Annotated in this window: 96 protein-coding genes, 3 tRNA genes and 2 pseudogenes (1 of these 101 running past the window's edge); 54 read left to right on the top strand and 47 right to left on the bottom strand. The window is 61.8% G+C overall.

Annotated elements, in window-relative coordinates; all coding sequences use genetic code 11:
• From pstB to PG898_RS08580, 6 genes are all read left to right on the top strand, one after another.
• Positions 1 to 629 carry the 3' portion of a phosphate ABC transporter ATP-binding protein PstB gene (gene pstB / locus PG898_RS08605; protein ID WP_005328825.1) on the top strand. 190 nt of this gene lie to the left of the window's left edge, so 629 of the gene's 819 nt are visible here — the last part of the coding sequence; its start codon lies beyond the left edge, outside the window; it ends in the stop codon at positions 627 to 629.
• Positions 630 to 719: 90 nt separating this feature from the next.
• Complete coding sequence (phoU, locus tag PG898_RS08600) at positions 720 to 1,430, top strand: phosphate signaling complex protein PhoU (RefSeq protein ID WP_139751100.1); 711 nt, start codon at positions 720 to 722, stop codon at positions 1,428 to 1,430.
• 192 nt (positions 1,431 to 1,622) lie between these two features.
• Positions 1,623 to 2,942, top strand: coding sequence for a hemolysin family protein (locus tag PG898_RS08595; RefSeq protein ID WP_041206040.1), 1,320 nt, complete (start codon positions 1,623 to 1,625; stop codon positions 2,940 to 2,942).
• A 19-nt stretch (positions 2,943 to 2,961) separates the two neighbouring features.
• The gene (locus PG898_RS08590) at positions 2,962 to 3,504 is read left to right on the top strand and encodes a hypothetical protein (protein WP_270823771.1); all 543 of its coding nucleotides are present in this window, start codon (positions 2,962 to 2,964) and stop codon (positions 3,502 to 3,504) included.
• A gap of 275 nt (positions 3,505 to 3,779) precedes the next feature.
• Complete coding sequence (locus PG898_RS08585) at positions 3,780 to 4,682, top strand: homocysteine S-methyltransferase family protein (protein ID WP_270823772.1); 903 nt, start codon at positions 3,780 to 3,782, stop codon at positions 4,680 to 4,682.
• 9 nt (positions 4,683 to 4,691) lie between these two features.
• Positions 4,692 to 6,092 carry a basic amino acid/polyamine antiporter gene (locus PG898_RS08580; RefSeq protein WP_270823773.1) on the top strand — a complete coding sequence of 467 codons (1,401 nt, stop codon included), beginning with the start codon at positions 4,692 to 4,694 and terminating at the stop codon, positions 6,090 to 6,092.
• 62 nt (positions 6,093 to 6,154) lie between these two features.
• On the opposite strand, the gene PG898_RS08575 is transcribed toward PG898_RS08580, so the two are convergent.
• The 5 genes from PG898_RS08575 to PG898_RS08555 all read right to left on the bottom strand — a co-directional run bounded on the left by PG898_RS08575 (position 6,155) and on the right by PG898_RS08555 (position 9,886).
• Positions 6,155 to 6,994 carry a sterol desaturase family protein gene (locus tag PG898_RS08575; protein WP_270823774.1) on the bottom strand — a complete coding sequence of 280 codons (840 nt, stop codon included), beginning with the start codon at positions 6,992 to 6,994 and terminating at the stop codon, positions 6,155 to 6,157.
• A 213-nt stretch (positions 6,995 to 7,207) separates the two neighbouring features.
• The gene (locus PG898_RS08570) at positions 7,208 to 7,951 is read right to left on the bottom strand and encodes an amino acid ABC transporter ATP-binding protein (RefSeq protein WP_041206038.1); all 744 of its coding nucleotides are present in this window, start codon (positions 7,949 to 7,951) and stop codon (positions 7,208 to 7,210) included.
• On the bottom strand, positions 7,935 to 8,057 hold the full coding sequence (locus PG898_RS08565) for a hypothetical protein (RefSeq protein WP_263684702.1): 123 nt from the start codon (positions 8,055 to 8,057) through the stop codon (positions 7,935 to 7,937). The genes PG898_RS08570 and PG898_RS08565 overlap by 17 nt, the downstream gene beginning before the upstream one ends.
• Positions 8,041 to 9,000, bottom strand: a complete 960-nt coding sequence (locus tag PG898_RS08560; RefSeq protein WP_005330345.1) for an amino acid ABC transporter permease — start codon at positions 8,998 to 9,000, stop codon at positions 8,041 to 8,043. Before PG898_RS08560 ends, PG898_RS08565 begins: the two co-directional genes overlap by 17 nt.
• Positions 9,001 to 9,097: 97 nt before the next feature.
• Positions 9,098 to 9,886, bottom strand: a complete 789-nt coding sequence (locus PG898_RS08555; RefSeq protein WP_042649645.1) for a transporter substrate-binding domain-containing protein — start codon at positions 9,884 to 9,886, stop codon at positions 9,098 to 9,100.
• A 480-nt stretch (positions 9,887 to 10,366) separates the two neighbouring features.
• On the opposite strand from PG898_RS08555, the gene PG898_RS08550 reads away from it, so the two are divergent.
• Positions 10,367 to 11,494, top strand: coding sequence for a GGDEF domain-containing protein (locus tag PG898_RS08550; RefSeq protein WP_270823775.1), 1,128 nt, complete (start codon positions 10,367 to 10,369; stop codon positions 11,492 to 11,494).
• Positions 11,495 to 11,504: 10 nt separating this feature from the next.
• Here the strand turns inward: PG898_RS08550 and PG898_RS08545 are convergent, their stop codons facing one another.
• From PG898_RS08545 to PG898_RS08510, 8 genes are all read right to left on the bottom strand, one after another.
• Positions 11,505 to 12,839, bottom strand: a complete 1,335-nt coding sequence (locus PG898_RS08545) for an MFS transporter (protein ID WP_182788467.1) — start codon at positions 12,837 to 12,839, stop codon at positions 11,505 to 11,507.
• Between the two features lie 21 nt (positions 12,840 to 12,860).
• Positions 12,861 to 14,381: a signal transduction histidine-protein kinase/phosphatase UhpB gene (gene uhpB, locus PG898_RS08540; RefSeq protein WP_270823776.1), complete on the bottom strand. Its 1,521-nt coding sequence runs from the start codon at positions 14,379 to 14,381 to the stop codon at positions 12,861 to 12,863.
• Positions 14,378 to 14,968: a transcriptional regulator UhpA gene (gene uhpA / locus PG898_RS08535; protein WP_171273576.1), complete on the bottom strand. Its 591-nt coding sequence runs from the start codon at positions 14,966 to 14,968 to the stop codon at positions 14,378 to 14,380. The genes uhpB and uhpA overlap by 4 nt, the downstream gene beginning before the upstream one ends.
• Before the next feature lie 216 nt (positions 14,969 to 15,184).
• On the bottom strand, positions 15,185 to 15,580 hold the full coding sequence (rnk, locus tag PG898_RS08530) for a nucleoside diphosphate kinase regulator (protein ID WP_041206035.1): 396 nt from the start codon (positions 15,578 to 15,580) through the stop codon (positions 15,185 to 15,187).
• Positions 15,581 to 15,806: 226 nt separating this feature from the next.
• Positions 15,807 to 16,541: a substrate-binding periplasmic protein gene (locus PG898_RS08525; protein WP_270823781.1), complete on the bottom strand. Its 735-nt coding sequence runs from the start codon at positions 16,539 to 16,541 to the stop codon at positions 15,807 to 15,809.
• 83 nt (positions 16,542 to 16,624) lie between these two features.
• Positions 16,625 to 17,308, bottom strand: a complete 684-nt coding sequence (locus PG898_RS08520) for a hypothetical protein (RefSeq protein ID WP_270823783.1) — start codon at positions 17,306 to 17,308, stop codon at positions 16,625 to 16,627.
• A 50-nt stretch (positions 17,309 to 17,358) separates the two neighbouring features.
• Entirely contained in the window at positions 17,359 to 18,726 is a 1,368-nt protein-coding gene (locus tag PG898_RS08515) for an alkaline phosphatase (RefSeq protein ID WP_270823784.1), read from the bottom strand.
• Between the two features lie 24 nt (positions 18,727 to 18,750).
• The gene (locus PG898_RS08510) at positions 18,751 to 20,142 is read right to left on the bottom strand and encodes an alkaline phosphatase (RefSeq protein ID WP_270823785.1); all 1,392 of its coding nucleotides are present in this window, start codon (positions 20,140 to 20,142) and stop codon (positions 18,751 to 18,753) included.
• 341 nt (positions 20,143 to 20,483) lie between these two features.
• On the opposite strand from PG898_RS08510, the gene ylqF reads away from it, so the two are divergent.
• The gene (gene ylqF / locus PG898_RS08505) at positions 20,484 to 21,434 is read left to right on the top strand and encodes a ribosome biogenesis GTPase YlqF (RefSeq protein ID WP_049636849.1); all 951 of its coding nucleotides are present in this window, start codon (positions 20,484 to 20,486) and stop codon (positions 21,432 to 21,434) included.
• A 301-nt stretch (positions 21,435 to 21,735) separates the two neighbouring features.
• Positions 21,736 to 22,884: an MFS transporter gene (locus PG898_RS08500; RefSeq protein WP_069785252.1), complete on the top strand. Its 1,149-nt coding sequence runs from the start codon at positions 21,736 to 21,738 to the stop codon at positions 22,882 to 22,884.
• A gap of 88 nt (positions 22,885 to 22,972) precedes the next feature.
• Here the strand turns inward: PG898_RS08500 and PG898_RS08495 are convergent, their stop codons facing one another.
• The 3 genes from PG898_RS08495 to dinG form a co-directional block, all read right to left on the bottom strand.
• Entirely contained in the window at positions 22,973 to 23,869 is an 897-nt protein-coding gene (locus tag PG898_RS08495) for a histone deacetylase family protein (RefSeq protein ID WP_052814635.1), read from the bottom strand.
• A 70-nt stretch (positions 23,870 to 23,939) separates the two neighbouring features.
• Positions 23,940 to 24,599, bottom strand: a complete 660-nt coding sequence (locus PG898_RS08490) for a YccT family protein (RefSeq protein ID WP_039040268.1) — start codon at positions 24,597 to 24,599, stop codon at positions 23,940 to 23,942.
• Between the two features lie 213 nt (positions 24,600 to 24,812).
• Positions 24,813 to 26,885 carry an ATP-dependent DNA helicase DinG gene (gene dinG, locus PG898_RS08485; protein WP_270823788.1) on the bottom strand — a complete coding sequence of 691 codons (2,073 nt, stop codon included), beginning with the start codon at positions 26,883 to 26,885 and terminating at the stop codon, positions 24,813 to 24,815.
• A gap of 378 nt (positions 26,886 to 27,263) precedes the next feature.
• Here dinG and PG898_RS08480 point away from each other — a divergent pair, with 378 nt between their 5' ends.
• From PG898_RS08480 to PG898_RS08470, 3 genes are all read left to right on the top strand, one after another.
• Positions 27,264 to 28,337 (top strand): porin, encoded by a 1,074-nt coding sequence (locus tag PG898_RS08480; protein WP_270823789.1) that lies wholly within the window; start codon positions 27,264 to 27,266, stop codon positions 28,335 to 28,337.
• 218 nt (positions 28,338 to 28,555) lie between these two features.
• Entirely contained in the window at positions 28,556 to 29,497 is a 942-nt protein-coding gene (locus tag PG898_RS08475) for a hypothetical protein (protein WP_270823790.1), read from the top strand.
• Between the two features lie 135 nt (positions 29,498 to 29,632).
• On the top strand, positions 29,633 to 30,823 hold the full coding sequence (locus PG898_RS08470) for an amino acid aminotransferase (RefSeq protein ID WP_041213134.1): 1,191 nt from the start codon (positions 29,633 to 29,635) through the stop codon (positions 30,821 to 30,823).
• Positions 30,824 to 30,902: 79 nt separating this feature from the next.
• Here the strand turns inward: PG898_RS08470 and PG898_RS08465 are convergent, their stop codons facing one another.
• The 3 genes from PG898_RS08465 to PG898_RS08455 form a co-directional block, all read right to left on the bottom strand.
• Positions 30,903 to 32,408, bottom strand: a complete 1,506-nt coding sequence (locus tag PG898_RS08465; protein ID WP_270823791.1) for a helicase HerA-like domain-containing protein — start codon at positions 32,406 to 32,408, stop codon at positions 30,903 to 30,905.
• Positions 32,409 to 32,523: 115 nt separating this feature from the next.
• Complete coding sequence (locus tag PG898_RS08460) at positions 32,524 to 33,018, bottom strand: DUF2062 domain-containing protein (RefSeq protein WP_270823793.1); 495 nt, start codon at positions 33,016 to 33,018, stop codon at positions 32,524 to 32,526.
• Positions 33,012 to 33,530, bottom strand: coding sequence for a DUF2062 domain-containing protein (locus tag PG898_RS08455; RefSeq protein WP_226172316.1), 519 nt, complete (start codon positions 33,528 to 33,530; stop codon positions 33,012 to 33,014). The genes PG898_RS08460 and PG898_RS08455 overlap by 7 nt, the downstream gene beginning before the upstream one ends.
• A 28-nt stretch (positions 33,531 to 33,558) precedes the next feature.
• On the opposite strand from PG898_RS08455, the gene PG898_RS08450 reads away from it, so the two are divergent.
• From PG898_RS08450 to PG898_RS08390, 13 genes are all read left to right on the top strand, one after another.
• Positions 33,559 to 35,814 carry a DNA internalization-related competence protein ComEC/Rec2 gene (locus tag PG898_RS08450; protein ID WP_270823838.1) on the top strand — a complete coding sequence of 752 codons (2,256 nt, stop codon included), beginning with the start codon at positions 33,559 to 33,561 and terminating at the stop codon, positions 35,812 to 35,814.
• Positions 35,815 to 36,016: 202 nt separating this feature from the next.
• Positions 36,017 to 37,786 carry a lipid A ABC transporter ATP-binding protein/permease MsbA gene (gene msbA, locus PG898_RS08445; RefSeq protein WP_270823794.1) on the top strand — a complete coding sequence of 590 codons (1,770 nt, stop codon included), beginning with the start codon at positions 36,017 to 36,019 and terminating at the stop codon, positions 37,784 to 37,786.
• Positions 37,786 to 38,781 (top strand): tetraacyldisaccharide 4'-kinase, encoded by a 996-nt coding sequence (lpxK, locus tag PG898_RS08440; RefSeq protein ID WP_270823796.1) that lies wholly within the window; start codon positions 37,786 to 37,788, stop codon positions 38,779 to 38,781. The genes msbA and lpxK overlap by 1 nt, the downstream gene beginning before the upstream one ends.
• A gap of 153 nt (positions 38,782 to 38,934) precedes the next feature.
• Positions 38,935 to 39,135, top strand: a complete 201-nt coding sequence (locus PG898_RS08435) for a Trm112 family protein (protein WP_005331987.1) — start codon at positions 38,935 to 38,937, stop codon at positions 39,133 to 39,135.
• Positions 39,132 to 39,881, top strand: coding sequence for a 3-deoxy-manno-octulosonate cytidylyltransferase (gene kdsB, locus PG898_RS08430; RefSeq protein WP_270823797.1), 750 nt, complete (start codon positions 39,132 to 39,134; stop codon positions 39,879 to 39,881). Before PG898_RS08435 ends, kdsB begins: the two co-directional genes overlap by 4 nt.
• Before the next feature lie 210 nt (positions 39,882 to 40,091).
• A complete protein-coding gene (gene uvrY / locus PG898_RS08425; protein WP_041206003.1) occupies positions 40,092 to 40,736 on the top strand; it encodes a UvrY/SirA/GacA family response regulator transcription factor in 645 nt (214 codons plus the stop codon).
• 181 nt (positions 40,737 to 40,917) lie between these two features.
• Entirely contained in the window at positions 40,918 to 42,768 is a 1,851-nt protein-coding gene (gene uvrC, locus PG898_RS08420; protein ID WP_270823798.1) for an excinuclease ABC subunit UvrC, read from the top strand.
• Positions 42,769 to 43,061: 293 nt separating this feature from the next.
• Positions 43,062 to 43,616, top strand: coding sequence for a CDP-diacylglycerol--glycerol-3-phosphate 3-phosphatidyltransferase (gene pgsA / locus PG898_RS08415; RefSeq protein ID WP_041206001.1), 555 nt, complete (start codon positions 43,062 to 43,064; stop codon positions 43,614 to 43,616).
• Between the two features lie 181 nt (positions 43,617 to 43,797).
• Positions 43,798 to 43,873: transfer RNA gene (locus PG898_RS08410), tRNA-Gly, on the top strand.
• 35 nt (positions 43,874 to 43,908) lie between these two features.
• Positions 43,909 to 43,982 (top strand) — tRNA-Cys (locus PG898_RS08405).
• Between the two features lie 40 nt (positions 43,983 to 44,022).
• Positions 44,023 to 44,109, top strand: a tRNA-Leu gene (locus tag PG898_RS08400).
• A 733-nt stretch (positions 44,110 to 44,842) separates the two neighbouring features.
• Positions 44,843 to 45,550 carry an Ig-like domain-containing protein gene (locus PG898_RS08395; RefSeq protein ID WP_270823800.1) on the top strand — a complete coding sequence of 236 codons (708 nt, stop codon included), beginning with the start codon at positions 44,843 to 44,845 and terminating at the stop codon, positions 45,548 to 45,550.
• A gap of 340 nt (positions 45,551 to 45,890) precedes the next feature.
• Positions 45,891 to 46,406: a glutathione S-transferase family protein gene (locus PG898_RS08390; protein ID WP_270823802.1), complete on the top strand. Its 516-nt coding sequence runs from the start codon at positions 45,891 to 45,893 to the stop codon at positions 46,404 to 46,406.
• 315 nt (positions 46,407 to 46,721) lie between these two features.
• On the opposite strand, the gene PG898_RS08385 is transcribed toward PG898_RS08390, so the two are convergent.
• The 4 genes from PG898_RS08385 to PG898_RS08370 all read right to left on the bottom strand — a co-directional run bounded on the left by PG898_RS08385 (position 46,722) and on the right by PG898_RS08370 (position 49,016).
• Positions 46,722 to 46,970, bottom strand: coding sequence for a GlsB/YeaQ/YmgE family stress response membrane protein (locus tag PG898_RS08385; protein WP_042649749.1), 249 nt, complete (start codon positions 46,968 to 46,970; stop codon positions 46,722 to 46,724).
• A gap of 120 nt (positions 46,971 to 47,090) precedes the next feature.
• A complete protein-coding gene (gene lpxH, locus PG898_RS08380) occupies positions 47,091 to 47,819 on the bottom strand; it encodes a UDP-2,3-diacylglucosamine diphosphatase (protein ID WP_270823803.1) in 729 nt (242 codons plus the stop codon).
• A complete protein-coding gene (locus PG898_RS08375; RefSeq protein ID WP_270823804.1) occupies positions 47,816 to 48,529 on the bottom strand; it encodes a DUF4269 domain-containing protein in 714 nt (237 codons plus the stop codon). The genes lpxH and PG898_RS08375 overlap by 4 nt, the downstream gene beginning before the upstream one ends.
• Positions 48,519 to 49,016: a peptidylprolyl isomerase gene (locus PG898_RS08370; RefSeq protein ID WP_270823805.1), complete on the bottom strand. Its 498-nt coding sequence runs from the start codon at positions 49,014 to 49,016 to the stop codon at positions 48,519 to 48,521. Before PG898_RS08370 ends, PG898_RS08375 begins: the two co-directional genes overlap by 11 nt.
• A 190-nt stretch (positions 49,017 to 49,206) precedes the next feature.
• Here PG898_RS08370 and cysS point away from each other — a divergent pair, with 190 nt between their 5' ends.
• Entirely contained in the window at positions 49,207 to 50,583 is a 1,377-nt protein-coding gene (gene cysS, locus PG898_RS08365) for a cysteine--tRNA ligase (protein ID WP_270823806.1), read from the top strand.
• 775 nt (positions 50,584 to 51,358) lie between these two features.
• On the opposite strand, the gene PG898_RS08360 is transcribed toward cysS, so the two are convergent.
• The gene (locus PG898_RS08360; RefSeq protein WP_270823807.1) at positions 51,359 to 53,173 is read right to left on the bottom strand and encodes an AAA family ATPase; all 1,815 of its coding nucleotides are present in this window, start codon (positions 53,171 to 53,173) and stop codon (positions 51,359 to 51,361) included.
• Between the two features lie 1,435 nt (positions 53,174 to 54,608).
• On the opposite strand from PG898_RS08360, the gene PG898_RS08355 reads away from it, so the two are divergent.
• Complete coding sequence (locus PG898_RS08355) at positions 54,609 to 55,622, top strand: GGDEF domain-containing protein (protein ID WP_043130173.1); 1,014 nt, start codon at positions 54,609 to 54,611, stop codon at positions 55,620 to 55,622.
• 131 nt (positions 55,623 to 55,753) lie between these two features.
• On the top strand, positions 55,754 to 56,041 hold the full coding sequence (locus PG898_RS08350) for a hypothetical protein (RefSeq protein WP_270823808.1): 288 nt from the start codon (positions 55,754 to 55,756) through the stop codon (positions 56,039 to 56,041).
• Positions 56,042 to 56,153: 112 nt separating this feature from the next.
• On the opposite strand, the gene PG898_RS08345 is transcribed toward PG898_RS08350, so the two are convergent.
• From PG898_RS08345 to PG898_RS08315, 7 genes are all read right to left on the bottom strand, one after another.
• The gene (locus tag PG898_RS08345) at positions 56,154 to 56,432 is read right to left on the bottom strand and encodes a hypothetical protein (RefSeq protein WP_042648950.1); all 279 of its coding nucleotides are present in this window, start codon (positions 56,430 to 56,432) and stop codon (positions 56,154 to 56,156) included.
• 252 nt (positions 56,433 to 56,684) lie between these two features.
• On the bottom strand, positions 56,685 to 57,437 hold the full coding sequence (locus PG898_RS08340; protein WP_270823839.1) for a substrate-binding periplasmic protein: 753 nt from the start codon (positions 57,435 to 57,437) through the stop codon (positions 56,685 to 56,687).
• Positions 57,438 to 57,634: 197 nt separating this feature from the next.
• Positions 57,635 to 58,132 (bottom strand): GDYXXLXY domain-containing protein, encoded by a 498-nt coding sequence (locus tag PG898_RS08335; RefSeq protein ID WP_270823809.1) that lies wholly within the window; start codon positions 58,130 to 58,132, stop codon positions 57,635 to 57,637.
• 106 nt (positions 58,133 to 58,238) lie between these two features.
• Positions 58,239 to 59,246 carry a DUF4401 domain-containing protein gene (locus PG898_RS08330; protein ID WP_270823810.1) on the bottom strand — a complete coding sequence of 336 codons (1,008 nt, stop codon included), beginning with the start codon at positions 59,244 to 59,246 and terminating at the stop codon, positions 58,239 to 58,241.
• Positions 59,247 to 59,341: 95 nt separating this feature from the next.
• Positions 59,342 to 60,280 (bottom strand): DUF2157 domain-containing protein, encoded by a 939-nt coding sequence (locus PG898_RS08325; RefSeq protein WP_270823811.1) that lies wholly within the window; start codon positions 60,278 to 60,280, stop codon positions 59,342 to 59,344.
• A 205-nt stretch (positions 60,281 to 60,485) separates the two neighbouring features.
• Positions 60,486 to 61,043 (bottom strand): TMEM165/GDT1 family protein, encoded by a 558-nt coding sequence (locus tag PG898_RS08320; RefSeq protein WP_041205993.1) that lies wholly within the window; start codon positions 61,041 to 61,043, stop codon positions 60,486 to 60,488.
• A gap of 244 nt (positions 61,044 to 61,287) precedes the next feature.
• Positions 61,288 to 61,617, bottom strand: a complete 330-nt coding sequence (locus PG898_RS08315) for a translation initiation factor (RefSeq protein ID WP_270823812.1) — start codon at positions 61,615 to 61,617, stop codon at positions 61,288 to 61,290.
• Positions 61,618 to 61,737: 120 nt separating this feature from the next.
• Here PG898_RS08315 and PG898_RS08310 point away from each other — a divergent pair, with 120 nt between their 5' ends.
• The 3 genes from PG898_RS08310 to PG898_RS08300 are packed head-to-tail and all read left to right on the top strand — an operon-like array spanning position 61,738 to position 64,518.
• Entirely contained in the window at positions 61,738 to 61,965 is a 228-nt protein-coding gene (locus PG898_RS08310; RefSeq protein WP_171276390.1) for a FeoA family protein, read from the top strand.
• Positions 61,962 to 64,232, top strand: coding sequence for a Fe(2+) transporter permease subunit FeoB (feoB, locus tag PG898_RS08305; RefSeq protein ID WP_270823813.1), 2,271 nt, complete (start codon positions 61,962 to 61,964; stop codon positions 64,230 to 64,232). The genes PG898_RS08310 and feoB overlap by 4 nt, the downstream gene beginning before the upstream one ends.
• Positions 64,233 to 64,275: 43 nt before the next feature.
• Positions 64,276 to 64,518 (top strand): FeoC-like transcriptional regulator, encoded by a 243-nt coding sequence (locus tag PG898_RS08300; RefSeq protein ID WP_171276388.1) that lies wholly within the window; start codon positions 64,276 to 64,278, stop codon positions 64,516 to 64,518.
• A 102-nt stretch (positions 64,519 to 64,620) separates the two neighbouring features.
• Here the strand turns inward: PG898_RS08300 and glgC are convergent, their stop codons facing one another.
• The 3 genes from glgC to PG898_RS08285 form a co-directional block, all read right to left on the bottom strand.
• Entirely contained in the window at positions 64,621 to 65,892 is a 1,272-nt protein-coding gene (glgC, locus tag PG898_RS08295) for a glucose-1-phosphate adenylyltransferase (RefSeq protein ID WP_270823814.1), read from the bottom strand.
• Positions 65,893 to 66,162: 270 nt separating this feature from the next.
• Positions 66,163 to 67,302 carry a type IVa pilus ATPase TapW gene (tapW, locus tag PG898_RS08290; protein ID WP_171276387.1) on the bottom strand — a complete coding sequence of 380 codons (1,140 nt, stop codon included), beginning with the start codon at positions 67,300 to 67,302 and terminating at the stop codon, positions 66,163 to 66,165.
• Positions 67,303 to 67,356: 54 nt separating this feature from the next.
• Positions 67,357 to 67,713, bottom strand: a complete 357-nt coding sequence (locus PG898_RS08285) for a DMT family protein (protein ID WP_005328056.1) — start codon at positions 67,711 to 67,713, stop codon at positions 67,357 to 67,359.
• A gap of 112 nt (positions 67,714 to 67,825) precedes the next feature.
• Between PG898_RS08285 and PG898_RS08280 the strand changes: the two genes are divergently transcribed.
• The 3 genes from PG898_RS08280 to PG898_RS08270 all read left to right on the top strand — a co-directional run bounded on the left by PG898_RS08280 (position 67,826) and on the right by PG898_RS08270 (position 70,422).
• Positions 67,826 to 68,557 (top strand): substrate-binding periplasmic protein, encoded by a 732-nt coding sequence (locus tag PG898_RS08280; RefSeq protein ID WP_270823815.1) that lies wholly within the window; start codon positions 67,826 to 67,828, stop codon positions 68,555 to 68,557.
• Positions 68,558 to 68,642: 85 nt separating this feature from the next.
• Positions 68,643 to 69,650 (top strand): vitamin B12 ABC transporter permease BtuC, encoded by a 1,008-nt coding sequence (btuC, locus tag PG898_RS08275; protein WP_270823816.1) that lies wholly within the window; start codon positions 68,643 to 68,645, stop codon positions 69,648 to 69,650.
• Complete coding sequence (locus PG898_RS08270; RefSeq protein WP_270823817.1) at positions 69,637 to 70,422, top strand: ATP-binding cassette domain-containing protein; 786 nt, start codon at positions 69,637 to 69,639, stop codon at positions 70,420 to 70,422. Before btuC ends, PG898_RS08270 begins: the two co-directional genes overlap by 14 nt.
• Positions 70,423 to 70,603: 181 nt before the next feature.
• Here the strand turns inward: PG898_RS08270 and PG898_RS08265 are convergent, their stop codons facing one another.
• Positions 70,604 to 71,668 (bottom strand): 3-deoxy-7-phosphoheptulonate synthase, encoded by a 1,065-nt coding sequence (locus PG898_RS08265; protein ID WP_270823818.1) that lies wholly within the window; start codon positions 71,666 to 71,668, stop codon positions 70,604 to 70,606.
• 141 nt (positions 71,669 to 71,809) lie between these two features.
• Between PG898_RS08265 and PG898_RS08260 the strand changes: the two genes are divergently transcribed.
• A complete protein-coding gene (locus PG898_RS08260; protein ID WP_005328065.1) occupies positions 71,810 to 72,190 on the top strand; it encodes a diacylglycerol kinase in 381 nt (126 codons plus the stop codon).
• Positions 72,191 to 72,274: 84 nt separating this feature from the next.
• Here PG898_RS08260 and serA read toward each other — a convergent pair whose 3' ends face one another.
• The 5 genes and pseudogenes from serA to PG898_RS08240 form a co-directional block, all read right to left on the bottom strand.
• On the bottom strand, positions 72,275 to 73,507 hold the full coding sequence (gene serA / locus PG898_RS08255; protein WP_043130189.1) for a phosphoglycerate dehydrogenase: 1,233 nt from the start codon (positions 73,505 to 73,507) through the stop codon (positions 72,275 to 72,277).
• A 357-nt stretch (positions 73,508 to 73,864) separates the two neighbouring features.
• A pseudogene (locus PG898_RS21230) lies at positions 73,865 to 73,963 on the bottom strand (ribose-5-phosphate isomerase RpiA); the annotation flags it as partial.
• 4 nt (positions 73,964 to 73,967) lie between these two features.
• Positions 73,968 to 74,621, bottom strand: a complete 654-nt coding sequence (rpiA, locus tag PG898_RS08250) for a ribose-5-phosphate isomerase RpiA (RefSeq protein ID WP_025327396.1) — start codon at positions 74,619 to 74,621, stop codon at positions 73,968 to 73,970.
• A gap of 170 nt (positions 74,622 to 74,791) precedes the next feature.
• Complete coding sequence (locus tag PG898_RS08245) at positions 74,792 to 75,388, bottom strand: 5-formyltetrahydrofolate cyclo-ligase (protein ID WP_163153789.1); 597 nt, start codon at positions 75,386 to 75,388, stop codon at positions 74,792 to 74,794.
• A gap of 232 nt (positions 75,389 to 75,620) precedes the next feature.
• Positions 75,621 to 76,967, bottom strand: coding sequence for a Na+/H+ antiporter NhaC family protein (locus tag PG898_RS08240; protein WP_270823819.1), 1,347 nt, complete (start codon positions 76,965 to 76,967; stop codon positions 75,621 to 75,623).
• A gap of 321 nt (positions 76,968 to 77,288) precedes the next feature.
• Here PG898_RS08240 and dapB point away from each other — a divergent pair, with 321 nt between their 5' ends.
• The 4 genes from dapB to leuA all read left to right on the top strand — a co-directional run bounded on the left by dapB (position 77,289) and on the right by leuA (position 85,326).
• The gene (dapB, locus tag PG898_RS08235; protein ID WP_270823820.1) at positions 77,289 to 78,101 is read left to right on the top strand and encodes a 4-hydroxy-tetrahydrodipicolinate reductase; all 813 of its coding nucleotides are present in this window, start codon (positions 77,289 to 77,291) and stop codon (positions 78,099 to 78,101) included.
• Between the two features lie 668 nt (positions 78,102 to 78,769).
• Positions 78,770 to 79,906 (top strand): glutamine-hydrolyzing carbamoyl-phosphate synthase small subunit, encoded by a 1,137-nt coding sequence (gene carA / locus PG898_RS08230; RefSeq protein WP_270823821.1) that lies wholly within the window; start codon positions 78,770 to 78,772, stop codon positions 79,904 to 79,906.
• A 16-nt stretch (positions 79,907 to 79,922) separates the two neighbouring features.
• On the top strand, positions 79,923 to 83,147 hold the full coding sequence (gene carB, locus PG898_RS08225; RefSeq protein WP_270823822.1) for a carbamoyl-phosphate synthase large subunit: 3,225 nt from the start codon (positions 79,923 to 79,925) through the stop codon (positions 83,145 to 83,147).
• Between the two features lie 520 nt (positions 83,148 to 83,667).
• Entirely contained in the window at positions 83,668 to 85,326 is a 1,659-nt protein-coding gene (gene leuA, locus PG898_RS08220) for a 2-isopropylmalate synthase (RefSeq protein ID WP_270823823.1), read from the top strand.
• A 58-nt stretch (positions 85,327 to 85,384) separates the two neighbouring features.
• On the opposite strand, the gene PG898_RS08215 is transcribed toward leuA, so the two are convergent.
• Positions 85,385 to 86,407 (bottom strand): sterol desaturase family protein, encoded by a 1,023-nt coding sequence (locus tag PG898_RS08215; RefSeq protein ID WP_270823824.1) that lies wholly within the window; start codon positions 86,405 to 86,407, stop codon positions 85,385 to 85,387.
• 353 nt (positions 86,408 to 86,760) lie between these two features.
• On the opposite strand from PG898_RS08215, the gene PG898_RS08210 reads away from it, so the two are divergent.
• Positions 86,761 to 87,867 carry a DUF1615 domain-containing protein gene (locus tag PG898_RS08210; RefSeq protein WP_270823840.1) on the top strand — a complete coding sequence of 369 codons (1,107 nt, stop codon included), beginning with the start codon at positions 86,761 to 86,763 and terminating at the stop codon, positions 87,865 to 87,867.
• A 59-nt stretch (positions 87,868 to 87,926) separates the two neighbouring features.
• Here PG898_RS08210 and PG898_RS08205 read toward each other — a convergent pair whose 3' ends face one another.
• The 3 genes from PG898_RS08205 to PG898_RS08195 all read right to left on the bottom strand — a co-directional run bounded on the left by PG898_RS08205 (position 87,927) and on the right by PG898_RS08195 (position 90,650).
• Positions 87,927 to 88,820 carry a nuclease-related domain-containing protein gene (locus PG898_RS08205; RefSeq protein WP_270823825.1) on the bottom strand — a complete coding sequence of 298 codons (894 nt, stop codon included), beginning with the start codon at positions 88,818 to 88,820 and terminating at the stop codon, positions 87,927 to 87,929.
• 22 nt (positions 88,821 to 88,842) lie between these two features.
• Positions 88,843 to 89,469: a topoisomerase DNA-binding C4 zinc finger domain-containing protein gene (locus PG898_RS08200; RefSeq protein WP_270823826.1), complete on the bottom strand. Its 627-nt coding sequence runs from the start codon at positions 89,467 to 89,469 to the stop codon at positions 88,843 to 88,845.
• Positions 89,470 to 89,684: 215 nt separating this feature from the next.
• Positions 89,685 to 90,650 (bottom strand): hypothetical protein, encoded by a 966-nt coding sequence (locus tag PG898_RS08195; RefSeq protein ID WP_270823827.1) that lies wholly within the window; start codon positions 90,648 to 90,650, stop codon positions 89,685 to 89,687.
• Positions 90,651 to 91,001: 351 nt separating this feature from the next.
• Here PG898_RS08195 and PG898_RS08190 point away from each other — a divergent pair, with 351 nt between their 5' ends.
• From PG898_RS08190 to PG898_RS08170, 5 genes are all read left to right on the top strand, one after another.
• Entirely contained in the window at positions 91,002 to 91,652 is a 651-nt protein-coding gene (locus PG898_RS08190; protein WP_042648944.1) for a DedA family protein, read from the top strand.
• 268 nt (positions 91,653 to 91,920) lie between these two features.
• A complete protein-coding gene (locus tag PG898_RS08185; RefSeq protein WP_005328097.1) occupies positions 91,921 to 93,216 on the top strand; it encodes a DEAD/DEAH box helicase in 1,296 nt (431 codons plus the stop codon).
• A gap of 81 nt (positions 93,217 to 93,297) precedes the next feature.
• Positions 93,298 to 93,936, top strand: coding sequence for a DUF2913 family protein (locus tag PG898_RS08180; protein WP_270823828.1), 639 nt, complete (start codon positions 93,298 to 93,300; stop codon positions 93,934 to 93,936).
• A gap of 321 nt (positions 93,937 to 94,257) precedes the next feature.
• Positions 94,258 to 95,298: a M35 family metallo-endopeptidase gene (locus PG898_RS08175; RefSeq protein WP_270823829.1), complete on the top strand. Its 1,041-nt coding sequence runs from the start codon at positions 94,258 to 94,260 to the stop codon at positions 95,296 to 95,298.
• A gap of 42 nt (positions 95,299 to 95,340) precedes the next feature.
• Positions 95,341 to 95,775, top strand: a complete 435-nt coding sequence (locus tag PG898_RS08170; RefSeq protein WP_218409105.1) for a protease — start codon at positions 95,341 to 95,343, stop codon at positions 95,773 to 95,775.
• Here PG898_RS08170 and PG898_RS08165 read toward each other — a convergent pair.
• Entirely contained in the window at positions 95,772 to 96,752 is a 981-nt protein-coding gene (locus tag PG898_RS08165) for a questin oxidase family protein (RefSeq protein WP_270823830.1), read from the bottom strand. The two genes, PG898_RS08170 and PG898_RS08165, sit on opposite strands and share 4 nt — an antisense overlap.
• 72 nt (positions 96,753 to 96,824) lie before the next feature.
• Here PG898_RS08165 and soxR point away from each other — a divergent pair.
• Positions 96,825 to 97,263 (top strand): annotated as a pseudogene (soxR, locus tag PG898_RS21225) (redox-sensitive transcriptional activator SoxR).
• Between the two features lie 56 nt (positions 97,264 to 97,319).
• Entirely contained in the window at positions 97,320 to 97,898 is a 579-nt protein-coding gene (locus PG898_RS08150; protein ID WP_270823841.1) for an O-methyltransferase, read from the top strand.
• 78 nt (positions 97,899 to 97,976) lie between these two features.
• On the opposite strand, the gene PG898_RS08145 is transcribed toward PG898_RS08150, so the two are convergent.
• On the bottom strand, positions 97,977 to 99,392 hold the full coding sequence (locus PG898_RS08145; protein ID WP_270823831.1) for an FAD-dependent oxidoreductase: 1,416 nt from the start codon (positions 99,390 to 99,392) through the stop codon (positions 97,977 to 97,979).
• 12 nt (positions 99,393 to 99,404) lie between these two features.
• Positions 99,405 to 103,862, bottom strand: coding sequence for a glutamate synthase large subunit (gene gltB, locus PG898_RS08140; protein ID WP_270823832.1), 4,458 nt, complete (start codon positions 103,860 to 103,862; stop codon positions 99,405 to 99,407).
• Positions 103,863 to 104,474: 612 nt separating this feature from the next.
• Between gltB and PG898_RS08135 the strand changes: the two genes are divergently transcribed.
• The 7 genes from PG898_RS08135 to PG898_RS08105 all read left to right on the top strand — a co-directional run.
• Positions 104,475 to 105,410 (top strand): TIGR01212 family radical SAM protein, encoded by a 936-nt coding sequence (locus tag PG898_RS08135; protein WP_270823833.1) that lies wholly within the window; start codon positions 104,475 to 104,477, stop codon positions 105,408 to 105,410.
• Positions 105,411 to 105,781: 371 nt separating this feature from the next.
• Positions 105,782 to 107,926 carry a type I secretion system permease/ATPase gene (locus PG898_RS08130; protein WP_218409100.1) on the top strand — a complete coding sequence of 715 codons (2,145 nt, stop codon included), beginning with the start codon at positions 105,782 to 105,784 and terminating at the stop codon, positions 107,924 to 107,926.
• Positions 107,919 to 109,334, top strand: coding sequence for an HlyD family type I secretion periplasmic adaptor subunit (locus tag PG898_RS08125; protein ID WP_041205981.1), 1,416 nt, complete (start codon positions 107,919 to 107,921; stop codon positions 109,332 to 109,334). The genes PG898_RS08130 and PG898_RS08125 overlap by 8 nt, the downstream gene beginning before the upstream one ends.
• Positions 109,335 to 109,369: 35 nt before the next feature.
• Positions 109,370 to 110,701, top strand: coding sequence for a TolC family outer membrane protein (locus PG898_RS08120; protein WP_005328118.1), 1,332 nt, complete (start codon positions 109,370 to 109,372; stop codon positions 110,699 to 110,701).
• A 99-nt stretch (positions 110,702 to 110,800) separates the two neighbouring features.
• Positions 110,801 to 111,571 carry a transglutaminase-like cysteine peptidase gene (locus PG898_RS08115; RefSeq protein ID WP_420885093.1) on the top strand — a complete coding sequence of 257 codons (771 nt, stop codon included), beginning with the start codon at positions 110,801 to 110,803 and terminating at the stop codon, positions 111,569 to 111,571.
• Between the two features lie 3 nt (positions 111,572 to 111,574).
• Entirely contained in the window at positions 111,575 to 113,500 is a 1,926-nt protein-coding gene (locus tag PG898_RS08110) for an EAL domain-containing protein (RefSeq protein ID WP_270823834.1), read from the top strand.
• Between the two features lie 271 nt (positions 113,501 to 113,771).
• The coding region (locus PG898_RS08105; RefSeq protein WP_270823835.1) for a retention module-containing protein at positions 113,772 to 115,343 on the top strand (1,572 nt) is incomplete at its 3' end.

The following is a 115,343-nucleotide window of genomic DNA, read 5'->3' as shown; positions in this document are numbered from 1 at the left end:
AGTCCACCCTGCTGCGCTGCATCAACCGGATGAACGATCTGGTGGAGATCTGCCGCATCGAGGGGGAGATCCAGCTGCACGGTCACAACATCTACGACAAGAGCGTGGATGTCTCCGCCCTGCGCCGTCAGGTGGGGATGGTGTTCCAGCGCCCTAACCCCTTCCCGAAATCCATCTACGAGAACGTGGTCTATGGCCTGCGCCTGCAGGGCATCAATGACAGACGCACCTTGGACGAAGCGGCCGAGCGCTCACTGCGCGGCGCGGCCCTGTGGGAAGAGGTGAAGGATCGCCTGCACGACAACGCGTTCGGCCTCTCAGGTGGTCAGCAGCAGCGTCTGGTGATCGCCCGTGCCATCGCCATCGAGCCGGAAGTGCTGTTGCTCGATGAACCGACTTCGGCGCTCGACCCCATCTCCACCCTCACCATCGAGGAGCTGATCAACGAGCTCAAGAGCCAGTTCACCGTGGTGATAGTGACCCACAACATGCAGCAGGCGGCGCGGGTGTCGGATCAGACCGCCTTCATGTACATGGGCGAGCTCATCGAGTACTCGAACACCAACACCATCTTCACCACCCCGGCCAAGAAGAAGACCGAGGACTACATCACCGGTCGTTACGGCTAAGAGATGAGGATGACTGACATGAACCACAAGAAACAGATTGGCGGTCGGTTCAACGGCTAAGGCATAATCGGAGCAACAAGGATTATTTGTATGGACAATATGAACCTCAATAAACACATCTCCGGTCAGTTCAATGCCGAGCTCGAGAACGTGCGCAACCAGGTGCTGGTGATGGGCGGTCTGGTGGAGCAGCAGCTGACCGACGCCATCTCCGCCATTCACATCCAGGATCTGGATGCGGCGCGCAAGATAGTGGCCAACGACCACAAGGTCAACGCCATGGAAGTGGCCATAGACGAGGAGTGCACCCGCATCATCGCCAAGCGCCAGCCTACCGCGTCCGACCTGCGCCTGGTGATGGCCATCATCAAGACCATCACCGATCTGGAGCGCATCGGCGATGTGGCGGACAAGATAGCCCGCATGCTGACCGACAACGCCAACAAGCCGCAGCCGCCGTTGGTGTCGCTCGAGAACATGGGCCGTCGCACCATCAAGATGCTGCACGACGTGCTCGACGCCTTCGCCCGCATGGATCTGGAGGCGGCCATCACCGTCTACAAGGAAGACGACAAGGTGGACCGGGAGTACGAGTCCATCATCCGCGAGCTGATGACCTACATGATGGAAGATCCCCGCACCATCCCCCAGGTACTCAACGTCCTGTGGGCGGCGCGCGCCATCGAGCGGGTCGGCGATCGCTGCCAGCACATCTGCGAATACATCGTCTATTACGTCAAGGGTAAGGACGTACGCCACACCAAGGCGGATGAACTGAGCGACCTGCTCGGCAAGCATTGAATCCACGATGAATAAAAAGGCGCGTTAGGCGCCTTTTTTATTGCATTGAGGGGCGGCTTAAGATAACGCGCCCCACGGGGCGCTTTTCTGCTAGAATATTGCCCCTGTGTGAGTCCCGGATGGAGTCACGGTCCGGTTTCCCGGGCCCAGTTTGCCGTCTTGTGCTAAGGCGGCTGTCGCAATAGGTTAATCATGAGTTTTGCCGATAGTTTGTTCTTTCTGATGCTGCTGGTCGCCGGCAGTGTGTTCTTCTCGCTTTCCGAGATCTCTCTCGCCGCCTCCCGCAAGATCAAGTTGCAGGTGATGGCAGACGAGGGCAATCGCCATGCCGAAAAAGTGCTGGCCCTGCAGGCCCAGCCGGGTAACTTCTTTACCGTGGTGCAGATTGGCCTCAATACCGTCGCCATCCTGGGCGGCATCCTGGGCGAATCCGCCCTGAACCCCGCCATCAAGCAGTTCGTCGCCGGCTTCTATCAGGGCCCCTGGCTCGGCCAGATAAGCTCTGCGGCCTCCTTCGTGTTCGTCACCGGCATGTTTATCCTGATCGCCGATCTGATGCCCAAGCGTCTGGCCATGACGATGCCGGAGCGGATCGCCGTGGTGGTGGTGCGCCCCATGCTGCTGTGCGTGACCCTGCTGATGCCGCTGGTGTGGTTCTTCAACGGTCTGGCCAACGCCCTGTTCCGCCTGCTGCGGGTCTCCATGGTGCGCAACGACGAGATCACCTCGGACGATATCTATGCGGTGATGGACGCGGGCGCCGAGGCCGGTGTCATCCAGCGAGAGGAGCATCAGCTCATCGAGAACGTGTTCGAGTTGCAGTCCCTCGGCGTCACCTCCGCCATGACGGCGCGCGAAAGCCTCATCTACTTCACCCTGCAAGAGGGGGAGGAGAGCATCAAGGCCAAGATTGCCGAGCATCCCCACAACAAGTTCCTGGTGTGCGACCACAACCTCGACAGCATCAAGGGGTTCGTGGACGCCAAGGAGCTGCTGATCCGCGTCATCAGCGGCCAGAGCATCGATCTCAACAGCGGATCCCTGGTGCAGAGTGTCATCATCATCCCCGACACCCTGAACCTCTACGAGGCGATGGAGTACTTCAAGAACCACAGGGGCGACTTCGCCGTGGTGATGAACGAGTACGCCCTGGTGGTGGGCATCGTCACCATGAACGACCTGATGAGCACCGTAATGGGGGAGTGGGCCACTCACGTGGTGGAAGAGCAGATCGTCCAGCGGGACGAGAACTCCTGGCTGGTGGACGGGGTCACTCCCATCTCCGACGTCATGCGGGCCTTCGACATCGAGGAGTTCCCGGAGAGTCAGAACTACGAGACCATCGCCGGTTTCATCATGTTCATGCTGCGCAAGATCCCCAAGCGTACCGATTCGGTGAAATACGCGGGCTACAAGTTCGAAGTCGTCGACATCGACAGCTACAAGATCGACCAGCTGCTGGTCACCCGGGTGGAGCCTGTGCTGGCCGAGAAACCCGCCCTGGAATCGTGAAAGGAGTTATCAAGGAGTCATGAAGATGCCGTCTTATTCCCGTGCGCTCGCCTGCGTGGCGCTTGCCCTTGCGCTGGGGGCCTGCAGCCAGAGCGCGCCCCGCAAACCCGCCGCCGCCCCCAAGCCCGTAGCCCCCAAGGCTGTGGCGGTGGCGCCGCAGCCGGATCCCGATGCCGTGGTGCAGAGTGCGGTGGCGGAACCCAGTCCGGTGTTCGATGAGGAGTACCATGGCCCGGATCAGGGGTCACTGGAGTCGGTGACCGCCCTGTTCGCCCGTGGCTACATAGAATCTGCCATGCGTGAAACCATGCTGGCGGCGGTGCACAGCGATTATCCGCTGCTCGGCATGCGGGACGTGCGCCTGACCGATCCTGTGGCCAAATTCCTCACCTCGGCCCAGGCCCGTACCACGGCTCACGACTACCTCTATGCCGGGGTGCAGCGCCGCCTGGGCCGCCCCTTGAGTCCGGCCCAGTGGGAGCAGATCTGGCAAGGGTATCCCCAGCAGGGGCGCGTCTCCGACTGGGTCAAGCAGACCAAGCGGGTACTGGCAGGGCGCTGAGTCGCCAGCCCATCATGCTTCACAAGAGGCCACCCCCCGGGGTGGCCTCTTGTCATTCAGGCCCATGGACCGGGGCCCAGGGTGGCGAGGACGAGGGGCTTCCCTTTGCCACTGTCATCCTGAGCTTGCCCGGATTTGTTCCTAGTTCCCGATTGCCTCTCCCTCTGCTTTGCGCCATGATGCATAGGACATATAGCCGTCTAGATGTTTTGATGGCTTAATGTCTTTTCACACAATAAACACCCGTCATGACGGGGACACGCAGAGAGACAGAGATGGATACAAAGGATTTGTGGGTACTGGATGGCGGCATGGGGCGTGAGCTGGCACGGCGGGGCGCACCGTTTCGCCAGCCAGAGTGGTCGGCCCTGGCCCTGATGGAGGCGCCAGAGACGGTGCGTGAGGTGCATCAGGCCTATGCGGCGAGCGGCGCCCGGGTCATCACCACCAACAGCTATGCCCTGGTGCCGTTTCATATCGGTGCTGAGCGTTTCGCCGCCGAGGGGGAGAGACTGGCGGCGCTGGCCGGCCAGCTGGCGCGGGAGGTAGCCGACGACCAGGGGGGCGCGGTGCAGGTGGCCGGTTCACTGCCACCGCTGTTTGGCTCCTACCGCGCCGATCTGTATCAGGCAGAACGGGTGAGCGAGCTGGCGACCCCGCTTGTTCGGGCGCTCTCCCCCCACGTGGATCTCTGGCTGGCGGAGACCATGAGCCTCATCGCCGAGCCGCTGGCCCTCAAGGCTCTGCTGCCAGGCGATGGCAAGCCGTTCTGGGTCTCTTTCACCCTGGAGGACGAGGCGCCGGGGAGCGAACCCACCCTGCGCTCCGGGGAGCGGGTGGAGGATGCTGTGACCGCGTTGGTGGCGGCCGGGGTGGACGCCATCCTGTTTAACTGTTGCCAGCCCGAGGTGATCGAAGGGGCGCTCAAGGTAGCCGGCGCCGTGTTGCAGGCCCAGGGGCGCACCGACGTTCGCCTCGGCGCCTATGCCAACGCCTTCCCGCCCCAGCCCAAGGAAGCCACCGCCAACGACGGCCTGGACGAGATCCGCGCCGATCTGGGGCCGTTGGATTACCTTGGCTGGGCCGAGCGCTGGCGCGGTGCCGGGGCTTCCCTCATCGGTGGCTGCTGCGGCATAGGCCCGGAACACATTGAGGCACTGGCCAGCCGGCTGCGCTAAGGAGATCCCATGAAAGAGAGCAAGATAGGCCTCTGGTCTCTCACCGCCCTGGTGTTCAGCTCCATGGTGGGGGCGGGGATCTTCAGCCTGCCCCAGAACATGGCCGAGGTGGCCGGTGCCCGCGCCGTGCTGATCGGCTGGGGCGTGACCGGGGTGGGTATTCTGGCCCTGGCCGCGAGCTTCCTCTATCTGTCGCGGCTAAGACCGGATCTCGATGGCGGCATCTACAGCTATGCCCGCGCCGGCTTTGGCGATCTGGTGGGCTTCTTCTCTGCCTGGGGCTATTGGCTCTGTGCCACCATCGGCGTGGTGGGGTATCTGGTGATCGCCTTCGCGGCGCTGGGCAGCTTTGTCGATACGCCGGAGCGGGTCTGGTTTGGCGAGGGCAACACCCTGGCCGCCTTCATCGGCGAGTCCTGCATCCTCTGGGCGGTGCACCTGCTGGTGGCCCGCGGCGTGCAGCAGGCGGCCCTGTTCAACCTGGTGGCGACCCTGGCCAAGAGCCTGCCACTGCTGCTGTTCATCCTGTTCGCCTGCTACTGGTTCGATCCGGTCACCTTCGCGGCGGATCAGCAGGGCAGCACCCTGGCGGTACCGGTCTCCGAGCAGGTGCGCAATACCATGCTGATCACCCTCTGGGTCTTCACCGGCATCGAGGGGGCGGCGGTGCTGTCGGCCCGGGCGAGAAACAAGCGGGACGTGGGCACGGCCACCGTGCTGGGGGTGGTGCTGGCGCTGCTGCTCTATGTGCTCATCTCGGTGCTGGCGCTCGGGATATTGAGTCGCCCCGAGCTCGCGGCCCTGCCCAACCCCTCCATGGCGGGGCTGATGGCCCAGATGACGGGCTCCTGGGGCAAGGTGCTCATCAGCATCGGTCTCATCGTCTCGGTGCTCGCCTCCTACGTGAGCTGGACCCTGTTCTCGGCCGAAGTGCCCTTCAGCGCGGCCCGTCACGGCGCCTTCCCGGCCATCTTCCGGCGCCAGAACCGCAACGGCACCCCCATAGCGTCGCTCTGGCTCACCAGCCTGACGGTGCAGGGCTGCCTGTTGCTGGTGTGGCTGCTCGGCAAGGGGTACACCAACCTGCTGCTCATCTCCACCTCCATGATACTGGTGCCCTATCTGTTGATCGGCCTCTTCCTGCTCAAGCTCTCCTTGAGTGGAGAGGGCAATGGCCTGGTGCGGGCGGTGGCGCTGGTGTCGAGCGGTTACGGTCTCTGGCTGCTCTATGCCGCCGGGGTGGAGTACCTGCTGCTCTCCTTGTTGCTCTACGGGCCGGGTCTGCTGCTGTTTCTCTACAGTCGCCGTCAGCTCGGGGCGGAACAGCGGCTCAGCCTGCGCGAGCGTCTGCTGGCCGGGATAACCCTGGTGAGCCTGGTGCCCGCCATCTGGTCCTTTGCCCACGTCTGAGGGACCTGACGATCAAATGCAAGAGAGCGCCCAAGGGCGCTCTCTTTTTTGTGGCGTGTGGCTCAGGTGTTCCCCGGGCCCGCCGGTTTGCCAAACAGCACCTTGAGCTTCTCTGACCAGGGCAGGCCGCGGGCGTCGCGCAGCATGTCGCGCCACTCGTGGAAGGTGAGGGTGAGGGGGTTGAAGCTGTGGACGGGCTTGGTGATACCGAAGCGACAGGGCTCGGTGGGGTCCTCTTCCACGAAGGTACCAAACAGCCGATCCCAGATAATGAGCACCCCGGCGAAGTTGCGGTCTATGTACTTGGCGTTGCTGGCGTGGTGCACCCTGTGGTGGGAAGGGGTATTGAGGATCCACTCCAGCTTGCCGAGCTTGCCCACCACCTGGGTGTGGACGAAGAACTGGAAGCCCAGGCTGAGGAGCACTGTGGCGACCACGGCCTCGGGGGGGAAGCCGATGAGGATCATCGGGATCCAGAACAGCCACATGCCGGAGACGGGGTACATCAGACTCTGGCGAAAGGCGGTGGAGAGGTTGAGCCGCTCCGAGCTGTGGTGCACCACGTGGGAGGCCCAGAGCCAGCGCACATGGTGGCTCGCAAAGTGGAACAGCCAGTAGCAGAGATCCTGCAACAGGAAGAGCAGCAGCACGCTCCAGAGGTTCAGCTCGATATCCAGCAGCCGCCAGCCCCACAGCGCGTCATAGAGGTAGGCGATGGCGATGGCTGTCAGGGCATCGCCCCCCTGATGCATCAGCGCCAGGGCGGCGTTGGCGAACAGGTCCCGCCACTGGTAGGTGGCGGTGGGAAAGGCCGCGCCGTGTTTGCGCAGATAGAGCATCTCCCAGCCGACGAAGGCCAGAAAGACGGGGGAGAGGTAGAGCAGCAGCAGTTGCACATCCATGTGAGGCATCCGGTTGGACCAGTTGGGTTCCAGCATACCGAATGAATTTAAAATTTCATTAACATCCTTGCTCCGTCCGTGCGGCGGATCGTCAGATGGCGAGAGCCTGTCGCAGGGGAAACGTCAGGGGCGCTGACCCGGGTGATCATGCCGGGAATGTAAGCAGAATAGGGAGCCATGGGCTCCCTCTTCTGCTTTCTACGGCTGTCAGCGTCAGAGCACCTGGCTCAAGAACTGGCGCAGACGCGGGGAGGGGGGATTGTCGAAGAAGTCGGTGGGCTTCTCGTCTACCAGCAGCTCGCCGCTCTCCATGAACAGCACCCTGTCCGCCACTTCCCGGGCGAAGCCCATCTCGTGGGTCACCACCACCATGGTCATGCCCTCTTTGGCCAGGCCCTTCATGACGTCCAGTACCTCGCCCACCATCTCGGGATCCAGGGCGCTGGTGGGCTCGTCAAACAGCATGATGCGCGGCTGCATGGCGAGCGCCCGGGCGATGGCCACCCGCTGCTGCTGGCCGCCGGAGAGCTGGGACGGGTAGCTCTGGGCCTTGTTGGACAGCCCCACTTTCAACAGCAGCGCCTTGGCTCTGTCCTCGGCCTCCTTGCGCGACAACCCCCGCACCTTCTGGGGGGCGAGGCTGATGTTGTCCAGCACGTTCAAGTGGGGGAAGAGGTTGAAGGACTGGAACACCATGCCCACCTCTTCCCGGAGCTTGTTGACATCCCCGGGCTCGGTCAGGCTGATACCATCGACCTCGATATGGCCGTCGTTGATGGTCTCGAGCTGGTTGAGGGTGCGCAGGAAGGTGGATTTTCCGGATCCGCTCGGACCCACTATCACCACCACTTCTCCTTCCGCTACCTGGGTGCTGACGTTCTTGAGGGCGTGCACCTCGGTGCCGTAGAACTTCTCTACACCGCTCGCTTTGATAATCGGATCAGTTGCTTTTCGCATATTTCACCTCCAGACGGCGTACCAGGAAGGCGCGGGGCGTGCCGGTGATGGCAGCACTTCTCGACACAGGTTGAGCGTTGATAATGGGATCAGTTGCTGCGCGCATATTTCACCTCCAGACGGCGTACCAGGAAGGAGAGAGTGCCAGTCAGCACCAGATAGAGCAGGGCCACGGTGAACCACACCTCGAACGGGCTGAAGGTGGAGCTGACCACCTCCCGTCCCGCCTTGGTGAGATCCGTGATGGAGATGACCGAGACCAGGGAGGAGTCCTTGATGAGGTTGATGAACTGGCCCGCGAGCGGCGGCAGCACCCGCTTGAATGCCTGGGGCAGGATCACGTAGCGCATGGTCTGGGCCGCAGTCATGCCGAGGCTTCTGCCCGCCTCCATCTGCCCCTTGTGGATGGAGCTGATGCCGGCCCGCACGATTTCGGCCACATAGGCGCCGGTGAAGACCGCGAGCGCCGCCACCCCGGCGGTGAAGCGATCCAGATTGAGTACAGTGCCGATAAAGAAATAGACGATGAAGATCTGCACCAGCAGCGGGGTGCCGCGAATGAGCTCCACATAGGTGACCGCCAGGTTGCGCAGGGCGGGATTGGGGGAGAGTCTTGCGAGGCCCGCCAGGGTGCCCAGCAGGATGGCGAAGACGCCCGCCACCAGGGAGAGCTTGACCGTGACCCAGACACCCCAGGCGATGGGACCGGCGGTCCAGCTCAGTTGCACATCCAGGGTGTCACCGAGGAAGACGGTATCCCCTTCGGCAACCTGGGCGCCCGTGCTGGCGATGGCCTGGCGACGGTTGGGGTCGAGATCGTCTTGCAGGAAGAGTTGCCCCTTCTCTGCGGCTGTGGTGCCGGTCACCACTGTGCCGTCAAATTCTGCGTACTGTTTCTGCTCGGCCTGGTAGGCGATGTACTGGGGAATGCGTTCCCAGCGCCAGGTGTAATCCACTGCCTGCACGGCCTTGTAGATGCCAAAGATGGCGGCCAGCACCATCAGCAGGAAGACCCCGTGCCAGAGCAGCAGGTTGGGCTGTTTTTCCATCTGTCTTGTGATTTTGGGGTTGATCACTGTCACAACCTCTCTTGTCGTTATTGTGTGGGAGTCTGCGTGAAGGGGCGGCGAGCCGCCCCTTGAGAGGTTATTTGAGCTGGTTCAGCCAGGCGTTGGATTCGAACCACTTCTTGTAGAGACGGTCGTAGCTGCCGTCGCCCTTGATCTGGCGCAGGTAGTTGTTGAACCAGTTGAGGGTGTCCTGATCCCCCTTGCGGATGGCCCAGGCCAGCGGCTCGAAGGTGAACGGCTTGTCCAGGTGCACCACGGCGCCGGTGTTCTGGGAGGCAAAGATGGCGTTGTAGGGCAGGTCGTAGACGAAGGCGTCGACCTTGCCATTGATCACTTCCAGCTTGGCGTCGTCCTGGGTTTCAAACTGCAGCAGGGTGGCCTTGGGGATCATGCGCTTGACCGCCTGCTCGCCGGTGGTGCCGAGCTTGACCGCGATCTTGTACTTGGGATCGTTGAGGTCCTGGAAGGATTTGATCTCGCCCGCCTTGTCCTTGCGCAGGACTATGGTCTGGCCCACGACGATGTAGGGATCGGCGAAGTTGACGCGCAGGTTGCGCTGGGGGGTGACCGTCATGCCGCCCATGATGACGTCGAACTTGTCGGTCAGCAGGGCCGGGATGATGCCGTCCCAGGCGGTGTTGACGAACTCCACCTTCACGCCCATCTCTTTGGCGACCATCTTGGCGAGATCCACGTCGAAGCCGATGTACTGGCCCTGCTTGTTGGTCATCTCGAAGGGTTGATAGCCGGCGTCGAAGCCGACCCGCAGCACACCGCGCTCCAGTACGGCATCCAGGGTAGAGCTGGGAGCGGCATTGGCGAGCCCGCACAGCAGCAGGGTAGAAAGAATGAGTTTTTTGATCATAAGTGACGTCTCTGTCGTAAGTGTGTTCGGCCTTGAACCTGCTCCCGTGCGACTCCGTGGCACAAGAGACTGCTGCATCCGGCAACAGGCAAGACAGGATTATTGTCTTGATTGAGGCAAAAGCCCCATATGGGATTCTATTCTTCGTGGGTTGAGTGAAAAATGTACCAAAATCCGATTGTGTCAGACGACTCAATAGGTTAGTGACGTTTTTTCCTCGTGGCACGGCTCATAAAACCACATGAAAACAACATATCTATCTAATGGCGCGGGTTCAAGTGCAAAAATAGTTGGCAGGCATTTTGCTGTATGGCAAGCGGGATATCTGGGGCCGAACGAACCTTAAGTGCATGGCATCAGGCTGGGTGGCGGGGCGGCCAAGCGGAGACCCGGAAAATATTTTATTGCGCCAGAAGGCTCCCTCTGTGTCTTGTCATGGGCTTCCCATATACTCAGCCATCCCCATTGGAAGGTTCGGGAATGGACGCCTCAATTCTGCTCAATCTGGACATATTCACACTGATGTTCATGGCCCTCGGGGGCTACGGTCTGGGATTCATCACCCTCTCCATCATCTGGTCGACCCACAGGGAGATCCCGGGCCTCGGACTCTGGTGGTGGTCCAGCCTCTGTGCCCTGGCGGCCCAGTCGCTGTTCTTCCTGCAGGTGTTCGCGCCGCACATGGCGGGGATCTGGCTGGCCAACCTGCTCATCACCCTCTGTATCGCCCTGATGCCACTGGCGCTGCAACGCTTCTTCGGCGAGTCGCCGAACTGGCGGGCCTTCGCACTCTTCATGCTGATCTACCTGCTGTTCCTCTGCTGGAGCGTGCTGTTCAACGACCATATGGCCCCCAGGGTGTTGCTGGCCTGCCTGAGCTACATGGTGCTGGGGGCCGTGGTGGTGGTGCTCATCTGGCGTCATGGCTATCCGGCCTACCTGCCGGCGGTGCTGGTGTTTACCGTGGTCAACATTCTGCTCTATGGCTTCAACCTGGTGCGCATGGGCTCCCTGCTCAGCGGCGAGGCGCGGGTGCTGATGGACAAGCACGTGGTCAATGTACTGCCCTTTCTCTCCATGTTGATGGGCAACTACCTCTCCACCTTCGGGGTGTTGCTGCTCTGTACCCAGTACCGGGCACTGGCCCTGCGTCGGCAGGCCAGCCAGGATCCCCTGACGGGCCTGCTCAACCGGCGTGGCTTTATGGAGCGCTGTGTGACTGCACCCAAACAGGGGGCGCTGGTGGTGCTGGATCTCGATGACTTCAAGCAGATCAACGATCGTCACGGTCACGAGGTGGGGGACAGGGTACTGGCGGCAGTGGGTGCCTATCTGGCCGGTCAGGGGGATCTGGTGGCCAGTCGCTTCGGCGGCGAGGAGTTCGTGCTGCTGCTGCCCGAGGGGGATGCCCTGGCCCAGCAGGCCCGCTGCGAGCAGATCCGCCAGGGGATAGCGACGCTGCCCCTGGACGGCATCCAGGTCACCGCCAGCCTGGGGCTGGTGCCCTATGCCCGGGGCTGGCATCTCGATACCCTGTTCGGTCAGGCGGATCGCGCCCTCTATCGGGCCAAGCGCAGCGGCAAGAACCGGGTCTGCCTGCCGGCCTGAGCTGTTGTGATCAGCCCGGCTCGGTGACGAGGGCTCGCGGTGCCTGGGCTTTGAGGAAGGGGAGCAGCAGCAGGGCCGAGACCCCGGCCGCCACCGAGATGACCACGAAGAAGCCGTTCCAGTGCCAGATCTCCATCACCTTGGCGAGCGGATAGCCCGACAGCGCCGCCCCCATGTAGGCAAACAGTCCGACAAAGCCGGTGGCCGCCCCAGCCGCGTTTTTGTGAGAGCACTCCGCCGCCGCCATGCCGATCAGCATCTGGGGGCCAAACACGAAGAAGCCGATGGTGAAGAAGCAGGCCGCCTGCATCACGTAGCTGAAGAAGGGCATCAGCCACAGCGATCCCACCGCCAGCAGGATCCCCACCGCAAAGATAAGGTTCATGGGCCCGCGGTTGCCGTTGAACAGCTTGTCCGATCCCCAGCCCGCCACTAGGGCCCCGATAAAGCCCCCCACCTCGAACATGGAGATGGCCGAGTTGGCGCTCATCAGATTGAAGCCGCGCTGCTCGGTCATATAGAGATTGCCCCAGTCATTGATGGCGGTGCGCACCACATAAACCAGCACGTAACAGCAGGCCAGCAGCCAGATATAGGGGTTGCCCAGCACATATTTGCGCAGGATCTGGCGGTGGGAGAGCCCCGCATCTTGGGTCTGCTGGGCCAGCTCCATGGCATCATTGCGCCACACTCCCACCGTGGGCAGTCCCATGGCGGCCGGTGTATCCCGCAGCCGCCAGCAGAGGAACAACCCCGCGACGATGGCGATAACCCCTGGCACTATCATGCCGTAGCGCCAGCCATGCTGCAGGGCAATGGTGCTGACGATGAGGGGGATGAGTGCCCCGCCGACGTTGTGGGCGGTGTTCCAGGCCGACCACCAGACCCCGCGCTCGGTACGCGAATACCAGCTGGTGAGCAGCTTGGAGCAGGGGGGCCAACCCCAGCCCTGAAAGAAGGCGTTGGCGACCCAGAGGGCGGCAAACATCCAGAGTGCCGACGAGAGGCCGAACAGTATATTGATGACGCCGGTCGCCATCAGGCCAATCCCCATGAAGTAGCGTGGGTTGGCGCGGTCGCTGATGATGCCGGAGAAGAACTTGGAACAGCCGTAGGTGATGTAGAACAGGGTCCAGAGCATGCCGATGTCGGATTTGTCCAGCATGCCGCTCGCCAGCATGTCCGGCATGGCGAAGTTGAAGCTCTTGCGGGTGAAGTAGAAGACCGCGTAGCCCAGATACATGGTCAGCAGCAGGTGCAGCCGCCAGTGACGATAGGTGGCGTCGATCTCGGCCTGATCACGAATGAGTGGCTGAGGTGGCGCGCTTCTCATAAAACTCAGCACAGGCTGGCCCTCTGGTGGTGATCAGTCATGACTCTCCTCCCGTCTGCGACTGGGCAGGTTGACCGTCAGCTGGGTGCCGTGGATGCAGGAGAGTTGCAGACTGCCCCCGAGCGCCTGCACCCGCTCGCGAATGCCGAGCAGGCCATAGCCCTGCTGCGGGCGACTCTGTGGCAGGCCGCGGCCATCATCTTCCAGCACCAGTTGCAACTGCTCGCCGCTGGCCCGGGCGCGGATGGTGACCGAGTGGGCGTTGGCATGTTTGACCACGTTGTTGAGCCCCTCCTGACAGACCCGAAACAGGGTGACCCGCTGGGCATCGGAGAGATCCCCATCCGCCAACTGCCACTCCAGTCGGGTAACGATGCCGCGGCGCTCCAGCTCCAGTTCCCGCAGCAGACTGCGTACCGCCTGCTCCAGGGTCATGTCGTCGAGCTGGCGCGGGCGCAGTCGCCCGAGCAGGCCGCGCACCGCGTCGTAGATCCCGAGCGACAGGGTGTCGATAAGTGCGCTGCTCTGGCCTACCCCGGCGTTATCGGGGGCGAGCCGGCGCACTATGCCCGCCTGGGTGCGAATGGCTGTGATGGTCTGGCCGATGTCGTCGTGCAGCTCGCGCGCCACCTCCTTGCGGATGCTCTCCTCGGTCTCCAGCAGCCGCTCGGTGAGCTGGCGATTGTGGGCGAGCTGGCGGGTCAGCGCCTGATTGAGCTCACGCTGGCGCTGGATCCCGGCGCCGAGCAGCAGGCCGGTGAGGCTCTGTGCCAGCAGGGAGAGCAGCAGGTCGAGGGGGTGATCATGCCAGGCCTGGCTCGCCAGCAGGGCGATGGTGTTCATCAGGGTGGCGAGCAGCGCCCCCTGCCAGCCGTAGCGCCACGCCATGGCGATGATGGGGATGGCGAGACAAAACGGCGTGAAGCGCACCAGCGAGTTGGGCAACCCCAGTTGCAGCCAGAGGCTCAATACGAACAGCAACAGGTACCAGACCAGATGGCGAAAACGCCAGTCCACCGGTTGATCCACCAGCGCAGGCCCCAGCGGCACCCAGGTAGCGCGGGTCAGGTAGTGCCAGATCAGCATGCAGGTGGAGGTGAGGGTGAGACCGCCGGTGAGGCTGAGCAGCAGGGCCGAGAGGCCATCCTCTCCCGCCAGATGCCAGAGCAGGGCTTGCAACAGCGCCGCCGCCGTGACGGTAGCGAGCAGCAGCAACAGTTGTTGCCAGTCGTTGCGTACCTGCTGGCGACGGGCAATGAACAGCGGCAACAGGGTGAGCAGGCTGCCGGCGACCAGCCATGGCCAGTGGGGCAGCCCCACCTCCTGATTGAGCCAGAAGAGCAACAGCCCTTCGCACAGCAACAGCGGCGGCCAGTAGTGGCCGGGACTTTGCAGCAGCAGCCCGAGGCGCAGGCCAAAGGGGAACAGCAGCACCGCCAGCGCCGGGCCACCCGCCAGATGCAGGCTGATGCTCCAGAGGCAAAACCAGCCGGCGGCAAAGATGAAGCTGGCCGCCAGCGCGATGGCGACATAGCTGGCCAGACGGGAGATCACCAGCTATCCAGCATGCGGTGGGCCAGCTCGACGTTGTTGCTGACCTTGAGCTTGTCCATCAGGTTGGCGCGGTGCACATGCACCGTCTTGGGGGAGAGACCGAGCTGCTCGGCGATGCTCTTCACCTCCAGCCCCTGGGCCAGCAACTGGGCAATCTCCCGCTCCCGATTGGTGAGGGGATCCCGGCTGCTGTTGGCCAGCTTCTGGGCGATATCCGGGGTCAGGTAGCAGCCCCCCTGGGCGGCGGTACGCACGGCAGCGATCAGCTCATCCGGGCTGCAACGCTTGGAGAGAAATCCCTTGGCACCGGTCTGCAGCGCCTGCTCGATGAGGGCCGGGCTGTCGTGGACCGAGAGCATCACTACCGCGAGGCCGGAGGGGAGCTGCTTGAGGAGCTCCAGCCCCGATTGGTCGGGCATCGAGATATCACAGACGCAGACCCGGGCCCCGCTGCCGGGCAACCCGGCTAGGGCCTCGGCGGCGGAGCCAAATTCGGCGACCACCCGCAGATCGGGTTCGAGATTGAGCAACTGGGCAAAGCCGGAGCGGACGATCTGGTGATCGTCGATGAGGGCAATCTTAATCATGATGTCAGCCTGAAATCTGCGGCCAGGGCGCTGGCGGGGCCAACAAGATACTCCCGCTCGCCACTTGGCTCAAGGGGGAGGAGAACGTCTGAACAGGATGAGGCGGCGATGCACGCCCCGTCTGGGCATGGGGCGCGGGCGGCAATACACGGGCGGCAATAAAAGGAAGGGTACGCTCTGCTCGTCTCGGTGGCGGGCAGAGCGTCCCCGGCCCGGTCAGCGGTGCAGCTCGCCCGCGCGCTCCGGCTGATAGACCACTTCCAGGATCTCCACCTGGATGGTGCGCCCGGCCGGGCCCGGCCAGGCGATGCTGTCACCCACCTTCAATCCCAGCAGGGCGCTACCGACCGGTGCCAGCACGGAGATCTTCGACTCGTCCCCCTGCACGTCCTTCGGGTAGACCAGGGTCAGGCAGAAGTCGTTGCCGCTGTTCTGCATCTTGAAGCGCACCGTGCTGTTCATGGTCACCACGTCCGGCGGCATGTCGGCCGGGTCGCGGATCTCGGCGCGGTCCAGCTCCTCCTGCAGGGCCAGGTGTTGCGGGTGGTTGCCGAGCAGTTGCTCGATGCGATCCAGATCCAGGCTGGAGATGACGAGATGAGGCTGTTGCATTGGGTATTCCTTATCAATGGCTGATAGGACCAGGATGACGGGCAAGCTGGTCGAAAAAGGGTTCGGATTGTGAGAATAGATCGCAAACGCGATGCCCCCGAGCGACTCGCGGTCAGGGGCGAGGGCGGGGGCTCAACGGGGTGTGAGCAGGCTGGAAAAAATCATGAGCGCTTTCATGGGGATACCATAACCATTCTGAATGGCTTTGGCAAATGCCCGGCCGGTGTCAGGGCGCCTGATAATCGTACTGCTTGAGGATGCGTGCCAGGCTGCCATCCTCGCGCATTCCCTCAATCGCCTTGCGCCAGCGCAGCGCCTCTGCCGCAGGAAACAGCGGGCTGGCGGCCAGATAGAGGGCGCTCTGTTGCAGGGTGTCGCCGCGCACCAGATCCGCCAGGGGCAAGCCAGCCCGCTGCTGGTTGTAACGGGCGGTATTCCAGGCCACCGCCCAGCCCTGGATGCGACCCCTCGCCAGCTTGCTGGCGTTGCTGACCTCCTCGGTGACCAGCTCCCGGGTCACTCCCTCCAGAGGCTGGATCAGGCTCTGACCATGAGAGCCGCGCAAGGCCCCCAGGGTCAGGCCGGCCACCTCCTTGACGGAGAGGGGGGCCGGGTGGTGCTGGCGGTGGCTGACCAGCACGAAGGCCTCCTCCAGCAGGGGGGCAATCCAGAGGAACAGGGGCTCGCGCTGGGCATTTCTGGCTGGCGGCAGCAGTAGCACATCCGGGCGGTGGCGGGTCTGGCTGAGGGCGCGGGCCAGCGGCATCAGCTCGATCTCCAGCGGCTCCTGAAGGCGGCGGGCCGCCTCTTCCAGCACCTCGATGGCCATGCCGCTCGGGGCCCCCTGCTGGGAGCGGATGACATAAGGGGGGATCTCGGCTGCGATGACCACCACGGCGTGGGCGCCGGGGCCCGGGAGGAGAAGGGCGCAGCAGAATAAAAGCAGTAGGGGAAGACGCATAGAAGGCCGGGTCAGGGATGAGTACACAGAGTGTAACATCCCGTTACCCCAAGTCAGCCAACCCATTGGGGGAAGAGGGTGGGTCAGTCGAAGAAGTCGCGCAGATCCAGGGTCTGGTAGCCGTCGAGCTGTTGCCAGGGCAACTGCCTTGGCAGGGGTTTGAGGGCCACCTCCATCCGGTAGCTGCGGTAGCCGTCGAGGCTCGCCGACTCCACCACCAGCGGCAACTGCCAGCGGCTCGACCAGAGGATGCGGGTGCGCTGCTTGCCCTCGCGCTTTTCGTACCAGCGGGCCTGCTCGGGGGCCGCCTCGTCGAGGGGGGTCATCTCCTGCAGCAGGGCCGGGTTGACGAGGTAGCGGATCCGCTCCCAATCCGGTTTGAAGGCCACCTGGCCATACTCTTCCGGCGGCACCTCCACCAGCTGGTTGTGCCAGGCGTCGGCGTAGCGCAGTTGCAGGTCGCCCCCGTCATCCAGGGTGACCCAGCGCGCCGCCATCTGGTGGGTAAAGTGCTTGTGGCCGGGCGTGGCGTCGTGAGTGGCGTGATAGGCTCGGGCAAGGGGCAGAGGGATGAGCCGCTGGCTCCACACCTGGTTGCCCACTCGCAGCCACTTCTCCTGCCAGACGCTCTCTCTGGCGATGCCATCGCTGCCGGTGATCCTGTCCTGATAGCGGATGCGGGCGGCCAGATCGGGTGCCTCATCGGCCAGTAGGGGAAAGGAAAGAGTACAGCCAAGGAGCCATATCGAAAGTAACAATCGCATCATGCTTGATCGCTCGTCAGGAGAGGGCCCGGCGTGACACCGGGCCCTGTGCCTTATAGACCGAGCGCCTCCTTGAGCTTGCCGAACACCAGGGTGTTGTCCAGGGTGCCCTTGAAGCGGCCGCTGCCAGCGCCATCCGCGAACAGCATCACATCGCCGCCGCCGTGGGTCTCGGAGCCGAGCTTGACCCCGGTCTCCTGCAGGTAGTCATCCGCCATCACCTCATCGCTGGTGAGGGTGGGACGCTGGTCCTGGCGGTTGGGGCCGTTGCCGAATACCAGGGTAGTGAACGGCTTGCCGTCCGCGTCGTTCTGGGTCGAGCCATCGGCGTTCTTGACCAGATCCAGCACCTTGTTGCCCTTGGCTGAATAGCCGTTGATGGTCATGGTGTGGTCGTGGTCGGCGGTGACCACGATCAGGGTATCGCTCAAATCCACTTTGCCGAGGGCCGTCTTGATCGCCTCGTCCAGCGCCACCGCATCGGTCAGGGATCGCTTGGCGTTGGTGGCATGCAGGGCGTGGTCGATACGTCCCCCCTCCACCATCAGGAAGTAGCCCTGGCTGTTCTGGCTGAGCAGATCGATCGCCTTGGCGGTCATCTCGGAGAGGGACGGCTGGGTACTGGCCGCCCCCTTGGCGACGCGGTCCAGTTCGTAGTCGAGGTGGGATTTGGTGCTGAACAGCCCCAGCACCTTGCCCGAGTTGACAGCAGAGAGCTCATCCTTGGTGGTGACATAGCGGTAGCCCCGGGCGGTCAGCTCGGCGGTGAGATCCCGGCCGTCGGCCCGGCCGCCCTTGTTGCTGGCGCTGTAGGGCGTCCAGTGGTTGGCGCCGCCCCCCATCAGCACATCGACCCCATCCCCCAGCGCCTGGTTGAAGCCGGCGCCGCCCGGTACCGCCTGCTCGGCGATGGCGTAGGCCGCATCCCGGTGGCAGATATGGGAATAGGTCGCCGCCGGGGTGGCATGGGTCAGCTCCGTGGTCGTGACGGCCCCCACCGACTTGCCCGCCGCCTTGGCCAGCTCGAGAATGGTGGGCACCGGGCTCCCGTTGTCGCTGGTGCAGTTGTTGATGCCCTTGTTGCCGTTGGCATCCTTGGACGGTGCCACGGCCCTGGTGTCGCTGCTCATGGCGATCACCTCGTTGTTCATCTTGACGCCGGTGGTGTAGGCCGCCATGGAGGGGGCGGAGTCCGTGGTCTGGGCATCGTGGGAGAAGGTCTTGATGCGCGCGCTCTGGGGCAGTTTCATCATCTCGAGCTCCCCCTCTTCCCCCACCTTGAACAGGCGGGTGGCGGTGAGCACTGTGGGGCCCATGCCGTCACCGATAAAGAGGATGACGTTCTTGGCATCGGCGGCGTGCGCCTGGGAGAGGCCGCCAAGCGTGCCGAGCAGGGCGGTGCAGACCAGCGTCTTTTTCATGGTGATGTTCATCCTGATAATCCCTTACAGCTTGGCCGCAGCCTTGATCTTGCCGAACACGGCGGTGTTGTCGAGAGAGCCGTGGAAGCGCTCCGCTCCCTGGCCGATGGCGCCGAGGAAGACATCGGTACCGCCGTGGGTCTCGTTGCCTATCTCGCCCACCTTGACCACCACCTCCTGGTGATAGTCGTCGGCGGAGACGGTGGCGTCGTCGAGGGCCGCCACGCTGCTGCGCGGGCCGTCCACCCGGTTGTAGCCGTTGCCAAAGCCGATGATGGTGTAGGGCATGCCATCGCTATCCTTGCTCGGCTCGCCGGTCTCGTAGTTCTTCACCAGCCCGAGCACGCCCGCATTGCCTGCCGTGGTCTTGCCGGTGCGCTTGGCGTACCCGTTGAGCACCAGGGTGTGGTCATGGTCGGCGGTGACCACGATCAGGGTGTTTTTCAGCTCGGGATCGGTTTTCTTCACTTCATTGATGGCGGCCTGGATGGCGTTGTCGAAGGCGAGGGTATCCTGCAGGGCGCGCTTGGCGTTGGTGTCGTGCAGGGCGTGGTCGATGCGCCCCCCTTCCACCATCAGGAAGTAGCCCTTCTCTTTGCCCTTGAGCTGCTTGATGGCAGCCAGGGTCATTTGGGCCAGTGACGGCTCGCTGGCGGGCCGGTCCAGGTCATATTTCATGTGGCTTGAGCCAAACAGGCCCAGCAGCGGCTTGCTCGCATCGGCCTGGTTCAGCTCGTCCAGGGTGGCGGCAAACTGATAGCCCTTCGCCTTCATCTCGTCGATGAGGTTGCGACCATCGGTCCGCTTGCCCTTGTCGGCGCTGGGCAGGAAGAAGCCGCTGCCGCCCCCGAGCACCACGTCCAGCCCCTCTTTCAGGGCGCTGTTGTAACCGCTGCCCCCCGGCACCATCTGGACGGCGATATCAGCCTCCAGGTCCCGGTTGCAGATATGGGCATAGGTGGCGGCCGGGGTGGCGTGGGTGACCCGGGTGGTGGTGACCACGCCGGTGCCACGGCCATCGGCCTTGGCCAGCTCCAGCAGGGTGGTCACCGCTTTGCCGCCGCTCTGGCTGCAATCGCTCTCCTGGGTGGCGTCGCTGTCCATGCTGATGACGCCGTTGTTGCTCTTGACCCCGGTCATGTAGGCCGCCATGGAGGGGGCCGAGTCGGTCACCTGGGCATCGTGGGAGAAGGTCTTGATGAAGGCCGTTTCCGGCAGGGTGTCGATGGTGAGGCTGCCCTCTTCGCCGACGCCATAGATCCGGGAGGCGGTGAGGGTGTTGAGACCCATGCCGTCGCCGAGGAAGAAGATCACGTTCTTGGCGCTGGGTTCCGGGGTGTTGCTGTCGTTGTTGGAGTTGCAGCCGGCGGCCAGGGCGGCGCCTATCATCACTGCAATTCCTGCCATCTTTCTCATTGGGGTTCGCTCCTTGTGAAACCTGAGCGCAGCCTAGAGGGGGCAGATGACACTTTTAGTGAAGAGAGATGACAATACGGTGAAAGCGCCTTGCAAATGTTATCTTATATCAATGGGTTATGTTGATTGTGTTTTGCCACTCACCTCCCGGTGGCGTGGTGGGCATCCGGCCACCCGGGTGACAACACCCGGCCAGAATAGCCTGTCAAATCGGGGCCGCAGCAGGTAAAATGCGCCCCCTTGCGATGAGTGCCAGCGGTCTGGCGCATCACCACGCACCCGCAACCCCGAGCGCCCGCAGCCCCGAGAGGGGACCGCATGCCAATGAGAGAGTAACGGATATGTCCATCAACTGGTTCCCCGGCCACATGCACAAGGCCCGCAAAGAGATTGCAGAGGTCATGCCCCAGGTCGATGTCATCATCGAGATGCTCGACGCCCGCATCCCCTTCTCCAGCGAGAACCCCCTGGTGCCGGAGCTGCGCGGGGAGACGCCGGTGATCAAGGTGCTCAACAAGGCAGACCTTGCCGACCCCGAGATCACCGCGCTGTGGGTGGCCCACATGGAGCAGGAGAAGGGGATCAAGGCACTGCCCCTGACCCAGCAGGAGCCGGAGAAAATCAAGCAGTTGCTGACCCTGTGCCACGAGATGCTGCCGGAGCGCAACTTCGAGCTGCGCGGGGTGCGCGCCATGATCATGGGCATCCCCAACGTGGGCAAGTCCACCCTGATCAACACCCTGGCGGGGCGCATCATCGCCAAGACCGGCAACGAGGCGGGGGTGACCAAGTCCCAGCAGCGGATCAAGCTCGACAACCACGTCATCCTGACGGACACCCCTGGCTTCCTGTGGCCCAAGCTCAACCCGCCCTCCTGCGGTTATCGACTGGCGATCACGGCGGCCATCAAGGATACCGTCTTCGATTACGCCGACATCGCCATGTTTGCCGCCGACTACTTCATCAAGGCCTATCCGGAGCGCATCAAGGCACGCTACCAGCTGAGCGAGCTGCCGGAGACCGAGATCGAGCTGCTGGATCTCATTGCCCGTCAGCGCGGCTTCATGCGCAAGGGGGGGCTTGCGGATCTGCACAAGGCCTCGGAAATCCTGGTCAATGAATTCCGGTCCGGCATGCTGGGGCGTATCTCCCTGGAGACGCCAGAGATGGTGAGCGTCGAGATAGTGGAAGCCCAGGCCGAGGCTGAGCAGAAAGCCAGGGAGAAGGCGGAGCGGGAAGAGGAGCGCCAGGCCCGGGCTCGTCGCAAGTACGCCAAGAAGCGTCAGCGCTGACCGGCGTTGTGCAAGATAGGTTGTGCTTGTTAGAAAGAAGAGGCGGCCCTGGGCCGCCTCTTCTGGTCATGGCGCTCTGGCGTGAGGGAGGCACAGAGTCGATATTCAACCGCCCGCTTCCCCTCATCATGACCAAGGTGTCGGCCAATCAAGGGGATGAGGCTCCCGTCAGGGGAGGGCCGTGCCGCGTTGCCATCACGGTGGGCAGAAAAACCTTGCGACCCGGCCTCAGTGCCGATTGACAAAGGCACAGGCGGTGGCATGATGCGCTCGCATTTTGCCTCTCCCCACGGTTCTATCCATGACCACATACTCCCGCCCGGTGCTGCTCCTGCTCTGTGGCCTGCTGTTGCTGACCCTGGCCATCGCGGTATTGAATACCCTGGTGCCGCTCTGGCTCGCCCATGAGCATCTGCCCACCTGGCAGGTCGGCATGGTCGGCTCCTCCTATTTCACCGGCAACCTGCTGGGAACCCTGTTGGCGGGCAGACTCATCGCCCGCTGCGGCTTCAATCGCAGTTACTACCTGGCCAGTGCGCTCTTTGCCGCAGGCTGCGTCGGGCTCGGCATGACCCTGGCGTTCTGGAGCTGGCTCGCCTGGCGATTCATCGCCGGGGTCGGCTGCGCCATGATCTGGGTGGTGGTGGAGAGCGCGCTGATGTGCAGCGGCAACGCCCGCAATCGGGGTCGCCTGCTGGCCGCCTACATGATGGTCTATTACGTGGGCACTGTGCTTGGGCAACTGCTGGTGAGCAAGGTGCCGACGTCGCTGATGGCGGTGCTGCCCTGGGTGACCGCCCTGGTGTTGGCGGCCATGCTGCCGCTCTTGTTCACCCGCATCGCCAGTCCGTCAGGCAACCACCAGGCCAGGACTCCGGTCTGGCCGATGCTGCGCCTGCGTCAGGCGCGTCTGGGGGTGAACGGCTGCATCCTCTCCGGCATCGTGCTGGGGGTGCTTTATGGTCTGATGCCGCTCTATCTGAACCACCAGGGGGTGAGCGACGGGGCCATCGGCTACTGGATGGCGGTGATGGTGAGCGCCGGCATCCTGGGGCAATGGCCGGTGGGGCGTCTGGCGGATCGTTTCGGGCGCCTGCCGGTGCTGCGGGTACAGGTGCTGGTGGTGATCCTGGGGGCCATGGCGATGCTCGGCAACGCGGCCATGGGACCGACGCTGTTCATTCTGGGGGCCGCGGGCTTCACGCTCTATCCGGTGGCCATGGCCTGGGCCTGCGAGAAGGTGGAGCAGCATCAACTGGTGGCCATGAACCAGGCGCTGCTGCTGAGCTACACCATCGGCAGCCTGCTCGGGCCGACCCTGACGGCGCTCTTGATGCAGCACTACTCGGATCATCTGCTGTTCATGGTGATTGCCGGGGTCTCCCTGGTCTATCTGCTGATGCTGCTGCGCAAGATGGGCGAGCACCCGACGCCGATGGCCCATGCCTGAGGGCAGACGGCGTCATCATCCCTGCGCACGGATATAGAAGAGGCGACCCTTGGGTCGCCTTTTTTCATCATGGGCCGGGCGGTGCCGCTCAACCAAACCGGTGCCTTGCTGCTTCAAAGAGCGAGAGGTGCAGCGGGATCAACTGCTGCCAGTCTCGCCGATAACCCCCGCCCGGTACGGCGGTGATGGGCAGCCCGTGGCGAAGCGCAGAGTCAAAGACCATGGCATCGCGCTGGCGCACGCCGGAGTCGCTCAGGGAGAGGTAGCCCAGCTCGTCGTCCCGGTGCACATCCACCCCGGCCTGATAGAGGATGAAGTCGGGGGCGTAGAGGCGATGAGCCAGGGCGAGGGCCTGGTTCAGGGTCTCGAGATAGGCGTCGTCCTCCATGCCGCTTGGCAGGGGAAAGTCCAGATGGGAGGCCGGCTTGTGGCGGGGGAAGTTGTGTTCTCCGTGCAGGGAGAGGGTGATGATGTCACGGCTGCCCGTGCACAGGGCGGCGCTGCCATCTCCCTGATGGACATCGAGATCCACGATCAGTACCCGCTCGCAGAGTCCCTCGTCCAGGCAGGTTCGTGCCGCGATCACCAGATCGTTGAAGAGGCAGAAGCCGCTGCCAAACCCCCGGTGTGCGTGGTGGTAGCCGCCGGAAATCTGCAGTCCGCAGCCCTGCGCAAGGGCGTGGCGGCTGGCGGCCAGGGTGGCGCCGACCGAGTGCAGGGTACGTTCAATCAGCAGGGGAGACCAGGGAAAGCCGAGCCGGCGAATGGCCCCTTCATCGAGGGTACCGGTGAGGGCGGCCTGTACATAGGCCGCATCGTGCACCTTCTCTATCTGCTCACGGCTGGCAGGGGCGGCCTGTGCCAGCGGATAGTCGAGGGAGACGAGGCGTTCAAACAGCGCCTGGTACTTGGCCAGGGGGAAGCGGTGACGCTCGGGCAGTGTCAGGGCGGAGTAGTGGGGGTGATAGAAGATGCGCAGTGACATGAAGCATCGGCCATGAACGGGTATGAAAAAGGGGAGCCAGGCTCCCCTCGATGCAGGCGTGCGATGCGCCTTACTGCTGCTGGATCACCCAGATCTGGAAGGCTTTGCGGGTCTCCGCATCGGCCTTGTTGTACCAGCTCTGCAGCTGGGTCAGGGCTTCCGGGTTGCTCATGGCCTTGCTCGGGGCCACTTCCACCGGTGCGCTGGCGGCAGCCATCACGGCGGCGGTGGAGACGGACACAGTCTTGGGCTGGTTGAAGGCCTTGCCCATCTTCAGCAGCTCCTGCTGATAGTCACGGGTCAGCTGGAAGCCACCCACGGTCGGCATGACGAACTGCTCGGATTTCAGGACCTGGCCGGTGGATTTGTCTTTCAGAACGACGTTCTGTTCCTTGACGAAACGCTTGGCTTCTTCTTCCTTGCGGGGCTTCTTGAAGTCGAGGAAGAGTTGCTGGTTGTCGGCGGCGGTGAAGTTGATCACCAGGGGCTCGGCGGTGACCAGCTTGGTTTCACTGCGGCTGGAGTAGTTGCCCTCGAAGGCGACCACTACCTGGTGCCTGCCGGGCTCCAGGGAGAAGACGGTGGCTTTGTCGAGTAGCTGGGGGTTGACGGGTTCGCCATCGAGCAGCTGGATGACATAGGGATTCGTAATTTCCAGTTGGCTAGCGGCCAGGGCGCTACCTGCCCACAACAGACCAGCCAGGGCCGGTACCAGAACAGTCAGTTTCATTTCATCTCCTTGAACAGTCAGGCAATTGCCCACTGAAAAATAGGGGGTCATTTTTACAGGTTTGCCCCACAGCGGCAATAGCCGTTTATGGCGCCTTCCGGTGTGCGGGGTGTGGATCCCGCTGCCCCGAGTCCTGCGGGCAGCGTGCTCTTCTATCTTCCTGCCCCCTCCTGACATGAGGGACAGGGGATCGCATGGCGGGCGTCAGCCGTGTCACTCGATGCGTCGGGTGAAGGGGGGGAGGGCGTCCAGCAGCCCCTTGCCGTAGCGCTTGGTCAGCAGGCGCCGGTCCAGGATGGTGACCCGCCCCCGATCCGCCTCTTTTCGGATGAGGCGGCCACAGGCCTGGATGAGCTTGCGCGACGCTTCCGGCACCGTCAGTTGCAGGAAGGGGTTGCCGCCGCGCTGCTCTATCCACTCGGCGGTCGCCTCTTCCACGGGGGAGTTGGGCACCGCGAAGGGGAGCTTGGTGATCACCAGGTTGGTGAGGTAGTGGCCGGGCAGATCCAGCCCTTCCGAGAAGCTGCCGGTGCCAAAGAGGATGCTGGCCTGGCCGCCGTCGCACTTCTGTTTGTGCAAGAGGAGCAGGGCGCTGCGGGACGCTTCCCCCTGTACCAGGAGCGACATCCCCTTGGCTCGCAGCCCCACCGCCACCTCGTTCATCTGGCGATAGGAGGAGAAGAGCACCAGGCTGGCCTCCTTGCCTGCCAGCAGGCGGGGCAGGGTATCGATCAACTCCTGGGTGAAGGCGGGGGCACTGGGCTCATGGGCCATCTTGGGCAGATAGAGTTCGGCCTTGTGGTAGTCGAAGGGGGAGCGCAGCCGCAGATAGCGGGTACCGTCATGCTCCTTGAGCCCTACCTGGTGGCGAAAATAACTGAAGGAGGAGAGGGCGGTGAGGGTCGCCGACACCAGCACGGCCCCGAGACAGCGGGACCAGAGCCACTCCTCCAGCAGATACCCCACCTCGATGGGGGAGGCGTGCAGCCAGATGTCTCCGTCTTCGCTTCTGGCCATCCAGCGGGCGAGGGGGGTCTTGCCGGTGGGAACATGGCGGCTCAGCATCTCCCAGAGGGCGCAGAAGCTCTCGAGCCGTTGCAAGTGAAAACCGCTCTCCGCCAGCAGAGGCTCGGCCTCCTTGCGATGGATGTCGCCATCCTTGAGCGCCTCGCCGATGGCCCCCTGCATTCTGTCCAGCGCCCTCAGTGCCTTCTTGCTCGCCTCCTTGAGGTTTTCCGCCAGCATGGGCAGGGGATCCGGCAGCACCCCATCGGCGAATCTGTGGTGGGGCTCGCCGCCAAAGAGGTGATCATTGCTGGCGAGCCACTGCTCGAGGGCCTTGAGATCCGGCTGGAGAGAGGCCAGGGCATCCTGCAGTTTGAGCTGGGGATCGAGCAGGCTCTCCTTGTTCAGCGTCCTGGCCAGCTTGCCCGCGCTTTGCACCAGCTTTTCCAGCCAGCGGCGGGATCCCTTGATGCTGGCGCTGGCGGCGCCGTGATCCCGGGCGATGGTGGGCAGGTGATGGGCTTCGTCCAGCACATAGATGCACTCGTCCGGCGGCGGCAATATGATGCCGCCCCCCATGGTGAGGTCGGAGAGCAGCAGGGCGTGGTTGACCACCAGCACGTCTGCTGCGTCCATGTCGTTGCGGGCCCGATGGAAGGGGCAGTGCTGATGGTGGCTCAGGGCCTTGTTGCAGGTGTGGCGGTCGGCTGCGATGCGATCCCAGCAAGGGTCCGGAATGGGTTTGGGCCAGTTGTCCCGATCCCCGTCCCACTTGCCTTCGGTGTAGGCCTGCCACAGCCCCTGGTAGCACGCCTTGTCAGCATCCGATGGCTTGTGTTTGCTCAATGCGCCGAAGTCGAGTTCGAAATTGGCCATCTCGCTGCCGTTTGCCGCCTGCTCCAGCAGGTGCTCGCAGCAGTAGCGCTGGCGCCCCTTGACCAGCATGAAACGAAACGGCAGCTCGCTGTGACGGTGATAAAAGGGAAGATCCTTGTGGATGAGCTGCTCCTGCAGGGCCACGGTGGCGGTGGAGATCACCAGCTTCTTCTGGGTCAGCCGTGCCACTGGTATGGCCCCCTGGGCATAGGAGAGGGACTTGCCGATGCCGGTGCCTGCCTCGGCCACCAGGATGCGGCGACTCCTGTCATATTCTCCTGTCAGGGTCTTGGCGATTTCGGCAACCAGGAAATTCTGCTCCTTGCGCGGCACAAAACCGGGTAAACCATCGGCAATCTGGCGATAGGTAGCGCGAATACTGGCTTTGAGACGGGTCGATAACATGGCTTGGCGGGTCATGGCTGGGATTGGAGTGACAGGATACCCGCAACCCGGCGCCCGGGTCGAGGCAGGGATGACAGCCCCTTGCATGGCCGCCGCCAAATATGCCAACACAGCGGTTGGGGATGGACGACTCCCCTCAGCCGGCATAAAAAAGCAGCGTTTTTCGCTACAAACGTTGTCCTCGCATCGAGGGAATGGGGTGGGACCTGGATCACATTTTTTCCCCTATGACTATGGAATCACGGGAAAGTTCCAAGTTTTTTCATTGCGGATTGCAAAACCCGGTGCTAGTCTCAGGCCCCATAGTGATGCAAAGAACATCGCTAACACAGGGAATAACAACAACTTAGTGTTTAATTACAGTAGGCATTGGAAACTATGAAAAAGACAATTCTGGCTATTGCTATCCCGGCTCTGTTTGCATCCGCAGCTAACGCTGCCGTCATCTATGACAAAGACGGTACCACCTTCGACATCTACGGTCGTGTACATGCCCAGTACTTCGGCGAGTACGACTCCTACGATGCAGACGCAGATTCTTACTCCAAGAATGATGGTGAGCTGACCACCTATGCCCGTCTGGGCTGGTCCGGTAAAATGGCTCTGAATGACACCTGGTCTGGCGTTGCCAAAACTGAGTGGCAACTGGCCTCCGAAAACTCCTATGACAGCGACAAGCGTGAGCTGGAGGTTCGTCACATCTATGCTGGCTTCGATGGTTCCCAGTATGGCCAGTTCCTGTTTGGTCAGACAGAAACTGCTTTCTACAATGCAACCGTCGCCAAGACCGATATCTTCAACGACTACGGTGACATGGCCAACGTCTATGATGGTCGTCAAGAAGGTCAGGCTATCTATAACGGTCAGTGGAACGGTTTTGGCCTGAAAGGTGGCTACATCACCAACAACGGCAGCTATGATGCGAACTACGCTGGCTGGTCTGGTGTTGAAGGTAAAATGGACCACGGCTACACCCTGGGCGCAACCTATGACTTCGACTTTGGTCTGGGTCTGGCCGCAGGTTACGAGTCCAAGAGCTTCGAAGATGCCTCCAGCCTCACCATCACTTCCGAAAACGGTACTTTCAGTCGCGCTGATCTGACCGACAAGAATGACTGGGCTGTTGCCGCAAGCTACACCTATCAGGGTTTCTACTTCGCTGCCCTGTATAACGAATCCACCTACAAGTTCGACGGCTTCAACGATGCCAAGGCGCGTGGCTACGAGCTGGCTGCTTCCTACAACGTAGACGCCTGGACCTTCCTGGCTGGCTACAACTTCGCTGAAGCGAAAGTGGAAGGTGTAACTTCTTACGAAGACACCGTAGATTTCACCTCCATGGGTGTTGAATACGCCTTCAACTCCAAGCTGAAAGCTTACACCGAATACAAAATCCAAGGCCTGAGTCAGCAAGATGACGAGTGGACTGTTGGTATGCAATACAACTTCTAATCAAGGCTCCCTCTCATAGGGAATCGTGAAAGAGTTGATGAAACGGCCAAGCTTGCTTGGCCGTTTTGTTTTATCTGCCTTTCACCTCTTTCGCTTCCTTTCGACGTCCGGTGCTGCGCCAGGTCACGTTGTCTCTTTTCCGCCCTTGGCTCCTTCGTCGTAAATCGCTAGATTATTCAATTCGTTGAAGGATGGTTTGCCGACAGGGAAGGATGCCTTTGATCGATTTCACCCACCCCGAGTGGCGCGCGCTGGCACAGCAGTTGCTGAGCGGCGGTCCCCAGGCTGTTCGCGGTCGTCAATGGCAGCCGCTGATCGGCATGCTTCGGGACAACCAGTTGCTGCTGGCCCTTGGCAATCATCACTATGCGCTCACTTCTGCCGGGCACCGCTATCTGACCCGGGAGCTGATACTGGCGAAGATGGCCAGTGCCCCGCCGGAACCCGAGGAGTGGCTGCAATCCCACGGCTGGCAACTAGGGGAGAGGGTCAACGAGCGGGTGCTGGCGGCCCTGTATCGCAAGGGGGAGGGTCATTTCAGCCCCATCGAGCAGATCGACTTCGAAGACAAGGGGATCCGGCTTTGCACTGATCTGCCCCTTCGTCTGCGGGCCGCACGGCCGTTCAGCCTGTTTCTCAGCGGCGGCACCCTGCTGGATGCCGCCCCCTGGCTCCAGACCCTGGGGGAGGTAGCTCTGCCAGCCCGCACCCTGGCGCAGCTTGGCAAGATCCTCTGGGGAGAGGGGGAGATACAGCGGGTGATCACGACCGATGCCGTCGGCGCCTTCGCCGAGTTGCCACTGCCCGCCGACGCCCTGCTGGTCTGGTATCCCGCCGAGGATCCCGGCACGCTGGAGCCCCTGATCGCCGCCTTGCCGCCCCAGACCCTCTGGAGCCACCTCACTGCCCTGGATCCGGCCGGGGTCGACAGAGTACTGGCATTGGCCCAGCGGTTGGGGAGACCGGCGAGCTGGTGGCTGCCCCGGGATCTGGTGCCCATCAAGGCGGCTTACGGGGCTCCCCTGGGGGATGGTCGGCCCTGGGAGCCGAGCCGTATCCCCCGTGCGCTGCTGGGACAGTGCAATGATCTGGTGGAGTCGAATCGGGGTCTGTCGGTCGAGGTGTGTGCCCTGGCACCGGATTGGCACGGGATTGGTTGAGGCGGCGCCGAGAAAGCGGTTTTCCCCTATGGAAGGCAGTGGTATAAAGAGCTGACGAAGCGCTCCCTGGACGGGCGCTTTTGTTTGCCAACCTACTTTGCCAGCCAACGAACTCAACGGACTACAGGGAATACCATGTTTGAAAAGGTTGTTGCCGCCCCAGCGGATCCGATCCTGGGCCTGACTGAAGCCTTCCGTGCCGACACTCGCAGCCACAAGATCAATCTGGGGGTCGGTATCTACAAGGATGAGACCGGTGCCACTCCTATCCTTCACTGCGTCAAGCAAGCCGAGCAGAAGCTCTTGACCGACGAGAAGACCAAGAACTACCTCGGTATCGAAGGCAATATCGAATACGGCCGCATCGTGCAGCAACTGCTGTTCGGCCGTGATGCCGCCCTGGTGACCAGCGGCCGCGCCAAGACGGCGCAGGCACCGGGCGGTACCGGTGCCCTGCGCATCGCCGCCGAGTTCGTGGTACGCAACAATCTCGCCAAGACCATCTGGATCTCCGATCCCACCTGGGCGAACCACGTCAGCGTGTTCCAGGCGGCCGGTTTGACCGTCAAGTGGTACAAGTACTACGACGCCGCCACCAAGGGGCTCGACTTCGCCGCCATGCAGGCCTCCCTGTCTGACGCGCAGGCGGGGGATCTGGTGCTGCTGCACGGTTGCTGCCACAACCCGACCGGTATCGACCCCACCACCGAGCAGTGGCGTGCCCTGGCCAGTCAGAGTGCTGCCGCCGGCTGGCTGCCGCTCTTTGACTTCGCCTATCAGGGCTTTGCCCGGGGTATCGAAGAGGATGCCGAAGGCCTTCGCATCTTCGCCGAGTGCCACGACGAGCTGCTGGTGGCGAGCTCCTTCTCCAAGAACTTCGGCCTCTACAACGAGCGGGTCGGCGCCTTCACCCTGGTCTGCGCGACCAAGGCGGTGGCCGACGTCGCCTTCACCCAGGTGAAGACCGTCATTCGTGCCAACTACTCCAACCCGCCGTCACACGGCGCCGCCGTTGTCACCACCGTGGTGAGCGACCCGGCCCTCTATGCGGAGTGGGTGGAAGAAGTGGCCGCCATGCGGGTGCGCATTCGCGAGATGCGCGAGCTGCTGGTGGAGAAGCTGGCCGAGCGGGGGGTGAACCAGGATTTCAGTTTCATCCGCGAACAGAACGGCATGTTCTCCTTCTCCGGTCTCTCCAAGGATCAGGTGGAGCGCCTCAAGAGCGAATTCGCCATCTATATCGTCGGCTCCGGCCGGATCAGCGTGGCAGGCATCACCCGCGCCAACATTGATCCCCTCTGCGACGCCATCGCCAAGGTGTTGTAAGAGAGAAGCATCTGCGCCAAGCGCCTTGCTTCAGCCATAAAAAGCCCGCCGACACGGCGGGCTTTTTCATTTTCCGGCATCAGCGGCGCCGCTTGCTGCTTCCCAGCAGGGAGCCGAGCACCCCGCGCATCAGCTGGCGTCCCACCTCGTTGCCGAGGGTGCGGGCCACGCTCTTGGCGGCGGTCTGCACCACCCCGTCATGCTGGCCACCACGGGGGCCGGTGCGACCGAACAGGATGCCATTCAAGGCATCCAGCAGACCGCCGCCCTGGTCGGTCTGTGGGGAAGCAGTCTCGTCGCCGGCGGCGGGCGATGCTTCCTGAAGCCGCTCGAACGCGGACTCCCTGTCCTCCTGGGTGTCGTATCTGCCGTAGAGCAATGAGCCCTGAATAAGCGCCTGGCGCTCGGCCGCGCTCAGAGGGCCGATGCGGCTGGCCGGGGGCGCGATGAAGGCGCGCTCCACCACGCTGGGCCTCCCCTTCTCGTCGAGCAGGGAGATGAGCGCCTCCCCGACCCCCAGTTCAGTGATGGCTCCGGCGGCGTCGAAGGCCGGGTTGGCCCGCAGGGTGTTGGCGGCGATGCGCACCGCCTTCTGATCGCTCGGGGTGAAGGCGCGCAGGGCGTGCTGCACCCGGTTGCCAAGCTGCCCCAGCACGCTGTCGGGGATGTCGGCCGGGCTCTGGGTCACGAAATAGACGCCCACCCCCTTGGAGCGGATGAGGCGCGCCACCAGCTCAATTTTCTCCAGCAGTGCCCTGGGCGCATCCTTGAACAGCAGGTGGGCCTCGTCGAAGAAGAACACCAGCACGGGCTTTTCCGGATCCCCAATCTCGGGCAACTGTTCGAACAGCTCGGAGAGCAGCCAGAGCAGGAAGCAGGCATAGAGGCGGCTGGACTGGGTGAGCTTGCCGGCGGCCAGCACATTGACATGGCCGTGGCCCGCCTCGTCAGTCTGCATCAGATCCTGGATGTCCAGCATGGGCTCGCCGAAGAAGTGATCGCCGCCCGCGCTCTCCAGGGTGAGGAGGTTGCGCAGGATGGCGCCGATGGAGGCGGTCGACACATTGCCGTAGCGGGTGGTGAGGGTCTTGGCGTGCTCCCCCGCAAACTGCACCATGGCCCGCAGGTCTTTCAGATCGAGCAGCAGCAACCCCTCGTCGTCCGCCACCTTGAACACCAGCTCCAGCACCCCGCTTTGGGTGTCGTTGAGGCCGAGCAGGCGTGCAAGCAACAGAGGCCCCATGTCGGAGACGGTGGCCCGCACCGGGTGGCCCTCTTCGGCGAAGAGATCCCAGAACAGGGTGGGGCTGGCGGCAAAGTCGGGTGCCTGAAGGCCGAGCTGGGCCAGACGGGCATCCAGCTTGGCAGAGGGGGTGCCGGCGGCGCCCAGGCCGCTCAGATCCCCCTTCACGTCGGCCAGAAAGACCGGCACGCCGAGGCGGGAAAACCCCTCCGCCAGCACCTGCAGGGTGACTGTCTTGCCGGTGCCGGTGGCCCCGGTGATGAGGCCGTGGCGATTGGCCATGGCGGGGAGCAGGGAGAGGGGGTGGCCATTGGCATGGGCCAGCGTGAGCGGTTCGGCCATGGTGGGCTCCTTGTTTCGAATGGGGGTCGAAAAACAACGGGTTACAAGGAGTGTGGTGGCAGAGGCAGACGATGGCAAGGCACGCCACCCGAGACAAGGACGGCGTGCTGGCAACCTAGCGGGGGCGGGTCAGCTTGCCCAGTTGTAACAGCAGCAGGGTGAGCAAGGCGCCGACGGCGGCGCTCAGCACCGCCAGCAGCAGGCTGCCGAGCAGGAAGGGGGGCACCAGGGTGGCTGCCTCCTGCTCCAGCCAGTGCTGGGACCAGGTGAGGTGAAACGGCTCAGGCGTCTGGTGCAGCACCAGGCAGCCGGTGCGATAGGCATAGAGGTACATGAAGGGCAGCGTCAGCGGGTTGTTGAACCAGACCGCCAGCAGTGCCAGCGGCAGGTTGAGGCTGAACGCCAGCGCCAGTCCGACCGCCACCAGGGAGTGCATGGGAACGGGGATCCAGCTGGCGAAGAGGCCGGCCGCCACGGCGCCGCTGAGCGCCCGGGTGCCACCCTGCCAGAGGGCGGGTGTCAGCAGGCGCTCACCAAACAGGGCGAACCACTTCTGCTGGCGCAGGGTGTCGGGGTTTATCTTTATTCGGACCAGCCAGCGGCTCAGCATGCCCGCGCCCCCTTGCGCTTCTGCCACTGGCGCACCGTGTTGATGCGCCAGAAGGTGCGGATGAGGGTGTAACCCAGCAGCGAACTCAAGAACGCGAGCACCAGGGATCCCAGCAGCAGCGGCGGGGCCAGGGTTTCAAATACCGAGACCAGCCATGCCCAGGTGAACTGGATATCGATGTGCTGGGCGGGGTGGCCGAGCAACTGGCAGCCCACCAGGTAGGCACCATAGAACAGCGGCGGCATGGTGACTGGGTTGGAGAGCCAGACCAGGGCGACCGAGAGGGGCAGATTGACCCTAAAGAGGATGGCGCCACCAGCCGCCAGCAGCATCTGGCAGGGGAGGGGGATCCAGGCCATGAAGAGGCCGACCGCGAAGGCCCCGGCGGCGGAGCGGCGGTTGAGGTGCCAGAGGTTGGCATCGAGCAGCAGCTTGCCGAACAGCCGCAGGTGCTTGTGCTCCTTGAGCTTGTCCTGATCGGGCAGCCAGCGTTTGATGAGTCGTTTGGGCATGTTTGAAACCTTGCTAAATACTTGCTCCATGGATCTGCGTCTGTTGTCGTTTGCCCTGGGGGCAAGCTCCTCACTGCTCTGGCCCTGGTTACCCTCTATTGCATGGGGCGGCGCACTGCTGGCTTTTGCGATCCTGTTCGCCCATGGCCGCCACTGGCGGCTCTTGTTTCTGGTGCTCGGGGTGCTCTGGATGCAGTCGAACCTGCAGTATCGGCTGACCTGGCTGGACAAGCTGGAGACACAGACCAGCCACATCATAACCGCACGGGTGCAAAGTACGGAGTCCTCCGGTGATAAACCGCGAGATAAATTTGCCCGCCTGCTGCTGCGGGTCGAGACGCTGGACGAGCAGCCCCTCGGGGTGGCCCCCCTCGTCAGGATCAATGCCTACCAGGCTCTGCCGTACTTGCCCGCCGGCAGCCGCATTACCCTGGTGAGTTCTCTCAAGCCCGCCCACGGGTTGGCCAACGAGGCTGGCATGGATGGGCGGCGCCTGTTGCTTGGCAAGGGGATCACGGCGACCGGCAACCTGCGCCGTCTCATCGAGGTCCAGGCGTCGACCCCGGGGATGCGGGAGCGCTGGCTGGCTGCAGCCAGCACCGCCTGGCAGGGGCTGGGCCAGGCCCCCTTGCTGGCGGCCCTCAGCTTCGGGGAACAGGGGGGCATCACGGATGACCAGTGGGATCTGTTTCGCGGCAGCGGCCTGACCCACATCATCGCCATCTCCGGCCAGCATATCGCCCTGGTGGCGGTACTCGGCTGGTGGCTGGGGCGGCTGCTGGGATTGAGGGGGGCCATTCTGATCTCCCTGTTGTTTGCCGCTGTCTACAGCTGGCTGGCGGGTTTTGCGGTGGCGACCGAGCGGGCCCTCATCATGGTGCTGGTGTGGAGCCTGCTGCGCTGGCTGAAACGGGACTGGCCCAGCCACCGCATCTGGCTGTGGGCCTTCGTGGTGCTCGTGCTCTGGGATCCCTTCGCCCTCTACTCGGCCGGTTTCTGGCTCTCCTTCCTGGCGGTGGCCCTGTTGTTGCTGGCGAGCCTGCTGCACGCGCGCCCCGGGCTGGTGCGCCTGCAGTGCCTGCTGCTGCTCGGGTTGCTGCCCCTGCAACTGCTGCTGTTCGAAGGTATGGCCCCGCTGGCGCTCCTGATCAATCTGCTGGCGTTGCCGCTGTTCTGTCTCGGCATCATTCCCCTCGCGCTGATCGGCGTGCTGCTGGCGCCGCTCTCCAGCACTCTGGCTCATGCCCTGTTCTGGCTGTCCGATCTGGGGCTGACGTGGGTGTTGTGGGGACTAGGCCTGCTGGCGGACCATCTGCAGCTCTGGTGGTCGGTTCCCGGCTGGCTGATGCCAGTCAGCACCTTGCTGGTGCTGCTGTGGGGGGCTTGGCACCTGCCGGGAGGGCGCGGCTTGCTGCTCCCGGTGGGGGCCGCACTGCTGCTGGGGGCCTGGCCTGCTCCCACACCCTGGCAGGTGCGGGTGCTGGACGTGGGGCAGGGCTTGTCGGTACTCGTCACCCGCGGCGAGCGCGGCATCCTCTATGACACCGGGGATCGCTACCCCGGCGGTTACAACATGGCGGAGGCCGCCATCCTGCCCGTGTTGAACCGCCTCGATGTGCGGGTACTCGATGCCCTCATCATCAGTCACAAGGACAGGGACCATGCGGGCAACCGGCAAGCAATGCTGCAGGCGATGCCGGTGCGCCGCGAGCTCTCTTCGTTCGGCTTCGCCCGCAGCACGACCCTGTGTCGCCGTGGTCAGCGCTGGCACTGGCAGGGGCTGGATTTTCGCGTGCTCTGGCCCGAGCGGCCGGGGGCGGGTCGCAACAACGATAGTTGCGTGGTGCAGATAAGCGATGGCCGGCATCGTCTCCTGCTCAGTGGCGACATAGAGCAGGAGGCGGAGCGTCGCCTGCTGGCCCTGGAGAGCAAGGGAGAGGGAGACGTGTTCGCCAGCACATCTGCCAGTACTCGCTTCAGCACCCTCGCCAGCGCCGTGCTGGTGAGCCCTCACCATGGCAGCCGCACCTCCTCGACCCCGGGCTTCGTGGCGGCGGTGAACCCGGATGTCGTCATCCACAGCGCAGGCGACAGGAACCAGTGGCAGTTTCCCCGCCCCGAGGTGGTGGCAAGATACGAGGGGGCCCGGCAGTGGGTGACGGGGCAGGATGGCGCCATCCTGATCGAGGCGGGGGAGGCCGGGCTCGAGATCCGGCCCGAGCGCGAGCAGGGCCCCTGGTACAGGCGCAATGGCCACTGGTGGCGGCCCAGGCTATGGCACTAGGACTCTCCCTCGGCCGTTATTTCCCTTTGGGATGGGCCTGGGTTATGGCAACGCTTGGTGTAATCCTGCGCTTTGGCTAGGGCAATAATCCGTCATTTCCCTTTGAGGGAGGGTGAGGGAGATGGCCAGGTGATGGCAACGCTTGGTGTAATCCTGCGCTTTGGCTAGAATACCCCGTCATTTCCCTCATTAACGGCTATTCATGCAACAAGAAACCTCACAAGAGAGCTGGCCCGTCTTCAAACGCCTGCTCGGTTATGTCCGGGATCGCAAACTGGGGCTGGTGGGCGGCATCATCGGCATGCTGGGTTATGCGGCCGTGGATACCACCTTCGTCTATTCCATCAAGCCGCTCATCGATCAGGGCCTCAACGGCAATGACAGCAGCGTGCTCAAGTGGATGCCCTTCTTTGTGCTCGGCATCGTGGCCCTGCGCGGTTGCGCCGCCTTCCTCTCCAACTACTGCATGGCCTGGGTCGGCAACCATGTGGTGATGCGGCTGCAGCAGCAGGTGTTCAGCCACCTGATGGCCATGCCCATGAGCTTCTTTGACCGCCAGAACACCGGCAACCTGCTCTCCAAGGTGACCTATGACGCCGGTCAGGTGTCGTCCGCCGCGAGCTCCACTCTGGTCTCCCTGGTGCGGGAAGGGGCCACCGTCATCGGCCTGCTCGGCCTGATGTTCTGGCACTCCTGGCAGTTGTCGGTGATCTTCCTGGTGGTCGGCCCCGTGGTGGGAGTGCTGATTGGCATCATCAGCCGCCGTTTTCGCAAGATCAGCCGCCACATCCAGCAGGCGGTCGGTGACATCACCACCTCCACCGAGCAGATGCTCAAGGGTCACAAAGAGGTGCTGATGTTCGGCGGCCAGCAGGTGGAGGACAAGCGCTTCTTCGCCGTCAGCAACCGGATGCGTCAGCAGACCATGAAGATGGTGGCGGCCGACGCCATCGGCAGCCCCATCGTCCAGATGGTGGCCTCGGTCGCCCTGGCGGTGTTCCTCTATGTGGCGACCATCGACTCGGTCAAGGCGACCCTGACCGCGGGCACCTTCACCGTCATGGTCACCTCCATGATGATGCTGCTCAAGCCGCTCAAAAGCCTGACCGACGTGAACAACCAGTTCCAGCGCGGCATCACCGCCTGCCAGAGCCTGTTCGGTCTGCTCGACTCCACCCCGGAGCAGGACACCGGCACCCGCACTCTGGAGCGGGCCCGTGGGGAGATCGAGTTTCGCAACGTCACCTTCACCTACCCGACCAAGGATACCCCGGCGCTGCACAACATCAGCTTCAAGGTGGAGGCGGGCAAGTCCGTGGCCCTGGTGGGTCGCTCCGGCTCCGGCAAGAGCACCATCGCCAGCCTGCTGACCCGCTTCTATGACATAGAGCAGGGGGAGATCCTGCTGGACGGCGTCAACATCCGCGAATACAAGTTGAGCGAGCTGCGCAAGCAGTACGCCCTGGTCTCCCAGCATGTCCACCTGTTCAACGACTCCGTGGCCAACAACATTGCCTACGCGGCAGAAGAGAAGTACAGCCGGGAAGAGATCCAGCATGCCGCCCGCATCGCCCATGCCGACGAGTTCGTGCGCAAGATGCCGGAAGGCTATGACACCGTCATCGGCGAGAATGGCGCTTCCTTATCCGGTGGTCAGCGCCAGCGCATCGCCATCGCCCGCGCCCTGCTGCGTGACTCCCCGGTACTGCTGCTGGACGAGGCCACCTCGGCCCTGGATACCGAGTCCGAGCGCCACATCCAGGCGGCCATCGACGAGCTGTGCAAGGCGCGCACCTCCCTGGTGATCGCCCACCGTCTCTCCACCATAGAGAAGGCGGACGAGATCCTGGTGATCGACGAGGGTCATATCGTCGAGCGCGGCAACCATGACGCCCTGATGGCCCAACAGGGCACGTATGCCCAGTTGCGGGCCATTCAGTTTGGCAACGTCGCTGTGAGCAACAAGGGCTGATGCTGGAGCGTCTCTGGTACGGCAAGAGTGGCTGGCGCTGGGCACTGGCCCCCTTGGCCCTGCTGTTTGCCCTCGTCAGCGGCGGGCGCCGTTTCGCCTACCGGCGCGGCTGGTTCAGCACCTATCGCGCCAGCCTGCCGGTGATCGTGGTGGGCAATATCTCGGTCGGTGGCAACGGCAAGACCCCTGTGGTGGTCTGGCTGGTGGAACAGCTGCAAGCCCGTGGCTGGCGCCCCGGTGTGGTCAGCCGGGGTTACGGTGGCAAGGCGCCCCATTACCCTTACCGGCTGGGTACCACCAGCACCACCGCCCAGGCGGGGGATGAGCCTGTGCTCATCGCAAGGCGCTGCGGCTGCCCCGTGGTGGTGGCGCCCAAGCGCGCCGATGCGGTGCGTCTGCTGGAGCAAAGCGGCGAGGTGGACATCATCATCACCGACGACGGTCTGCAGCACTACGCCCTGGCCCGGGACATCGAACTGGTGGTGGTGGATGGGGCCCGGCGCTTCGGCAATGGCTGCCTGCTGCCCATGGGACCGCTGCGGGAACCCATGACCCGCCTCAAGCGGGTCGATGCCATCATCTGTAACGGCGGCACTCCGGCCCAGGGGGAATACCCCATGGCGCTGGTGGCTGCCGCGCCGCGCCGCGTGTGCGACGATGCGCCCCTCGAGGCGCCTCTCACCGGACCTGTGGATGCACTGGCGGGCATAGGCCATCCTCCCCGCTTCTTTGCCACCCTGACCGGACTCGGTTATGAGTTGGCAGAGCGTGTCGGTTATGCGGATCATCAGGCCTTTGATCGGGATGAGCTGCTCGCCCGCTTCGGTGCGCGCCCCCTGCTGATGACGGAGAAGGATGCGGTCAAGTGCCGGGCCTTCGCGCCGCCGCATTGGTGGTATCTGCCGGTCAGCGCCGAGTTGCCCGCCGCCCTGCTCGATACCCTGCTGCAGCGGTTGCCCCCGCTGCAGGCACCCGGCCCTGACCATGCACATTGAATGGCGCAAGATCATCGACTGCACGACGTCATCGCTCGTGCGGCACAATTGCAAGGAGCCGGGTTCCGGCTCCGGCGATGGAACATTAAACTGCTCGGCAGCCTAGCCCGTCCGAGATCGTCGCTTGCTCGACATCGTTGAAGGAGTTTCGTTTTGGCATTGGATATCAAATTGCTCGACATCATCGCCTGCCCGGTTTGCAAGGGGAAGCTGCACTATCAACCGCAATCGGACAAGGCTGCCCATGAGCTGATCTGCCGTTTCGACAGACTGGCCTATCCGCTGGAGGAGGGGATCCCCGTCCTCCTGGAGAACCGGGCGCGTCATCTGCCCCTGGAAGAGCTGAAGCCATGAGTTTCGTCGTCGTCATTCCGGCCCGTTACGCCTCGACCCGCTTGCCGGGCAAGCCGCTGGCGGACATCCATGGCAAGCCCATGGTGCAGCACGTGGTGGAGAAGGCCCTGCAATCGGGCGCCGATCGGGTGATAGTCGCCACCGACGATGAGCGGGTGCGGCAGGCGCTGCAGGCAACCGGCGTCGAGGTGTGCATGACCTCACCGGATCACCAGTCCGGCACCGAGCGACTGGCCGAGGTGTGCCGTCACTACGGCTTTGCCGCCGATACCATCATCGTCAACGTGCAGGGGGATGAGCCGCTCATTCCGCCCGTCATCATCCGTCAGGTGGCGGACAATCTGGCCGCCGCCACTGCCCCCATGGCGACCCTGTCCGTACCGATCAAGGATGCCGAAGAGGCGTTCAATCCCAATGCGGTCAAGGTGGTGACGGACAAAGATGGCTATGCCCTCTACTTCAGCCGCGCCAGCATTCCCTGGGACAGGGATCGCTTTGCCAAGAGTCACGAGCAGATTGGCAATCACTATCAGCGCCACATCGGCATCTATGCCTATCGCGCCGGTTTCATCCAGCGCTACGTGGACTGGGCGCCGAGCGCGCTCGAGCAGGTCGAGGCGCTGGAGCAGCTGCGGGTGCTCTGGTACGGGGAGAAAATTCACGTGGCCCAGGCGCTTGAGGCCCCCCCGGTCGGGGTGGATACCCAGACCGATCTCGACAAGGTGCGTGCCCTGCTGGCCAACTGAGGCTGGCTGCACGAAAGTTGACCGATACGGCGCCTTCAGGCGCCGTTTTTTCGTTGATTATTTATATAATAATTTGATTTAAAACGGCTTTTACGAGCGCTTTCAAACTTTTCCCGGCCATGGTTTGCCAAATCATCGAGTTTGGTTATGATGCAAGACGCCGTGTTAACCCTAACTGGCATATAACGAGATAAAAAACGGGGTGTTTGGGTGATTAATGTATTCCTGGTCGATGATCATGAGTTGGTGCGTACAGGGATAAGACGCATTTTGGAAGATGTCCGCGGGATCAAGGTGGTGGGCGAGGCACAGAGCGGGGAAACCGCCGTGGCCTTCTGTCGGCAGCATCACCCTGACGTGATCCTGATGGACATGAACATGCCGGGCATCGGCGGCCTGGAGGCGACCCGCAAGATCCTGCGGATCCGGCCCGATGTGCGCATCATTGTGCTGACCATTCATTCCGAGAATCCGTTCCCCACCAAGGTGATGCAGGCGGGGGCCGCCGGTTATCTCACCAAGGGGGCCGCGCCGGACGAGATGATCCACGCCATTCGCCTGGTGCACTCCGGCCAGCGTTACATTTCCCCCGAAATCGCCCAGCAGATGGCTCTCAGCCAGTTTGCCTCGGCGGACGAGAATCCCTTCAAGTCCCTCTCCGAGCGTGAGCTGCAGATCATGATGATGATCACCAAGGGGCAGAAGGTGACCGACATCTCCGAGCAACTGAACCTGAGTCCCAAGACGGTCAACAGCTACCGCTACCGGCTGTTCAGCAAGCTGAACATCAACGGTGACGTGGAGCTGACCCACCTGGCCATTCGCTATGGCATGCTGGATGCCGATACCCTGTAACGGGCGGCGTGTAGCCATCAAAGGCGGCCTGTGCCGCCTTTTTGCTTTTTGCCGTCCCGGCGCAGTATGCTCTGTGCCGTCTTCTGCTTTCACCCGTGAGCCGAGTTGCCGATGAGCCTCTTTCCCGATCCCTTTTTGCCGCAGGCGCTGACTCGTCCCCTTGACCGTTGCCGGAGCTTGCATGACCTCGTCTGATCCTCTCTTCGACAGCAAGGCATTTTTGAGCGCCGTTACCCACCAGAGCGGCGTCTACCGCATGTACGACGGCGGCGGTACCGTCATCTACGTGGGCAAGGCCAAGGATCTGAAAAAGCGGCTCGCCTCCTACTTTCGCACCAATGTCGACAGCATCAAGACCCGCACCCTGGTGCGCCAGATCGCCGACATCCAGGTCACGGTCACCCACACCGAGACAGAGGCGCTGATCCTCGAGCACAACCTCATCAAGCAGTACCAGCCGCGCTACAACGTGCTGCTGCGGGATGACAAGTCCTACCCCTGGATCATCATCACGGCGCACCAGCATCCGCGCATCGGTGTGCATCGCGGTGCCCGCAAGATCAAGGGGGAGTACTTCGGCCCTTACCCCTCCGGCGGTGCGGTGCGCGAGAGCCTGCACCTGATGCAGAAGATTTTCCCGGTGCGCCAGTGCGAAGACGCTGTCTACGCCAACCGCAGCCGTCCCTGTCTGCTCTACCAGCTCAAGCGCTGCGCCGGCCCCTGCGTGGCGGGGTTGGTGAGTGAGGCCGAATATGCCCAGCAGGTGGAGCTGGCCAAGCTGTTCCTCGCGGGCAAGAACCAGCAGGTGATAGGAGAGCTGGTCGGCAAGATGGAGTCCGCCAGCGGCGATCTGCGCTTCGAGGAGGCGGCCCGCTACCGGGATCAGATCCAGGCCCTGCGCCGGGTCACCGAGCAGCAGTCGGTGAGCGGCAACGTGCTGGACGAGCTCGACGTGGTGGGGGTGGCCTTCGAACAGGGAACCGCCTGCATCCACGTGCTCTTCATCCGCCAGGGCAAGGTGCTGGGCTCGCGCAGCTACTTCCCGAAAGTGCCGGCCGATACCCCCCTCGACGAGGTGGTGCAATCCTTCCTGCTGCAGTTCTATCTGTCGGGGCAGGGGGGGCGGCAGATCCCGAGTGAGGTGCTGCTGGACGTGGCGCTGGAGGATGAGATCGTGATCGCGCAGACCCTGAGCCAGACCGCCGGCTACAAGGTGCGGGTGCAGAGCCGTACCCGCGCCGAGCGGGCCCGTTTCATCAAACTCGCCTCCATCAATGCCGAGACCGCGCTGCGCTCGCGCCTCGCCCACAAGAGCACCATCACCGCCCGCTACGACCAGCTGGAGGAGCTGCTGGAGCTGGAGCGTCCCATCGCCCGCATGGAGTGTTTCGATATCTCCCACACCATGGGGGAGCGCACCGTGGCCTCCTGTGTGGTGTTCAACCGGGAGGGGCCGCTCAGCTCCGAGTATCGGCGCTTCAATATCGACGGCATCACCGGCGGGGATGACTACGCCGCCATGGAGCAGGCGCTGGAGCGGCGCTTCGGCAAGCAGCAGGAGCCGGACAAGGTGCCTGACGTGCTGTTTATCGATGGTGGCCTCGGCCAGTTGCGCCGCGCCGAGGAGATCCTGGCGCGCCAGCTGGAGTTTCTGGGTGGCAAATACCCGCTGCTGGTGGGCATCGCCAAGGGGGTGACCCGCAAGGCGGGGCTGGAGACCCTGATCCTGGGGGAGAGCCACGAAGAGCTGCACCTGCCGGCAGATATGCCCGCTTTGCACCTCATTCAGCACATTCGCGATGAATCCCACCGTTTTGCCATCACCGGCCACCGCGCGAGACGGGCGAAAGCCCGCACCACCAGTACCCTGGAGGACATCCCGGGGGTGGGGCCCAAGCGGCGGCAGGCGCTGCTCAAATATCTGGGTGGCCTGCAGGAGGTAAAGAAGGCGGGGGTGGACGAGCTCGCCAAGGTGCCCGGCATCAGCCAGGAGCTTGCCCAGTCCATCCACGACGCCCTGCACTCGCTCTAACCCTGAATAAACAGGCTTATTCCGGGCTGGCGGCGTTCGGAGCAATCGGATATCCGGCATCAGTCAGGAGCGGGTCTGACCAGGGCGACCCAGATTGGCTTGCAGTTGATGTGGATCCCGCAAACCGGCTCCGGCCGCACAAGAGCCGTGACGCAGGGGGTCCGCAAATGCCATAATGGCATGCATCCTGAGGTTATTGACGGATTAATAGACCAAGGCGGGCGCCTGTCCGGTTGCAACGATGATCGGCTTGGGGCTACCATGTAGCGGCATACAAGAAGTGGCTGAAAATAATGACAAATATTCCTAACCTGCTGACGTTTTTTCGGATTTTGCTCATCCCCGTCTTCGTCATCCTGTTCTACCTTCCCTATCAGTGGTCCTACCTGGCTGCCGCGCTTGTCTTCATCCTGGCGGCCGCGACCGACTGGTTTGATGGTTATCTCGCCCGCAAGCTGAACCAGTCCACCGCCTTCGGCGCCTTCCTCGATCCTGTTGCCGACAAGATCATGGTGGCGGCGGCCCTGGTGGTCATCGTCGAACACTACAACACCATCTGGGTCACTATCCCGGCCATGACCATGATTGGCCGCGAGATCATCATCTCCGCCCTGCGCGAATGGATGGCTGAGCTCGGCAAGCGCTCCTCGGTGGCGGTCAGCTGGATTGGCAAGTGGAAGACCATGATCCAGATGGTGTCGCTGACCGGGCTCATCTGGCAGTACGACATCTGGATGGTGTGGCTCTCCTACGTGCTGCTCTATGTCGCCACCGTGCTGACCTTCTGGTCCATGTTCCAGTACATGAAGGCCGCCTGGGGCGATCTGACCTACCACTCCCGCTTCTAGTCTGCCCATGGGCAAATGGTTGTTTCCTTGCCGTTGGGGCCGGGAAACGGCCATGAGTTGCAAAAGTGTGGGATAAGGGCAAAAAATGCCCGAACGATCAGCGTATTAAATGTTTTTGGTTGACTGGACGAGGAACATCGCTAGAATGCGTTCTCATAGTCAGGCAGTCAGCCAGACCGATGCGGGAATAGCTCAGTTGGTAGAGCACGACCTTGCCAAGGTCGGGGTCGCGAGTTCGAGTCTCGTTTCCCGCTCCAAATTCAGACAATCGAGAGCCAACTCTCTTTTGCATGGCGCGTTAGCAAAGCGGTTATGCAGCGGATTGCAAATCCGTTTAGTCCGGTTCGACTCCGGAACGTGCCTCCATATTGACAAGCCCGTACGCGGACTTGATACCGATTGCGGTGCCCGAGTGGTGAAATCGGTAGACACAAGGGATTTAAAATCCCTCGACGTTCGCGTCGTGCCGGTTCGATTCCGGCCTCGGGCACCATTAAAATCAAAGACTTACGAAGGCCACTAGCGATAGTGGCCTTTTTGTTTTTGCGTCAATGCCCACACTTGGTCCACACGACCTTATTTCGGCAGTTATGCCCGCCTTACTCCCCGTAGCTCCCGAAGCCCAGCCGTAGCCAAGGGTCAATGTCGAGTCGATGGGCGGCTTACCATCTGGATTAACGGTCCGGGCCTCTGCTCATCGGGCTAGCCCTGTGGCGGACACGACCGCGTGATCTCGCCGTCATCCTCGAGCCGGTGGCACCCTCATCTCGTCTTCGCCCCATCTGGGGCTATCCAATGCAATATCGTCGGAAGAGATGGTTGGATAGAAGAAAAAATACTTAGACGTCGGCTGCGAACTTGGCATGGGGAATGGAGCCTTATTCGAGGCTGTGCCTGCTTGCCATTGTCTATGGCTCTTGCCGCTGTCTCGATCCCGCCTGCTCCCACCGAATCAAATTGATAGCATTCAACTGCCGTGGCTGGGCCACGATTTCACTGGAAAAAGGGTGGGATTCGGTTGGCTATGATGGCATCAGCAACCGATTGTTGATCGGGGTCGTTATGTCCGGATAGCCTCATTTTTTGCGCCATTCCTTGCGCGCGCAGCGGCGGAAGCTGTCGTACGCTTGGCGCTTTATCACCAAGGAACCTCTCGATTGAACTTCAACAAAGCCAGACCAGACGGGGACGAAAATTGAACGAACACATACCTGAAGGAATCCATTATGAGTGTGCTCAAGATGAGATACGTGCTCCTCAGCACGTGGACGCTGTTTTTAGGTGGCTGTGATACCGAAACCATGGTGCCCGTGCCCAGTGGGAGCGGCGGAGGTAATGGAACAGACACAGCACAGATCACCAGCCTGCACGTCACCCCCTCGGAGAGCCGTATCCCGGCAGGATTACAACAACAACTGATTGCCCAGGTCACCCTGAGCGATGGCTCGACCGCGGAGGCCGCCGCCGATGTGACCGTGAACTGGAGCAGCAGTGATGCCAGCATTGCCACCGTCGACGAGACGGGGCGTGCTACTGCCGTGGGGGCCGGGATAGCCAGCATCAAGGCCACAGGGACCGGGAATGGCAGGGTCTTTGAGGCAAGCGCCAAACTGGAGGTGACAGATGCCGTTGTCTCCGATCTGACCCTTACCCCGGCGATCGCCACTAGCATGCCGCCCTCGGCATCACAACCGATAGTCATGACCGTCTTTGCCGCCAAGGCGACGCTCTCCGATGGCAGCATCATCGATCTGGCCTACAACCCGGCCCTGAGCTGGAGCAGCAGTGATGAGGCCGTCGCCACCGTCAGCAACACGATCGGCAGTAAAGGGGTCGCGACCGCCGTCGGCGCGGGGGCCACCACTGTCAGCGCGAGCGGGATGCTCAATGGGCAGAACTTCTCTGCCACCGCAGACTTGACCGTGACCCCGTGACTGGCGTTGTGGTAACGGGTAATCGCCTACCAGTGTGACCATGACGGCAGGGCGCCGGCTCTGCCACTCTTTTCCCTCATCCTCCCTGTGTCACCTCGCGTTACCGGGCCCCGCCTGTACCAAGGGGGCACTGCTGATGCGCTCCGCCCATCATTCCATCCTGCTCACTGGGTCCCCCAAGGTTTCGTGGTGCTTGCCAAGGCATGGCCGGGCCAAGCAACGGCGTCATGACGTGGATGGTGATGACGGACAGAAATGGGGGCCACGGCCGTCGCTTTCTCCCTTGACCGGTACGGTGTGCTTCATGGAAGCTCGATCTTTTCCACGGGAGGGCGAAGCGATGTTACGGATCTTGGGCAAGGCGTCGTCAATCAATGTGCGCAAGGTGTTGTGGACCTGCGCCGAGCTGGATCTCCCTTTCGAGCGGGAGGAGTGGGGGAGCGGTTTCCAGTCCACCCGGAGCGCCGAGTTTCTGGCGTTGAACCCGAACGCCATGGTGCCGGTCATCCGGGATGGAGACTTCACCCTGTGGGAATCCAACAGCATCATCCGATATCTGGCGACGCGCTATGGTGACGGCTCGCTCTATCCCGCCGAGGCGCGGGCGAGGGCCAGGGTCGATCAGTGGATTGATTGGCAGGCATCGGACTTGAATCGCGCCTGGAGCTACGCCTTCATGTCGCTGGTGAGACTCTCCCCCGCCCATCAGGACAGCCAGGCGATCGAGGCGAGTTGTGCCGAGTGGTCCAGGTATATGCAGATCCTGGACAGGCAACTCGAGGTCACCGGCGGCTATGTGGCCGGGAGCCGTTTCTCGCTGGCGGACATTCCCATCGGCCTGTCGGTGAATCGCTGATTTCATACGCCCTTCGAGCGCCCGTCACTCGCGGCGGTGAGCGATTACTACGCGCGATTGGGCGAGCGCCCCGGCTTCTGTCTGTATGGCAATAACGGGATGCCATAAGCGGCAGCGCAAGATCGGCTGCAGTGCCGCACCTGCCGACCTTGACAGGTCAGCGCTTCGCGCCAGAACCCCGGGCCCTGGGCTGGGCGACTTGCCCTGTTAGCGGGCATCGGGGCGAAAGGTGCGGCTCGCCCATAAAAAATCCGAAACACGGGGTTTCGGATCCTGGCCCGCGAGGGGCGTACACGGGGTGTGTCGGGAGGCAGGTCAGCTGCGGATCTTGTTGTAGACAAACAGCACGATCAAGGCACCGACGGTGGCGATGAGGATGCTCGGCAGGTTGAAGCCGGTCACCGTTCCCATGCCGAGCAGAGTGCCGACATAGCCCCCCACCATGGCGCCGACGACCCCCAGGATCACCGTCATGAAGAAACCGCCCCCATCCTTGCCAGGCATGATCCACTTGGCCAGGATGCCGACGATCAATCCCAATACCACCCAGGTCAGAAATCCCATCATCTCGTCCTCATGTGTGTGCACAGACACAGAGTATATGCAGGGTTCAGTGTTGCCTCCTGCCCAAAGAGGGGGGAGTAAGTTGTCATAAGGGCACCTCTTATCTCCGCTGGCAAGGCGTCACTCGTGGAGAGGATGGCTCTCGAGCCGCTGGCCCTGCGGGGAGCAGCTCAGCACCGATCCCTGCTCGAACCAGTCCCCCAGCACGATGCGCCGCGCCGGCTTGCCGTCCAGCATGAAGTCATGGACGGCGGGCCTGTGGGTGTGGCCGTGGATCATCAGACGGCAGCCGTGTTGGCGCAGCAGGGCATCGACCGCCGCCGGGGTCACGTCCATGATGGTCTGGGGCTTGCCGGCATTCTCCATCTGGCTCTGGCCCCGCATCTTGCAGGCGATGGCCTGGCGGCGGGTGAGCGGCAGGCGCAGGAAGAGCCAGCGCAGCCATTTCTGCTGGGTGATGCGGCGAAACTTCTGATAGCCGAGATCCAGGGTGCAGAGTAGATCCCCGTGGCTCAGCAGCACCCGCTCCCCGTAGAGATCGATGACGCAGGGGTCGCCGAGCAGCGTCATGCCAGCCCGTTTGGCAAAGGCCTTGCCCAGCAGGAAGTCGCGGTTGCCGTGAATGAAGTAGATGGGCACGTTCTGCCGGCTCAGGGCCAGGAAGGCCTCGGCCACCTGGTGGTGGAGCGGGTTGGGATCGTCGTCGCCAATCCAGAATTCGAACAGATCACCCAGCACATAGAGGGCATCGGCCTTGGGGGCATCGCGCTCGAGAAAACGCACCAGTGCGGCTGTCATGTCGGGCCGCTGGGCACACAGGTGAAGGTCACTGATAAAAAGGGTGCTCATGATGTGGGATGAGTGCTCTTGATGGGATCCGGGCAAAGGGGGGCAGGGGAGCCTGCCGGCGTGGGCGAGTCGCTCAGGGATGGGGCCTGCCAGTGGAGCATTGCAAGGTCGCGCCCCTCCAGGGTCAGCAGCGCGGCGTAAGGATCGCCGCAAAGCCCTAGCAGACGGCAGATGGCGGCCTCTCCTTTGATCCCTGCCTCGAGACGAAGGCGCAGCACGGCCTGATGGAAGTCGTGGCCAAAGTGCCCCAGCAGGGCGGCCATCAGGCTGAGGTGACGCCAGCCATTGAGCGTCTCGAGCCGCGCCGGGGTGACATAGAGCTCCACCGACCAGCGCGCCTGGTCCGGGCCGGTCAGGGTCTGCTCCATCAGCCACACCTGGTTCCCCTTGTTGCTGACCGCCCAGCCCTGCTCACGCAAGAGGGCGGCGAGGCGCGCGGGGTCCGGGTGCTGGCAGAGGATGTCGAGATCGCTGCCGGGCAGGTCGAGCCCGATGGCGACCGTGCTCACCAGGGCCACGTCTTGGCACAGGCGCCCCAGCGTATCCCACACACCACTGCTTAGCAGGGCGTGGGCGGAGCGCTGGCGGGGATTGCCCCGGGCCAGATAGTCGAGGCGGCGCCAGTTGGCAGGGCTGGCCTGCGCAGATGGAAAAACTGCGGCCGGGGCCGCAGTTTCATCGCTACGCAGTAGAAAACAATCAGTCAGCAAGGGTGACCTTGGTGATGACCACGTCTTCAACCGGTACGTCCTGGTGCATGCGGCCTGAGTTGCCGGTCTTGACGCCCTTGATCTTGTTGACCACGTCCATGCCAGCGGTGACTTCACCGAACACGCAGTAGCCGAAGCCCTGGGTGGTGGGGGACTTGAAGTCCAGGAAGTCGTTGTTGTTCACGTTGATGAAGAACTGGGCGCTGGCGGAGTGCGGCTCGCTGGTGCGGGCCATGGCGATGGTGCCAATCTTGTTGGACAGGCCGTTGGCCGCCTCGTTCTTGATGGGGGCGCGGGTCTCTTTCTCTTCAAAACCAGGAGCATAGCCGCCGCCCTGGATCATGAAGCCGTCGATGACGCGGTGGAAGATGGTGTTGTCGTAGTGACCGTCACGGCAGTATTGCAGGAAGTTGGCCACGGTCTCGGGGGCTTTCTCGGCGTTCAGGGTCAGAGTGATGTCGCCGTGGTTGGTGTGCAGAGTAACCATGATATGTCCTTTCATTTGATGCGGGCGATGAGGTGCCCGCAGGTGTATGGCATAAAGTGGTGGCAATTCTAGCCCATCAAGGGGCTGCGGCATAGATGGCATGGGGGATCCGGCGCTTTTTCTGCCTCGTTTTCTCCACCGGATGCGGTTAGAATGTCAGACCATTTTACTCACAGGCAGTGGTCATAAGATGCTGAAGATATACAACACACTCACTCGTCAAAAAGAAGAATTCAAACCTATCCACCCGGGCAAGGTGGGCATGTATGTGTGTGGCGTCACCATCTACGATCACTGTCATATCGGTCACGGCCGCACCTTCGTCTCCTTCGACGTGGTGGCCCGCTACCTGCGTTACGCCGGTTACGATCTCACCTATGTGCGCAACATCACCGACGTGGATGACAAGATCATCAAGCGCGCCGCCGAGACCCGGGTCACCTGCGACGATCTTACCGAACGCCTGATCGGCGACATGCACCAGGACTTCGACGCCCTCGGCATGCTGCGCCCGGACATCGAACCCCGCGCCACCCAGCACATTGGTGAAATCATCGCCCTGGTCGAAACCCTGCTGGAGAAAGAGCACGCCTATGTGGCGGACAACGGCGACGTCATGTTCATCGTCGAGTCCTTCGCCGACTACGGCAAGCTCTCCGGCCAGGATCTGGAGCAGCTGCAGGCCGGCGCCCGGGTCGACGTGGTCGAAGCCAAGCGCAACCCGCTGGACTTCGTGCTGTGGAAGATGTCCAAGCCCGGCGAGCCGACCTGGGACAGCCCCTGGGGCCCGGGCCGCCCCGGCTGGCACATCGAGTGCTCCGCCATGAACTCCAAGCACCTTGGCAACCACTTCGACATCCACGGCGGCGGCTCCGACCTGCAGTTCCCCCACCACGAGAACGAGATCGCCCAGTCCTGCTGCGCCCACGGTGGCGATTACGTCAACACCTGGATGCACAGCGGCATGGTAATGGTGGACAAGGAGAAGATGTCCAAGTCCCTTGGCAACTTCTTCACCATCCGTGACGTCCTGGCCCATTTTGATGCCGAAACCGTGCGTTACTTCCTGATGTCCGGCCACTACCGCAGCCAGCTCAACTACTCGGAAGACAACCTGAAGCAGGCCCGCGCCGCCCTGGAGCGGATGTACACCGCTCTGCGCGATCTGCCGGTGGCCGCCGCCGCCGGTGGCGACGAGCAGGTGGCCCGCTTTGTCGATGCCATGGACGACGACTTCAACACCCCGGAAGCCTACTCCGCCCTGTTCGACCTGGTGCGCGAGATCAACCGTCAGAAGGCCGAAGACATCGCTGTCGCCGCTGGCCTGGGTGCCCGCCTGCGGGAACTCGGCGCCGTGCTCGGCATCCTGCAGCAGGATCCGGACGCCTTCCTCAAGGGCAATGAAGCGGACGACGAAGTGGCCGAGATCGAGCAACTGATCGCCCAGCGCAATCAGGCCCGTGCCGACAAGAACTGGGCCGCCGCCGACGCCGCTAGAGCCCGTCTCACCGATATGGGGATCGTGCTGGAAGACAGCGCCGGCAAGACCAGCTGGCGCCGTGCCTAAGGCAGATGGCGCTGCTCGCGCCAACCGGTTGAGCCAATAAAAAAACCGCAGCCCAAGGCTGCGGTTTTTGTTTGTGCCTTTTCCCTCGACACCTCTTAAGCCTCTGCGCTCTGCTTAAGCCTCGGTGGCCTGCGCTCTGATCCCCTCTCCCCTTGCGGGAGAGGGTTAGGGTGAGGGGGCTAACGTCATTCCTAGGCTGAATGTCGTCCCACGCCTTAATGGCATGGCTTCGCCATGCAGGACACGAGGGCCTTGCCCTCGAAGGGATTTCGCCGCCGCTACGCGGCTTGGCGAGTGACTTTTGAAAGACCAAAAGTCACCAAAAGTCTTTTCCCCCGGCAAACCCCCCGCTTCGCGGGTTCCCTCCTCTCGTCCAACGGGTCGGACGGAGCGCCGCAGACGGCACTTTGGCCTTCGCCATCCCTGGCTTCGGCCAAAGTCCGCTTCGAACATCCCTGTTCTCGCGCCAAATCGGGGTCGAGCAGTGCTCGCCCTGATCCGCTTTGGCCCCTATGCCGACTGCGGCTGCGCCATCATCCCTGATGGCGCTCCTGACCAGTTGAACTCGACTCGGCGGTTTGCAGGGGGAACCAATACCGTGTCCGCCCGTGGCTTCAGTTATTATCTTGCCCACATTTCTCACCGTTGGTTATCAGTCGTGCAAGGGCTGGCACAAATAAGGTGCTGTGTTAGGTGGTTAACTTTTTTGGAAATATAAGTAAAAACCGTTACTCAGAGCTGTAGTTTTGTATGAGAGACAATACTTTTCTCTAATTCATTTATTTGATTGCTTTATATGTTCAAATATTATCTTACATAAGTTCGATATTTCAGGAGTTAAAGCCCAACATTTTTTATCCATTATTTTTGTGGCTTTAAGTGCAAAATTAACTTTGTCTTTTATTGTCCCACTCTCATCTGCGAAAACTCTTTGGCTATCTTTTCCTTTTCCCTTTAGCCCCAAGGATTTATCTAGATGATAGCCGATCCCGTGTGGGGAATTACTATAGGTGGAATAATTCAACTTATTAATTTTTTCTTCAAAATCACCATCTTTATCATTGCTCCTCTTTCTATTATAAATTTCTATGGCAGTTTCCCTTAAAATTTCATCAGGAATAAGGTTTTCTATTTCTTTACCAGGCATCACAACTAGTTTTTCTGCAAATTCCTGCTCTAAAATGACTAGCCTATCTCCCTTGCTACTTATATCCCCATCCACTAGTAGTAAAATATTTGACGTTGTACGAAGAGCTTTCAGTCTCCCATCGTTAGCTTCTATTTCATTATCAGAGAAACACCAGTGCCCTAAGGTTCCTCCTTGGTATTCTACAAATGAAAAGTGATAGTTTTCTATGTATGACTGAAGTGTTTCTTTTTCATCATCTTTAGCGGTTTCAATGTAGTTAGTCATAAATGATTTTAAGTAGATGCGGTCTGTTATACCTTCCACCCATATAGTTGAATTAGATAGATATAGTGATGATGCTTTGACACCGAGGTCTAAAAGAAGCTCTCTATCCTTAACACCATTCTTGATGGTGAATTCATTAGATTTATGATCTTTTCTGAATCTTGATATTGTAATGTCATCATTTAGCTCCGCAAGGTCAATCAAACTATTGGAGTGTGTTGTTATAAAATATGTATGACTTGTGTGATTAAGAAGAAATAATGCCAATTGACGAAGAAAACCAGGGTGCAAACTGATTTCTGGCTCTTCAATTGTAAAAATACTTTCTTCACTATTGAGATAAGCTGCTGATGTTATAATAATTATTTGTTGCAATCCATCGCCAAGATCATATATTGGAAATTGATCTGCAGACCCAAGTTTAACAGCGATCGTGTCCTTTCCATATTCAGGTATCAGAGTTATCTCCTCGCCATTAAAAAACTCTGAACTTAGTAGTTTTTCATAATTTTTTATTTTTTCCCTTTGCTCTGGCTTACCTAGTAAGTGTGATGCAAGTAGTTGATAAATATCATGCCCAGTAATTATGTTCAGATTTTCATGCGTTGAGGGAAAGTAATCTTTAACCGTACGTTCAAGATAAGCATCATTATCAGTATTGAGTGGTCTCATGCCTCTCAGAATAGGTATGTAGTATTGATTGCTGCTTTTAATAAGAAGGTAGTCTTGAGGTATTTCATATCCACCGGTACGTACATGGCTCTGTACAGCAGGGTATATGTGTGGATATGGACCACCTGAGCGATTTCTACTTCGGTCACTTGCTTCAACTATCAAGCTCCTTATTGAAGTGAAAATTTTATTAATGTCTGTTTTTGAATGTAGCTGGCCCTTGATAAATGACTGTAATACACTGCCATTTATTCCATGTTCCGTGACATCATCTTTATATAGATCCAATATGAATTGATATTGTTCCCTTAGTTTACTGGCGGTGCTCTCATCATATATTAAAAGATCGTTATCATCAGAAGTAATTAAAGTTCTTGCGAACCGACTTTTTCCTGAATTATTAGGTCCAATTAACAGGTTTAGTCTGTTACATTCTATGTAGTTGTAAGTGTCATCGCTACATACGTAGTTATTTAATTTCTTAGACCATAATTTTCTATACATTAAAAACACTCATTAATATAGTGGCTGACCTATAGGCTAATAGGTCTGTAGGTTCGATTAGCGAAGCATAATCGGACGTTCGAGAAGTTAGGTATCATCATGGCTAAATATTCCCTATCGGACATTCAATATAAAACCTTTCCCCGATAGGGATATATGCTGCTTGCTGTTGTATCCACAATGATTTTTTCATCTATGCAGCCATGTCGATTGTGCTTGTTGCATAGTCGCGACAATTTGGTCTTGTCATACGGTGGGTGAGAGGCCGGATCAGAGATAACAACCCTCCCGATCACTGTCCCGAATACATTGGGTTCGGTTAACCGGCCTCGGGGCTGCGGGTTGGGTGTTGCCCCCTCTTGTTCGCCGAGGTGAGCTAGTTTGTCCAGGCCGCGAGGCAGGACGCCGAGCGAGCGCCGCTGGGCCAGGGATGGCCCATCGGCGCGTGCCGTGGGACAAACGGGCGAGCCGAGGGAACCCGACGCAGGAGGGCGAACAAGTGGGGGAGAAGACCTTTGGTGACTTTGGGTCTTTCCAAAGTCACTCGCCAAGCCGCGCAGCGGCGGCGAAACCCCGTCGAGGACGGAGTCCTCGCGTCCTGCATGGCGAAGCCATGCCAATCAGGCTAGTGACCCCTCACCCTAGCCCTCTCCCACAAGGGGAGAGGGGATCAGGGCGAAACCCAGTCGAGGGCAGCGCTCTAGTGTCCTGCATGGCGAAGCCGTGCCAATCAGGCTAGTGACCCCTCACCCTAGCCCTCTCCCGCAAGGGGAGAGGGGACGGTTACTATGGTGCAATGCGCTGCGCTTATTGCACCCTACGCCTCTCCCGCAAGGGGAGAGGGGATTGTTACCCTGGTGCAATGCGCTCTGCTTATTGCACCCTACCGTTCTCCCGCAGGGGAGAGGGGATGGTTACCCTGGTGCAATGCGCTCTGCTTATTGCACCCTACCGTTCTCCCGCATGGGGAGAGGGGATCACTCCTGAGGCTTGAGGCAAGGCCCGGGTTGCTGACCCATCGAGGATGGAATCCTCGCACCTTGCCGCAGGCGCGGGATGCCGGGCTGGCATCCGCCGAAGCTCGGGAATTCGGCCAAATTCCGTCGCTGCCGCCCCTGGCTGTCGCTACCACAATGCGCCGCTGACCCTGGCATATGAAAAGGGGCCAACGGGCACCCACTCCCATCCTACGGAGCCGACGGGGCCCGATCCACGGATATTGCTGACTCAACTGTCAGAATCGACAGGTTTTTTGCGCTGGTTCAAAGTTATGGCCCCACGCCCGGGGTGGGGCGGGGCCACAGGCCCTGGCGGCGGGCGCGCCAAAGTGTGAACGGGGTGGTATTTCCCCGGCCTACCCCTTTCTCGCACTTGTCTGGCGTGTCCCGAGTTGGCTAAGGTGGTCGCCCATCACATGCAGGTAGTGGAGAGAGGCATGGACAAGATATTGCAGACCCTGTCGGAGCGGGTCACGGCGGCGCGGGATCTGGAGAGCCTGACCCGGCCCCTGCTGGAAATGCTCGAGGCGGTGACCGGGCTGGAGTCGACCTATCTTACCGAGATCGATGTCGGGCAGAGCACCCAGCATATCCGCTATGCCCGCAACGTGGCCGGGCTGCAGATCCCGGAGGGGGCGGCGGTGGACTGGAGCGATACCCTGTGCCGGCGGGCCATCGATGAGGGGCGCCTGTTTACCGACAACGTCACCGAGTGCTGGGGGGATTCGCAGGCGGCCAGGGCCATGGGCATTCGCACCTATCTGAGCAGCCCGGTGCGCACCCCTTCGGGGTTACTCTATGGCACCCTGTGTGGCGCCAGCGCCGAACAAAAACCCCTGGTAGCCGGCTCCGAGGAGTTGGTTGCCTTCTTCGCGAGGCTTATCGCCGAGCATGTGGAGCGAGAGCAATTGCTGCTGCAGTTGCAGCGGGCCAACGACGAGCTGTCACGCCAGGCGCTCTGCGATCCCCTGACCGGGTTGCCGAACCGCCGGGCCCTGATGCAGGAGCTGACCCGGCTGTTCTCCCTCTCGGATCGGGCCGGACACCCTGTGCTCATCGCCTTTATCGATCTCGACGGTTTCAAGCAGATCAACGATACCCACGGTCACGAGGCGGGGGATCGGCTGCTGACCACCATGGCGCGTCAGCTGGGGTCGGCCCTGCGCCGTGGCGACATGTTGGCGCGGATGGGGGGCGATGAGTTCGTCGTCGTGGGCATGGGCCCGATCCCGGGGGAGGAGACGCTCGAGGCGGCGGTACAACGCTTCCGGCATCGGCTGTTCGAGCACAGCGTGCTGCAGTTGCCGATCCAGTCCCGGGTGCTGCACTACCCCGGGGCCAGCGTGGGAGTGGTGGCGGTCGATCCGGCGCACACCAGCGTGGACGAGGCCCTGCGCCAGGCCGATGCGAGCATGTATGAAGTCAAGCGCCAGCGCCGCGCGCTGGGGTGACGGGAACCTTGCATCCAGGGCGCCCCGGCCCATGGGAATGAGGCCAGGTTCCGCACCCTTGATGCCGCGCATTGTTGCCCCCGCGCCCGGGATGCTAGGATGCGTCTCCCTCAACACAGGCACCCTCTACCATGGCAAACCGCGTTATCGGCCAGCTCCGCGCCCTGGCGGCGAAAATGGCCACCCTCTTTGCGGAACTTTCGGAGTTTCAGCAGCGCATCTGGGTGGTCAGCATCATCAAGGATGCCTACACCGATACCTTCATCGTCAACGAGGGCAGCTTCGAGGTGCCCATGCAGTGGATGTACCGCAAGGGCTACAGCGCCGAGATGCTGGCCCGGGTCGATGCCATGGCGCGATCCCAGGTGGTCCAGCTGGAGTTTGGCGGGCAGCGCCACCGCCTGATGCGGGTCAAATGATGCGGCTCAAATAAGGGGGCGCCGCCATGGCGTCTCTCTTTGCCCGACGGGCCCCGGCAATCCGGGCCCTGGCTCTGCGGCCTGATGGCGACCTCCCGGTGAGCCTGCCTAGCTATGACTTCTCGGTGGTGCGCTCCGGTTTCAACGCCCCCGAGTAGACGCAGATGGCGGAGTTGTAACTGTTGTAGGCGACGGCGTAGTTGAAGTCGCAGAAATAGGCCGGGTGCTTGGTGGCGACGGTGTCACCCGCCTTGCATTTGTCCTGCATCCCCTCCACCAGAGAGTCATTGTTGGCGCCGAGACAGGCCTTGCCCGTGGTCTTGTCGCCGCCGCACGCCATCAACAAGGCGCACACCGAGACACCCATCAACCACTTCACTGTTTTATGCATGTTCAGTCCTGATATGTCCAAACAAAGTGCCATCTGCACCGGGAGAGTGGGGCCAACAGGCTCCCGGCACCATTTTACGGAGCCGGGACGCTCCGCGTCACCCCTTGTGGTGACCAGCGTCTGACATTTTATGGTGTTTGTGAGGGAGTCAGCGACCGCCGAGGCGGGGAGCGGCCGAGAAGGGCGTGGCGGGCATGCCAGGCCCAGAAAAAGGGAGGAGCCCATCCCGGCTCCTTGTCGTGGCGGTGAACGTCAGGGGATCGGGAAGTACTTGTGCTGGATCCGCTGGAACTCGCTGCTGGCCAGCACCTGGGTCAGGCCGTGCTGGAACTCCTTGACCAGGGCATCGTCCACCGGATGGCTGAAGGCGAAGCAGAACTGCTCGGAGCTCAGCACCCAGCGCACCTCGAACTGGGCGGGATCCAGCTGCTGGGCCTGGATGAGATCCATCAAGGTGGCCTTGTTGCTGGAGATGAGGTCGACCCGGCCCGAGGTGAGCATCCGCAGGGCCTGGGGAAGGCGGTTGGCGGTCATGATCTTCTGCTCGTCGAAGCCGTTGTTGAGCAGCAACTGCTCCCCCACGTCGGCACGCACGGCGCCTATGGTGTGCTGCTGGGCATCTTCCAGCCGGGTGAGCTTGAGGGGATGGCTGGCCAGCCCCATCAGCACGATTTCGGCATAGCCGATGGGGCAGGCCCACTTGAACAGGGGATCCCGTGCCTCGGTGCGGGCGGTGGCGAAGAGCACCACGTTGGGCTTCTGGGTCAGCAGGTAGTAGCCCCGGGCCCAGGGGAGGATGCTGATCGCCTGGGGCGGGGTGCCCGTCTTCTGCCACACCAGGTGCAGCAGCTCGATGGCAAAGCCGCTGGGGGTGCCATCTTCCCCGGTGAAGTTATAGGGTTTGTACTCTTCGCTGAGGTAATGCAGCTTGCCAAGGGCCGGGCTGGCGCTGGCCTGTCCCATCTCCCCCGGCCCGCCCCAGAGTGTCGCCAGCAGGGCGGCCATGCCCGTGATAGTGCCCCCGAGCGTGCGTGTGATCTCTGGCATCCCTGTTCTCATCCTGACCGTCCTGCTGCCGAGTGCCCAGCTTCAAGTGTTGTCAAGCCACGGGGTTTCGCCACCCGAGGGGGCGAACAACCGCGGCTGCACCCCCCGGGTGCGGCGCAAACGAGGAGGCGGGAATGCGCTCCCCGGATGGCGCATCACCAGGCCGGACGGGTGTGGCCTATGGGCTTGAGCGCCTCGTCCCGCAGGCCGACCAGCAGGGTTCCGCCGTCCGGCTGCAGCCGGAATTCGCCATAGCGCGCCTGCTCGTACTGCTCGCCCGTCCCCTCCTCGAAGAAGAAGGCATCCGGCCCTATCCGCCACTGGCCCTGCTGCCAGCGGGCCAGCAGCAGCCGCTCGTCCGGGGCCAGAGCGTCGGGGGAGCCCCCCTCAACGCGCTGCGCCACCTGCTGCCCATCGAGGCGGATGACCAGGGTCTGGGCGGCGGCGCCCTCCTGATGCGGACTCCCCAACTGGCGGGCAAGGGCGTAACTCAGGCGCATATAGTCCCCCTGCATCAGGGAGCGGGGATCGACCGGGGCCAGCTCCAGTAGCACGGTCTCGCCGCTGCTTATGGCGTGCTCGAAACGCCAGACGGTGACATTGATGCCCACCAGAATGGCGAGGCCGGTCAGAAAGAAACCAAGACATCTCATGAGGGGATACTCCCATGCCGGTGTTTGAGCCCTTGGTCATTGCGCTGCGACAGGGGACCGGAGCCCGGCTGTGTGGCGAGGCCGGTCAGCAAGAGGGCAAAGCGTTTCATGAGGCGATCTCCTTGCCGAGGATTTTCAACAGCTGGCGGGTACCGAGCAGCAGGGCCCCCGAGCCCAGCAGCAGCCAGGATTTGGTCATCAGGGTCAGCCCGAGATCGTAGTAGTAGAGGGAGCCAAAGCCGAGCAACAGCAAGCCGGCCAGGGTCATGAGCCCGAGACTGGCGGCATAGAAGCCGAGCACCAGCACCAGGGCGCCGGCCCCCATGCCGGGGATGAGGGCGCTGATCACCACCAGCGGCAGGCCGTATAGCAGTGGCAGCTTGAGGCGGATCATGACGGCGAGCAGCAGGGCGGCGCAGAGCAGGGGATTGAGCATAAGCGGCAGGCGGGAGTGGCCCAGCTCGTCGAGCACGCTGGTGCCGCCGTCCCACAGGGGATGATGCAGTCGACCCAGCACCAGCAGGGAAAGTGCCAGCCCCAGGGTGAGGGATTCATAGAGCGAGTGGCGTTCTGGGTCGCGCTCGGCCTGCAGCCAGCAGAAGGTGAGGGCGGCCATCACCAGCGGCAGGGCCAGCAGTTGCAGGCCGAGGCAGGCGAGCCCCATGGTCAGCAGGATGGCGGTGGCAAAGCTGTGGAACAGGCGAACCAGCCAGTGCTCGAACAGGGCGGCGATGGCCAGCGACAGCAGGGCCAGTCCCAGCCAGAGCGGGGCCGAGTGGGGGTCAATCTGGTCGATGAGGCCATAGAGCAGCCAGGCATCGGCCGCGAGCGCGAGCGCCAGCACGAACTGATCCCAGAGATCGCTACGCCGGGCCAGTCGGTTGAGGCCGAGGGCGGCGGCCATCAGCAGGGTGCCCATGACGAGGGCGTGGTTTGGCTCGCGGATCAGGCTCTCGAAGGCCATGAACAGGAAGAACAGCAGGAAGAGGGCGGCCAGCCAGCCCACCATGCCGAGCAGGAAACGGCTCGACCAGTGAGGTTGCTCGTCCCGGGGGGCGTCGCCCTCCACCAGATGGGCGGCCCGCAGCCTCTCCCAAGAGCTCAGATCAGACATGTTGCCTCCGTTGCTGTTGCAGCCAGCCGTTGGTGAAGACAGAGAAACCGATGGCGGTAGGGGCCTCGGCCAGCAGATGCTGCCAGGGGATCAGATCAGACATGTTGCCTCCGTTGTTGTTGCAGCCAGCGGCTGGCCATCACCGAGAGACCTATGGCGATGAGGGATAGCAGCAAAAAGCCGTTCATGTCCGGCTCCATCCACTTGCCCAGCGCCGCGAGAATGACGGCGATAAGGCTCAGACACCCCATGGCGAGCCCGGCGATGAATCTGTGGTGCCAGCGCAGGTAGGCGGCGCCAAGCCACGCGAGCCAGGCAGGCCAGACCCAGGGGGAGGCGGCATCGAACAGTGCCAGCAGGGCCAGCAGGGTGACCCCGAGCCCGGCGGCCAGCCCCGGGAGCCAGGAGGGCATGAGCCCCAGACGCGCGGGGGTCAGGATGAGCGCCCCCCAGAGGGCGGCGTTGAGCAGGGTCAGGCACCAGCCGAGGGCCTCCTCATTGAAGGAGAAGAAGAGATCGATGAGGCCGAGGCGCCAGTAGAGCACCAGTGCTAGCTGGCCGAGCAGCCAGGCGAGGGTCCAGAGCAGCGGGCTTCTGCCCAGCGCCGCCAGGGGCAGCAGCAACAGGGCCCAGGTGGCGAAGAGCTGCCAGGGATCGGCGCCGGTCTGGTAGGTCTGACCCACCAGGGCCAGCAGGGCGCCTATGTTGAGGGCCAGGGCCAGCAGCAAGGCCTGGCGCGGGGTATCGGCCAGGGGCTTGCGCCAGAGCACCAGCAGCATGGCGAGCAGGGGCAGCTCCAGCAGGGCGAGGCGTGAGAGGCGGCCCAGCGCCTGCCAGTTGAAGGCGACGAAGAACACCAGACCCGCCCCGAGGCAGAGGCAGCCGAGCCAGAGCAGCAGCCTGTCGAACAGCCACTGCCAGCGCACCGAGGCCGGGGGTAGATCGCAGAGGGCGAGGGCGGCGGGCAATGACTCCCGGGGGAGACGACCGCGTCTGACCCAGTCGAGCAAGGTCTGTCTTGAGGTGACGTGCATGGGGGCTCCTGAAGCCGTCGTGCCTGAATGGTAAGGCATTATGGCACGGCGCCGTGCCCCGGGGCAGACCCCGGTGGCGCTGATGCGACAGGGGCAGGGCAGGGGCAACAAAAAAGCCCCGACCTGGAGGAGGGGGCTGGCATGACGGGCAGATGGGGATATGGATGGGTGCTCACGCTCATCCTATCCCCTCGTTGCTGGTGCGTCAGACGAAGATCAGGGTGCTGGCGCCCAGACCCACGAAGAGGATGGCGCAGGCGATGCGGATCCCCTTGAGGGGCAGCTTGTCGGCCCCCAGCTTGCCAAGCAGCACCACGGGTACGTTGGCCAGCATCATGCCGATGGTAGTGCCGGTGATGACTTGAGTCAGGGAGTCGTACTTGGCCGCCAGCAGCACTGTGGCTATCTGGGTCTTGTCGCCGATTTCGGCGATGAAGAACAGCACGAAGGTGGCCATGAAGGGACCGTATTTGTCGAGGGAACTCTCTTCATCGTCCATCTTGTCCGGCACCAGGATCCAGACCGCCATGGCGATGAAGGCACCAGCGACCAGCCAGGTCATCACCTTGGGATCCATCCAGCGACTGATGAACTCCCCTATCCAGGCGGCACCCGCATGGTTGAGCAGGGTGGCGACCAGCATGCCGGCGATGATGGGCCAGGGTTTGCGAAAACGACAGATGAGCAGCAACGCCAGGAGCTGTGTCTTGTCGCCGATCTCGGCGATGGCCACGCTCAGGGTTGAGGTTAACAAGGCTTCCATAAATATGACCGGGGGACGGAATTGTTATAAACCAGAGACAAGCCTGCGCCATCCGTCCCCGGTATTGGCACTGGCCCGTCAAAGGTCTTGTCAAATCCGGCATTGCCCGGATCATCCTGACCATGGTGAGTTGGCACCAAGTATGTTGATCAGGATCGCGCACCGGGTTGGCACCCGTGGCGAGACTACTCCCCCTCGATGGGAGCCGGCATTCTAGGGAAAAAGTGCGGGAGAGACAAGCAGATCAACCGCCCACCAGCTTGACGCTGAAACCGGCCTTCTCCAGCTCGGCCTTGATAAGGTCCCGTTTGTCCCCCTGGATCTCGATGATCCCCTCCTTGAGGCCGCCGCCGGTACCGCACTTCTTCTTGAGCAGGGTGGCGATGGTTTTCTGCTGTTCGGCCGGCACACCGTGGATGGTGATGACCCCGGCGCCCTTGCGCCCCTTGGTCTCGCGCCGGATGCGCACGGTGCCATCGGCGGGGAAGGGGGAGGAGCTCTGGGTGGGGGCCTGTTCCTTGATCATGCCGCCGTCCGTGCTGTAGACCAGGCGGCTGTTGTTGTCGTGACTCATGGCAATACTTTGTCGGTTAGCTAAGCGGAGTTTGATTTTACGCAAATAAATGTTGGGGGCACAGCTTATAATCCCTTCCACTAAAAGCGAATTATTCTTGTTTAACTTCAGGAGCCCGTCATGGTACTCACAGAGTTGTCGCCGGGGCAGCGTGCTCGCATCAAGAACATGAACCAGCTTGGCCGCACCTTGCGACGCAAGCTGATGGTGATGGGGCTGCTGCCCCAGACCGAGATCCTCTATCTGCGGGCGGCCCCCCTGGGGGATCCGCTCCAGGTCCAGTGCCAGGGCATCTGCCTCTCCATGCAAAAGAGCCTGGCCCAGCACATCGAGGTCGAACCGGTATGAACTACTCCCTGGTAACCGTCGGCAACCCCAACAGTGGCAAGACCTCGCTGTTCAACGCCCTGACCGGTGCCCGCCAGCAGGTGGGCAACTGGAGCGGGGTCACCGTCGACAAGAAGATGGGCGAATTTTCCGCCAAGGGGCAGGATTACACCCTGATGGATCTGCCCGGCATCTACTCCCTGGCCAATCAGGAGGCGAGCCTGGACGAGCAGATCGCCAGCCGCTTCGTGCAGGGCCAGCAGCCGGACCTGCTGCTCAACGTCATCGACGCCGCCAATCTGGAGCGCTCCCTCTATCTCACCCTGCAACTGCGGGAGCTGGGCCTGCCCATGGTGGTGGTGCTCAACAAGATGGATCTGCTGCAAAAGCGCCGCATCACCATAGACGAGGGGCTGCTCGGCCAGGCGCTCGGTTGCCCCGTGGTGTCGCTGTCGGCCCACAATCGCCAGCAGGTGGCGGCCTTCAAGGAGCAGATCCACCGGTTCATCGGCCAGCCCCAGCCCGCCCTGGTGCTGGATTACGGCCAGCCGCTGGAAGCCGACATCGCCGAGCTCGAGACCCTGCTTGCCCCTCATCACCTCAGAGACCGTGGCCGTGCTCTGCGCCTGCTGGAGGAGGACATCGCCATGCAGGAGACCCTGGCGGCGGGTCAGCAGGCGGCGGCTGGCAACGTGGTCAGCCGTGCCCACCACGCTCAGGACATCGATCTGCAACTGGCTGATCTGCGCTATGGCCACATCCATCACTGGAGCCAGCAGGCGTGCCGTCAGCAGGGCAAGCTCACGGTCGCCCAGAGCGAGTGGCTGGACAGGGCGCTGCTCAACCGCTGGGTGGGCATCCCCTTCTTCCTGCTGGTGATGTACCTGATGTTCATGTTCGCCATCAAGGTGGGCAGCGCCTTCATCGACTTCTTCGACATCCTGGGAGGCGCCCTGTTCGTGGACGGGGTGCACCACCTGCTGGGGCTGGCTGCGGCCCCTGACTGGCTGGGAGCCGTGCTGGCGGACGGCGTCGGCGCCGGTCTGCAGACGGTGGCGACCTTCATCCCCGTGGTGGGCTGCCTCTTCCTGTTCCTCGCCGTGCTGGAGAGCTCGGGCTACCTGGCCCGCGCCGCCTTCGTGGTGGATGCCCTGATGCGCCGCCTCGGGCTGCCCGGCAAGGCGTTCGTTCCCATGCTGATGGGCTTTGGCTGCACAGTGCCTGCGGTGATGGCGACCCGCACTCTGGGGTCGGAGCGCGAAAGGCTGATGACCTCGGCCATGGCGCCCTTCATGTCGTGCGGTGCCCGGCTGCCGGTCTATGCCCTGTTCGCGGTGGCCTTCTTCCCCGAATCCGGCCAGAACCTGGTGTTTGGTCTCTACCTGCTCGGCATCCTGGTGGCGGTGCTCACCGGCCTCTTCCTGCGCAGCACCCTGCTGCCGGGCAAGAGCGACTCCATGGTGATGGAGATGCCGGACTACGAGTGGCCCCGTCCGGTGGACGTGGGACTGCGTACCTGGCAAAAACTCAAGGGCTTCATCTTCGGCGCGGGCAAGACCATAGTGCTGATGGTGGCGGTGCTGAGCGTGCTCAACTCGCTCGGTACCGACGGCAGCTTCGGCAACCAGGATCAGGAGCGTTCGGTGTTGAGCCAGCTCAGCCAGACGGTGACGCCGGTGCTGCATCCCATCGGTATCCGTGACGACAACTGGCAGGCCACGGTCGGCATCCTGACCGGCATCTTCGCCAAGGAGGCGGTGGTCGCCACCCTCAACAGCCTCTACGCCGGCGGCGCCGGTGGCGAGGAGGCGAGTGAATACTCCCTGCTGGGCAGCCTGAAGGAGGCGCTGGCCACCATTCCCGCGAACCTGGCGGACATCGATCCCGCCGATCCCATGGGGCTTAAGGTCGGGGAGCTGGCGGATCAGCAGGCGGCCGCCGAGGCCCAGGAGGTGGACACCTCCACCTATGGCAACATGCAGACCCACTTCGACGGGGCGGCCGGAGCCTTTGCCTACCTGCTGTTCGTGCTGCTCTACATGCCCTGTGCCGCCGCCATGGGCGCCCTGGTACGGGAGACCGGCCGTCAATGGGCCCTGTTCACCGCCGCCTGGTGCAACTACATGGCCTTCATGTGCGCCACCCTCTTCTATCAGCTGGCGACCTTCGCCGCTCACCCCGAACAGAGCCTGTTCTGGACCCTGAGCTACGGGATCTCCCTGGTGCTGCTGTGGTGGCTTGGCCGCCGCCACGGGGATATAGTCGCCCGCAAGGTGGTGACCCTGTGACGGCGCAGAAGAGCAGATTGACCCATCAGGGGGAGGTCACGCCATGATATTGCGAGAGCTGGGGGACTATCTGGCGGCGCAGCAGAGGGTGAGCCGGCGGGAGCTGGCACGCCACTTCCACACCTCGGAGGATGCGGTGGAGGCCATGCTCGGCGTCTGGATGCGCAAGGGCCGCGTCACCAAGCGGGAGACCCGGGTGTGCGGCGGCAGTTGCTGCGCCAAGAGCGAGGAGGTGATGTTCGAGTGGTGCGAACCCGGCCGGATAGGCCTGGTACAGCGGCGCTGAGCACTGCCGCCAGAGAGCGTCAGCTGACAACAAGAGACCCGCCAATGGCGGGTCTCTTTATTGTGTGTCTTGCTGTCTTGGCGGGGAGGGCCATCCGGGCCATCACAGCCTGGCCAGCATCTCCTGGGTGACCAGCACTATGCCCTGCTCGGAGCGGTAGAAGCGGCGGGCATCCTCATCGGCATTTTCGCCCACCACCAGGCCTTCCGGCAGGGTACAGCCCTTGTCGATCACCACCCGGCGCAACCGGCAGCCGGCCCCGATCTCGACCCCGGGGAAGATCACCGCCTGATCCAGGGTGCAGAAGGAGTCGATCCGCACGTTGGTGAACAGCACAGAGCTGACGATGAAGGAGCCGCTGACGATGGTGCCACCGGCGAACAGGGAGTTGATGGTCATGCCGTGCTGGCCGTTTTGATCCTGCACGAACTTGGCGGGGGCCGTCATCCTCTGACTGGTCCAGATGGGCCAGTCCTGATCGTAGATGTCGAGCTCGGGCGTCACCGAGGCGAGATCCATGTTCGCCTCCCAGAAGGAGTCCACCGTACCCACGTCGCGCCAGTAGGGACGCTTCTGAGGGCAGCAGCCGACGCAGGAGAGGCTGAACGGATGGGCATAGGCGGTACCCTCCTTGACCACCCGCGGGATCACGTCCATGCCGAAGTCGTGGTGGGACTGCTCGTTGGATAGATCCTCTTCCAGCAGTTGGTAGAGGTAGTCGGCGTCGAAGATGTAGACCCCCATGGAGGCCAGCGCTGTGTCGGGCTTGCCCGGCATGGCGGGCGGGTCGGCGGGCTTCTCGACGAAGGCGTTGATCTTGCGGCTCTCATCCACCGCCATCACGCCAAAGGCGCGGGCCTCGCGGCGCGGCACCTCGATGCAGGCCACGGTCACCCGGCTGCCCAGGTTGACGTGATCGAGCAGCATGGCGGCGTAATCCATCTTGTAGATGTGATCCCCCGCCAGCACCACCACGTATTTGGGGCCGTGCTCGCGAATGATGTCCATGTTTTGGTAGACCGCATCGGCGGTGCCGCGATACCAGCTGACTTCGTCAATGCGCTGCTGGGCCGGCAGCAGTTCGATGAATTCGTTCATCTGGTAGCGCAGGAAGGACCAGCCCGATTGCAGGTGACGCAGCAGACTGTGGGATTTGTACTGGGTGACCACGCCGATCCGGCGGATCCCGGAGTTGATGCAGTTGGAGAGGACGAAGTCGATGATGCGGAACTTGCCGCCAAAATGCACGGCCGGTTTTGCCCTGTTGTCCGTCAACTGCTGGAGCCGACTGCCTCGCCCCCCGGCTAACACCAACGCCATGGTCTCGTTCAATAACTGTCTGGACCTTGCTGTGTTGGCTGGTTGTAACAACATTGAATACCCCTTTATTGATATACCTCATCAATGGTGCCTCTTTTGAGGCCCGTTTGAAAGGGTTTTCAACCACATTGATGGCAGGGTTGGGGCTTAAGTTGATTTTTTTGTCATTTATGTGGCGAGCGTCATTGCTTCGGGGGGATGGCTCACCTGCGGCCGGATGAAGGGCAAAGAGGTGAGTGCAGAGGAGAGGCATTGGCCGCGCGGTCATTGAGCACACAGCCGCGCGGGCGGCTGTGTGCTCAGCGGGGGAGGGGTCGCGCCTGACTAGAAGATATCGTTGTTCTCATCCTTGCTGGGCTCCAGGCTCCAGCCGCTGGCCTCCGCACTGTTGCCTATCTGCCCCTTCTCCTTCCACAGCTTGATCTTGAGGCGCAGGTTGTTCTGGGAATCGGCGTTCTTGACCGCCTCCTCTTCGTCGATCACCCCCTCCACCACCAGATCGAACAGGGTGCTGTCGAAGGTGACCATGCCAAGGGCCCTGGATTTCTCCATGATATCCTTGAGGCCGCCAAACTCGCCGCGCTTGATGAGATCGCGAATGGTGTGGGTGCCGATCATGACCTCCACCGCCGCCCGGCGGCCGCCCTCGGTGGTCTTCACCAGCCGCTGGGAGACGAAGGCCTTGAGGTTGTTGCCAAGATCGTTGAGCAGCTGGGGCCTGCGCTCCTCGGGGAAGAAGTTGATGATGCGGTCCAGCGCCTGGTTGGCGTTGTTGGCGTGCAGGGTGGAGATGGCCAGATGCCCGGTCTCCGAGAAGGCCAGCGCATGCTCCATGGTCTCCCGGTCACGGATCTCACCGATGAGGATGACGTCCGGTGCCTGGCGCAGGGTGTTTTTCAGGGCCGCATGGAAGCTGCGGGTGTCCACCCCCACCTCTCGCTGGTTGATGATGCTCTTGCGGTGGCGATGGACGAACTCCACCGGATCCTCGATGGTGATGATGTGGCCACCGCTGTTGCGGTTGCGATGGTCGATGAGGGCCGCCAGCGAGGTGGACTTGCCCGAGCCGGTACCGCCGACGAAGAGCACCAGGCCGCGCTTCTCCATGATGGTGTCGAGCAGCACCGGGGGGAGTTTGAGATCCTCGAAACGGGGGATCTCGGTCTTGATGTTGCGCGCCACCAGAGAGACTTCGTTGCGCTGTTTGAAGATGTTGACCCGAAAACGGCCTATCTGGGGCAGGGAGATGGCGAGGTTCATCTCCAGCTCTTTCTCGAACTGCTGCTTCTGCTCCGAGTCCATGAGATCGGCGGCGATCCTGGCCACTTCGCCCGGCTCGAGCGGCACCTCGTTCAAGGGGCGCAGGGCGCCATTGAACTTGGCGCAGGGGGGGGCCCCGGTGGAGAGATAGAGGTCGGAGCCATCCTGCTTGGCCAGGATCTGTAGCATGTCTCGCAATTCCATGTGTTGCCTCGTCACTCAAAGGGATGGGGGATCAATGTGCTTGAGTGTACAGCCTCAGGCACCGGTCAGTTTCTCGCGAAACACAAAAAACACTGCGCCCAGGATGCACAGGCCCGCCCAGAGGTAGTCCCACTTCAGGTCTTCCTTCAGATAGAAGATGGAGAAGGGGACGAACACGGTGAGGGTGATCACCTCCTGCAGGATCTTGAGCTGACCGACCGTCAGCACGGTGTGGCCGATACGGTTTGCGGGCACCTGCAGCAGGTACTCGAACAGGGCGATACCCCAACTCACCAGGGCGGCGATGATCCAGGGCTTGTGGTTCATGCTCTTGAGATGGGCATACCAGGCGAAGGTCATGAAGACGTTGCTGCAGATCAGCAGACCGATACTGGTCATGATAGGGTTCATTAGGTTCTCCTTTGAAATCAATGCATTTTATCTCGACTTCACGGGTTTCCATAAGTGGGGCTTGAGGGTATTTTTATGCCACAAGGATGTGGCAACAGAAGGTTGAAACTGGATGGGCAAGACAAGCTGGGGAGTGCTTGGTCTGTTGTTTGCCTGCTGGGTGCAAGGGGCGCCAACCCTGACGGTGGTAACCGATGTCTGGCCCCCGTTTCGCATGCTCGCACAAGACGACGAGTTTCATGGTCTGGATATCGACATTCTGCACCAGCTGCAGGCTCGCAGCGGCATCGCGCTCACCCTCAAGCGGGTGCCCTGGGGACGGGCGCTCAAGCAGATGCAGACCGGTCAGGCGGACTTGATGATAGGATTGGCCCATACGCGAGAGCGGGCGGCCTTCATCGATTACCTGCAACCACCCTATTACCAGTGCCGGCCGGCGTTCTACGGCAAGGCGGCGGTGGTGGCCCCCCTGAAAACCTACGCTGATCTGCGTGGCCGAGAGATAGGCTATGTGCTCAACTCCGCCTATTTCGCCCCCTTCGACGATGACAGCCAGCTCGACAAGCATGGGGTGCCGACCGAGGATCAGTTGCTGCGCATGGTGGAGCGGGGCCATCTGTCCCTGATGATAGGCACCGACTGCCAGGTGGATTACGCCCTGAGCCAGCGCAATGACGCCGGCCTCATGAAGGCGGACTACCGCCCGCCTCATCCCGTGGTGCTCTATCTGGGCATGAGCAAGCACTCACCCCATCATGTGCTCGGGCCTGTGCTGGCGCAGGCGTTGCAGGCCATGGTGGAGAGCGGCGAGGTAGCGACGCTGGCTAAGCCTTACCAGCCTTGACCTTGGGTGGTAACGCGCTGTTATCATGCAGCTTTCCTGCTGGCCCCGGGTCGGGGCGGCAGCTGTCTCATTTCGGGGATCCCGCGTGTATCTCGCTCTCATCTATCGTCAGCAGCGCTGGCAGCGCCGTTGGCTGATCGCCCTGTCGCTGCTCGTGCTCTCCCTCTTCCTGCTCTCCCTTGCCCTGGGAGAGTTCGTGCTGCTGCCCTGGCAGCCGCTCGGGGAGCTGGAGCTGCGCATCTTGCTGGAGCTGCGCCTGCCGCGCGCCCTGCTGGCCCTGCTGGCGGGGGCGGCGCTCGCCTGTGGTGGCGCCGTGTTGCAGGTGATGCTGCATAACCCTGTGGCCGAGCCCGGCCTGCTCGGTGTCTCGAGCGGGGCTGGCCTCGCCGCCATGGTGGCGATGGCGGTAGCCAAGTCCCTCGGCGTCTACCTGCCGGGCTGGGGGTTATCCCTGGCATCCTTCGGCGGCGCCCTGGTGGTCACCATGTTGCTCATCCACCTGGCACGCCGGGCCCGGCTCGGCCACACCCGGTTGCTGCTGTTCGGGGTGGCCATCGGCATTCTCACCAATGCGGCCATGACCTGGCTGATGTATTTTGCCGACGACGGCTCCCTGCGGGAATTCATGTTCTGGATGATGGGCAGCCTCTCCTATGGCAGCCAGCAGATCGCCTGGTGGTGGCTGGTGCTGCCGCTGACCCTGGTCTGGCTCTGCTGGCAGGGCCGGGCACTGCAACAGCTGCTGCTGGGGGAGACCCAGGCCCGGCTGATGGGGATGAACGTGGACCGCATGCGGGTGCGGCTGGTGCTGGCGGTCTGCCTGCTCACCGGGGTCGCGGTGTCCCTGTGCGGTGTCATCGGCTTCGTCGGCCTGGTGGTGCCTCACCTGCTGCGGCTGTGCGGCGGCAGCGATCAGCGCTTCCTGCTGCCCGCCTCGGCGCTCGGAGGCGGCGCCCTGCTGCTCGGTGCCGATCTGGTGGCGCGTTCGGCCCTTCAGGCCGGTGAGCTGCCCATCGGCGTCATCACCGCCTCGGTGGGAGCGCCGCTCTTTATCTACCTGTTGCTGAGGCAAGATGCCGATGTCTCCCGTTAAGCCCTCTTCCGATCCCCTCTGGCTGCTGGAGGCGCGGGCCCTCGGGATCCCCGCGCGGCTCTCCCCCCTGGATCTTGCCTGGGCGGGGGGCCAGCTGGTGGCCCTGCTCGGCCCCAACGGCAGCGGCAAGTCGACCCTGCTCGGCGCCCTGGCCGGCATTCTGCCCGCCGACGGCGCCGTGCTGCTGGGTGGCGAAGTGCTCACCGACCTGAGCTGGCCAGAGCTTGCCAGGCGCCGCGCCATGCTGCCCCAGCGCCAGCCACAGCTGTTCCATATTCCGGTGTTCCAGGTGTTGAGTCTGGGACTGGATGAGGAGGGGTTGCCCGAGACACAGGGCAGGGCGGTGGCCGAGATCTGCGCCGCGCTGGAGCTCGATGCCCTGCTGGCGCGGGACTTCAGCCGCCTCTCCGGCGGTGAGCAGCAGCGGGTGCTGATTGCCCGCACCCTGCTGCAACTGTGGCCAGGTCTCAACACCGATGGGCGGGTGCTGTTGCTGGACGAGCCGTTAGCGGGACTGGATCTGCACCATCAGCTGGCCCTGCTGCGGCTGCTCAAGCGCCTGGCCCGGCAAGGCCTGCTGGTGGTGATCGCCATTCACGACATCAACCTGGCCATCGACTGGGCGGATCGCATCCTCTGTCTGCAACAAGGGCGGGTGGTGAGCGAGGGGGGCGTCGATGTCATCGACGAAGCCTTGCTGGAGCGGGTGTTCCAGATCAAGACGGATCGCGTCGAGGCGGCGGGCCGGGTCTGGTTTATGCCGAGCCTGTGAGGCCGGCTTCCCCCTCATCCCCAGCCCTTCTCCCGAGAGGGGAGAAGGGAGAAGGAGCGCCCGGGCTGGATAGCGCGAAGCGGCTAACCAGCCCTGAGACTCAACGTTTACCGGAAAAATCAAAGGGCCAGACATCCGGGATGTCTGGCCCTTTGTATCGCTGAGCAGAACGTTTAGTTGTTCAAACCAGCTGTTTGCTCAGACGCACAGCCGCCGCCTCGGCCAGCATGGCCAGCAGGGTCTCGGTGTCGGCCCAGGACAGGCAGGCATCGGTGATGCTCTGGCCGAAGGTGGCGGCGCAGCCATTCTCCACGTCCTGCCGCCCTTCCACCAGGAAGCTCTCGGCCATGATGCCGGCGATGCCGGTGCGACCGCGGCGCAGCTGATCACAGATGTCCTGCGCCACCAGCAGCTGACGACGGTGATCCTTCATGCTGTTGCCGTGGCTGAAATCCACCACCAGCCGCTCGGGCAGGCCCACGTCGGCCAGCGCTTCGCACGCCTCGTCTATGCTGGCGGTGTCGTAGTTGGGTCTGTGGCCGCCACGGAGGATCACGTGGCCATAGGGGTTGCCGGCGGTACGGTAGATGGTCATCTTGCCGTCCTTGTCCGGTGAATAGAAGATGTGGCTGTGGCGGGCGGCGCGCACCGCATCGATGGCGATGCGGGTGTTGCCGTCGGTGCCGTTCTTGAAGCCCACCGGGCAGGAGAGGGCGGAGGCCATCTCGCGGTGCACCTGGGATTCTGTGGTGCGTGCGCCTATGGCGCCCCAGGTGATGAGGTCGCTGATGTACTGGCCGGTCACCATGTCGAGGAATTCGGTGGCGGTGGGCATGCCCATCTCGTTGATGTCCACCAGCAGCTGGCGGGCCAGCTTCAGCCCCTCGTTCACGTCGAAACTGCCGTCGAGGCGCGGATCGTTGATGAGCCCCTTCCAGCCCACAATGGTGCGCGGCTTCTCGAAGTAGGTGCGCATCACGATGCACAGGCTCTCTTTGTATTGCTCGCGCAGGGTGTTGAGGCGCTGGGCGTATTCACGGGCGGCGGCCGGATCGTGGATGGAGCAGGGGCCGACGATGACCAGCAGGCGCTGATCCTCACCGGCCAGAATGGCTTCTACATCGTGGCGGGCATCCAGCAGGTTCTGGGCGACGGTGTCGTTTAACGGGAAGGCGTTCGCCAGCTCGCTCGGAGTGATCAGAGACTCCAGGCGACGGGTGCGCAATTCATCGGTGTGAATGGACATACGACTCTATTCTCGAGTGAATAAGGGGGGCGGGATGCCAAAATGCAAGGGGATAAAATAAAGCAAAACTCCCCCGATGGAAACCTTGGGAGGCTCTGATAGGATGTGAGCCTAAAAACCATTTCAAATGAGGTAGTTATCGTGGCAAAGCCAGGCGCGACCGGGGTCACCCGCATCATCAACGCAACCGGTTACAGCATGAAGGGTCTCAAATCGGCCTGGATTAACGAGGCGGCCTTCCGCCAGGAGCTGGTGCTCGTCTTGGCTCTGATGCCGCTGGCAGGCTGGCTCGGCAACTCCCTCAACGAGATCCTGCTGCTCATCTGCATCAGCTGGCTGGTGGTGATCGTCGAGGTGCTCAACTCCGCCATCGAGGCGGTGGTGGATCGCATCGGCTCCGAGCATCACGAGCTGTCGGGGCGCGCCAAGGATCTCGGCTCCGCCGCCGTCTTCATCGCCCTGGCCCTCAATGCGCTGGTGTGGGGCGCCCTGATTGGCCGCAATCTGCTCGGCTGGTGGTAGGTTGCGAGAGCAACCTTTCTCCTGACATAAAAAAGCCCGTCATCGAGACGGGCTTTTTGCTGGCCTGGCGCCGGGCTCAGGGCATCAGTGCAGGATCCGGGCACGTATGGTGCCGTTGATCTCCTTGAGACGGGAGAGCGCCTTCTCGCTGTGCTCGGTTTCCACGTCGATCACCACATAGCCGATCTCGCTGCTGGTCTGCAGGTATTGGCCGGCGATGTTGATCCCCTCGTCGGCGAAGATCTGGTTGATCTGGTTCATCACGCCGGGCTGGTTGCGGTGGATGTGCAGCAGGCGGCTGGAACCCTTGTGGCCCGGCAGGGAGACTTCCGGGAAGTTGACGGCGGAGAGGGTGGAGCCGTTGTCTGAGTACTTGACCAGCTTGTTGGCGACTTCCAGACCTATGTTCTCCTGGGCCTCCTGCGTCGAACCGCCGATGTGGGGGGTCAGGATCACGTTGTCCAGGCCGCGCAGCGGGGTCAGGAACTCCTCGTCGTTGGACTTGGGCTCGCTCGGGAAGACGTCGATGGCGGCGCCCGAGAGGTGACCGCTCTTGATGACGTCGGCCAGGGCATCGATGTCCACCACGGTACCGCGGGAGGCGTTGATGAAGATGGCGCCCGGTTTCATCATGCGCAGTTGCTCGGCACCGATGAGATCCTTGGTGGAGGCGGTCTCCGGCACGTGCAGGCTGATGACGTCAGACATGTTGAGCAGCTCCACCAGGTTCGGCACCTGGATGGCGTTGCCCAGAGAGAGCTTGTTCTCGATGTCGTAGTAGTAGACCTTCATGCCGATCATCTCGGCGATGATGCCAAGCTGGGTGCCGATGTGGCCGTAGCCGATGATGCCGAGCTTCTTGCCGCGGGCTTCCACCGAACGGTTGGCGAGCTTCTCCCAGACGCCGCGATGGCACTTGGCGTTCTTCTCGGGGATGCCGCGCAGCAGCAGCAGGATCTCCCCCAGTACCAGTTCGGCCACGGAGCGGGTGTTGGAGAAGGGGGCGTTGAAGACGGGAATGCCACGCACGTGGGCGGCATCCAGGGAAACCTGGTTGGTGCCGATGCAGAAGCAGCCGATGGCGACCAGCTTGCTGGCGGCATCCAGCACCTTCTCGGTGATCTGGGTGCGTGAACGCAGGCCCACGAAATGCACGTCACGAATACGTTCGACCAGATCCTCTTCCGACAGGGAGGTCTTCAGATACTCAACATTGGTGTAGCCGGCTGCCCGAAAGGTCTCCACCGTGTTGGGATGCACTCCCTCCAGCAGCAGTACCTTGATCTTATCCTTGTCCAGCGAAAACTTGGCTGTCATGACGTTCCCTCTATTGTTTTGAAAAATGCGCTCAGGCTTGCAGTGTGAAGAAAACCGTAAAGTAGCAAAAACGTTTGGGAGAGGGAATATTTGTGACGAAAGTCAAATTCTTTGAAGTTATCAACGTTTTTTGCAGCGATGTTGCTACAAGCCATTGAGGGATAAATAGAAACGGCGCCATCAGGCGCCGTTGTCCATTCGCGGGGGTAATAACGGAGGTCTGGTGACCCCGCGAGCCCTCCTGCAGTCAGCCTTATTGCGTGACCAGGCCCTCTGGCGTGCCAATCAATACCACGTCAGCACCGCGATGGGCGAGAAGATAGATCGTTGATGACCACGCCGACCATGGCAGATGCCTTATTGGGTGACGACCCCATCCGGAGTACCGATCAGTACCACGTCAGCGCCGCGATGGGCGGAAGATAGATCGTTGGTGACCACGCCGACCATGGCGGATGCCTTATTGGGTGACGACCCCATCCGGAGTACCGATCAATACCACGTCGGCGCCGCGATGGGCGAACAGGCCGTTGGTGACCACGCCCACTATGGCGTTGAGCTGCACTTCCAGCCCTTTGGCATCGGTGATGGCCATGCCCTTGACGTCCAGGATGATGTTGCCGTTGTCGGTCACCACACCCTCACGCCACACCGGGTTGCCACCCAGTTTCCTGATCTCGCGGGCCACGTATTCACGGGCCATGGGGATCACCTCCACCGGCAGCGGGAACTGGCCCAACACCTCAACTGTCTTGGTGTTGTCGATGATGCAGATGAACTGATCGGCCACGGCCGCGACTATCTTCTCGCGGGTCAGGGCGGCACCGCCCCCCTTGATCATGTCACGGGTCCCGTTGATCTCGTCGGCACCATCCACGTAGACGGAGAGGGCATCGATGTCGTTGAGGTCAAACACCGGGATGCCGAACCCCTTGAGGCGCTCGGTGGAGGCGATGGAGCTCGATACCGCGCCCTTGATCTCGTCCTTCATGGTCGCCAGTGCGTCGATGAAGTGATTGACGGTAGAGCCGGTGCCCACCCCGACGATGGTGCCGGGTACCACGTATTTGAGCGCAGCCCAACCGGCCGCCTTCTTCATTTCATCTTGAGTCATGATGGATCCTTATGGAAAAAGCGGGCGCATTATATCCAAGCATCCTGCCCAGAGCGACCATGGCGGTCACGTTCCGGGGCAAAAAGCCCCAAGATGTAAATCGTTTGCCTGTTTATTGAGCCAAGGGGCTGGGTAAGGGGATCAGCTCCCCGGCAGCAGGGCAAAACTTGCTAGGAGAAGCGCCAGCAGCGGGCGGGGGTGATGATCTGGGGCAGCGGGACGTCCCACTGCGCCTGGGGCACTGACTCCACCTGCTGGCAGTCGTGGGCAAGACCCAGCGGCCTTGGGCCCAGCCCGTGTTCGTGCCAGCAGGCCAGGGTGCGATCGTAATAGCCGCCTCCCATGCCGAGCCGGTTTCCCTCGGCATCGAAGGCCACCAGCGGGGTGCAGATGAGATCCAGCATGCTGTGGGGCAGCACCTGCTGCACATCGAGCTCGGGCTCGGCGATGCCATAGCGGTTGCGGGTCATGGGGCTGGTGGCGGTGTAGCGCAAGAAGAGCAGGTGACCCGGGGTGAAGGGGTGCAGCACCGGCAAGTAGACCTCCTTGCGCTGGCTCCAGAGCCAGTGAATGGCGGGCAGGGGATCGAGCTCACCGTCATTGGCCAGGTAGAGGGCGATGCGTCTGGCCCCCTGGATCTCGGGGTGTTCCTGAAAACGCGTGACCAGTTGCTGGGCCGCCGCCTGCTGCTCGGCCTGACTCAGGCTCTTTCTGCGCTGGCGGATGAGCTGGCGCAGGCTCTGGCGTTCGGGTTGGGTATCCGGCATGGGGGCTCCTGTGGTGGAACTAAAGGGCTGGGTTACCTTAACAAGGGGCCATAGGGATGAAAAGCGGGGAAGGGACGGTGCTGGGATCTGGCCGGGGACGACGGGATAGTCACCGGCCAGATGAAGTTGCTTAGGCCTGCGCCGACGGCTCGGCCACCGCAGCGCAGTTGGTGCTTGATGAACGCCGCGACTATGGCGGCCAGCCCCAGGTCTCAGTGGTAGAAGGTGATGATCAGGCGACTTGTCGATTATCGGCGCCGCCGCGCACCTGGTGCTTGATAAAGACGGCGATGAGAGCGGCCAGCCCCAGGGCCATGGGATAGAAGCTCATGCTCACCACGGCCAGGGGGGAGAGGGCGAAGATGGAGCCCAGCAGCAGCGCCTGGGCGCCCCAGGGGATCAAGCCCTGTACCACGCAGGAGAAGATGTCCAGCATGGAGGCGGCGCGGCGCGGGGTGACCCCGTGCTGCTCTGCCAGGTCCCGGGCCACCTTGCTCGCCACTATGATGGCGACCGTGTTGTTGGCGGTGCAGAGGTTGGTCAAGCCGACCACACCGGCGATGCCGAGCTCGGCCGCCTTCTCGTTCTGTTCACCGTCGTGGGCACGGGTGAAGCGGGCGATCAGGGCGGCGATGCGGGCGCTGATCCAGGCCAGCCCCCCCTGGCGCTCCATCAGGGCGCCGAGGCCACCGATCAGCATGGAGAGCAGGAAGATCTCCTGCATGCTGGTGAAGCCTTGGTATATGTCCTTGCTGAACTGGCCGAGGGGATAGCCTCCGATCATGCCAACGCCACCGGCGGCCAGGATGCCAAGGCCGAGCACCACGAAGACGTTCATGCCACCGAGCGCCAGTACCAGGATCAGCAGGTAGGGCATCATCTTGAGCAGGTCAGCGCTGGCGTTGGCGGCGGGGGCCTCACCGGTGGAGCCCAGCAGCAGGTAGAGCAGGATCACCAGCACGGCGGCGGGGGCGGCAATCTTGACGTTCTCGCGGAACTTGTCCTTCATCTCGCAGCCCTGGCTGCGGGTCGCCGCTATGGTGGTATCCGAGATGATGGAGAGGTTATCGCCGAACATGGCGCCGGAGAGAATGGTGCCCGCCATCAGCACGGGATCGATGCCGGTGGCCTGGGCGACGCCGAGGGCCACGGGTGCCACTGCCCCTATGGTGCCCATGGAGGTGCCCATGGCGGTGGCAATGAAGGCGGAGATGAGGAAGAGCCCCGGCAGCAGGAACCAGCCCGGGATCAGGGAGAGGCCGAGGGCAACGGTGGCATCCACCCCGCCGGTGGCCTTGGCCACGGTGGCGAAGGCGCCCGCCAGCAGATAGATGAGGCACATGGCCATGATGTTGCTGTCACCCACCCCCTTGAAGAAGGTTTCAAGGTTCTTGTTGAAGCCCTCCTTGCCCAGCATCAGCGCCAGCATGACGGCAGGCAGGGCGGCCACGGGGGCGGGCAGCTGATAGAAGGCGAACTCGACCCCCTGCAGGGTCAGCCAGGTGCCGGTACCGATGAAGAGAGCAAGAAAGACCAGAAGGGGCAGCAGGGCTCTGGCACTGGGTTGGGTCTGGATCATGTGTTCCTCGAAACTTGAACAATGACCTCCTGTCGCAGCCTGTGTTGGCCCGAGTATGCTCGGACACAGGGTAGGCATCCTGCCGCTATGGGGGGCTTACAGTAGTGAGTCGGGGGCATTCGGTCAAGATAGACGTCCAGATGGATAGGCCTTTTTCTTTTGTGATTTTGATGTGCTGATTAAATCCGTCAAATATTCGGAGTTAATCATAAATTGTTGTTGATATGGCGGCGCCGAGACGACGGCCACGGAGGGCTTTTCAAAGCCGGCGCGGGCTGGTAAAACGGTCTCTTTCCATAATAAAGAGATGAGAGGGTGGAGATGGACAATCCGATCCGTGTGGCCGTGATGGGCTGTAATGGTCGTATGGGCAAGGTGCTGCTGGAGGCCATCACCAACGCCGAGGGCGTGGTGGTTGGTGCGGCGCTGGAGCGACCTGGCTCTGTCGTGATTGGCCTGGATGCGGGTGAACTCAATGGCCTGGGCCGGCTTGGGGTCGTCATCAGCGACAGCCTGGACAAGGTGCGCGATGAGTTTGATCTCATCATCGACTTTACCCGTCCCGAGGTGACCCTGGCCAACCTGGCCTTCGCCCTGGCCCATGGCAAGCAGATGGTGATAGGCACCACCGGCTTTGACGACGCAGGCAAGGCCGCGCTGCACGAGGCGGGCAAGCAGATCGGCATCGTCTTCGCGTCCAACTACTCGGTCGGCGTCAACCTGGTGTTCAAGCTGCTGGAGCAGGCCGCCAAGGTGATGGGGGAGTACACCGACATCGAGATCATCGAGGGGCACCATAGACACAAGGTGGATGCACCATCCGGCACCGCGCTCTCCATGGGGGAAGTGGTGGCGAAAACCCTGGGCCGGGATCTCAAAGAGTGCGCCGTCTATGGCCGCGAGGGGATCACCGGCGAGCGGGATCGCAACACCATCGGCTTTGCCACCATCCGCGCCGGGGATCTGGTGGGGGAGCACACCGTCATGTTTGCCGACATCGGCGAGCGGGTGGAGATAAGCCACAAGGCCTCGAGCCGCCTGACGTTTGCCAATGGCGCCGTGCGGGCAGGCAAGTGGCTCGGCCAGCAGGGGGCGGGTCTCTACAACATGCAGGACGTACTCGGCCTCAAATAGGGTGTAGCGGGAGCCTGACCAGGGCTCTCCTCTCTCCGATCTGGTTGTCAGACCCCGGCTCGCCGGGGTTTTGTTTATGGTTTTTGTAAAAATAAGCGTTAAGCACCGCTTTTGTGGTGAACCAGCCTAAATCTCCCCCTTCCTATTTCTGCGCCACACTCCTGCGACAAAAATGTCATCAGAGGGTAACGGGTTTGGGTCTCAATTTTCCCTGCAGCCCGCTTTTTTCACATCCGGTCAAACAGACTAAAAATGCAATCAAAGAAAAACGTTTTCTATTTTTAGTAGTCAGTTTTCTATCGCCAAATGGCACTTTTTGGCTTGAGTTGTTTGTTTTTTAAATTCGTATTCATCTGTTTATTAACGATAAAATATCGTTTTTTGTCTGTCGGGTGGCATGGGTGGGTGCTTTTGTTTCGGGTTTTGGCTTTTCTTTTTGGGGAGGGGGTTGCAAAGCACCTTAGTGCATAGATAATGGGTAATGTTGCTTGTTTATTGAATTTAGATGCATTTCAAACGAGAAAAGACGTTGAAATGAGATCGTTTTTAAGTAGAATGCGCCCAATTTGCCAGAAATCTGCCGGGTTTGAGCCCTGTTTCAAACAGCGTCCGGACCCGCAACACCCAGGTAAATTGCTGAATTTAAAGCTAAATAACTGGAGGTTGTCTTGAATCACACTGCATTGCTAGTGCTGGAAGATGGAACTGTGTTCAAAGGCGTGTCGATAGGCGCCGAGGGATGTTCCGTTGGTGAAGTGGTTTTCAATACGTCGATGACGGGCTATCAGGAAATCCTCACCGATCCCTCTTATTCCCGTCAGATAGTCACCCTCACTTACCCCCATATAGGCAACACCGGCACCAACAGCGAAGATGAAGAGTCCAGTCAAATCCACGCGCAGGGATTGATCATCCGGGACCTTCCGATACTTGCCTCCAATTTCCGCAATCAGCAATCCCTCTCCGATTACCTCAAGTCTCACAACATCGTTGGCATCGCCGACATCGACACCCGCAAACTGACCCGCATCCTGCGGGAGAAGGGTGCCCAGGCCGGCTGCATCCTGGCCGGCAAGCAACTCGATGAAGCCCATGCCCTGAGCCAGGCCCGCGCCTTCCCCGGTCTGAAGGGGATGGATCTGGCCAAGGAAGTGACCGTGAGCGAATCCTACAGCTGGACTGAAGGCAGCTGGCAGCTCGGCAAGGGGCACGTCACCCCGGCCGCCGATGAGCTGAAATACCACGTGGTGGCCTACGACTTCGGCGTCAAGCGCAACATCCTGCGCATGCTGGTGGACCGTGGCTGCCGCCTGACCGTGGTGCCGGCCAAGACCCCGGCCGCCGAGGTGCTGGCGCTGAACCCGGATGGCATCTTCCTCTCCAACGGCCCCGGCGACCCCGAGCCGTGCGACTACGCCATCGACGCCATCAAGGCCTTCCTGGCCACCAACACCCCGGTGTTCGGCATCTGCCTGGGTCACCAGCTGCTGGGTCTGGCCTCCGGCGCCAAGACCATCAAGATGAAGTTCGGTCACCACGGTGCCAACCACCCGGTGAAGAGCCTGGACGACAACACCGTCATGATCACCGCCCAGAACCACGGTTTTGCGGTGGACGAGAACAGCCTGCCGGAGTGCCTGCGTGCCACTCACGTCTCCCTGTTCGACGGGTCGCTCCAGGGCATCCACCGCACCGATCGTCCGGCCTTCAGCTTCCAGGGTCACCCTGAAGCGAGCCCGGGCCCCCACGACTGTGCCGGTCTGTTCGACCACTTTATTGAATTGATTAAGCAGTATCGCGCCTAAGAGGATAAAGAGAGCCATGCCAAAACGTAACGACCTACAGAGCATCCTGATCCTCGGCGCCGGCCCCATCGTCATCGGTCAGGCCTGCGAATTCGACTACTCCGGCGCCCAGGCCTGCAAGGCTCTGCGCGAGGAGGGATACCGCGTCATCCTGGTGAACTCCAACCCGGCCACCATCATGACCGACCCCGAGATGGCGGACGCCACCTACATCGAGCCCATCACCTGGGAAGTGGTGCGCGAGATCATCAAGAAAGAGCGCCCCGATGCCGTGCTGCCCACCATGGGTGGCCAGACCGCACTCAACTGCGCGCTGGATCTGGAGAAGCACGGCGTGCTGGCGGAGTTCGGTGTGGAGATGATCGGTGCCACCGCCGATGCCATCGACAAGGCGGAAGATCGTCGTCGCTTCGACATCGCCATGAAGAGCATCGGCCTGGAGTGCCCCCGTGCCGGCATCGCCCACAACATGGAAGAGGCGTGGAAGGTGCAGCAGATGGTCGGCTTCCCCTGCATCATCCGTCCCTCCTTCACCATGGGTGGCTCAGGTGGCGGCATCGCCTACAACACCGAAGAGTTCGTCGAGATCTGCGAGCGCGGCCTGGATCTGTCGCCGACCAAGGAGCTGCTCATCGATGAGTCCTTGATCGGCTGGAAAGAGTACGAGATGGAAGTGGTGCGGGATCGCAACGACAACTGCATCATCGTCTGCGCCATCGAAAACTTCGACCCCATGGGCATCCACACCGGTGACTCCATCACGGTCGCGCCAGCCCAGACGCTGACCGACAAGGAGTACCAGCTAATGCGCAACGCCTCCATGGCGGTGCTGCGCGAGATCGGCGTCGAGACCGGCGGCTCCAACGTCCAGTTCGGCATCAATCCCAAAGATGGCCGCATGGTCATCATCGAGATGAACCCGCGGGTGTCCCGCTCCTCCGCACTCGCCTCCAAGGCGACCGGTTTCCCCATCGCCAAGATCGCCGCCAAGCTCGCCATCGGTTACACCCTGGACGAGCTGATGAACGACATCACCGGCGGTCGCACCCCGGCCTCCTTCGAGCCGGCGATTGACTACGTGGTCACCAAGATCCCGCGCTTCAACTTCGAGAAGTTTGCCGGTGCCAACGACCGTCTCACCACCCAGATGAAGTCGGTGGGTGAAGTGATGGCCATTGGCCGCAACTTCCAGGAGTCCCTGCACAAGGCGCTGCGCAGCCTCGAGACCGGCAAGACCGGCTTCGACCCCATGGTGGATCTCAATGCCCCCGACTCCCTGACCCGCATCCGCCACGAGCTGCAGGATGCCGGTTGCGACCGGATCTGGTACATCGCCGATGCGTTCCGCGCCGGTCTCTCCATGGACGGCATCTTCAAGCTGACCAAGATTGACCCCTGGTTCCTGGTGCAGATTGAAGAGCTGGTGAAGCTGGAAGAGCAGGTGAAAGAGCGCGGCATGGCCGGCCTGGACGCCGACTTCCTGCGCACCCTGAAGCGCAAGGGCTTCGCCGACGCCCGTCTGGCCAAGATCCTCGGCGTGGCCGAGGGCGAGGTGCGCAAGGCCCGTGCCCGCCACAACATCTTCCCGGTCTACAAGCGGGTCGATACCTGCGCCGCCGAGTTCGCCACCAACACCGCCTACATGTACTCCAGCTATGACGAGGAGTGCGAAGCGGCGCCGACCAATCGCGACAAGATCATGATCATCGGCGGCGGCCCGAACCGTATCGGTCAGGGTATCGAGTTCGACTACTGCTGCGTGCACGCGGCCCTGGCCCTGCGCGAAGACGGTTACGAGACCATCATGGTCAACTGCAACCCGGAGACCGTCTCCACCGATTACGACACCTCCGACCGTCTCTACTTCGAGCCGGTGACCCTGGAAGACGTGCTGGAAATCGTGCGGGTCGAGCAGCCCAAGGGCGTCATCGTCCAGTACGGCGGTCAGACTCCGCTCAAGCTGGCTCGCGCCCTGGAAGCGAACGGCGTGCCTGTCATCGGCACCAGCCCGGACGCCATCGACCGCGCCGAAGACCGCGAGCGCTTCCAGTCCGCCGTCGAGCGCCTCGGCCTCAAGCAGCCGGAAAACGGCACCGTCACTGCCCTGGAGCAGGCGGTGCTGACCGCCGAGCGCATCACCTACCCGCTGGTGGTTCGCCCCTCCTACGTGCTGGGTGGCCGTGCCATGGAAATCGTCTATGACGAGCAGGATCTGCGCCGCTACTTCGCGGAAGCCGTGAGCGTCTCCAACGAGTCGCCGGTACTGCTGGACCGCTTCCTCGACGACGCCACCGAGGTGGACGTGGACGCCATCTGTGACGGCGTTGACGTGGTCATCGGCGGCATCATGGAGCACATCGAGCAGGCCGGTATCCACTCCGGTGACTCCGCCTGCTCCCTGCCGCCCTACACCCTGTCCAAGGCCATCCAGGACGAGATGCGCGAGCAGGTTCGCAAGCTGGCCCTGGAGCTCGGCGTGGTCGGCCTGATGAACGTGCAGTTCGCGGTGAAAGACAACGAGATCTACCTCATCGAGGTGAACCCGCGCGCCGCCCGTACCGTGCCGTTTGTCTCCAAGGCGACCGGTGCGCCGCTGGCGAAGATTGCCGCTCGGGTCATGGCCGGTCAGAGCCTGCAGGATCAAGGTTTCACCACCGAGATCATCCCGCCCTACTACTCGGTGAAGGAAGTGGTGCTGCCGTTCGCCAAGTTCCCGGGTGTGGATCCGCTGCTGGGGCCGGAAATGCGCTCCACCGGCGAGGTAATGGGAGTGGGCAGCAGCTTTGCCGAGGCCTATGCCAAGGCCCAGCTGGGTGCCGGCCATCAGGTGCCGAGCGAAGGCCGCGCCCTGCTCTCAGTGCGCCACGGCGACAAGGAGCGGGTGGTCAACCTGGCCGCCAAGCTGCTGGAGCTGGGTTATGAGCTCGACGCCACCCACGGCACCGCGGTGACCCTGGGTGAAGCGAGCATCAACCCGCGTCTGGTGAACAAGGTGCACGAGGGCCGTCCGCACATTCTGGATCGCATCAAGAATGGCGAGTACACCTACATCGTCAACACCGCCGAGGGCCGTCAGGCGATTCAGGATTCCAAGCAGCTGCGCCGCGGCGCCCTGCAGCACAAGGTGGCCTACACCACCACGCTGCACGCGGCCTTCGCCACCTGCATGGCCATCAGCGTCGATGCCACCGCCAACGTGAACTCGGTGCAGGAGCTGCACCACAGGGTCAAGCACCGCTAAGGTGCGTGCGGCCAGGGCGGCTTACGGCCCTGGATGCAAGCCTGACAACACCCCGCCAGCGATGGCGGGGTGTTTCTTTTTACGGGGCCGGCAGATCCCGGGGCATCGCCCTCTCATGCACGAGATGGCGTCAATAGCGAGAATGAAGGGTGACAAACGCCCTTTAATTAGTTAATTTCAATCATGAATTGCCTATTTTATGCCATTGGCAACAATCTTCGCAATCACTCACCCCGAACGCCTCCCTATACTGGTTTCTCATCACATGCGTGAGCAAACAAGGTCGTCCGCACCGGCAAGCATTCAGTGTCAGAGGGTTGCGAGAGGATCAGGGCCGGCGTTATCGCGCCAGCCTGGTCGGCCCCTTCCACCAGAAGGGACCAATGGAAACCGGCTGTGGGGTTACCGCCGCACCGCCAGTCAGGGCCAGCGTTATCACGCCAGTCCGCTCCCCCTCCTTGCTCCCTCTGTTACCTGCCCGGTCGCCTGGCGCCTCAATATCTGCCAAGGGAATCTGAATATGAGCTTCGATCATCGCAAATACCGCCCGGCCCCCGTCATCGCTCTGGCGGACAGACAGTGGCCCAACCGGGTGCTTGAGCGCGCGCCGCTCTGGTGCGCCGTGGATCTGCGGGACGGCAACCAGGCGCTGGTCGAGCCCATGACGGTGGCCCAGAAGCTGCAGATGTGGGCGCTGATGACTCATGTCGGCTTCAAGCATATCGAGGTGGGCTTCCCGGCCGCCTCCCAGCCGGACTTTGACTTCGTGCGCGAACTCATCGAGCGCAATCTCATTCCGGAGGATGTCACCATCCAGGTGCTGGTGCAGGCCCGGGAAGATCTCATCGCCCGCACCTTCGAGTCCCTCAAGGGGGCGAAGCGGGCCATCGTCCATGTGTACAACTCGGTCAACCCGACTCAGCGCAACTATGTGTTCAACACCGGGCGGGAAGGGGTCAAGGCCATCGCCGTGCAGGGGGCGCGCTGGGTGCGGGAATACGCGGCCAAGAATCCCGGTACCGAGTGGAGCTTCCAGTACTCCCCCGAGAGCTTCAGCAGCACCGAGGTGGAGTTTGCGGTGGAGGTGTGCGACGCCGTCATCGACGAGTGGCGATCGGCCTCCCGCCCTATGATCCTGAACCTGCCCGCCACCGTGGAGGTGAGCACCCCCAACGTGTTCGCGGATCAGGTTGAGTGGTTCTGCCGCCACCTCAGGGCGCGCCCCGAGGTGAGCATCTCCATCCATACCCACAACGATCGGGGCTGCGGGGTGGCGGCGGCCGAGCTGGCGGTGCTGGCGGGGGCGGATCGCATCGAGGGCACCTTGCTTGGCAACGGCGAGCGTACCGGCAACATGGATATCGTCACCATGGCCATGAACCTCTACAGCCAGGGCATCGATCCCGAGCTGGATCTCTCTGACATGGACGCCATCGTCGCGACCGTGGGGGCCTGCACCCAGATTGCCCTGCACCCGCGCCACCCCTATGCTGGCGAGCTGGTCTACACGGCGTTCTCCGGCAGCCACCAGGACGCCATCCGCAAATCCCTGGCGGCCGAGAAGCCTGATGCCTACTGGGACGTGGCCTATCTGCCGATCGATCCTGCCGATCTCGGTCGCAGCTACGAGGCGGTGATCCGCATCAACAGCCAGTCCGGCAAGGGAGGGGTCACCTATCTGCTGGAGCGCGACCTCGGTCTGCAACTGCCACGCTGGCTGCAGATCGACTTCAGCCGCCGGGTACAGGCCCAGGCTGAGGCGAGCAGCAGCGAAATCAGCCCGGAGCAGATCCGCACCCTGTTCGAGCAGCACTACCTCGAGCCGCCGCACGGTTATCGTATCGGTCGTTTTCAGCTCGGTCACGACAGTCAGGAGACACTGCGTCTCGAGCTGCAGACCCCGGACGGCAGCTTGCAACTGTGTGGTGAGGGGGAGGGGGCCATCACGGCCCTGGTCAACGGTTGGGAGCGCCAGACCGGCATGCACATAGATGTGCTCGACTACTCCGAACATGCCCTCAGCGCCGGCACCGAATCCCGCGCCGCTGCCTATGTGCTGCTGAGCGTCGATGGCGTGCGTATGTGTGGGGTGGCCATCGGCCGTGACGTGGTCAACGCCTCCCTGCAGGCGGTGATCAACGGCGCCGCCCAGATCCGCGCCCTGCGCCAAAGCGCCTGAGCCATGTCCGCCAACAACAACGCCACCTCAGGGTGGCGTTGTGCTTTATGGGCCTGGTTCAATCCACCAGCGGCTTGCGGGGGCGGGGCAGGGCACGCCAGATCTTGCGCACCGTCACCAGGAAGGGGCGCAGGATCAGGGCACTTAACCGGCTGTAGCGTTCGTTGTCTCTCGGGCCTACCCCGAAGGAGAGCGGCTCGGGCTGGCTGCTGGTCACATAGAGGGTGCCGAACCACCAGTCCCAGAGGGAGAGATTGGTGCCGAAGTTGTGGTTGAAGTGGCGGGGATCCCGGCTGTGATGGATCTGGTGCTGCGCCGGGCTGTTGAGCAGGTGCTCGAGCCTGGGGCCGAAGGAGAGCCAGATGTGGGTGTGGCGCAGGTTGGCGGCCAGGGCGTTGAAGATGAGCACCAGGTAGCTGATGCCAAACAGGGTGTAGGGGCGCACTGTGCCGCCACAGAGCCAATAGAAGATGCCGCCGTAGAGGGCGAGGCAGCTCCCCTTGACCAGCATCTCGCACAGCTTCTCCACCAGGTGGATGCGGCTCGCCGTTGGCGGCACCATCACGGTCGCGCTGTGGTGTACCTTGTGAAACTCCCACAGCCATCGGCTGTGAAAGGCGCGGTGCAGCCAGTAATGGACGAAGTCGCTGATGAGGAAGACCCCCAGGCCATAGAGCATCATCAGCCAGCTCGCCTCGGCGAGCCTGGGGCGCTCACCCCAGAGCCGGGTCAGTGCCGATTGCACGTCCCCGGTTTGCAGCAACCAGGGGTGGAGCAGGGTCAGGACAGGCAGGATCACCGCCACATGCAGCAGGGCGCGCACCAGGTAGTACTGGTAATCGAGCAGGGCCGAGGGGTGCAACCAGACGGCCCGGCCCCCCAGGAAGTGGCGAAAGCTGCGGGTTTCGGGATCTCCCTGGCGACGGCGGCGCAGATAGAGCAGGTAGGCGACGGTGCCCGAGATCAGCAGGAAAACAAAGCCCAGGCGCCCGTTGAGATCGAACAGCCCCGACAGACTCTGCCAGAGCGGGGTGATCAGCAGTCGCTGCAGGGGGTCGAAGAGGGGGGTCAGCTTGTCCATGGGCTCCATGCCGCAGGCGTGTCGGTCGGCGGCATTCTAAATAGAAATGACTATCAATAAAAGCCATTGTTCGAGGTTTGGCAGATGGGACGTGTGCACAGGCTCACGCCACCTGTCGTCATGCCGCTGTGCCCTATTCCCCGGGGAGGGCCCAAGCTCGAGTTGGAGGCTTTAGCCGGGCGAGCCAATCCTCTACAATGGGCACCTGTTTGCGTTCGGGGCCTTTCATCCGTGATGAATGAGGGCCCGGCCCCCGCTCTCTATCGGAAGCCTTCATGACATTCTCTCCCTGTTTTGCCTCCCCTTCTCGTGTTGTCTCTTCTGCGCACGGCCTGATCCCCCTGCCGCTGCTGATGACCGTGTTGCTGGCGGGCTGTGCCAGTGAACCGACCGTTCCTGTCGAGGAGGCGGCCGTCATCGCCAACCAACCCAAGGCCATGCAGCCGCGCAAGCCCGCGGACATGAAGACCCGCATCGTGCGCTTCCTGCCGCGCCAGGTGCAGGACAAGCCGGGCTGGGCCAACGACGTGGTGACGGCGCTCAGCACCCAGGGGCTGACGGTGAGCGATCACAATGTCTGCTCAGTGCTGGCGGTGGCGGAGCAGGAGGCCACCTATCAGGCGGATCCCGTGGTGCCCGGTCTTGGCAAGATAGCCTGGAAGGAGATCAATGCCCGGGCGGCCAAGCTGCTGATCCCCGAATTCGTGGTGCGCACGGCGCTCTCCATCAAGTCTCCCACTGGCAAGAGCTATGCAGCGCGCATCGATGCCCTTCGCACCGAGCGGGGGATGAGCGAGATCTTCGAGGATATGATAGGCGCCGTGCCCATGGGCAAGCAGCTGTTTGGCAACCTCAATCCGGTGCGCACCGGCGGCCCCATGCAGGTCAGCATCGCCTTCGCCGAGGCCAACGCCCGCGGCTATCCCTATCCGGTCAAGGAGTCCATCCGCCACGAGGTGTTCACCCGCCGGGGCGGCATCTGGTTTGGCACCAAACATATCTTCGGTTATCCCGCCGACTACCCGGACACCCTCTACCGTTTCGCCGACTTCAATGCGGGCTGGTATGCGAGCCGCAACGCCGCCTTCCAGGCCGCGGTGAGCCGGGTCAGCGGCAAGCCCCTGGCCCTGGACGGGGATCTGGTCCGCTACGACTCAGATCTTCCCGGCAAGACCGAGCTCGCGGTGCACAGCATCGCCAGCCGCGTCAACATGAGCAAGCAGGCCATCCACCAGAGCCTGCTCAAGGGGGACAGTGCCGATTTTGCCAAGACCGACCTCTATCATCGGGTCTTCACCCTGGCCGACAAGCAGGCGGGCAAACGGCAGCCCCGCGCCGTGCTGCCCGGCATCCAGCTGAAGAGCCCCAAGATCACCCGCAACCTCACCACCGCCTGGTTCGCCAAGCGGGTGGATGACAGGGAGCAGGCCTGTGTCAGAAAGATGGCAACCATTCGCTGACAGTCAGAGACAACAAGGGCGGCCAAGTGGCCGCCCTTGTTTCAGTTCCCGCTGAGGGGTCAGGCTCTGATGTCCCGTGTCGCAGCACCATGGCGAGTCTTCGCAAGGGGTACTATTCCCTTGCATGTTGGATATCCGCTACATCCCCAAAACGAGTTGCCTCTGTTTTCTCCCCGGCTGGCGGTACGCAAGACCATGGCATTGCCACATCTGGGGCAAGGCGGACTCGGCTCACCGCGCTGTTGGATGGTGACAGGGGAGGGCGCCGCACCCTTTTCGTCAGGCACTGCCTTGGTGGAAAACGGCTTGCGTGATGATTCGCCATGACGCGCCTTTAGCTGGGCCACATGCTGCCTGCGGGTCTGCCAGTTTGTCACCAGCCGCCCTTGCTGGATGGCGTCGATCACCCGGGTGACGTCGGCAGGAGTCAAAACCGGCGTGGTTTTGCCCTTGATATAGCGGATCAGCCCGCGGTTCATCACGTTGTCCGGCATGGGGGTCTTGAAGGTGCAGTCGCCAATAAAGTAGATGACGGAGTGGAGCTGATGATCCGCCACCCCCAGCAGGGATTTGAGGGTCATCATGTGCAGATGGTTCTGGTGCAGGGGATTCTGGAAGCTGTGCTTGCGGCGATAGATCTGCTGGGTCCAGTTCTTTTGGGCCGGATTGCCGAATATCCAGCCCTTCATGTTCTTGGTCTCAATCACGAATATCCCGAAGCGGGAGACGAGCACATGGTCGATCTGGGTGCTGCCCTGGGGGATGGGCAGGGTCACATCTTTGAGCAGGTGATATGCCCGCTGGTCGAGAAAGAGCCGGATGCTGACGTTGATAAACCACTCCCCGATCATGCCCTTGAACCAGGGGCTTTTGACGAGCGTCGCGATCAACAGCAGTGGCAGCAGATACCAGAGCTGGCCGAGCAAGGGATAAATAATGGCAGTGACGTCCATTTCACTCTTCCTTCATTGAGGGTTAACCCTCGATAGGGATCAAACTGCGGCACTTGGGGTATCCCGGACAACCCCAAAATGAGTTTCCTTTTGTATCTCCCCGTTTGCTGGTGCGCAATACCATTGTGGTACCGCATTTGGGGCAGGTTGGTGCTGGCCCGGCATTGACCACCGCAGCTTCGCTTTCGTCACTGTTGTTGGCGACTCTTTCCAGCGATATGCGAACCTCTTCACTGATCCGGATGATCCGCTGTGCTTCGTCATAGGCATCGCGGTAGAGCTCGCTGTCTTCCGATCGCCGGATCAGCACCCCCATCTCGTTGTTGTTCACCTGACTGAACTCGTAGAGATTCAGACTGGCAATGATGCACATCTCTTCATTGAGGTAGCACTTGGCATGGAGGTTCTTACAAAAGCTGGTGCGGATATAGGTGAGCTCCTTGAGCCAGCTGATCTCTTCCGGTTGCAGTTCGCTTTTGCCATAGACGATACGGACATCGATCTTGAGGCGGTTCTTGTCGGTCAGCAGCTCCCTGATCCTGTCATTGAGCTTGAGGAAGGGGCTGATCAGGATTAACCGTTCCTTGGCATCCTTTATCAGCTCTTCGAGGAAATAGTTGGTTGCGCTGGTATTCAGAAATTTGGCCATAACAAGCTCCCTATCCTTGGAAATGTCATGTGTTCTCTGGTCACAGTAGGCTGTAATGCAGACCCCAATCCTGGGCATGGCTCTGCTTCACGTCTCCATCACCAGCTGTATCTCCATGCTAGGAGATACAGCTGGGGCCTGATAGCGGCCATTGAGGCAAATGTGCGTTCAGTCAGAGATTTGGTGATGGTGACTGGCCATCTCGCCATGCCGCGTTAGAAACTCATCGCCAGCCCGATGGAGTAGCCGCTGGTGTTGTGGCTGAACATATAGCGGGCCACCAGCCGGGTACGGGTGACGAAGACCTTGTATTTGCTGCTGTCGAGCTCGAGTCCAAGGCCGAGGGAGTTGAGGCTGTTGAAGCCGAGCAGGCCGCGCTGCTCCCCCAGGTATTCGGTACGGGCCCCCTCCATCACGTAGCGCAGCGGGCGATCGAGCAGGGTCCAGGTGAAGAGAGGTGCCCGGCGACGCAGGTAGAGCCCGAGGTTCTCTGCGTTGGCCTTGCCGGTGACGCTGTCGGCGGTGCCGGAGAAGCTTTGCAACTGTTGGTAGGAGTAGCGCAGCTCGGCGTCGATATCCTGGGACTTGGAGAACAGCTCATAGTCCAGCATGAGGGAGCCCCCCAGGCCATAGACGTTGAGGGTGCCGCCGTCGAGGAAGTCGAGATTCTTGCCCGTCCTGTTCTCGATAAGGGCGGCGCCGATGCGCAGGTCGCTCGCCACGGTTCCCAGGGTGAAGTTGGCGATGGGGCGCAGCACCAGGTTGCCGCCAAAGCGATCGCGGTGCAGGCTGAAATCCCACCCTATGCCGCCGGTGGCGCTCAGGCTGTTCCACTTGACGGGGATGGTGCGGGTCTCGTTGCCGTCGGTAAACACGAACTGGGGATCGTAGCGGCTGTACCCCAGGGTGCCCTCGAGATAGATGGGAAAGCCCTCGCTCATGGTGGCGCCGCCACCAAGCTGGGTGATGGTCAGCGCCGACTGCTCGTTGGTGCCGCTGCCGATGTCCAGGTTGCTGGCGGTGATGTCTGGCACCACGGTGAAACTCATCAACGAGACCACCGCGTTGGCTCGCTGTTGAATGAGGGTCTCATCATTGGCGTGAGCGGCCTGGTTGCAGAGTGAAAGCCCGGCCAGCAGCAGTATTCCTGCATGAAAATGAGAAGAGGGGGGATGCACCATACCTAGCTCCGTGTACCTCCTCGTCCATTGAGGAGTCCTTACACTGTAACGGTTTTTCCATCGTCATGGCAGCCCACCTCGGCGCCAACTGACTATATTCTTTGCCATTTTACGGCGCAGACCCGAGGGGGCTCTGGTGGCGAGATCACCTTGCCGTCAGCGCACCGGGTTGCCGGTGCCGGATGACGGTGTATCCACATAAATGGCAGACATTAATTTATTGTTCAGTTCCCCGGGTGTATAACGGGCCTCCCGCAGGAACATATGGGGGCGGTACCAGGGAGGGGTAGCCAGACCGGGCCTACGGGCCGTCATGACGGATGCGCATTACGTTGATGGGAGTCATACCAGATGCAGGACATGCTGCTTGCCATATGGCATCAGGACTTTGAGCAATTAATACAACTGCAGGCAGTCGGTCTGCTCGTCACCTGTCTGGTGGTGATCCTCTTTCTCGAATCGAGCTTCGTGTTTCTGCCCCTGCCGGGGGACAGCCTGGTGCTATTGGCCGGTGGTCTGGTGGGCATGGGGGTGCTCGGGCCCGAGGTGGTGTTCCTCTATCTGCCCCTGGCCGCCGGGGTCGGCAGCGTGATGGCGTATTGGCAGGGACATGCACTTCATGGCACCCGCTTCATGGGCCAGGTGGAGCGGGTTATCCCGGAGGGCAGCCTGCCCCGCGCCTCCCGGCTGCTCGATCGCTATGGCTTCTGGGCCATGTTCGTCTCCCGTTTCATCCCCTTCGTCAGGGTGCTGACGCCCATGCTGATGGGGATCTCCCGCCTGAACCTGCTGCGGGTGGCGATGACCAGCTTTGCCAGCGCCTTCCTCTGGGCCCTGGCCCTCAGCATGGTCGGCAAGTTCATGATGGCGACGCCGCTGCTGGCTGACCACCATGAACTGTTGACCAAGTGTCTGCTGGTGACCTCCTTCGCTCTCTTCGTCATCGCCGTGGCCGCCATCGGCATGCGGCTGTTCAAGCGCTCGGCCAAGAGAGCGCGCTGAGTTGCTCAAGGGACGGGCCTGCCGCTCGTCCCTTGTCCCCGACCGCCCTGGTCAGGCGACTCGCCCTGGTGGCGTAAAAATACAGGCCATTTGAGGCGGAAATCCTGATGCCTATCTGTTACACTTCGCGCCCGCCATTTTCCGGCTCATCTTCTGATGTGATGTCAGACCCAGCCGTCCTTGGCCCCAAGCCTCGCCGAGGCCGTGCCACACGCCGGCCCAGGCCACTTAAGCCAACTACAGCTCAGCTGGAACACAGGAACCCATTATGAGATTTGAATCGTTCGATTTTGCCCCCGAGATTTTGCGTGCCGTCTCAGAGTGCGGTTATCAGGAGATGACCCCTGTGCAGCAGCAGGCGATCCCGACCATACGCCGTGGCAGCGACGTGCTGGCCAGCGCCCAGACCGGAACCGGCAAGACGGCGGCCTTTGCGCTGCCCATACTGCAACGTCTGGTGGATAACCCGGCCCCGGCCCAGCCTTCCAACGCCCGGGTGCTGATCCTGACCCCGACCCGCGAGCTGGCCGCCCAGGTGGCGAGTAACATCAACGACTTCGCCAAGTATCTGGACATCAGCGTGCTGACCCTGGTCGGCGGTGGCAAACAGGATGTGCAGGCCCGCAAACTCAAGGCTGGGGCGCACATCATAGTGGCGACCCCGGGCCGGCTGCTCGAGCACCTGACCGCCTGCAACCTCAGCCTCTCCGGTGTCGAGACCCTGGTGCTGGACGAAGCGGATCGCATCCTCGACATGGGCTTCAGTGCCGATGTGCAGCAGATCCTGCAGGCTGTGAGCAAGACTCGTCAGAACCTGCTGTTCTCCGCCACCTTCTCCGACGCCGTGAAGAAGCTGGCCAACCTGATGCTGGACAGACCGCAGATCATCAGCGTCAACAAGCAGAACTCCACCGCCGATACCGTCAGCCACACCGTCTATCCGGTGGAGCAGAAGCGCAAGCGCGAGCTGCTCTCCGAGCTCATCGGCAAGCAGAACTGGCAACAGGTGCTGGTGTTCGCCAGTACCCGCGAGAGCTGTGACGTGTTGGTGGAAGAGCTGAACCTCGACGGCATCAAGTCCGCCGTGGTTCATGGCGAGAAGGCCCAGGGCAGCCGTCGCCGCGCCTTGCGCGAGTTCATGGAAGGCAAGGTGCGGGTGCTGGTGGCCACCGAGGTGGCCGCCCGTGGTCTGGACATCCCGGATCTGCAGTACGTGGTCAACTACGATCTGCCCTTCCTGGCGGAAGATTATGTCCACCGCATCGGCCGTACCGGCCGCGCCGGCAAGAGCGGCATGGCCGTCTCCTTCGTCAGCCGCGAAGAGGAGCGCACCCTGCTGGAGATCGAGGCCCTGATTGGCCAGAAGATCCGCCGCATCATGGTGCCGGGCTACGAGGTGAGCAGCCGTGACGAGCTGATCAAGCAGTTGCAGGAGCGCCGCCGTTTCGGCAAGCGCCCGCAGCGGGAAGACAACGCCGCCGCCCAGGTGATGGCCGAGGCCAAGCTGCAGGGGCAACGCCTCAAGCGTCTGGCGGCCGCCAAGAAACCCCGTCAGGGCAAGTAAGGGCTTCGACACCCTCTCTATTGAACCGCAAAGGCGCCATGGGCGCCTTTGCCATCTCTGTTTTCAACCCGAGGATCGCCCATGACCCTTAGCACCTACAATGAGGCCCTGCTCGACATGGCCACCCAGAGCCTGGCCGAGCTGGCCCGCACCGCAGAGCAGAAGGCGGGCAAGCGCACCCCGGCGCAAGAGAGCCACTTCCTCTGCACCTGGATGGCGGACTCCCTCAAGGAGAAACGCTTCTCCCGCCTGGTGATGGAGGATTTGAAAGCCTGGGTGCAACTGGGTCGCACCCTGGGGGCCGGGGCCGATCTCAAGGGGCTGCTGTCGCGCATCGTCTGTCAGTACGGCAGGGCCATGGCCGAGCCCGGACAGTTGGGGGCCAGGCTCGCCACCCTGGTCGCCGAGCTGGAGAGTGCGGGTTGGCTGGTGTTTACCGACAGCGAGCTGAACGCCAAGCAGCGGCTGCTGAGCCAGGGCCAGTCCAGCCTGGTCATCTCCGCCAGCGAGTATCTGGGCCATATCGAGGGGGGAGAGCTGGTGAAGCCTCTTACCCTCTATGTGCGCGGGGATGAAAAGCAGCTGGCCGAGGCGGCCTTCAAGCTGGGGCTGCTGCTGAGCCAGGGTGACAAGAAGAGCACCCTGGTCAAGCACCACAAGGCCTACCGGCTGGTGCCGGGCAATGCTCAGCCCGCCCTGGCGCTCCTGGCAGAGGCCTGAGCCTTATTACGGGCGGACGCCCATGCCCGCCTCATCACCCCGGCCCCGTGCCGGGGTTTTTTATGGCTGACCGTCAGCGGGGCAGGCCATGACGGCAGGGTGAGCGACGGGAAGGGGGCCCGTACCTGAGTGCTGCCCTGGTGCGGCAGTCGGCGATTTTTGTCGCATTTGAATGGTTTGTCCGCCCGTCCCCCTCTGATGGGGGATGTCACCCATATGGTGAGATGGTGACGCAGACGTTCTGCTCTAGGGTGGTTTGGCCCCAAAGAGGGCCATATGGAAGCAAACCGCCTGATGGCGCTACTCAATGAATGAGGAAACATGATGAAAGCAACCCCCCTTGCCCTGCTGCTGGCCAGCGTGCTGGCCTCTCCGCTCTGCGCCGCCGGGCTCGACGCCAGGCTCACTCTGGTGGAGGGCAGCACCGACGATGTGCGTGTCAACCTGACCCTGACCAACACGGGTGACAAGCCCATCCGCTTGCTCAAGTGGCAGCTGCCGGGTAGCGAAGATGCCCCCCTGTTTTTGGTTGAGCGCGACGGCGAGAAGGTCGGCTACGAGGGGGCCCTGATCAAGCGGGCGGCGCCAACAGACAAGGACTTCCAGCTGCTCAAGGCAGGCCAGAGCCTGACGCTGCAGGCCGAGGTTTCCGGTCTCTACGACATGAGCGCCCAGGGCCAGTACAGCATCCGTTACCGGCTGCCGACTCTGCCACAGGGGGCGAAGGCCGCCAAGGCCAAGCAGGCCCAGGGTAGCGAATCCAATGTCGTGACCCTGTGGGTGGAAGGGGTGGCTGACGATCGGGTGCTCGCCAAGGCGGCGGTGGCCGAGCCCCAGGCGGTGACAGCCTCGGTCAGCTTCAGCGGCCGCTGCAGCAACACCCAGAAGAGCGACATCCTCACCGCGCTCGATGCCGCCAGCGGCATTACCAACAACACCAGCAGTTACCTGGCGGTGGATAAGCCCGATGGCCAGCGTTACCGCAGCTGGTTTGGCGCTTATGACGCTTCTCGCTGGAACCAGGCCGAGACCCACTTCAGCAAGATCAAGGAGGCCATCGACAACAAGCCGCTCACCTTCGACTGCGGCTGCAAGCAGAGCTACTTTGCCTACGTCTATCCGGATCAGCCCTACAAGGTCTACCTGTGCAAGAGCTTCTGGACGGCGCCCGTCACCGGGACAGATTCCCGCGCAGGCACCATAGTCCACGAGCTGAGCCACTTCAACGTGGTGGCGGGCACCGACGATCTGGGATACGGTCAGACCAATGCCCGCAATCTGGCGAGCACGGATCCGGTCAAGGCGCTGAACAACGCCGACAACCACGAATACTTCGCCGAGAATACCCCGAGCGAAAATTAATCTGTGAAGGGGCCGGATGGCCCCTTTTTTGACGGAGGCACCATGATGACACTCCTGCTCACCACCCTGGCACTTGCCCCCTTGCAGTGCGAACTGTCGGTCAGCGCCGAGAGCGGGGTGAACGAGCCACTGCCCCTGGTGATGACCTTGACCAACAAGGGGGAGGGGCCACTCGAGGTATTGACCTGGTTCACCCCCTTCGAGGGGTGGTTTGCCGATGCCATCGACCTCACCCGAGATGGCAAGCCGTTGCCTTACCGGGGACCGCTTGCCAAGCGTGGCGCGCCCGGTGATGGCGACTTCCTCCTGCTGGGACCGGGGGAGCAGAGCCATGCCGATGCAGATCTGGCGCAGGCCTACGATCTGTCGCAGCCGGGCAGCTACCGGCTCAGCTACCGTGTCCAGCCGCTGGCGCTGACCCGGGGGCTGGTGCCAAGCTGTCCCGCCATCGATTTTATCCGGGTAGTAGCGCCTTAGGGGCGTTGAGGGTGAGACGCCGCGTCCAGCAACCCCACCGCGCGGGCGGCGACCGCCAGATAATGGGGTGAGTGCGCTCGCTCCCGCCAGCAACAGTGCACCAGCTTGATCACATGGTCATCCAGGCTCTCGATTGCCCGCGGCAACACCTGCGCCCAATCCAGCCCGGTCGTATCCGGCCAGCGCTGGGCCTGCAACCTTGGAGCCCCGACTGTGATGTAGGCGGCGGCCACCGCCTGCCACATCAGGCTCTGCCAGGCGTCCTTCAGCTCATCCGGCAGGTGACGGGCGACGATGGCGGCGGCCCGGCTGCCGGTCACCATATGCAAGACGGTGAAGTTACCGGTCTGCCAGTAGAGGGGCAGAGCGGCCTCGGCCAGCTGTGCCAGCACATCTTCCCCATCATCGAGGCTGCGCGGCAGCGACTCCGGCCAGCGGGGATCGGTTGCCACCTGCCGCAGGCGTGCGGTGATCCACTCTCCCTGCCAGCGCGATCCCTCCCAATGGGCCGCTAACCCCGCCAGCAGGCCGGTGACGTCCCGGCAGGGGGCGCCCGTCCCCGTTGGCAGGATCAGGGCCTTGCACTGCCAGGCGGCCAGCGCTGCCGCCTGTTCCCCCAAGTGGCCGTTTTCCAGCGCGCAGGCGAAGCGGATGAGGGGGTGAAATGCCCCGCCTGCCGGGGAGAAACGCTGCACCAGCAGCTCTTCGAAGCATGGCAGCCAACCCTCTTCGGCGAATCGGGTCAGCAGTTGCTGGCGCAGTACCACGAACCGGGTCTCCTCCTCTTCACCCTGGTTGCCCACCCCGGCGGGCAGGGCTTGAGTGGTCTGCCAGTGGGTAAAGAAGCGCTGCAACTGCCGGGGGTTGGCCCCCATCTCGTGCAGGGCATGCAGCGCCATGGGACAGTGGTTAGTGGTGCCGCGACCATTGAGGGCGAAGGACTGGTTGGCATCGAGCAGGGGGTAGAGATGATCCATTAGCGTTTGACTCCTTTTGTCGGGGGAGACAGGATTATGCAAGTTGAAGTTAACTTGAGATCAAGGACGAAGATGGATCGCAAATGGCTGGCCATAGGTCAGATAGCCAAACGTGCCGGCGTGAACGCCAGCGCCCTGCGCTTCTACGAGCAGAAGGGGCTGATCCAGAGCCTGCGTAGCGAAGGCGGCCGGCGTCTCTACCCCCAGGATGTGCTGCGCCGCATCGCCTTTATCCGGGTGGCGCAAGGGATGGGCCTCACCCTCGACGAGATAGCGGGGGCCCTTCAGGGGTTACCCGATGGTCGCACGCCGGATCGCCGGCCAGTGGCAAACGCTGCTGGACAGCCGCATAGCCGCCCTGCAACTGATGAAGCGCAAGCTCACTGCCTGCATCGGCTGTGGCTGTCTGTCGCTGGAGCACTGCGCTCTCTACAACCCGCAGGACCAAGCCGTCTCAGGGGGCTGCGGCCCCCGTTATTTGCTGGGGGATCTGCCCCCCGTCACCGATTGAACCGCGCAGGCCATGGGCAGTGCCGGGTCAGTCTGGATGACTTTCAAGGAGGAAACATGGAACTGGAACAACTCAAACGGGAGCTGGAGCGCTTTGGCGCACACAATGACGGCGAGCAGCAGGCTCGCGGCCACAAGATGCTCAACATCACTCGGGATACCGGCGAGCTGCTGGCGCTGCTGGTGCAGACGAGGGGGGCCACCGCCGTGTTGGAGATCGGCACCTCCAACGGCTACTCCACCCTCTGGCTGGCCGAGGCGGTCAAGAGGCTGGGTGGCAGGGTCACCACCATAGAGCGGGACGAGGGCAAGCTGGTGCTGGCAGCGCATAACTTCCAGCGTGCGGGGCTCGAACCCTGGATTGAGCAGTTGGCAGGCGAGGCAGGCACGCTGCTGCCCACCCTGCCAGCGGCCGCTTATCAGCTTATCTTCCTCGACTCCGATCGCCGGCACTACCAGGCCTGGTGGCCCGAGATCCAACGCTTGCTTGCCCCTCGCGGCCTGCTGGTGGTGGACAACGCCATCTCCCACCGGGAGGAGATGAACGACTGGATGGCAGAAGTGGCGCAGGATCCGGCCTTCCTGACCGCCCTGGTACCGGTGGGCAAGGGGGAGTTTTTGGCTGTGAGGCGCTAGGGGCTGTCACCCTGGGTGAGGCATAAAAGAACAGCCCCGCATTGGCGGGGCTGTTTGCTTGAGACCTTAACCGGCAGTTTACACGGCCAGGTAGTCCATGATCCCTTCGGCGGCCTTGCGGCCCTCGTAGATGGCGGTCACCACCAGATCCGAGCCGCGCACTGCGTCGCCACCGGCGAACACCTTGGGGTTGCTGGTCTGGAAGGCATGCTCGGCCTGCTCGGGAGCCTTGATGCGATCCCGGTTGTCGAGCTCGATGCCGTGTTCCGCCATCCAGGGCTGGGGGTTGGGCTGGAAGCCAAACGCCATCACCACCGCATCGGCGGCCAGCACCTGCTCGGAACCCTCGATCACCACCGGATTGCGACGGCCGTTGGCATCGGGGGCGCCAAGCTCGGTGCTCACCACCTTGATGCCGCAGGTGCGGCCCTGGGCGTCCAGCTCGACGCCCACCGGTTGCAGGTTGAACATGAATTCCACCCCTTCCTCCTGGGCGTTCTTCACCTCTCGCTTGGAGCCCGGCATGTTCTCGGCATCGCGGCGGTAGGCGCAGATCACCCGGTCGGCCCCCTGACGGATGGCGGTACGCACGCAGTCCATGGCGGTATCGCCACCGCCGAGCACCACCACCTGCTTGCCGGCGAAGTCGATGTAATCGGCCTGGGTCTTCTCGAAACCCAGCAGCCGGTTGGCGTTGGAGATGAGGTAGGGCAGGGCGTCGTACACGCCGGGAGCCGTCTCGTTCTCGAAGCCGCCCTTCATGTACTTGTAGGTGCCGACCCCGAGGAAGACCGCATCGAACTCGCCGAGCAAGTCTGCGAAGGTAACGTCACGACCCACTTCGGTCTCGAGACGGAACTCCACCCCCATGCCCTCGAAGATCTCGCGACGACGCTGCATCACCTCTTTTTCCAGCTTGAAGGAGGGGATGCCGAAGGTCAGCAGACCGCCGATCTCCGGGTACTTGTCGAACACCACAGGGGTGACGCCATTTCGCGCCAGCACATCGGCACAGGCGAGGCCCGCCGGGCCCGCACCGATGACGGCAACCCGCTTGCCGGTCTTCACCACCTTGGAGAGATCCGGGCGCCAGCCCATCTCGAACGCCTTGTCGGTGATGTATTTTTCGATGTTGCCTATGGTCACGGCGCCGAATCTGTCGTTGAGGGTGCAGGCACCCTCACAGAGTCTGTCTTGCGGGCAGACGCGGCCACACACTTCTGGCAGGCTGTTGGTCTGGTGGGAGAGCTCCACCGCCTCCAGGATGCGCCCCTCGTTGGCCAGCTTCAGCCAGTTGGGGATGTAGTTGTGCACCGGGCACTTCCACTCGCAATAGGGGTTGCCGCAGTCGAGGCAGCGATCCGCCTGCATGCCGACCTGGGCCTGGTTGAAGGGCTCGTAGATCTCCACGAACTGGATCTTGCGGATCTTGAGCGGCTTCTTGGGCGGGTCGACCCGCTGGACATCGATAAACTGGAATACGTTCTGGCTCATAGGGTTCCCTCCTTATTGCGCCTGGATTCTGAGTTCTGCACTGGAACGGCTGGTGTGACCAAGCAGGGACTTGACGTCGCTGGACTTGGGCTTGATCAGCCTGAACTTGGGCACATAGGAGTCGAAGTTGGCCAGGATCTCCTCGGCGCGCGAGCTGCCTGTCTCATTGAGGTGCGCCGTGATGATGCCGCGCAGGTGCTCCTGATGGATGGCAAGGTCCGCCACGTCTAGCAGTTCTACCAGCTCGGGGTTGGTACGCTTGGCGAAGTTGCCGCACTCGTCGAGCACGTAGGCAAAGCCCCCAGTCATGCCAGCCGCGAAGTTGACACCGGTGGTACCGAGCACGGTGACGATGCCGCCGGTCATGTACTCACAGCCGTTGTCGCCAATCCCCTCGACTACCGCCAGCGCCCCTGAGTTGCGCACCGCGAAGCGCTCGCCCGCGGTGCCCGCTGCATAAAGTTTGCCGCCGGTGGCACCGTAGAGGCAGGTGTTGCCGATGATGGCCGCCTCGTGGGACTTGAACGCCACGCCGACATGGGGTTTGACCACCAGCTTGCCGCCAGTCATCCCCTTGCCCACGTAGTCGTTGGCATCCCCGGTGAGGATCATCTCGAGGCCACCCGCGTTCCAGACGCCGAAGCTCTGGCCTGCGGTGCCGTTGAAGTGCACCCGCACCGGATCGGCGGCCATGCCCTGGTTGCCGTGACGTTTGACTATCTCGCCGGACAGGCGCGCCCCCACGGAGCGGTCGGTGTTGCGGATGTCGTAGCGGAATTCGCCACCGCTCATGTTTTCTACCGCCTCCAGCAGGTCGTCCACCATCTTGAGGTTCAGCGGCCCCTTGTCGAAGGTGGGGTTGTGCTGCTGGCTGAACAGGCTGGAGCCTGCCGGTGCCACCGGGCTTGCCAGAATGCCGGACAAGTCCAGCTTGGCCTGACGGGCGGTGAGGCCGGGCAGGGCTTCCAGCAGATCGGTACGACCGATGAGGTCGGTGAGCTGGGTGACGCCGAGCTCGGCCATCAGCTCGCGGGTCTCTTCTGCGATGAACTTGAAGTAGTTCATCACCATTTCCGGCAGGCCGGTGAAGTGCTCGCGACGCAGCTTCTCATCCTGGGTCGCGACGCCGGTGGCGCAGTTGTTCAGGTGGCAAATACGCAGGTATTTACAGCCGAGCGCCACCATGGGGCCGGTGCCAAAACCAAAGCTCTCGGCGCCGAGGATGGCCGCCTTGATGATGTCCAAACCGGTCTTGAGACCGCCATCCACCTGCAGGCGCACCTTGTGGCGCAGGCCGTTGGCCACCAGGGCCTGCTGGGTTTCGGCCAGCCCCAGCTCCCAGGGGGAGCCGGCATACTTGACCGAGCTCAGCGGGCTGGCGCCGGTACCGCCGTCATAGCCAGAGACGGTGATGAAGTCCGCGTAGGCCTTGGCCACGCCGCAGGCGATGGTGCCGACGCCGGGCTCGGAGACCAGCTTGACCGACACCAGGCAGTCCGGGTTGATCTGCTTGATGTCGAAGATGAGCTGGGCCAGATCCTCGATGGAGTAGATGTCGTGGTGGGGCGGCGGGGAGATCAGGGTCACGCCTGGCACCGAGTAGCGCAGTTTGGCTATCTGGGCCGTCACCTTGTCACCGGGCAGCTGGCCACCTTCGCCGGGCTTGGCGCCCTGAGCCACCTTGATCTGTACTACGTCGGCGTTCATCAGGTAGTGGGGGGTGACACCAAAGCGCCCCGACGCCACCTGCTTGATGCGCGAATTCTTCTCGGTGCCAAAGCGCTTGGGATCCTCACCGCCTTCGCCCGAGTTGCTCTGACCGCCGAGGCGGTTCATGGCCACCGCCAGCGCCTCGTGGGCCTCGGGGCCGAGGGCGCCGATGGACATGGCTGCGGAGTCGAAGCGGGGGAACAGCTTGGCCGCAGGCTCAACCTGCTCCAGTGCAACAGGGGTCGTTCCCTGCTTGAGGACGAGCAGATCGCGCAAGGTGGCGACCGGGCGCTCGTTCACCAGGCGGGCGTACTCCTTGTAATCGCTGTAGTTGCCGGAGCGCACCGCCACCTGCAGGGTCTGCACCACATCCGGGTTGTAGGTGTGGTACTCGCCGCCGTGGACGAATTTCAAGAGACCACCCTGGGTCAAGGGCTTGCGGCCGAGCCAGGCCTGGCGCGCCAGATTGACCTGATCCTGCTGGATGTCGGTGAAGTCGGCTCCCTGAATGCGGCTCGATACGCCGCGGAAGCAGAGTTCGACCACGGAGCTGGACAGCCCCACGGCTTCGAACAACTGGGAGCAGCGGTAGCTGGCCACAGTGCTGATACCCATCTTGGACATCACCTTGTAGAGGCCCTTGTTGATGCCGTTGCGGTAGTTGAGCATGGCCTGGCGCAGGCTCATCTTCAGCACCCCTTCCTCGACCTGTTTGGCCAGGGTCTCGTAGGCGAGATAGGGGTAGATGGCGGTGGCGCCAAAGCCCAGCAGCACGGCGAAGTGGTGCGGGTCGCGCACGCTCGCGGTTTCCACCAGGATGTTGGCGTCACAACGCAGGTTGTTGTCCACCAGGGTGCGCTGCACCGCCCCCACCGCCATGGCGGCCGGGATGGGCAGGGTGTCGGCACTGATGTCCCGGTCCGACAGCACCAGCAGCACTGTGCCATTGCGCGCCTTGTCGGCCGCCTCGTTGCAGAGGCGCTCGAGCGCCCCCTGCAGCCCCTCTTCGGGCAGATAGTTGAGGCTCAGCACCGCGTGGCGGTAGTGCTCCCCTTCCAGTGCCAGCAGCTGGTGGAAGTCGGAGTAGAGCAGGATAGGCGACTGGAACAGCACCCGGTGGGCGTGGCCGAAGGTCTCGTTGAATACGTTCTGCTCGCGGCCGATACAGGTGGCCAGCGACATGACGTGGTTTTCCCGCAGCGGGTCGATGGGCGGGTTGGTCACCTGGGCGAACATCTGGCGGAAGTAGTCGTACAGGGTACGCTGGCTGGAGGAGAGCACCGCCATCGGGGTGTCATCCCCCATGGAGCCCACCGCCTCCTGGCCATTCTCGCCGAGCACGCGGATGATTTGATCCAGCTCCTCATAGGAGTAGCCGAACAGCTTCTGATAGGTCTTTAGCTGATCGTCCGGGAACTCGCGCGCACCTGTGCTGGCGTCATCCATCTGCTCGAACGGCACCAGTCGCTTGCAGTGCTTGTCCATCCACTGCTTGTAGGTGTGGCGGCTCTTGAGATCGTCATCGATCTCGAAGCTGGTCCAGATCTTGCCGTTGCTGGTATCCACCACGAACAGCTCGCCCGGGCCGACCCGGCCCTTCTCCAGCACTTCGTCCGGGGTGTAGTCCCAGGTACCCACTTCGGAGGCCAGCGTGATGAACTTGTCCTTGGTGATGACGTAACGGGCTGGGCGCAGGCCGTTGCGGTCCAGGGCGCAAGTGGCGTAGCGGCCGTCGGTCATGACGATGCCGGCCGGGCCGTCCCAGGGCTCCATGTGCATGGAGTTGAAGTCATAGAAGGCGCGCAGGTCGTCATCCATGTTCGGGTGCTTCTGCCATGCAGGCGGGATCAGCAGGCGCATGGCGCGGAACAGGTCCATACCACCTGCCAGGAAGAGATCCAGCATGTTGTCGAGGCTGGAGGAATCCGACCCTGTGGTGTTGACGAAGGGGGCGGCCTCTTGCAGATCCGGGATCAGCGGAGTGGCGAACTTGTAGCTGCGCGCCTTGGCCCACTGGCGGTTGCCAGCGATGGTGTTGATCTCGCCGTTGTGGGCGAGGTAGCGGAATGGCTGCGCCAGCGGCCAGCGCGGGCTGGTGTTGGTGGAGAAACGCTGGTGGAACACGCAGATGGCTGCCTGCATGCGGATGTCGGCGAGATCCAGATAGAAACGCGGCAAATCCACCGGCATGCACAGTCCTTTATAGACGGTGACCAGGTTGGAGAGGCTGACCACATAGAAATAGTCATCGCTGATGCGTTTCTCGATACGGCGGCGCACGATGTAGAGGCGGCGCTCGAGATCCTTGTCGACCCAGCCTGGCGGCGCGTTGACAAAGACCTGTTCGATGCTGGGCAGGGAGGCCTTGGCGATGGGACCGAGCACATTGGTATCGATGGGCACCTTGCGCCATCCGACCAGACTCAGGGTCTCTCTTTCCAGCTCCTCGTCGATGATGTCGCGGGTCTGCTGGGCCAATACGGGATCCGGGTTGAGGAACAGCATGCCCACCGCATAGTTGCGGCCCAGGTGCCATCCCTTCTCTTCGGCGACAGCGCGATAGAAGCTGTCGGGTTTTTGCAGCAACAGGCCGCAGCCGTCGCCGGTCTTGCCGTCGGCGGAGATGCCGCCGCGGTGCTGCATGCGAGCCAAGGCTGACATCGCGAGACGGACAAGCTTGTGGCTGGCTTCCCCTTCCATGTGGGCCAACAGGCCGAAGCCACAGTTATCCCTCTCCAGCTTTGGATCATATAGTGACATTGCATTTCTCCCTTGCTCGGCCTTCCATCGCACTGTCATCAACAGATTGCATAAATTGCGATTGGCTCTTGTGGTTCCGTCCGCCTGAGGTGGCGAATCTCCAAACTAATGGGATTTTCGAGCAAGGTCAATTGGACATCCCGCTTGTTTGCAATGTTACACTGCCATAACAAAATGCGGGTTTCAGAGATACAATTCGATTTTATCTATATAAAAAACTATTTATTTTATTTTTTAAAGTTTATTGGGCTAGTAATGGAGGGTTTGGTGGTTGACTGCTTCGCGTCACTGAACTGTAGTAATTTTACCAATCCATTCCGTCAGGGGTGGGCGGGGATCACATTTCAGGATCCTGCATCTTGCATTTATTTGTATGCGGGCTATGGGAGATTTTTTCAGTACTAACAGCCGGTTAGAGGGGATGAATTGCTTCCGTTTTCCCTCTTTGTATGAGGCCTGTGGTTTCCAAAAGTAACCTTAAAATCCTGTCTGTGGGTATTTATCGCACGCAATGTGAATATTTATATGATTTTTGGCGGCGGGACAGCTTGATCCAGCTCAGTCTGACGTGGGGCCCGTGCCAGTACAATGACAGCTCATATTGGAGGTGTCATGCAGTTACACGAACTCATCAATACATTCGGCCAGGATCTAAAGCAGCGCCACGGTCAGAAGATCCACAAACTCTCCATCCACGGCGCCTTCACCTGTCCTAACCGGGATGGCACTCTGGGCCGCGGTGGCTGCACCTTCTGCAATGTTTCCTCTTTTGCCGACGAGTCGGCCCAGCAGCTCTCGGTGGTGCAGCAATTGCTGGCCCGCCGGGACGAAGTGACCCGTGCCAAGCGTTATCTCGCCTACTTTCAGGCCTATACCAGCACCTATGCCGAGGTGGAGTACCTGCAACGCATGTATGAGGAGGCGCTGTCGGTCAGCGACATGGTGGGGCTCTGCGTGGGCACCAGGCCAGACTGTGTGCCGGATGCTGTGCTGGATCTGCTGGCGGGGTATCAGGCCCGTGGCTACGAGGTATGGCTGGAGTTGGGGCTGCAGAGCGCCAACGACAAGACATTGCAACGGATCAACCGGGGTCACGGCTACGCCGCCTATGAAGACGCGGTTAGCCGGGCCCACGCAAGGGGCATCAAGGTCTGTGCCCATCTGATTGTCGGTTTGCCCGGTGAGGTGCCGATGGACAGTCTCAATACTCTGCATCGCATCGTTGCGACCGGGGTCGAGGGGATCAAGCTGCATCCGCTCCATGTGGTGGAGGGGAGCATCCTTGGCAAGGCGTGGCAGGCGGGGCGGCTCGACGTCTTGAGCCTGGAGCAATATGTCGAAGCGGCGGTTGCCATGATCCAGCAGACTCCGCCCGAAGTGGTTTATCACAGGATCTCGGCGTCGGCACGCCGTCCGACCCTGCTGGCGCCTGCCTGGTGCGAGAATCGCTGGACCGCCATGGCTGAAATTGCCACTGAGCTGGCTCGAACCGGCCCACAGGGGAGTGCGTTGGGCCGACCCTTCTCACTCGCTTGTGCTCATCAGTGACGACTCTAATTTCATTAAAAAAACAGAGGGTTATTAGATGAAATTCAGTCTTTGCAGTATAGTTTCGTTCAAGTCGCCTTGATAAGATGGTCGGCTTGAAAAAGACATTGTTATCAATAACTCTTTAGTAATTAATGTACCCGGCAGGATATCTCGTCTCCCTTGCCGTTATTAAATGACGTGCTTGGCTCCTTTCGTTCCGGCTTGACGATGTGCGAGTCTGGCGATGATATTCGATGTCACTGCTCAGTGCGCTAATTGGGTTGTCGGTTCGCGATGATGGAAGCTGCTCTGCGTTCACAGGTCGCCACCGGGTTCCGGGTGATGTACTCCCTGCGACAACCGTCTGAATCATGTTTTGACAGGATGCTATGCAAGCAGAAACCAGCCATATAGATGAGCTACTGGAGTGCCTGGTCTTTTTGACCCGTTTCTATGGTGTGCCCAATAGCCAGGATGCCCTCACAACGGGTTTGCCACTGGTCTCGGGCCGTCTGAGCACGGCACTCTTCAGCCGCGCTGCCGAACGTGGCGGTCTGTCCGCCCGTGAGGTCATCCAGCCACTCGAACAGATATCCCCCCTGCTGTTGCCCTGCGTCTTGCAGACGCGCCATGGCGGCGCCTGCATCCTGCTGGAATGGAGCAAGGACAGGAGCCAGGCCAAGGTCATCTTCCCCCAGGCCGGTGACGCGGCGCAATGGGTCAGCACCGCCCAGCTGGGCGACGAATACAATGGCCGGCTGTTCTTCGTCAAGAAGCAGTTCAAGTTCGATGAGCGCTCCCCCAAGGTGCTGGAGACCCGGGATGGTCACTGGTTCTGGAGCACGTTGTTTGAATCCCGCGGCATCTATCGCGATGTGCTGATTGCCTCCATCCTCATCAACCTCTTTGCGGTGGCCAGCCCCCTGTTCACCATGAATGTCTACGACAAGATAGTCCCCAACCTGGCATTCGACTCCCTCTGGGTGCTGGCGGTGGGGGCCATGGTAGTGTTCACCTTCGATTTCGTGATGCGCCAGTTGCGCAGCTACTTCATCGATATTGCCGGCAAGAAATCGGACGTGCTGCTGTCGGCCAAGATCTTTGCCAAGGTCATGGGGATGAAGATGGAATCCCGCCCGGCCTCGACGGGGGCGTTTGCCAAGCATCTGCAGGAGTTTGAATCGGTGCGGGAGTTCTTCACCTCCGCCACTGTCTCGACCCTGATTGATCTGCCGTTTGCGGTGTTCTTCCTCTTCATCATCTGGCTGTTTGCCGGTGTCATGGTGGTGGTGCCCATCGTCGCCATGCTGATCCTGGTGGCCTACAGCTTCTACATCCAGGCACCCCTCAAGCAGTCCATCGAGGAGGGCTCTCGCCTGGCTTCCCAGAAGAACGCCAACCTGATCGAGAGCATATCCGGCCTTGAGACCGTCAAGATATTCGGCGCAGAGAGCATGTTCCAGCATCGTTGGGAGCAGGCGGTGTCCCACATTTCGACCTGGGGTGTGCAAACACGACGCATCACCAACTCCATGTCCTCTCTGGCGAGTTACATCCAGCAGGTGGTGACCGTAGGACTGGTCATTGTCGGGGTCTACCAGATTTCTGAAGGGCTGGTGACCATGGGAGGCATGATTGCTGCAGTCATGCTGTCCAGCCGCGCCATCGCACCCATGGTGCAGCTCTCCGTGCTGTCGACCCGCTACAACCAGGCCAAGTCTGCCTTGGAGATCCTGGAGAAGATCATGATGACGCCGGGCGAGCAGGAGGAGGGCAGGCAGTACATCCACCATCCTGTCATCCAGGGGCGTATCGAGTTCGAGAACGTCTCTTTCAAGTACCCGGGCATGGAAAGCAGCACCCTGCACAACATCAACCTGCGTATCGAGCCGGGGGAGAAAGTCGCCATCATAGGTCGGATAGGGGCGGGCAAGACCACCCTGGAGAAGCTGTTGATGGGACTCTACCGACCCACTGATGGTCTGGTGCGCCTCGATGGCTTCGAGCTGGATCAACTGCCGCCGGCCGCCATCCGCCGCAATATCGGCTGTGTGCCGCAGGATGTGACCCTGTTCTTTGGCTCGGTGCGAGACAACATCATGCTGGGCAACCCGCTGGTAGACGATGCCCGGGTCGTTCGCGCCGCCAAGCGGGCCGGTGTCACCAACTTTACCAATCGGGATCCCAATGGGCTGGACAGGCAGATAGGAGAGGGGGGGCGCCAGCTCTCCGGTGGTCAGCGTCAGGCCATTTTACTGGCCCGTGCCCTGCTCAACGATCCGCCCATTCTGGTGATGGATGAGCCCACGTCCAACATGGACAACCAGTCAGAGATGCATGTGAAGCAGGAGCTGGCAAGGCTGGGGCCCGAAACCACCCTGATCCTCATCACCCACAAGACCTCCATGCTGGATGTGGCTTCCCGGGTCATCGTCGTAGAACAGGGGAAGATAGTGGCTGACGGCCCCAAAGAGGCGGTGCTGCAACAACTGAAGGAAGGCAAGGTGCGGGTGCAGGAGACGGCCAATGGCTAACAACTGGTTCAAGAGAACGGCATCAGACAAGGTGTTGCCCGCTCCCGAGCACCTCGAGTATGTCGATGATGGTGCCGCCGCCGTCTTGCTGAGCACACCAACCCGCGCTAGGGTGCTGCTCTGGGCCTGTTTCCTGTTTTTCATGAGCGCCATCGTCTGGGCAGCCTGGGCCGAGCTTGACGAAGTCACCATCGGCCAGGGCAAGGTGATCCCATCTCGCCAGTTGCAGGTGATCCAGAACCTGGAAGGGGGGATCGTCAAAGAGATCTTCGTCAAGGAGGGGGACATAGTCGAAAAGGGGCAGCCTCTGCTGCGCATCGACGATACCCGCTTCAAGTCGGACTTTCGCGAGCGTGAACAGGAGCTGGTGATCCTCAAGGGCGACATCGCCCGCCTGCGTGCCGAGATCCGCAGTGTGGTGGTAAAGCGAGAACCCAACCTCGGCTGGCGTGAGCAGGTGGTCATCGACAAGCAGCCCATCGTCTTCCCCGAAGGATTCGAGAATGTCTTTGCGGAATACGTGGCCCGTGAAAAGTCGGTACAGGACGAGCGGCTCAACAATTTGAACAATCAGCTCTACATTCTCGGTCAGCAGATCGAGCAGAAGGAGCAGGAGACCATAGAGCTCAATGCCAAGATCAGGACAGTGAGCCGCAGCGTGGATTTGGCCCGTCAGGAGCTGAACATCAGTCGGCCTCTCGCAAAAGAGGGTATAGTTCCCCAAGTGGAGCTAATCAAACTGGAACGACAGGTCAACGAGATGCAGGGAGAGCTGGAAGCCAACCGGTTGCTCATCCCCAAACTCAACTCCGTGCTGCGGGAAACCATCTCCAAACGCAATGATATCGCCTTGAAGTTCAGAGCGGACTCCCAGACCGAGCTCAATGAACGCCAGGGTAAGCTGAGCCAGTTGTCAGAGGGCCAGGTCGGTCTGCGAGACAGGGTCGATCGCACCAGCGTGATTGCGCCTCTCAAGGGCACCATCAAGAAGCTCAAGATCAATACTCTGGGCGGGGTTGTTCAGCCTGGCATGGATCTGATGGAGATAGTGCCGCTGGAGGATACCCTGCTGGTGGAAGCCAAGGTATCACCCAAGGACATCGCGTTCCTGCGACCCGGGCTGGAGGCCGTGGTCAAGATAACCGCTTATGATTTCACTGTTTATGGAGGTTTACATGGCAAGGTTGAGCAGATAAGCGCCGACTCGATCCAGGATGAGGAGGGCAACTCCTTCTATCTGGTTCGGGTGCGTACCGAGAAGAGTTATCTGGGCGATGAGCTTAACGCACTTCCCATCATCCCCGGTATGTTAGCCAGTGCAGATATTATTACTGGTAAAAAGAGTGTCCTAGACTACTTGCTGAAACCCATCTTGAGGGCTAAGCAGTCGGCACTGAGAGAACGATAAGCCAACAATCTAAAAACAACATGACTGGAGATACCATGAAGAAGACGATTGTTGCCATGCTGGTTAGTGGCACCATACTGTTCCCGGGCCTGAGCCAGGCACAAACACTGGAACAGTCAGTGGCACAGTCACTGGCTACCCATCCGAAAATCAAGGAAGCTTTTGATCTCTATCAGGCACGACTGTATCAGCATGATGGGGCCAAGGGCGGCTACTATCCCACCATCGATCTACGTGGCGGCGTGGGTTACGAGAAGACCGACAGCCCCTCGACCCGTGCGGCGGGCGCCAACTCGCAGACGATCGATGATTCCATGACCCGCAAGGAGGCCGGGATCAGCCTGCGCCAGATGCTGTTTGACGGTTTCGATGTCAGCAGCAACGTGGCACGGACCGATGCCGCCGCCCAGGCCCAGCGTCTTGCCATGATCTCCGAGGCGGAGAACACGGCGCTGCGTGTGGCCGAGGTGTACCTCAACATGCTGCGTCAGCAGGAGATCCTGGAACTGTCCAAGCAGAACCTCGAAACCCACGAGCAGATCCGTAGCGACATCCAGAAACGGACCGATTCCGGTCTTGGTTCGACGGCGGACCAGACCCAGATCGATGGGCGTGTTGCGCGGGCCTACTCCAACCAGGCTGCGGCAGAGAACAACTACCGGGATGCCGAGAGCGAGTTCATCCGTGTCGTGAACGAAGTGCCCAAGGATCTGGTGCTACCGGCCCCCAACAGCCAGTTGCTCCCCGCCACCCTGGAAGATGCACTGAAGACGGCTACCGAGGTTCACCCGACCCTGTTGTCCTCTCTGCAAGACATCGAAGAAGCCAAGTATCAGCATGAAGGATCCAAGTCCGGGTTCTACCCGAACGTGGCCTTCGAGGTGGATCAGAACTGGAACGAGGATATCGATGCGGTCAAGGGGCGTAACGACGATCTTACCGCCATGGTCCGGATGCGTTACAACCTGTTCCGTGGTGGTTCCGATCTGGCAGAAAGCAAGGCCACCTCGGCACTCTATTCCCAGGCAAAAGATATTCACCTGAACGCCTTCCGTCAGGTGGAAGAGGGAACCCGCCTCGCCTGGAATGCCAAGGAGTCGCTGGCCAAGCAGAAGGTCTTCCTGAAAGAGCACGTGGACGCCAGCTACGACACCGTACAGGCGTACAAGAAGCAGTTTGGTCTGGGACAACGGACCTTGCTGGACGTGCTGAACACGGAAAACGAACTGTTCGAGGCCCGTCGCAGCTACATCACGGCCGAGTATGATTCCCTGTTAGCGGATTACCGTATCCTCAATGCCACCGGGGGACTGCTCAATGCCATGAATGTCCAGCCGCCCGCCGAGTGGCAGGCCAACAACAACTGATGGTTATTGTGCTGATGCCATCTCAGTCAGAAAAAATGGCTGCAGCTTGCTGCAGTCATTCTTTTATGAATCTGGTTTTCAACTGAAGATTGCGATGGAATGCCGCAGGGGAAACATGTGACATCGTGGTACAAGGCTGGGAGTTTCAGGCTCTTTTGGTCAGCATGGTCCATCCGCCCCGTGCAACGTTGGCGGCTCCACCTGCTGTGGCTGGTTCTGTTGTCGATCCCTCTGCTGCTCAGCGCCAGCCAGCCTTTGTCACCAGAAGATCTGACGCTGGTCAAGCGGGCGGAGGAGACGTATGGCCCTCGTGCAGGCAAGCGAGTCACCAGCTGGCGCACTCTGGCCCTTCAGAGCCGGACTGCGGGTCTGGCAGAGCGGCAGAAGCTGGAGAAGGTGAACCAGTTTTTCAATCAGATGCAATTTATCGATGACATCAAGCTGTGGCACAAGAAGGATTATTGGGCGACCCCGCTGGAGTTTTTGGGGGCGGCTGGTGGAGATTGTGAAGACTTCAGCATTTCCAAGTACTTTACGCTGCTTGAACTTGGCATTCCGGATGAAAAAATGCGGATGGTATATGTCAAGGCATTGGATTATAACCAGTTTCATATGGTTGTTGCCTATTATGAAACGCCCGCATCAGTCCCTCTCATTCTGGACAATATTGTCGGCGCCATTCGCCCGGCCAATCAGCGGGCGGATCTGATGCCAATTTACAGCTTTAACGGTAGTCACTTGTGGTTGATGAAGGCGCGTGGTCAAGGGGAACTGGCCGGGCAATCATCCCGCTTGGGATTATGGACTGACTTACGCAATCGCATGACTTCAGGGCGATTGGCTCGGCCTGTGGTGAATTTGGATGATTAACCTATGACGCTCTACAGACAACTATTGGCAACCATGCTGTTACTGTTCGGATTGCTGTTTGCTGCCACCTATTGGGTACAGTTCAATTCGACTCGCAACTATCTGGCGCAGCAGCAGGAAACTACCGTCATCAACACCTCTACCGCCCTGGGTCTGGCGTTGACACCTTATCTGGAGAACGGGGACAAGGTGAGTGCCGAATCCGTCATGAAGGCCGTGTTCGACGGTGGCTACTATCGGTTGGTTCGCCTGGATCTGCTGGCTTCCAAGGATGTCATCGAACTCGAGAACAGCAGCAACATTCAAGGGGTACCGCAGTGGTTCATCGGGCTGGGCCTCTTCCCTGAGGTATCCAACGAATCCATTCTGACGTCGGGCTGGTTGCAACTGGGCAAGCTGAAGATCGTGGGCCATCCGGGACAGGCCTACTACGAGCTCTGGAAGGGGATGAGCGAGCTGGCGACCTGGTTCCTTGTGGGCTTCCTGATCACCACCATACTGCTGATGCGGGCACTCAACTACCTGCTCAAACCGCTCAAGCTCATTTGCGATCAGGCGGTCGAGATAGAGCTTCACCATTTCGGGCACACCATTCCCGAGCCCAAGAGTCGCGAGTTGAAACAGGTGGTGCAGGCCATCAATACCCTCTCGAGCAAGCTGGCGGTGCAGTTCAAGGAGCAGGCCGATGAAGCCGAAAATCTGCGCGCCCGCGTCTATGTGGATGCAGTCTCCGGGCTTGGCAACCGTTCCTACTTCGTGGGGCAGGTCAATGCCTGGATCGCCGAGGCGGGACAGGGGGGTGTCATGTTGGTGGCCGTCGACATGCTGGACGATCTCTATCGTGAAGAAGGGTTTGCCGCGCGGGACAACATGGTCAAATCCATCGCCCAGGTGCTCAGAGAGTTGCTGGATGGCTGGGATGGTGCGGCGCTGGCCCGGATTTCGGCTACCGAATACGCCTTGCTATGCCCTACCGATGAACTGTCACAACTCAAGGATCTGGCGGAGCTGATCAATAGCCGTATCGCCGATCTGGTGGTCAATCCTATGGGTGAGAGCGGTGCACTCTCCGTGGTCGGGATCGCCGGTCGTGATGGCAATGATGATCTCTCTGCCCTGTTGACCAAGGCGGACAATGCGCTGGGCAAGGCCCGCAACGAGCGACGGGGTGCCGTCGTCATGGAAGGGGGAGCGGATCAAGGTTTGATGGGCCGTCTCGCCTGGCGTGATCTGGTGCAGGATGCAATGGCCAGAAACCTGTGGCGCTTCAAGGCACAGCCTGCTTGTCGCTTCGATGATGGCACACGCCTGCATGCCGAGCTGTTCGCTGCCATCTCGCGAGATGGCAGCGACTACTTCGCTGGCCAGTTCTTGCCTGCCATCGAGCAGTTCCAGATGGGCGCCGAGTTTGACAAGACCATACTGGAGGCCTGCTTGCCCTTGTTCAAGCAGCAATCCGAGCTGGTATTGGCGGTCAATATCACCGCAGGATCACTCTGTTCGGATGAGTTCCTGACCTGGCTGAGAGGCTATCTGGCCGTGAACGGCGAGTTGAAGGATAAACTGCTGTTCGAGATCCCAGAGGCCGCCATCATGAAACACAAGCAGCATGTGACCAACTTGGTCGATGTGCTGCGAGAGCATGGCTTCCTGTGGGGGGTCGATCACTATGGTCGCCACTTCCAGTCCCTTGGGTATCTGGAGGAGCTGGCCCCTGCCTACGTCAAGGTTGATCATGGCTATACCAGCCAGATCATGGAGCCGGGAGCGGATACGTCCTTCCTGGCCGCGGTCTGCAGGGCGGCCCACAATGCGGGTGTAACGACCATTGCCACCCGAGTGGAGGATCAACAGCAGGTTGAGATGCTGGCCCGTCTGCACATAGACGGTTATCAGGGTTTCGTTCATCCGGCATTCCCACTGCCGTGAGTCATACCCCCTATACTGAAACGGGCCCCAATAAGGGCCCTTTTTTTATATCTATTTAGAATATACGGAGGAGCTTTTGTTCGATGAGTATGCAGAAGGTCTGAAAAATGTGTTGTTAGTTTATTGATTTACCTGTGTAAAAAAAATTCATTCGATTCGCTGCATCGGATGAAGCCAAACAGATTCAATATTGTACATTTTTGCAACTGAAGCCTGATGGACGCGCATCTAGAGTGTAGGCATCAAGATCTGTCACCCTGGAGCAATGGATATGCGCACCCAAATCATCGACAAAACCGTCGTCGTCTCTTCCGTAGAAGGCAATGTTCAGATCCTGCTTGCCGATGGCAGCAGCCGTCCTCTCCAGCCTGGCGAGATATTGCAGCCAGGAGCCAGACTCAATATTGCCGACGATGCCAAATTGATGTTGGCACCCTACGATGACAGCCCGGCTCCGGCCGATGCAGCCCCTGCTGGCCCGGATATTCCCGCCGATGGACAACCCTCCTCATCGGTCGCCAATCGTCAAGCTGGCTCGCCAGAGGTGTCGCCTGAAATTGCGGCCTTGCAACAATCCATCTTGCAAGGGGTCGACCCGACTCAAAACTTTGAGGCTGCGGCAGCCGGCGGGGCACCTGCAGCGGGTGGCGGCGGTGGCATCGGCGGGGTCGCGGGAGCCAGCGGCAACGGCGGCTTTGTCGTCATCGATCGTATTGGTGATGCAACCATTGCCGCTGCCGGATTCGATACCAGCTATGACACCTTGCCTGAGCAGAATGTGCTTCAGGAAGACGATCTCCTGCCCGAGAATGATCTTGATGATCTGGATGAGTCTGCCGTCACCCTGGAAGACCAAGCCATCAGTGGCAACCTGCTGACCAACAGCAGCAACTCGGATGGCCCGCTCGATGCGTCAATTGTCTCTTATAGCTGGGGCAGCAACACCGGTATTTCGGCTGGCGTCGAGAGTTCATTGGACGGGATAGGCACCCTCATCATCAATGCCGATGGCTCCTATACCTTTACGCCGGCCCCGAACTACTCAGGATCAGTGCCTCCGGTCAACTACGTTGTGACCGATGGTGCCGATACGGATGTCTCCATACTGACGGTTACCATTACTCCCGTGGATGAACCCGTTTCCCTGGAAGGGTTGCAAGTAGACGGTGGTGAGATTGTCCTGAATGAAGCTGCACTGGCAGATGGCAGCAGCCCGGATACTGCGAACCTGACCAAGAGTGGTATCTTCACCTTCAATGCGGCAGATGGTATCCAGAGCCTGGCTCTGGGTGGCGTGGTACTGATCAGTAACGGCCAGGTCATCACCAGTTTCCCGCAGGGGATCCCAAGCCCTCTGGGCAATCAGTTGCTGGTGACAGGTATCAGCTACAACCCGGTGACAGGCGCCGGCACGGTGACTTACAGCTACACCCTGAGCGATAACGAGACCCACAACCAGCCTGCCAATGACACGGCTCTGACCGAGAGTTTCAATGTTGTACTGACAGATAGCGATGGCGACAGCACCAGCGCCAGCCTGGATGTGGTGATACTCGACGACGTGCCGACGGCCGCCAATGACGCAGGGGGGACCCTGACCGAGGATGTGGCGGGCAGCCTGAATGGCAACGTGCTGAGCAACGACGCTGGCGGGGCGGACACCCCGGCGGTGTTCGTGGGGTGGAGCGCGAGCGGGCATGACAACGGAGCGGCGGTCGCCGCGCTGAACAGTTACGGTACCTTTACCCAGGACCCGGTCACCGGCACCTGGACCTATGTGCTGGACAACAGCAAGGCGGCCACGCAGGCGCTGACGGCGGGCTCGAACCTGAGCTACGACGTC

The sequence above is a fragment of the Aeromonas sp. QDB31 genome (assembly GCF_027707605.1).
Taxonomy (GTDB): Bacteria; Pseudomonadota; Gammaproteobacteria; order Enterobacterales; family Aeromonadaceae; genus Aeromonas; species Aeromonas media.
This window is presented reverse-complemented; position numbering and strand designations above follow the sequence as displayed.

Bases quoted from the DNA above. Each gene is read 5' to 3' on its own strand.
- phoU (WP_139751100.1), top strand. From the start codon at position 720: ATGGACAATATGAACCTCAATAAACACATCTCCGGTCAGTTCAATGCC.
- PG898_RS08595 (WP_041206040.1), top strand. From the start codon at position 1,623: ATGAGTTTTGCCGATAGTTTGTTCTTTCTGATGCTGCTGGTCGCCGGC.
- PG898_RS08590 (WP_270823771.1), top strand. From the start codon at position 2,962: ATGAAGATGCCGTCTTATTCCCGTGCGCTCGCCTGCGTGGCGCTTGCC.
- PG898_RS08585 (WP_270823772.1), top strand. From the start codon at position 3,780: ATGGATACAAAGGATTTGTGGGTACTGGATGGCGGCATGGGGCGTGAG.
- PG898_RS08580 (WP_270823773.1), top strand. From the start codon at position 4,692: ATGAAAGAGAGCAAGATAGGCCTCTGGTCTCTCACCGCCCTGGTGTTC.
- PG898_RS08575 (WP_270823774.1), bottom strand. From the start codon at position 6,994: ATGGATGTGCAACTGCTGCTGCTCTACCTCTCCCCCGTCTTTCTGGCC.
- PG898_RS08570 (WP_041206038.1), bottom strand. From the start codon at position 7,951: ATGCGAAAAGCAACTGATCCGATTATCAAAGCGAGCGGTGTAGAGAAG.
- PG898_RS08565 (WP_263684702.1), bottom strand. From the start codon at position 8,057: ATGCGCGCAGCAACTGATCCCATTATCAACGCTCAACCTGTGTCGAGA.
- PG898_RS08560 (WP_005330345.1), bottom strand. From the start codon at position 9,000: ATGGAAAAACAGCCCAACCTGCTGCTCTGGCACGGGGTCTTCCTGCTG.
- PG898_RS08555 (WP_042649645.1), bottom strand. From the start codon at position 9,886: ATGATCAAAAAACTCATTCTTTCTACCCTGCTGCTGTGCGGGCTCGCC.
- PG898_RS08550 (WP_270823775.1), top strand. From the start codon at position 10,367: ATGGACGCCTCAATTCTGCTCAATCTGGACATATTCACACTGATGTTC.
- uhpA (WP_171273576.1), bottom strand. From the start codon at position 14,968: ATGATTAAGATTGCCCTCATCGACGATCACCAGATCGTCCGCTCCGGC.
- rnk (WP_041206035.1), bottom strand. From the start codon at position 15,580: ATGCAACAGCCTCATCTCGTCATCTCCAGCCTGGATCTGGATCGCATC.
- PG898_RS08525 (WP_270823781.1), bottom strand. From the start codon at position 16,541: ATGCGTCTTCCCCTACTGCTTTTATTCTGCTGCGCCCTTCTCCTCCCG.
- PG898_RS08520 (WP_270823783.1), bottom strand. From the start codon at position 17,308: ATGATGCGATTGTTACTTTCGATATGGCTCCTTGGCTGTACTCTTTCC.
- PG898_RS08515 (WP_270823784.1), bottom strand. From the start codon at position 18,726: ATGAAAAAGACGCTGGTCTGCACCGCCCTGCTCGGCACGCTTGGCGGC.
- PG898_RS08510 (WP_270823785.1), bottom strand. From the start codon at position 20,142: ATGAGAAAGATGGCAGGAATTGCAGTGATGATAGGCGCCGCCCTGGCC.
- ylqF (WP_049636849.1), top strand. From the start codon at position 20,484: ATGTCCATCAACTGGTTCCCCGGCCACATGCACAAGGCCCGCAAAGAG.
- PG898_RS08500 (WP_069785252.1), top strand. From the start codon at position 21,736: ATGACCACATACTCCCGCCCGGTGCTGCTCCTGCTCTGTGGCCTGCTG.
- PG898_RS08495 (WP_052814635.1), bottom strand. From the start codon at position 23,869: ATGTCACTGCGCATCTTCTATCACCCCCACTACTCCGCCCTGACACTG.
- PG898_RS08490 (WP_039040268.1), bottom strand. From the start codon at position 24,599: ATGAAACTGACTGTTCTGGTACCGGCCCTGGCTGGTCTGTTGTGGGCA.
- dinG (WP_270823788.1), bottom strand. From the start codon at position 26,885: ATGTTATCGACCCGTCTCAAAGCCAGTATTCGCGCTACCTATCGCCAG.
- PG898_RS08480 (WP_270823789.1), top strand. From the start codon at position 27,264: ATGAAAAAGACAATTCTGGCTATTGCTATCCCGGCTCTGTTTGCATCC.
- PG898_RS08470 (WP_041213134.1), top strand. From the start codon at position 29,633: ATGTTTGAAAAGGTTGTTGCCGCCCCAGCGGATCCGATCCTGGGCCTG.
- PG898_RS08465 (WP_270823791.1), bottom strand. From the start codon at position 32,408: ATGGCCGAACCGCTCACGCTGGCCCATGCCAATGGCCACCCCCTCTCC.
- PG898_RS08460 (WP_270823793.1), bottom strand. From the start codon at position 33,018: ATGCTGAGCCGCTGGCTGGTCCGAATAAAGATAAACCCCGACACCCTG.
- PG898_RS08455 (WP_226172316.1), bottom strand. From the start codon at position 33,530: ATGCCCAAACGACTCATCAAACGCTGGCTGCCCGATCAGGACAAGCTC.
- PG898_RS08450 (WP_270823838.1), top strand. From the start codon at position 33,559: ATGGATCTGCGTCTGTTGTCGTTTGCCCTGGGGGCAAGCTCCTCACTG.
- msbA (WP_270823794.1), top strand. From the start codon at position 36,017: ATGCAACAAGAAACCTCACAAGAGAGCTGGCCCGTCTTCAAACGCCTG.
- lpxK (WP_270823796.1), top strand. From the start codon at position 37,786: ATGCTGGAGCGTCTCTGGTACGGCAAGAGTGGCTGGCGCTGGGCACTG.
- kdsB (WP_270823797.1), top strand. From the start codon at position 39,132: ATGAGTTTCGTCGTCGTCATTCCGGCCCGTTACGCCTCGACCCGCTTG.
- uvrC (WP_270823798.1), top strand. From the start codon at position 40,918: ATGACCTCGTCTGATCCTCTCTTCGACAGCAAGGCATTTTTGAGCGCC.
- pgsA (WP_041206001.1), top strand. From the start codon at position 43,062: ATGACAAATATTCCTAACCTGCTGACGTTTTTTCGGATTTTGCTCATC.
- PG898_RS08395 (WP_270823800.1), top strand. From the start codon at position 44,843: ATGAGTGTGCTCAAGATGAGATACGTGCTCCTCAGCACGTGGACGCTG.
- PG898_RS08390 (WP_270823802.1), top strand. From the start codon at position 45,891: ATGTTACGGATCTTGGGCAAGGCGTCGTCAATCAATGTGCGCAAGGTG.
- PG898_RS08385 (WP_042649749.1), bottom strand. From the start codon at position 46,970: ATGGGATTTCTGACCTGGGTGGTATTGGGATTGATCGTCGGCATCCTG.
- lpxH (WP_270823803.1), bottom strand. From the start codon at position 47,819: ATGAGCACCCTTTTTATCAGTGACCTTCACCTGTGTGCCCAGCGGCCC.
- PG898_RS08370 (WP_270823805.1), bottom strand. From the start codon at position 49,016: ATGGTTACTCTGCACACCAACCACGGCGACATCACTCTGACCCTGAAC.
- cysS (WP_270823806.1), top strand. From the start codon at position 49,207: ATGCTGAAGATATACAACACACTCACTCGTCAAAAAGAAGAATTCAAA.
- PG898_RS08360 (WP_270823807.1), bottom strand. From the start codon at position 53,173: ATGTATAGAAAATTATGGTCTAAGAAATTAAATAACTACGTATGTAGC.
- PG898_RS08355 (WP_043130173.1), top strand. From the start codon at position 54,609: ATGGACAAGATATTGCAGACCCTGTCGGAGCGGGTCACGGCGGCGCGG.
- PG898_RS08350 (WP_270823808.1), top strand. From the start codon at position 55,754: ATGGCAAACCGCGTTATCGGCCAGCTCCGCGCCCTGGCGGCGAAAATG.
- PG898_RS08345 (WP_042648950.1), bottom strand. From the start codon at position 56,432: ATGCATAAAACAGTGAAGTGGTTGATGGGTGTCTCGGTGTGCGCCTTG.
- PG898_RS08340 (WP_270823839.1), bottom strand. From the start codon at position 57,437: ATGGCCGCCCTGCTGGCGACACTCTGGGGCGGGCCGGGGGAGATGGGA.
- PG898_RS08335 (WP_270823809.1), bottom strand. From the start codon at position 58,132: ATGAGATGTCTTGGTTTCTTTCTGACCGGCCTCGCCATTCTGGTGGGC.
- PG898_RS08330 (WP_270823810.1), bottom strand. From the start codon at position 59,246: ATGTCTGATCTGAGCTCTTGGGAGAGGCTGCGGGCCGCCCATCTGGTG.
- PG898_RS08325 (WP_270823811.1), bottom strand. From the start codon at position 60,280: ATGCACGTCACCTCAAGACAGACCTTGCTCGACTGGGTCAGACGCGGT.
- PG898_RS08320 (WP_041205993.1), bottom strand. From the start codon at position 61,043: ATGGAAGCCTTGTTAACCTCAACCCTGAGCGTGGCCATCGCCGAGATC.
- PG898_RS08315 (WP_270823812.1), bottom strand. From the start codon at position 61,617: ATGAGTCACGACAACAACAGCCGCCTGGTCTACAGCACGGACGGCGGC.
- PG898_RS08310 (WP_171276390.1), top strand. From the start codon at position 61,738: ATGGTACTCACAGAGTTGTCGCCGGGGCAGCGTGCTCGCATCAAGAAC.
- feoB (WP_270823813.1), top strand. From the start codon at position 61,962: ATGAACTACTCCCTGGTAACCGTCGGCAACCCCAACAGTGGCAAGACC.
- PG898_RS08300 (WP_171276388.1), top strand. From the start codon at position 64,276: ATGATATTGCGAGAGCTGGGGGACTATCTGGCGGCGCAGCAGAGGGTG.
- glgC (WP_270823814.1), bottom strand. From the start codon at position 65,892: ATGTTGTTACAACCAGCCAACACAGCAAGGTCCAGACAGTTATTGAAC.
- tapW (WP_171276387.1), bottom strand. From the start codon at position 67,302: ATGGAATTGCGAGACATGCTACAGATCCTGGCCAAGCAGGATGGCTCC.
- PG898_RS08285 (WP_005328056.1), bottom strand. From the start codon at position 67,713: ATGAACCCTATCATGACCAGTATCGGTCTGCTGATCTGCAGCAACGTC.
- PG898_RS08280 (WP_270823815.1), top strand. From the start codon at position 67,826: ATGGGCAAGACAAGCTGGGGAGTGCTTGGTCTGTTGTTTGCCTGCTGG.
- PG898_RS08270 (WP_270823817.1), top strand. From the start codon at position 69,637: ATGTCTCCCGTTAAGCCCTCTTCCGATCCCCTCTGGCTGCTGGAGGCG.
- PG898_RS08265 (WP_270823818.1), bottom strand. From the start codon at position 71,668: ATGTCCATTCACACCGATGAATTGCGCACCCGTCGCCTGGAGTCTCTG.
- serA (WP_043130189.1), bottom strand. From the start codon at position 73,507: ATGACAGCCAAGTTTTCGCTGGACAAGGATAAGATCAAGGTACTGCTG.
- rpiA (WP_025327396.1), bottom strand. From the start codon at position 74,621: ATGACTCAAGATGAAATGAAGAAGGCGGCCGGTTGGGCTGCGCTCAAA.
- PG898_RS08245 (WP_163153789.1), bottom strand. From the start codon at position 75,388: ATGCCGGATACCCAACCCGAACGCCAGAGCCTGCGCCAGCTCATCCGC.
- PG898_RS08240 (WP_270823819.1), bottom strand. From the start codon at position 76,967: ATGATCCAGACCCAACCCAGTGCCAGAGCCCTGCTGCCCCTTCTGGTC.
- dapB (WP_270823820.1), top strand. From the start codon at position 77,289: ATGGACAATCCGATCCGTGTGGCCGTGATGGGCTGTAATGGTCGTATG.
- carB (WP_270823822.1), top strand. From the start codon at position 79,923: ATGCCAAAACGTAACGACCTACAGAGCATCCTGATCCTCGGCGCCGGC.
- leuA (WP_270823823.1), top strand. From the start codon at position 83,668: ATGAGCTTCGATCATCGCAAATACCGCCCGGCCCCCGTCATCGCTCTG.
- PG898_RS08215 (WP_270823824.1), bottom strand. From the start codon at position 86,407: ATGGACAAGCTGACCCCCCTCTTCGACCCCCTGCAGCGACTGCTGATC.
- PG898_RS08210 (WP_270823840.1), top strand. From the start codon at position 86,761: ATGACCGTGTTGCTGGCGGGCTGTGCCAGTGAACCGACCGTTCCTGTC.
- PG898_RS08205 (WP_270823825.1), bottom strand. From the start codon at position 88,820: ATGGACGTCACTGCCATTATTTATCCCTTGCTCGGCCAGCTCTGGTAT.
- PG898_RS08200 (WP_270823826.1), bottom strand. From the start codon at position 89,469: ATGGCCAAATTTCTGAATACCAGCGCAACCAACTATTTCCTCGAAGAG.
- PG898_RS08195 (WP_270823827.1), bottom strand. From the start codon at position 90,650: ATGGTGCATCCCCCCTCTTCTCATTTTCATGCAGGAATACTGCTGCTG.
- PG898_RS08190 (WP_042648944.1), top strand. From the start codon at position 91,002: ATGCAGGACATGCTGCTTGCCATATGGCATCAGGACTTTGAGCAATTA.
- PG898_RS08185 (WP_005328097.1), top strand. From the start codon at position 91,921: ATGAGATTTGAATCGTTCGATTTTGCCCCCGAGATTTTGCGTGCCGTC.
- PG898_RS08180 (WP_270823828.1), top strand. From the start codon at position 93,298: ATGACCCTTAGCACCTACAATGAGGCCCTGCTCGACATGGCCACCCAG.
- PG898_RS08175 (WP_270823829.1), top strand. From the start codon at position 94,258: ATGATGAAAGCAACCCCCCTTGCCCTGCTGCTGGCCAGCGTGCTGGCC.
- PG898_RS08170 (WP_218409105.1), top strand. From the start codon at position 95,341: ATGATGACACTCCTGCTCACCACCCTGGCACTTGCCCCCTTGCAGTGC.
- PG898_RS08165 (WP_270823830.1), bottom strand. From the start codon at position 96,752: ATGGATCATCTCTACCCCCTGCTCGATGCCAACCAGTCCTTCGCCCTC.
- PG898_RS08150 (WP_270823841.1), top strand. From the start codon at position 97,320: ATGGAACTGGAACAACTCAAACGGGAGCTGGAGCGCTTTGGCGCACAC.
- PG898_RS08145 (WP_270823831.1), bottom strand. From the start codon at position 99,392: ATGAGCCAGAACGTATTCCAGTTTATCGATGTCCAGCGGGTCGACCCG.
- gltB (WP_270823832.1), bottom strand. From the start codon at position 103,862: ATGTCACTATATGATCCAAAGCTGGAGAGGGATAACTGTGGCTTCGGC.
- PG898_RS08135 (WP_270823833.1), top strand. From the start codon at position 104,475: ATGCAGTTACACGAACTCATCAATACATTCGGCCAGGATCTAAAGCAG.
- PG898_RS08130 (WP_218409100.1), top strand. From the start codon at position 105,782: ATGCAAGCAGAAACCAGCCATATAGATGAGCTACTGGAGTGCCTGGTC.
- PG898_RS08125 (WP_041205981.1), top strand. From the start codon at position 107,919: ATGGCTAACAACTGGTTCAAGAGAACGGCATCAGACAAGGTGTTGCCC.
- PG898_RS08120 (WP_005328118.1), top strand. From the start codon at position 109,370: ATGAAGAAGACGATTGTTGCCATGCTGGTTAGTGGCACCATACTGTTC.
- PG898_RS08115 (WP_420885093.1), top strand. From the start codon at position 110,801: ATGCCGCAGGGGAAACATGTGACATCGTGGTACAAGGCTGGGAGTTTC.
- PG898_RS08110 (WP_270823834.1), top strand. From the start codon at position 111,575: ATGACGCTCTACAGACAACTATTGGCAACCATGCTGTTACTGTTCGGA.